An 82,712-nucleotide genomic window follows, 5' to 3' on the forward strand; every position below is an offset into this window, starting at 1 on the left:
CAAAACAGCGTTTATGACCTGTATATTCGGTATTTTGACGTTACCTCGCTGTAAAGGCAGCAGGTGTTCGATAATTTTGAATTGCGATTTTGTGATTTCCATAAACGCAGATTTTATCAAAATTAGTGTTAACAGGCCCTAGCTAGGCTCTATTGTAACTGCGTAGGATTTATTCCACGGTAACGGACTTGGCCAGATTCCTGGGCTGGTCCACATCGGTTCCCTTCAGTAGTGCCACATGGTAGCTCAGCAGTTGCAGGGGGACTGTATACAAAATGGGTGCCAGGCTTGCGGGCGCATCCGGTACCTCGATCACAGTGACTCCTGGCTCACTGGCAAAGCCGGCATTGGGACTGGCGAATACGAACAGCTGACCACCCCGGGCGCGCACTTCCTGCAAGTTGGATTTGAGTTTTTCCAGCAGGTCATTATTTGGTGCCACGACAATCACCGGCATATCCGCATCCACCAGCGCCAGTGGGCCGTGTTTCAGTTCCCCGGCAGGATAGGCTTCGGCGTGGATATAGGAGATTTCCTTGAGTTTCAGCGCGCCTTCCAGGGCGATGGGGAATTCGACACCCCGGCCGAGAAAGAGTGCGTGGTTCTTTTCCGCAAAGGCTTCGCTGGTGTGCTGCACGGTTTTGTCCAGACGGGTAAATTCCTCCATCAAGTGGGGCAGCTGGCGCAGGGCGCCCACCAGTTCGGCTTCCCGCTCGCTGGAGAGGCCGTTGATTTTGGCCAGGGCGATACAGAACAACTGCAGCGCGACTAACTGAGTGGTGAAGGCCTTGGTGGAGGCGACACCGATTTCGGGGCCCGCCTCGGTCATCAGGGACAGTTCGGACTCCCGCACCAGGGAGCTGTTGGGGACATTGCAGATGGCGAGGGTGGCCAGGTAGCCCAGGGTACCGGCCTGGCGCAGGGCGGCCAGTGTGTCCGCAGTTTCGCCGGACTGGGAAATGGTTACGAACAGGGTTCCGGGTTGCACGGCAGTATTGCGGTAGCGGATCTCACTGGCCACTTCGACGGAGCAGGGAATCCCGGCCCAGTCCTCCAGCCAGTAGCGGGCCACCATTCCCGCATGGTAGCTGGTGCCACAGGCAACAATCTGTACCTGTCGCACTTCCGCCAGTATCTCCTGTGCGCGGGTGCCGAGCGCTTGCGGCAGCACACTGTGGTCGCCAATGCGCCCCGCCAGGGTGGCCTGTACCACTTGTGGCTGCTCGAAAATTTCCTTCTGCATAAAGTGCCGGTAAGCGCCTTTGTCGGCCGCGTCGTGACCCCCATCCAGCTTGTGCACCGGGCGACTTACCTCTTCCCCCCGGGCATTGCGCACGGCGATACCGCTGCGGCACACCTCCGCAACATCGCCCTCTTCGAGGAAGATAAAGCGGTCGGTCACCTGGCGCAGCGCCATGGGGTCGGAGGCGATAAAGTTTTCCTCTATACCAACCCCAACCACCAGGGGGCTGCCGGAGCGGGCACAGGCCAGTACTTCCGGTTCCTCGCGGCTGACTACGGCCAGGGCATAGGTTCCCTCCAGTATCCCTGTGGCCCTGCCGAGGGCATCCACCAGGCTGTGGCCCTCGCTGGTGAGGGAGTGGATCAGGTGGACGATCACTTCGGTGTCGGTGTCGGAGTCAAATTGGTAGCCCCGGCCCCGAAGGTCGGCGCGCAACTGCTGATGGTTTTCGATAATGCCGTTGTGCACCAGGGCGATATGCCCGGATATATGGGGATGGGCGTTTTCATCGGAGGGTGTACCGTGAGTGGCCCAGCGGGTATGGGCGATACCCTGGCGGCCCTCGGCGGGGGCCGTTTGCAACTTGGCTTCCAAATCCGCCACCTTGCCCTGGCTCTTGCGCAGCTGCAGCTGGCCGCTGTCGTCCCGCAGACACACACCGGCGGAGTCGTAGCCCCGGTATTCGAGGCGGTGCAGCCCCTCCAGTAGGATTCCAGTCACATTGCGCTGCGCCAGCGCTCCGACAATTCCGCACATAGCAGACCTCTTTTGTCATCTCGCCCGGTATGGCTTCCGGGGGTTTGTGTTTTAGTGTGAGTGAGTATTCGCTTCGGCGCAGACTACCCGGATGCCGAGCTTTTCAATCTGCGCCCGGGCCTCTGGCTGGATGCCGTCATCGGTCACCAGGATATCCACCCGGCTCCAGGGCAGCTCCAGATTGGGGATGCGCCGGCCCACCTTGCTGGACTCCGCCAGCACCACCACTTCGCGGGCCACTTCAGCCATGACCCGGGACAGGCCCATCTGTTCGTTGAATGTGCAGGTGCCCCGCTCCAGGTCTATGCCGTCGGCGCCGATAAAAGCCCGGTCAAAGTCATAGCCGCGCAGTACCTGTTCCGCCACACCACCCTGAAATGCCTCGAAGTGGGGATCCCAGGTGCCACCGGTCATCAGCAGCGTGGGTTCCTGTTCCAGTTCTCGCAGGGCATTGGCCACATGCAGTGAGTTGGTCATCACTACCAGTCCCCGCTTGTGGTTGAGTTCCGGGATCATGGCCGCGGTGGTGCGCCCATAATCGATGGCGATACGGTGATGATCGGGTATCAGGGCGGCGGCGGCCCGGCCGATGGCGCGCTTGATTTCCGAGGGGGCCTCCTCGGTCACCAGTTCCCTGGGCAGGGGTATGGCCCCGCCGTGGCGGCGCAACAGCAGGCCGTGGTGCTCCATGGCGGTAAGATCCTTGCGGATCGTAACTTCTGAAATGCCGAACTTGCGCGCACACTGCTCCACACTGACTTCGCCGGTTTCCTGCAACATGGCGAGAATTTGGTGGCGGCGTTGGGCGGTATTGCGCTTGGACATGGGAACTGGCAGTTGCAATTTAAGTTTCATTTCGAAACTTTAGAATAGCAAACTGAAACTTCAATGACCAGTCCGGCGTCACTCCTATAGCAGGTTGTTGAAAAGATCTTCGTTGGCTTTCCTGGGCCTGCGACACAGGCCCCCGAAGCCACTGTGACAAACCGAGCGGTTACCCGCTCGATTTACGACCCGGGCTTCCCTGTTCGGTGCCGGGCCCCAGGGCATCAACCAGTGCCTTGAGGAAACGCGCCAGCTCGCCACCGGTGATGGCGCGGTGGTCGGCGCTGACGGACAGGGGCAGGACCGGCCGCACCGCGGCCTGTTCCCCGACAGCCATCACCGACTGGTAGGCGCGGCCGGCGGCGACAATGGCGACGGTGGGCGGCATCACCACGGGGGTGGCAAAGCGGCCGGCGAGGCTGCCAAAGTTGGATAGCAGCAGGCTGGCATCGCGCAGATCCTCCTGCCTGATGCTGCCGGATTGCGCCTGGGCCTTGTAGTTCTCGATGCCCTCCAGCAGCGCCTCGTCAGACTGCGCCGCCACATCCCGCAGCACCGGCACATAGAGCCCTTTCGGCGCGTCCACCGCCAGGCCGATATTGAGCGCGTCTTTGACAAGCAGCTCGCCTGCCTCGTAGGTGGCATTCAAGCTAGGCTCTGCCTCCACAGCTGCCTGTATCGCCCGGATCAGTTGCAGTGTGGCGTTTTCCCGGCGCCACCAGCCGGAGATATCGACCTCGTCACACAAGGTCATCTGTGCCACCTGGTCGCGACTGCGGCTCATGGCGAGGGCCATGGCGCGGCGGGCCGGCGAGGTGTTCGCGGCGGAGCCACCGGCTGTCGGCGCTGTGGCTGAGTCCGCTGCCGATGCCCCTTGCGGTGCAGCGGCCCGCACCTCGGCGGCGGTCAGGCGTGCGGCCGAGGGGTTGAGCGCGTCCAGGGAGACCCCCAAGCGCCGCGCCAGTGCGCGCACCGCGGGTGTGGCCCTGTGCCGGGTTGCGCGGATGGGTACCGGCTCGGCACCCAGTAGTTCGCGGCTCTGCTGGATTCGACCCACCACGGTTCCGGAATCGGAGTCCTCAACGGGAGTTTGCTGTGCGGCCTGGGCAAATCCCACCAGGGGTCGGCCCACGTCGACAGTTTCCCCGGCGGCGGCGAACAGCTTTTCTACGATTCCGCCCCAGGGAGAGGGTACTTCCACCAGCGCCTTGGCGGTCTCGACGCTCACCAGTGTCTGGTGGGCGGCTATCTGGTCCCCCTGGTCGACGTGCCACTCGCGAATTACCGCGTCGGGCAGTCCCTCGCCCAGGTCCGGGAGGGTGAATATTTTCATCTTGGGTACTCCAGTGCCGCGCGAACCCCCCGCAGGATCCGCGATTGGTCGGGGAGATACTGATTCTCCAGCTGGTAATAGGGCATCACCGTGTCGTATCCGGTGACCCGCTGCACCGGTGCCTTGAGCAGGTCGAAGGCGTACTCGCCGATCTGCGCGGCGATTTCCGCACCCAGGCCGCCAAAGCGGGCGGCTTCGTGCACCACCACGCAGCGCCCGGTCTTTTCCAGCGAGTCGATAATGGTATGGATATCCAGGGGTTTTAGGGTGGCGGGGTCGATCACCTCCGCCTTCACGCCCTCGCCGGCCAGTTCCTCGGCCACTTCGAGTGTCTCCCGCAGCGCCGCGCCCCAGGCGATCAGGGTGATGTCACTGCCCTCGCGCAGCACGAAGGCCCGGTCCAGGGGCAGGGGTTCGCCGCTGTCCGGGACCTCCTGCCGCGCGGCCCGGTAGATGCGCTTGGGCTCCAGAAACAGCACCGGGTCCGGGTCGCGAATCGACGCCAGCAGCAGGCCGTAGGCCCGCGCGGGGGAGGAGGGCACCACGACCCGCAGGCCGGGCACATGGGCGAAAATCGCCTCGGTACTCTCCGAATGGTGCTCCGGGGCGTGGATACCACCCCCATAGGGTGCGCGATAGACCACCGGGCAGGAGAGGCGCCCGCGGGTGCGGTTGCGGAGCCGGGTGGCGTGGCTGAGGATATGATCCAGGCCCGGATAGATAAAACCCATAAACTGAAATTCCGCCACCGGCCGCAACCCCTGTACGGCCATGCCCACGGCGATGCCCGCGATCATGGTTTCCGCCAGCGGCGTGTCCCTGACCCGCTCTTCGCCGAAGGTCTTTTGCAGCCCTTCTGTAGCGCGAAACACCCCACCATTGGCGCCCACATCCTGACCGAAAACCACTACCCGGGGATCTCTGCGGAGCTCGTGGGCGAGCGCCTGGGTGACCCCCTCCACCAGGGTGATTGCTGTCATGGGGCTACCTCCTCGTTACGCAGCTCTTCATACTGCTCTATCAGGGCTTCGGGGAGCTCCGCGTACAGGTGGTCGAACATGGCGGTGGCGCTTTCCCGGGGCCGTTCGGCATAGTTGCGCAGTGCCCGCTCGCAGACCTCCGCCAGTTCACGCTGCAGCTCGCCCTCCAGCTCATCGCTCCAGTCGCCGGTGCCGCGCAGGTAGGTGCCCAGCCGGACCAGCGGCTCACTCTGTTCCGCTTCGTGCAGCTCCTGTTCCGGCCGGTAGCGCCGCGCGTCGTCGGCGGTGGTGTGGTCACACAGCCGGTAACTGGTGGCTTCGATCAGGGTGGGCCCCTCGCCACCCCTCGCCCGCGCCACCGCGTCGGCCACCGCCGAGCGCACGGCGATCACGTCGTTGCCGTCCACCTGGAGTGCGGAGACACCCGCTGCCACAGCCTTCTGGGCGATGGTGGGGGTGGCGGTCTGGCGGTGGCGGGGCACCGAGATGGCCCACTGGTTGTTGTTGATCACGAAGACGGCGGGTAGCTGCCAGACCCCGAGCAGATTGAGGGCTTCGTAAAAATCGCCTTTGGAGGTGGCGCCTTCACCGGCGCAGGACACGGCTACCCGCGCGGGTTCGTCCAGTCTTTGATGTCGATATTTCAGGGCGAAGGCGATGCCGGCGGCGTGGAGCAGTTGGGTGGCGATGGGCACGCAGAGCGGCAGGTCGCGCGGCGCGTGGCGAAAACCCTGTCCCCGCTCGTCCCCGCCCCAGATAGCGAGGATTTCCTCTATCTCCACCCCCCTTTCCAGCAGTGCCCCGGTTTCGCGGTAGTAGGGGCAATAGACATCCTCTGTGCGCAGCGCGCCCCCGACGCCAACCCCGATTGCCTCCTGGCCCAGGGTGGAGGGGTAGGTGCCCAGCTGGCCGGTCCGCTGCAGCTTTACCGCCCGGTCATCCACCAGCCGCGCCAGCGCCATCTGCCGGTACAGTGCCTGCAGTGTGTCGGGGGTGGCGAAGCCCGGCAGTGGCTGGGTGGCCTGGCCGCGCGCATCCAGATATTGCAGCCGGGCGATATCGAACGAGGCAACCAGTTGCATTTTTGGTTTGTGCATCGGACCACTCCTTGTTTTCCGATGCGACAGTGTACTGGAAGGGTGGCGGGTGAACGGTTGCGGAAAGAGGGTTTAGCTGCCGGATTTTTTTCTTTGCGACGGTTTTCGCGGCGCGCTGGGGCAGCGGCGGAGGGGCGGCGTTAGATCCGCCGCCGTCCCTATGGCCGGGATCAGGTCTTTTTGACGGGCCTCTGCCAGCCGGAGACATTGCGCTGGCGGCCGCGCGCCACCGCCAGCTCCTCGCTGCCCACTTCGCGGGTGATGGTGGAGCCGGCGCCCACCGTGGCGCCATCTCCCACTTTAACGGGTGCCACCAGCGCGGTATTGGAACCGATAAAGGCGCCGTCACCGATTTCGGTGAGGGACTTGTTCACGCCGTCGTAATTGCAGGTGATGGTGCCGGCACCGACGTTCACCGCCTCGCCGATCACCGCATCGCCCACATAGGAGAGGTGATTGATCTTGCTGCCGGCACCCACTCGGGCTTTTTTGATCTCCACAAAGTTGCCCACCTTGGCGCCGGCTGCCAGTTGGGTGCCGGGGCGCAAACGGGCGAAGGGCCCCAGGGTGCAGGCCTCCCCCACATGGGCATCCTCGATGATGGTGTTGGCCTCTACGCGGGTAGCGTCCCCCAGGCGGCAGTTCCTCAGCAGACAGTTAGGGCCTATCTGTACCCCCTTGCCCAGGGTGACGGAACCCTCGAAGACGCAGTTGATATCGATGGATACATCGGTACCACACTGGAGATCACCGCGGATATCAATTCGCGCCGGGTCCAGCAGGGTGACGCCGGCATTCATGAGCGCCACGGCACTGGCCTGCTGCAGGGCCCGCTCCATTTGCGCCTGCTGGGCGCGGCTGTTGACGCCGGCCACCTCCAGGGCGTCGCTGGCGCGCACGCCGGTCACGGGGATTTCCTCGCTGACGGAGCGGGCGATAATGTCGGTCAGGTAGTACTCACCCTGGGCATTGTCACAGGACAGCTCCGGCAGCCAGCGGGACAGCAGCTCCGCCGGGGCCGCCAGGATACCGGTGTTCACCTCGCGGATGGCCAGGGTATCCGCGTCCGCGTCCTTCTCTTCCACGATCGCCAGCACCCGCCCGGCGTCATCGCGCACTATGCGCCCGTAACCGGCCGGGTTGGCCATTTCCACCGACAGCAGCGCGGGTCCCCTGTCCGCCGCCGACAACAGGGACTGCAGGGTGCCCGACTTCACCAGTGGCACGTCGCCGTAGAGCACCAGAACCGTGGCGCCGCTGCGGAAGTGGGGGATCGCCTGGGCCACGGCGTGGCCGGTGCCCAACTGCTGGGCCTGTTCCACAAACCGCACACCGCTGTCAGAAAAGCCCTCCCGCACCTGCTCGGCGCCGTGTCCAATCACTACCGTGATGTCCACTTCCCCCAGTTGCCGGGCCGTCCCTATGACCCGTGCCAGCATGGGAACACCCCCGATAGGGTGGAGCACCTTGGGCAGGTCGGAGCGCATACGGGAGCCTTTACCGGCGGCGAGAATCACTACATCGATGGTCATATTCAGCCTGAAACTCGGGTTGAGGAGGATTGGGTGCGCGCATTGTGGCGATTCACTTCCGTGAACTCAAGCGGCCTCCCGGTTCATCACGGCAGCCGGCGGTTCGACGCAAGCGGATTGCCAGTACTCACCAATCCCGTTAGTTTAACCGGCGCAAATCCACTGTTGCACAGAAACACTAACAACTGTTGGCGCGTAAAACGCGGCACAAGGAAACCATTGATGACGACTATCAAGCAGAGCCGATTTGGCCACACACTGCTGGGGCTGGCGGCACTGGTGCTCAGCCTGCCGCTGGGGGCCGCAGAGGAGACTGAAAAACGGGAGGAACAAAAGGGCGAGACCTGGGAAGTGAACAAGCCGTCCTATCCATTCAACCCCATCCAACTGGACACCCGCGAGGTCACCTGGAGCAACCTGGATATCAGCCCGGACGGGAAGACCATCCTGTTCGATATGCTCGGCGATATCTACACAATGCCGGTGGTAGGTGGCGAGGCCGTGGCTCTGACCAATGAAATCGCCTGGAATATGCAGCCGCGCTTCAGCCCCGACGGCGATAACATCGTTTTTATCAGCGACCGGGACGGCGCCGACAATATCTGGTTGATGGATCGAAATGGCGAGAATCTGCGCCAGTTGACCACGGAAAAGGAAAACCTGCTGCACTCGCCCAACTGGAGCCCCGACGGCCAGTATTTGGTGGCGCGCAAAGGCTTTATGTCCGGGCGCAGCATTCCCGCCGGTGAAATCTGGATGTATCACTTCGGCGGCGGTGAAGGGCGCCAGTTAAAAGAGCGTATCGGTGGCGAAGTCGCGCAGAAGAATATCGCTGACCCGGCTTTTTCCCCGGACGGGCGTTACGTCTACTACGCCATCGACACCACTCCCGGCACTGTGTGGGAGTACAATAAGAATTCCACCCAGCAAATCTTCGCCATCAACCGCTATGACCTGCAGAAGGGCGAAGAGGAGACCTTCGTTGCCGGTCCCGGCGGCGCAGTGGCGCCGGTGCCGTCCCCGGACGGCAGCAAGCTGGCCTTTATCCGCCGCCAGAACAATCAAACGGCGCTCTTCCTGAAGGACCTCAACACTGGCCTGGAGACCCCGGTTTACGCGGGCCTGGAGCGGGATCTGCAGGAAATCTTCGGCTCCCACGGCAACTATGTGCAGTACGACTGGATGCCGGACGGAGAATCCCTGGTTGTCTGGACCGGTGGCAAATTCCTGCGTATCGCCGCGGACGGCGACTCCGTAGAGCCCATTGCAGCCCATGTGAAAGTGGAGAAGCAGGTGGCCGACGCGGTGCGCTTCCCAGTGGAAGTGGCCTCGGAAACCTTCGATGTGAAGATGATCCGTTGGGCGCAGAAATCCCCTGACGGCAAACAGGTGGCGTTTCAGGCCCTGGGCAGGATCTACATCCAGGATATCGACAGCGGTGAGCGCCGCCGGCTCACCCGCCAGAATGATCACTTCGAGTTCTACCCCAGCTGGTCCCGCGACGGCCGCGAGATCACCTATGTGACCTGGGACGACGAAAAACTCGGCCATGTACGGGTGGTTTCGGCCCGCAATGGCCGCGGCGGGAATGTCACCGGCCAGCCGGGACTGTATGTGGAACCGACTTTCTCCCCCAGCGGAGATACGGTGGTGTACCGCCGTTTTACCGGTGGTTATCTGCTCAGCCCGGAGTACTCCCTGGAGCCGGGAATCTACCTGGCAGATGCGGATGGCGACTGGCAGCGCAGGGTGGTCCAGTCGGGTTACGAGCCCCACTTCGGTGCCAGTGACGAGCGCATTTATTTCTCTGAATATGTGCGCGCCAACGGTGGCAAGCGTGTGTTGAAGAGCACCAACCTGGAGGGCAAGGACGAGCGCGAGCATCTGCACGGTGCCGAGATTACCTCATTCCGCCTCTCACCCGACGGCAAGTGGGTGGCCTTTACCCAGGACTTCAAAGCCTTTGTGGCCCCCTTTATGCACACCGGCAAGTCCGAGGTGATAGGTCCAGACAGCAAGGCCGTTAAAGTCACCAGGGTGTCCAAGCGCGCCGGTGAAAACCTGCACTGGTCCGCCGACAGTGGCACCCTGGGCTGGGCCCACGGCCCCAAGCTGTTTGAGCGCCAGTTGAAGGATGCCTTCGGCTTTGTGGCCGGTGCCCCGGAGGAGCTGCCGGAACCAGTGTCCGAGGGCATCGACCTGGGCTTTGTGCAGCCGTTCGACAACCGCGCCGAGCTGGTCGCCCTCACCGGCGGTACTGTTGTCACCATGCGCGATGCGGAAAACACCCGCGAAATTATCGAAAACGGAGTTGTGCTGTTCCGCGGTAACCGTATTGTCGCGGTGGGCCCCGCGGCTGAAGTGGAAGTTCCCGCGGAGGCGAAACGTATCGACGCCACCGGCAAAACCGTACTGCCGGGACTAATCGATGCCCACGCCCACGGCGCCCAGGGACGCGAGGAGATTATCCCGCAGCAGAACTGGAACCTCTTTTCCAGCCTGGCCTTTGGGGTAACCACCATCCACGACCCCTCCAATGACAGCAGTGAGATCTTCTCCGCCGCGGAGATGCAGAAGGCGGGCCTGATTACCGGGCCGCGCATCTTCTCCACCGGCACCATTCTCTATGGCGCCAAGGGCCCCGGCTACAAAGCCAAGATCAACTCGCTGGAAGATGCCCAGTTCCACGTGAACCGTCTCAAGGAGATGGGTGCTATCTCGGTGAAGAGCTACAACCAGCCCCGCCGCGACCAGCGCCAGCAGGTGCTGCAGGCGGCCCGCGAGGCCGGCATCATGGTAGTGCCTGAGGGTGGTGGTAAGTACCAGCACAATATGAATATGGTGGTGGACGGACACACGGGCATAGAGCACTCCCTGCCCATCGCCCATGTCTATAGCGACGTGGAGCAGTTGTGGGGCCAGACCCGGGTGGGCTATACGCCGACCTTTGTGGTGGCCTATGGCGGGCTCTGGGGAGAGGAGTACTGGTATGACCGCACCGAGGTGTGGAAAAACCAGCGCCTGACCCGCTTTACCCCGGATTTTATCGTCAATCCGCGCTCCATCCGCCGCCCCACGGCGCCGGACGGCCACTACAACCACTTCAACGTGGCCCGCCAGGCCAAGCAGTTGCGCGATGAGGGCGTTACCGTCCATATCGGTGCCCACGGGCAGCGCGAGGGCCTGGGTGCCCACTGGGAAATGTGGATGATGGAGCAGGGCGGCTTTACCCCCTGGGAGGCCTTCCGCGCCGGTACCATCGACGGCGCCCGCTATCTGGGTATGGACGACGATATCGGCAGTATCGAAAAGGGCAAACTGGCGGATTTGATCGTGGTGGATGGCAATCCGCTGGACAACCTGCGGCTGTCAGAAAACATTAGTTATACGGTGATCAACGGCCGCGTGTTCGAGGCGGAAACCATGAACGAAGTGGATGCTGGCGAACGGCTGGCGTTCTTTCACGAGCGGTTGCCTATCAGCGCCATGCCGGCGCCCACCGCGGAGGCGATTCAGGAAAAAATGGAGCGCCACCACTGGGTGCACTAACAGCCCGCTGTCCCGAACAGGGGGGTTGGGTTGCATACCAAGCTGATAAAAAAGGCCGGCAATAAAAAGTTGCCGGCCTTTTTTATGGGGCAAAAACGAAATCAGGCCTCGCTGGTTTCCTTCACCAGGTCAGCGTCCAGTTGCATCGCCCGTTTCAGCGCTGGACGTTCCTCCAGCCGCGCAAAATACTCCACAAACTCGTCGCGCTTTTCCATTGTGCCGAACTGCATACCCCAACCGATATGGGAGCCTAAATAGACATCGGCTGCGGTAAACCGGTCACCGGCAATATAGGGGTTGGCTTTCACCGCCAGTGACAGAGTGTCCAGGGCATGCGCACAGGTGCCATAACCCAGCATCCTTTGCTTTTCTACCGCCGGCTCTCCGTCGAATACCTTCCGGTTGGTCAACGCCGACTCCAGCGGCCCGGCGGCAAAGAAAAGCCAGCGGTAGTAATTCGCTTTTTCCTCCACAGTTTGCGGCAGCAGCCCGGCTTCGGGAAATACATCCGCCAGGTAGGCGCAGATGGCCGCTGTCTCGGTGATCACATTGCCATTGTGGACTATCGCCGGCACCTTACCCATCGGGTTGATAGCCAGATACCCGGGGGATTTCATCTCTGTGTCGTAGGCCAACACTTCAGTCTTGTAGGACGCGCCCACTTCCTCCAGCATCCAGTGCGCGATAGAACCGCGGGACTGGGGGTTGGTATAAAAAACCAATTCCTGGTTCATTATTCTTTCCTTTTTCTGGTCAATTTATCGGGCACCTGGATTTTGGCATTGACAGAAAACCCGGACAATGGGGATGTCACTATCCGGAACGCGGGCAAACCGCTAACGCCTGCAACTTTTAGGGTACAGCTAGCAGGCTGTTGAAATTCGAAGAATTTCGATGCCTGCTACCGGAATATGGATGTTCCGGCAAAATCGGCGACGCCTAAGTCGTTGATTTTGGGAGAAAAGTGAAAATCACATTTTTCGCTTTTCGTGTGTTGAAAAAGGCAGGATGCCTTTTTCAACAACCCGCTAGGAAGCGTACGGCATTTTGCCGGGTATATCGAAGGCTTCGCCGGCACTAAAGGTTGAGGCTATGCCAATTATTTCTGCGCCGGCGGAGTTAAGAAACCGGATCAGGTTCCCGGCTCTGCATCCTTGTCGGGGGGTGGCGACTGATCCCAGTAGTGATCCAGGTGCAGATCCTTGTCGCGACGGTCCTCGCGCAGCGCCTGCAAAAGCTGCTCCCGATAGACCCGCGTGCGTGCCGGGAGGCGCGATTCATCGCGCCAATAGGGGAACAGGGACTCCAGCATTTGCTGGTCGTGTTGCTTGAACTTGCGCGCTGCCCGACGCGCCTGCCACTTGCTCAGGCCCAGGAGTTCCAGTGCCTTCTCGCCGATAGCGATGGCGGAGTCCACGGTTTCGCGGAAGATGTATTGGACCCCGGCCTCCATCAGCGCATATTGGTGCATGCGGTTGCGGGCCCGGGCCAGGATGGTCAGATGGGGAAAGTGCCGGCGCAATTGCGCGACAATCTCCAGTGATGCCGCCTGATCGCTCAGGGTAAGGATGACCAGCCTGGCATTTTTGGCCCCGGCGGCCCGCAGCAGATCGCTGCGTGAGGCGTCGCCATAGTAGGCTTTGATCCCGTAGCGGCGCACCAGGTCCAGCTGGGAGGCATTGCGCTCCAGCAGGGTAGTGTTGAACCCACAGGCATTCAGCAGGCGGCCGGCGATCTGCCCAAAGCGGCCGTAGCCGATAATAATTACCGGCGAATCCCCCTGCGGCGGTGTTTCATCTCCGGGCTCTTTGTCACCGTCGGGTCTTTGGTGGCGGGGCTGGATAGCCTGCTCGTAGATCAGCAGCAAAATGGGGGTGATGGCCATGGACAGAGCGATAACCGCGATCAGCAGATTGCCACTGGTGCTGTCTATGACATTGTTCTGGGCCGCGAAGGACACCAGTACAAAGCCGAACTCCCCCGCCTGGGCCAGCGCCAGGGCAAACAGCCAGTCCTCGCCCCGGGTCATCCCCGTCACCCGTGCCAGCGAGTAGAGTACGGCAAACTTTACCGCCACCAGCATCACCACCAACACCAACAGCAGCATTGGATAGGCCGCCATCAGAAGAAAGTTCACGTTGGCGCCGACTGCGATAAAAAACAGGCCCAGCAAAAGGCCTTTGAACGGCTCTATGTCCGCTTCCAGTTCGTGGCGGAATTCGCTCTCCGCCAGAGTGACGCCGGCGAGAAAGGTGCCGAGCGCCGGCGACAGATCGAGCCAGCTCATGGCGGCAGCGGAGCCCACCACGATCAGCAGTGAGATAGCCGTGAACATCTCCCGCAACTGACTGCCGGCGATCAGGCGCAGTACCGGACCCAGTAAGTAACGGCCACCCAGCGCAAATGCCGCCATGATACCCACCAGCGCCATCGCATAGCGCCAGCCGGAGAGGCCGTGGTGGTCGGTGGCGACACCGCTGACGGCCAGCAGGGGCAGCAGGGCCAAAATGGGGATGACCGCTATATCCTGAAAGAGCAACACCGCAAAGGCGCCACGGCCACCCTCGGTGCGCAGCAGTTTCTTTTCACTGAGTGACTGCAGGACAATAGCGGTTGAAGATAACGCCAGGATCATGCCTACGGCGGTAGCACTGCGCCAGTCCTGTCCGAACAGAAGTATTGCCAGTGCGGCGATGACCGCCGCAGTGGCCAGCAACTGCGCACTACCGGTACCGAGAATGGCGCCGCGCATCTGCCACAGTTTGCGCGGCTGCAGTTCGAGACCGATCAAAAACAGCATCAGAGCCACGCCGAATTCGGCGATATGCATTTCCTCGCTGGTGTCGCCCACCAGGCTCAGCCCAAAGGGCCCTATGACCACTCCCGCCAGCAGATAACCCAGTACCGAACCCAGACCCAGCCGGGTGGCCAGGGGCACCGCTATGACCGCCGCTGAGAGATAGATCACCGCCTCTATCAGAAATCCGCTGTGTTCCATGCTGTCTGCCGATGGGTTTTGGAATTATGGCTGCGTTTTTGTTTGTTTTGCCCCTTCAGCACTCTGTTCCGGTTCGACGATGGCGCTGCTGCGGCGAATAAGAGGAGCAATGGTGGAGCCCTGTACAACGATGGAGAAGAGTACCACGCCGTAGGTCATCACCACCCACAGGTGGCGCACATCCTGGCCTTCGATATACGCATAACCCTCGGGAATAGCGAGCGCCAGAGCCAGCGCCAGGCCGCCGCGCAGGCCGCCCCAGATAAGGATGCGTTCACTGTAGGGGTGATACTTACGGCGGCACTTGAGCAGAGTGAAGGGGATACTGACGGCGGCGGTCCGACCCAGGAGAACGATCACGATCGCCACCAGGATCAATATGTAATCGAAGGGGTTGAGATTGATCGTGATGAGAAAGAGCCCCACCAGTAAAAACAACAAGCCGTTGAGAAAGTCCTCGGTGATGCTCCAGAAGTTGTCCAGCTCGCGCTGGCTCACCCGGGAAAAGCCCCGCTCGCGGGTGAAGTTGCCGATGATGATGCCACTCACCACCATCGCCAGGGCGCCGGACACCCCCAGCAGGTTGGCCAACGAAAAACCCGCTGTGGGAATGACCAGCGTCAACAGCAGCTCGAGGCTGTGATCATCGGTGGCGCAAATCAGTAAGTGGAACAGGGTGCCGATAAACAGCCCCATGACTACGCCGCCCACGGCCTCTACGGCGAACAACTGTGCCACGGCCGACACCGTGGGCTCTTCACCCCCGAAGGCCAGTGCGTAGATGACGGTGAAAATCACCAGGCCGAAGCCGTCGTTGAACAGCGACTCCCCCTCCACCTGAATCGCTATCTGCTCAGGTGCCTTCAGGTTTTTCAGAATGGCCAGTACCGCAATGGGGTCAGTGGGTGAAATCAGGGCGCCAAACAGCAGGCAGTACACCAGGCCCACCGGCAGGCCGACCCATTGAAGGAACAGGTACAGCAGCGCCCCTACCACCAGAGTGGAAATCAGTGTGCCCGCTATGACCAGCAAACTGATCTCCAAACGCTGGTTGCGCAGCATGTGCAGGTCGATATGCAGGCTGCCCGCAAACAGCAGAAAGCCCAGCATACCCTTGAGCAGCAGGTCCTTCAGGTTCATCAGTGGCAGCAACTGGTCGGCCCAGGTGTGCAATTCAACCAGGCCCAGCTTGCCCATTCCGGTCACCAGCAGCGACAGCGCCAGGGCGCCGGCGGTGATGGCGATGGTACTCTGCGCCCGCAGTACGTACTGGTTGAGAAATCCAAGAAAGACCGAGATAGCCGCGAGAAAACAAAAGGTGTAATAGACTTCCATCCCGTAGGTGTACCTCGCGCTGATCGGGTTTGGACGGCATGCGGGCCGGGCCGCGTATGGGCGGGCCGGCGGGCGGTCAGTCGGTGAGGGTGCCGTCGTGGTAGTCGCGCAGAGCCTGCTCGATTTCCTCGCGGCTGTTCATCACGAAGGGGCCATAGTGCACCACTGGCTCCCGCAGCGGTCGGCCGTGCAGCACCAGCAGCCCCGCCCCCTTGTCACCGGCACGCAATTGTAGTGCCTGGCCCTCTCCATACAAGAGCATATTGCTGTCTTTGACGGTGCCGCGCTCGGTTTCCAGCTCACCCAGATATACAAACACCATGACATTGTGTTCGAACGGCAACGGCAGGCGGATCGAAGCGCCGGGGCTCAGGCGAAAGTCGGCAACCGCTGCCGACTCCTGCAGAGCCCCGCTGTGGGTCCTTCCCCCAATGGTCCAGTGGCCCGCAATCAGGCGGGCCAGGGAACCCTGTTGGTCTAGTGGCAGTTGAGGAATCTCCTCGGCCTGGATGTCGCGCCACTTTGGGTTATCCATCTTGTGAGCGGCGGCCATATTGATCCAAAGCTGGAAGCCGTGCATGCCGCCCTCTGCCACTGAGGGCATCTCGGAGTGAATAATTCCGCGCCCGGCGCGCATCCACTGGGCTCCCCCCGCCGACACCTTGCCCCGATTGCCCAGATGGTCCCGGTGCTCAAATTCACCCTTGAGTAAATAGGTGAGGGTTTCAATGCCGCGGTGAGGGTGCGGCGGAAAGCCGGCGATATAGTCGTCCGCCTGTTCCGAACGGATCTCGTCGAGCATCAGGAAGGGGCTGAACGCCGGGTCCTGAAAGCCGTCCACCCGCTGGATCTTCACCCCGGCGCCATCCGCCGAAGCCCGGCTGGCCAGACTGCGCACCAGCGGACGCACTTCGTGGCCCTGTTCTTTAGTCTGCATAGATACCTCTGAGAACGATTACTGACCCAGTATAGGCCGATCAAATAGATAAAAAACTGCAAAAAAAGCGAGCTTATGTTCGATTTATTTGATCAATCGCGCTATATAATGTCCTGACACGGTAGTTGCGTGTTGAGGTCGATACGCACCGGGTTACGGATGCGGGCGAGAGGGGTGCGAAATGGCGAAAGTGACGCTGGAGCAGTGGCGAATGTTTCAGTCGGTGGTGCAGTACGGGGGTTTTTCCCAGGCCGCAGAGGCGGTACACAAGAGCCAGTCTTCCATCAATCACGCCGTGCACAAGCTGCAGCAAAGCCTGGGGATAGCGCTGTTGGAAGTCCGCGGCCGCAAGGCGGAACTCACCGATGCGGGGCGCATCCTGCTGGCGCGCGCCGGCGGTCTGCTGAGCGAGGCAGAATCCCTGGAGGCCGTTGCCAGCAGCCTGGCCAGTGGTGAAGAGGCGCTGTTGACGCTGGCGGTGGACGTGATCTTCGACTACGACTGTTTGTTTGATGCCGTGGAGCAATTCGCTTCCCGTTTCCCCCATACGCGCCTGGAATTGCGCGAGACGGTGCTGTCGGGAGCGGAGGAATTGCTGTTGCAGCAGCAGGCCGATTTTATTTTGTCGGCGTGGATACCCCAGGGCTTTGTGGGGGAACCGGTGACAAAGGTACGCTTTCTGCCGGTGGCGCACCCGGACCACCCCCTGCATCACCTGGGTCGGCCGGTGACGCGCAAGGATTTGAAGTCCAGCCGGCAGATAGTGCTGCGGGACTCCGCCAGCAGGAATCGTCAGGACGCCGGCTGGCTGGGTTCCGACCAGCGTATCACTGTCACCAACGTGCAAACCTCAGTCGAACTGATCGAGCGCGGCCTGGGCTTCGCCTGGCTGCCGGAGACCCGCATTCGCGACTCACTGTCTGCGGATCTCCTGCTGCCGCTGCCCACCGAGGAGTCCTGGGGGCGCGATGTCACTGTGTATCTCGTCTTTGCGGACAGTGACAAAATCGGGCCCGCAGCCGGCTTTCTCATCGACACACTGCGCCGGGGGTTGGGCAGCATGGCGTAATCCGTCGGCGAAAATCGAAAGGTATTTGCGAAAAAATGCAGTTTTTTTCTCACTGAGCAAAACTAAACTGCCCGCCCTGGGCTGGCATTCACTAACTGGCTGTTTTTTCTGTGCGAGGACCAAGCGATGAATAACCCCGTTTTGTGCGATGTCTCTAAATTGATCGGCCGGGTGCTGATTTCCCTGATTTTTATTTTGTCGGGCTGGGCCAAGATCGGCGGCTATGCCGGCACCCAGGCCTACATGGAATCCGCGGGTGTGCCGGGCATACTGCTGCCGCTGGTGATCCTGGTGGAACTGGGCGGGGGGCTGGCGATTCTGTGCGGCTTTTTCACCCGCTGGGTATCCCTGCTGCTGGCCGCCTTCTGTCTGCTGAGCGCGGCGCTGTTTCACTATGTGCCGGACGACCAGATGCAGATGATCGCCTTTATGAAGAATCTCGCTATCGCCGGTGGATTTTTGATACTGGCCTGCTCCGGTGCCGGGGGCTACAGCCTGGACCAGCTGTTCAGCCGCGACAAGTAAAAAACTACCGACACACCCTATCGCGGACTTGCGCGGATGCAGAGTCCGCGGCCTCTGTGCGCCGGTCAATTTTGTGTCCCTGGGTCATTGTCTCAACATAACTGGAGGTGGAGATGGGCTTACTGGTCAATGGTGAATGGCAGGACCGCTGGTATGACACCGGCACTAGCGGGGGGGAATTCGTGCGCGAAGCGGCGCAGCTGCGCAACTGGATCACCGCCGATGGCAGTGCCGGACCCAGCGGCAGAGGCGGTTTTGCCGCCGAGCGGGACCGCTACCACCTGTATGTGTCACTGGCCTGTCCCTGGGCGCATCGCACACTGATCTTTCGCCAGCTCAAGGGCCTGGAGGATCTGGTCGGTGTCTCGGTGGTGAGTCCTTACATGCTGGAACATGGCTGGACCTTTGCGGAAGAGGAGGGCAGTAGCGGGGACCAGCTGTTCGGGTCCGCTTATCTGTATCAGATCTACACCCGCAATCGGGCCGACTACAGCGGTCGGGTAACTGTGCCGGTACTGTGGGACAAGCAGGGCCAGTGCATCGTCAGCAATGAGTCCTCGGAAATCATCCGCATGTTCAACGAGGCCTTCAACGGGCTGACCGGCAATGGGGATGACTATTATCCGCAGGATTTGCGCGGTGAAATAGAAGCGACCAATGGGGTCGTCTACGACAATGTCAACAACGGTGTTTACCGGACCGGTTTCGCCACCACACAACAGGCCTACGACGAGGCCTATGGGTGGCTGTTCAGTACGCTGGAACAGTTGGAGCGCCGGTTGGCGGATAACCGCTACCTGTGCGGAGACAGTGTCACCGAGGCGGACTGGCGGCTGTTCACCACCCTGGTCCGTTTCGACCCTGTCTACCATGGCCACTTTAAATGCAACAAGCAGCGCCTGGCCGACTACCCGAATCTGTGGGGCTATGTGCGCGAACTCTACCAGTGGCCGGGTATTGCCGAAACGGTGGATTTCCACCATATCAAGACCCACTATTACGCCAGCCATGCCACCATTAACCCAACGCGCATCGTACCCAAAGGCCCGGAACTGGATTACTCGGCGCCCCACCGGCGCGGCTGATGTCATCGCGAACCGGTCGGCGCACCTGCGGGCTCCCGCCAAAGGGTCAATGCCTCGACCGTCACCAGTGAAGGTTACTGATTCGTTTAGAGGATAACGCCGATGAAACTCTACTATGCCCCTGGCGCGTGTTCCCTGGCGCCCCATATCGTTGCCTGTGAAGCGGGAATAGACCTCGATCTGTGCAGGGTGGACCTGCGCAGCAAGCAAACAGAGGAGGGGGGCAGCTTTCTTGAAGTCAACCCGAAAGGCTATGTGCCGGCGCTGCGCTTCGACGACGGCGAGGTGCTGACCGAGGGGCCCGCCGTCATGCAGTTTCTCGCCGACCTGAAGCCCGACAGCGGCCTGGCCCCGCCCGCCGGGAGCCGGGCGCGCTACGAACTGCAGGCCTGGTTGAACTACCTCTCCACAGAAGTCCACAAGTCCTTCCTGCCACTGTTCTGGAATGGTTCTGAGGAGGAAAAACGCACCGCACTGGAAAGGCTGAACGAGCGATTCACCTATATCGAAAGCCAGTTGTCCGGCGAGTATCTGCTGGATGGAAACTTTACCGCTGCGGACGCCTATTTATTTACGGTGACCAACTGGCTCGACCGGCTGCACATAGATACTGAGGGTTGGCCGCGGTTGCGCGCCCTGCAGGAGCGGGTAGGGCAGCGCCCGGCGGTCATGGAGGCGCTCCGTGCGGAGGGACTGCTTCCCGGTCAGTCGGAGTGAGCCGCCACGGGTGCGCCTTTTTTGGGGTCCACCACTACTATGGGTTCACGCGCCCGGGCGACAAACAGGGCCAGCCCCAGTGCCGTCGCGGCGCAGGCGAACATAGTGGCGGCAATGGGTACCAGGGTACCCGTATGTAACCGGTTGGCGACCCCACCCAACAGCCCGCCGGCGATAAACAGGCTGGCGCCATAGAGGGCGTTGGCACTGCCGCTGATCTTGGGGAAGAATTCCAGATAGCAGGCGGCCGCATTGGGCGCGGTTATGCCGATACAGGCCACCACCAGCACCAGTGGAACCATCCACAGAGCTATCTCTCTGGCGCCGGTCAGGGTTCCCAGCAGCAACAGGCCACAGCCCAGCAGTTGCAGGAAGATACCCGCCAACAGTATCCGCCGCGGGGCAAAGAACTTCAGCAGACGGATATTGATCTGCACCATCACAATCAGTGCCGCAACACAGCTGCCAAAGAACAGCGGGAAGTGACCCGCGGACACCCCAAAATACTCCATAAACACGAAAGGGGCGGTGGTTACGTAGATAAACATGGAGCTGCTGACAAACGCCTGGGCGCCGAGAAAACCCAGTGCCCGCCGGTTGCTCAGCACCCGCCCGTAGCTGCGCACCAGCTCCGCCTTGGGTTTCCTCTGCCGCCTGGCTCGGAGAAAGGGGGAGACGGTTTCCGGCACCAGTTGTCGCACCACCAGGATCATAGCGGTGGCATACAGAAGCAGAAACACGAAGATACTCTGCCAGCCGCTGAAGGTGAGCAGTACCGAACCGATCACCGGTGCCAGTAGTGGCGCCATCAATATCATGGTACTGATGATGGAGATCACCTTAGCGGCGTCGCGGCCGCTGTATAGATCCCGCACTATGGCGGCACAGATAACAGTTGCAAAGCCGCCGCCAACAGCCTGCACCAGGCGCAGGGCGACCAGCTGATTTACCTGGGTGACGAACAGTATCGCCAGTGTGCTGAGGAAAAAAATACCCAGCCCGATAGTGCCTACAGTGCGGCGCCCCCAGCGATCCGACAGGGGGCCGCCCAACAGCTGGCCGAGCGCGAAGCCCAATAGATAACTGGAGATTGAATGCTGGACTTGCTCCACCTCGGTGCCGAGAACCGAGGCCATAAGTGGAATCGCCGGCAGATAGGTATCTATTGCGAAGGGCGTAAGTGCCACCAGCACCGCCAGGTAGGATGCCAGCCAGGGGGGTGCATGTTTCTCAGCAAGCGGCGACATAAAACTCGGTGGCCTGGAAATAAAGGCGGGAGCAGACGTGGACTGAACCGCGCCGGACAGAGGGATATTCGCGACAAGGCGTGAATGGCAGGTATTGTGGCACGATTTTTGCCCGGAGTAAAGTAGCCCGCCGGTGCCCGGGCGCTGGTGGCGGTTTAATTTTCCTCGCGCAGTGTGTGCAGGCCCCGCTTCAGCTTCATCAGGTGGTCCTGCAACTGGGTGCCCTTGCGCTGGGCGACGCCAATGGCGAGGGTGTCTATCACTACCAGGTGGGCGATACGTGATGACAGAGGGGTATAGATTTCTATGTCCTCTTCCACGTCCACTTCCAGGGGAATAGAGGATCGCACAGCTACCGGCGAGCCACTGGGTGCCAGACCGATGACCGTGCCCCCCTGTTGTTTGACCATTTCGATGGAGTGCAGCAGGGCCCTGGTGCGGCCGCTCTGGGAAATCGCGATCACCACGTCCCCCGGTTCCATCGACATGGCGGACATATTCTGCATATGGTGGTCCGAGTAGGCCGCTGTGGCCAGTTGCAGGCGGAAGAACTTGTGCTGGGCATCCGCCGCCACCGCCCCGGAGGCGCCGAATCCGAAGAACTCCACCCGCTTGGTGGCTGCGATTGCGGCCACTGCTGCCTCGAGTGCGCGATTGTCCAGGGTGTCACGCACATTGAGCAGGGTGTCGACGGTGGAATCAAACACCTTGCGCTTGTACTCAGCGATGGTGTCGGTCTCGGTCACCGCTATCTGGCCGAAACTGGGGCTGGATGCCAGCTGCTGGGCCAGGTTCAGCTTGAACTCCTGAAACCCGGAGCAGCCCACTGCGCGGCAGAACCGCACTACGGTGGGTTCGCTCACCTGGGCCTCGGTGGCCAGGTCCACGATGCGCATATGGATGATTTCATTGGGGTTGGCGAGGATGTACTCCGCCACCTTGCGTTCCGATTTGCGCATGGAGGACAGTTGTTCACTGATTTTCTGCGTGACTTCTGCCGGTTTCACGATACTTCCTTCTGGACTCCTGACGGCGCAGTGTAGCTGCTGCCAACCCGGCTGGCGAGCCGTGGTGCCAGGCCCTGGGCGGGCGGCGGGAGACGAAGCTTCCAGGATTGAGCCGGCAGTGGGAGTTACCTGTTTATTTGCACAGGTATCCGCTGCGGGCTCTGTTACAATCGCCGCCCATGGACGTATCTCAGATTCTCGACCCTCTCAACGACGCCCAGCGCGAGGCGGTGGCGGCCCCGCCCGGCAATCAGCTGGTACTGGCCGGTGCCGGGTCCGGCAAAACCCGTGTGCTGGTGCACCGTATCGCCTGGCTGATGCAGGTGGAGGGCGCCTCGCCCTTCTCCTTGCTGGCGGTCACCTTTACCAATAAAGCGGCGCGGGAAATGCGCGCGCGAATCGAAGAACTGTTGGGGGTGAACACTTTTGGCATGTGGGTGGGGACTTTTCACGGCCTGGCGCACCGCTTGTTGAAAGCCCACTGGCAGGAGGCAAAGCTGCCGCAGAATTTCCAGATCCTGGATTCCGACGACCAGCTGCGACTGATCAAACGGGTACAGGACGGCCTGGGCCTGGACGAAAAGAAGTGGCCGCCGCGGGAGACCCAGTGGTGGATAGGTACGCAGAAGGATGAGGGGCGGCGCCCGCAGTATATCCAGCCCGGCGCAGATCCCTGGCTGCGGACCATGGTGGATATCTACATTGCCTATGAGGAGGCCTGTCAGCGCGGGGGGCTGGTGGATTTCGGTGAGTTGTTGCTGCGCGCCCACGAATTGTGGCTGAACAACGATGCGGTACTGGCCCACTACCGGCGCCGCTTTCCGTTTATCCTGGTGGATGAATTTCAGGATACCAACACCATTCAGTACGCTTGGCTGCGGTTGCTGGCCGGGGACCAGTGCCATATCACCGCCGTGGGTGACGACGACCAGTCCATCTATGGCTGGCGCGGTGCCAAGATCGAGAATATCCAGCACTTTGGCAGGGATCTGCGCGATGTGCAGACGGTGCGCCTGGAGCAGAATTACCGGTCCACCGGTACTATCCTCAAGGCCGCCAACGCGGTTATAGAACACAACGCCGGCCGCCTGGGCAAGGAGTTGTGGACCCGGGGGGAGGAGGGTGAGCCTATCGCGGTTTACGCCGCCTATAACGAACAGGACGAAGCGCGTTTTATCGTCGAGCATATCAACGATTGGCTGGGGGCTGGCCACCGCCGCGATAGCATCGCCATTCTCTACCGTTCCAATGCCCAGTCGCGGGTACTGGAAGAGGCGCTGCTGCGGGAGCAGATGCCCTACCGCATCTATGGCGGCCAGCGATTCTATGAGCGTATGGAAATCAAGAATGCGCTGTCCTATCTGCGCCTGATCGCCAATCGCGACGACGATACGGCTTTCGAGCGGGTGGTAAACACACCTACCCGGGGTATCGGTGTGCGCACTGTGGAAATGGTGCGCGCCTCTGCCCGCGAGCAGGGCTGCTCCCTCTGGCGGGCCGCCAACCTGATGTTGCAGCAGCGCCTGCTGGCGGCCCGTGCAGCTGGCGCCCTGCAGGCATTCCTCGATCTGATCAACCAGTTGGCGGCCAATGCGCAAGACAAATCCCTCGATACCATCGCTGAGGATGTGATCGAAACCAGCGGCCTGCTGGATTTTCACCGCAGGGAGAAGGGGGAGAAGGGCCAGACCCGTGTGGAAAACCTGCAGGAACTGATCAGTGCCTGCCGGGCGTTCGATGGCCTGGACCTGGGGGAAAATCGCGAGGAGCGCCCGCTGCTGGACCAGTTTCTGGACAGTGCGGCGCTGGACGCGGGGGAGGGGCAGGCGGATGAGTTTGAGGATGCGGTGCAGCTGATGACCCTGCACTCCGCCAAGGGGCTGGAGTTCCCTCTGGTGTTTATGGCCGGGGTGGAGGAGAACCTGTTTCCACACAAGATGTCGGCGCAGGAGCCGGGCCGGATGGAAGAGGAGCGGCGCCTCTGTTACGTGGGCATCACCCGCGCCATGCAGAAGCTCTATATCACCTACGCCGAAAACCGGCGCCTGTTCGGTAGCGAAAACCACAATAGCCCGTCTCGTTTTATCGGTGAGATACCGCCGGACCTGGTTTGTGAAGTGCGGCTGAAAACCGAGATTTCCAGGCCACTGTTCAATCCGGATTACGGCAAAGTGGGACGCTTGTCTGATCCGCCGCCGGACTTCGACGACCTGCCGCCACTGGCCCTGGGGGGGCGTGTGGAGCACCCCAAGTTTGGCGAGGGTACTGTGGTACAGTTCGAGGGCAATGGCCCGCGCGCGCGGGTGCAGGTTAATTTTGACGATGCCGGCAGTAAATGGCTGGTGGTGACCATGGCAAAGCTACAGCCACTGTAAAGGCTGCAGAAAAGATGTGTCTGGCTGAGCTGCCCTGCCTTTGGCAGTGCGGCTATTGCAGACAGTGATGATCCGGGCTGGGGATAAGTTGTGCTTCGGAGGCACAAAGTATGTGGCCCCAGGTCAGATTACCAGGACCCCTTCCACTTCAAACAGGGCGCCTTTGGGCAGCTCATTGACACCAACGGCGGCGCGCGCAGGAAACGGCTCCTCAAAGAACTCCTTCATAACTTCATTTACCGCCGAGAAATTCTTCAGGTCGGTGAGATAAAGGTTGAGTTTGACGACACGGGACAGGGAGCCGTTGGCCGCTACGCAAACGGCTTCCAGGTTGCGAAACGCCTGGCGTGCCTGCTCAGTGAAGTCGCTGGATACCATTTCCATGGTCTGGGGGTCCAGGGGAATCTGCCCGGAGAGATAGACGGTGTTATGCACTTTAACGGCTTGCGAGTAGCTACCGATTGCGGCCGGTGCCAGGTCGGTTTTAATCACAGCGCGATTAGGCATGGTTGACTCCGATGCTTGTTGGCAGGGAAAGCGGATCAATATAGCGCGTTCGGGCGGTGTTGGGGAGATCAAGAAAGAGGGATTGCCCCGAATGTGGTGATTTTGCCTGGGTGGGGCTTGTTGCGGTGCTCGCCCCAAAATGCTCAGGGGCGCGCGATACGTATCACCGCCGGCAGGTTGCGCAGCCGTTTCATCACCCGGGCCAGATGAACGCGGTTTCTGACTTCCAGAGTCATGGCGATGACACTGTTGTGCGCGTCCTTCTCATCCACGTGAATCTGCTCAATACTGGCCCCCTCTTCGGTGATGCGGGTGGCGAGCCGGGCGATGATGCCGCGCTCCGACTCCACTTCCACACGCACGTCGCCGAGAAACTCCCCTTTCACGTCCGGTGACCAGTTCACCGCCATGAGGTTTTCCGGGTGTTCGCGGAAATCAATGGTGTTGCGGCAGGTGTCCCGGTGAATCACCACCCCCTTGCCGGAGCTGATATGGCCGATGATGGTGTCGCCGGGAATGGGCCGGCAACAGCGGGCGAAGCTGACCAGCATGCCCTCCTGCTCATCGATGGTGAGCGGCGAGGAGATGTTGCTGGCCTCGCTTTCGCGGCTGTCCACAGGTACCAGCAGCTTGGCTGCGGAAAAGGCCACTTTGTTACCGAGGCCGATTTCCTCCAGCAGCTTTTCCAGAGTCGCGCACTTGGTTTCCTGCAGACCCTGCTGCAGCTGTGCCTCCCCCAGTTGCTCCAGGCTGGTATCAAACTTGCCCAGCGCCTTTTGCAGCAGCCGCCGTCCCAGCGCAACGGAGTCGTGGTGGCGCTGGTGTTTGAGATAGTGGCGGATGGCGCTGCGCGCTTTGGCGGTGACCACAAAATTGAGCCAGTTGGGATTGGGCTGGGCGTTCTTGCTGGTCAGGATCTCCAGCTTCTGGCCGCTCTGCAGCGGCTGCGACAGGGGCGCCAGGCGCTGGTTGATGCGCACCGCCACACAGGAGTTGCCCACATCCGTATGCACCGAATAGGCAAAGTCCACCGCCGTGGCCCCGGCGGGTAGGTCAATGATTTCGCCTTTGGGGGTGAAGACGTAAACCTCGTCGGGGAACAGGTCTATCTTCACATTCTCGATGAATTCCAGCGAATCGCCGGCGCGCTGCTGCATTTCCAGCAAACCCTGCACCCAGCGCCGCGCGCGCACCTGGCTGGTGCCGCCGGTGTTGACCACCTCGTCGCCGGAGGCTTTGTACAGCCAGTGTGCGGCGATACCGCTGTTGGCCATCTCGTCCATTTCCTTGGTGCGGATCTGTACCTCGATGGGCACCCCGTGCATGCCCAGCAGCACCGTGTGCAGCGACTGATAACCGTTGGATTTGGGAATGGCGATATAGTCCTTGAACTCGGAAATCACCGGCTTGTACAGATTGTGCATAACACCCAGCGCCCGGTAGCTGGTGTCCACGCTGTCGACGATGATGCGGAAGGCGTAGACGTCCATGATTTCCCTGAACGACTTCTTCTTGGCGCGCATCTTCTGGTAAATACTGTACAGGTGCTTTTCCCGGCCTATCACCAGGGCGTCTATCCCCTCCCGCTGCAGACGTACCTCAATGGCGTTCTGGATTTTTTCCAGCAGCTCCTTGCGATTGCCCCGCGCGGCCACCAGGGCGGCGCGCAGGCGGCTGGCGCGCAGCGGATAGATGGCGAAAAAAGCCCGGTCCTCGAATTCAATGCGAACATCGTTCATACCCAGGCGGTGGGCGATAGGTGCGTAAATCTCCAGCGTCTCGCGGGCGATGCGCACCCGCTTGTCCGGTTTTAGGGCGCCCAGGGTACGCATATTGTGCAGCCGGTCGGCCAGCTTGACCAGAATCACGCGGATATCCCGCGCCATGGCCAGGGCCATCTTCTGGAAATTTTCGGCCTGTTTCTCCACCGGGCTGTCGGTTTCAAACTGGGTCAGCTTGGAGACGCCGTCCACCAGTTCCGCCACTTCTTCGCCGAACTGCTCCGCCAGGGCCGCCTTTGGAATACCGGTATCCTCGATGACGTCGTGCAGCATGGCCGCAGCCAGACTCTGGTGGTCCATGTGCATGCCGGCGAGGATGGTGGCCACGGCCAGGGGGTGGGTAATGTAGGGTTCGCCGGAGCGGCGCTGCTGACCGTCGTGGGCCTGGTCAGCATAGAAGTAGGCGCGGCGGACTATTTGGATCTGATCGGGTGGCAGGTAGGAGGAGAGGCGGTGGGCCAGACTGTCGATGGTGTGCAAAGCCGTGCGCGCCTCTCTCGGTAAACCGCTCAGTTGAGAAAAGTTACAGGTCCTGGTCGGATAGATAGACCGGGGCGGCAACCGCCTGCATGGGGGACTGTTCCTCTTCCGGCTCGTCGAGAATGGCCGCGTCGATTAGGCCCTCCTCGATTTCCCGCAGAGCGATCACCGTCGGCTTGTCGTTTTCCTCCTGAATCAGAGGGTCTTTGACGCCAGAGGCAATTTGGCGGGCGCGCTTGCTGCCCACTATGACGAGTTCGAAGCGGTTGTCGACGTGTTCGAGGCAATCTTCAACGGTGATACGTGCCATAAACTTTCGGTTCCATTGCAATGTGCCGCGCTGGGCGGGTTCGGAGGACGGGAAGCGCCCACTGGACCGGTTATTGTAGCCCAGTGACTGCTGTGCGTAAATCGATCAACTGGGCGGCCTCAGCCGCGGTGCAGTAGCGCCCGCAGCAGCTCGGGGTGTTGCAGTCGCTGGCGCTGCAGCCGCTGGCGCTGGGCGCGCACTACTGCACCCAGGTCGGCGAGGGCCGAGTTGAAGTCATCGTTGACGATCAGGTAATCCGCCTCGTCAAAATGTGACATTTCATCGATCGCCTGGTCCATGCGCCGATCGATCACGCTGTGCTCGTCCTGGCCGCGACCGGTCAGGCGTTCGCACAGCGCCGCTTGAGAGGGCGGCAGTATGAAGATGCCCACAGTGTCCGGCATGAGGCGCCGCACCTGGGCGGCTCCCTGCCAGTCTATTTCCAGGACCACGTCGCGGCCGTCGCGCAGTGTCTCCTCCACCCAGTGCCGCGCAGTGCCGTAGAAGTTGTCGAACACCTGGGCGTGTTCAAGAAACGCATTTTCATCCAGCATGCGCAGAAACTCCGCGCGGGAGACGAAGTGATAGTTGATACCGTCTTGCTCACCGGGGCGCTTTTTTCGCGTAGTGTGGGAGACCGACACTGTGACCAGGTCATCGGCTTCCGCCAGTGCCTTGACCAAACTGGTTTTGCCTGCACCGGATGGTGCCGATACGGTGAAGAGGGTTCCTGCCTGCACAACGGGTCCTGCCTGGGTGATTCAGCCGGCATTATAGCCGCGAAGCGGCGGAAAATGGGCGGGCGTACGGTTGCCTCGCTGTGGCGAGGCCGAGTCCCGACCGGGTTGGGGGGAGTGTTGGGATTTGCGGCGCCGCGTTACCGCGCCGCCGACACCGGCCGGGACCGCCAGGCAGAGCATTCGCCTTCACCAGAGAACTTTCCGGTAGCCGGGTTCCGCTCTATGTTGCTAGTCGCTAACCAGGGCGACTCTATCTGCTTTACCCACAAAAGCCAACCGCCACCAGGCCAGTGCACTGATCAGTGAGTAGCCGGCGATTGCCGGCGCCAGCGGCCCGGGCAGGAGTACTGAAAGGGTGAGCAGCAGACCAAGCCGTGCCAATTCCCAGTAGCGAGCGGTGGGATATCGGTCGAGAATGCGGCCGTTGACTATGAGTCCCAACGCCAGCAGGGCGACACCCAGCCACAGTTGCGACAGGCTGAGCTGTTGCGCATACCACAGCAGTGGCAGGGTGGCGGCGGAAAAACACAGGTGCTGGGCCAGGGCATAGTAGCGTTGCCCGCGGCTGAGCACTGGGTCGAAACGCCGAAAGTGCTTCAGATCGGTGGAGGCTACCGGCATCACTGCCTCGGCATCAGCGGGCCTATAGCCGGTACGGCGGAACCAGAGGGTCAGTTTGTCCCACCAGCTGCGAGTGTGCCAGGCGTCCAGGGCCATGCGTTTATAGTGCTGCAGGTTCGCCGCCAAGGGGTCGAAGCTGTTGAGCGGTTTGCGCACACCGTAAATGCAGGGTTCCTGTTGCAGCTCTTCCTGGTAGCTCCCGAACAGGCGGTCCCAGATGATAAAGACACCCCCATAGTTTTTGTCCACATAGATCCGGTTCTGCGCATGATGTACCCGGTGATTGGAGGGTGTGACGAAAATCCACTCCATCCAGCGGACCTTGGGAAATTTCTGGGTATGCACCCAGAACTGGTAGATCAGGTCGATGGCACCGGCAGTGACCAGCAGTTCCGCCGGCAGGCCGATGAGCAGCAGAGGGATATAGAAAATCCAGCCGATCGGCAGTCCGCCGCATGGCTGGCGCAGCGCCGTGGTGAGGTTGTAGTCCTCGCTCTGATGGTGCACCAGATGGTCCGCCCAGAAGATATTGATCTCATGGGCCATGCGGTGCTTCCAGTAGTAGCAAAAGTCGTAGGCCACCACCGCCAGCAGCAGGTGCCAGACACTGTCCAGCGACCAGTTGAACCCCACCGCCTGGTAGTAGGGAGTCAGCAGCTCGTACAGCGGAATGTAAATCAGCAGTAAAAGGCCCTTGCGCACCAGGCCAGCCAGGCGGCTGAGAATCCCGGTGCTGAGGCTGCCAATGGCGTCGTTCAGCCGGTACAGGCCCCAGCCAAATTTGCGGTCCAGCGCCAGTTCCACCAACACTGCCAGGAGAAAAAAGGGGATGGCCAGGGTGACGAGACTCACAGTTACCTCGGTATTTTCATGGTTAAAACTTCCAATGCCGGAACTTTGCCACAGGGATGGCAGCGGGCAAATATTCACAGGGGGCGGATTTCAAAATTCGTTAGACTTTCTCTGGCGTGCTCCGGTGACTGGCAGCTGGCGGCCCCCGGTGCAGGTCCTAGACTTGCTACAAGCCGCGCGAATCAGTCCCAGCCAGGCTAACGCTGCACAAGGATATACCGCCGCCGGGCGGAGCCCTGCGCGAATCCCTCCGCATGATTGCGCAGGGTTTCAACGGCGACGCTCAAACCGATGAGGGGCTGTCTACCGGGTTGACGGGTCAACAGTGTCGACCGCCAGCAATGGGAGTCCATTGATCAACGCCTATGCCGCTTTCGAGCCGGGTGGTGAACTCAAGCCCTTCACATACGATCCGGGTGAGCTGCCCGCGGACCAGGTGGAGATTGATGTGCTCTATTGCGGTCTGTGCCACAGCGATTTGAGCGTCATCAACGACGACTGGGGCCTGTCCCAGTACCCGGTGGTTCCCGGACACGAGGTGGTGGGCAGAATCGGTCGGTTGGGATCCCAGGTTAGCCATCTGGCAGTTGGCCAGGCGGTGGGCCTGGGTTGGCATTGCGGCTATTGCAACCACTGTCACTGCTGCAACTCCGGCGACCAAAATCTCTGTGCCCAGGCGCAGGCGACCATTATCGGCCACCACGGAGGCTTTGCCGATAAGGTGCGCGCCGCAGCCGCCAGCGTAGTGCCAATTCCGGAGTCCATCGACCTGGCCACTGCCGGGCCCCTGTTCTGCGCCGGTATTACCGTGTTCAATCCACTGGTTCAGTTTGCGGTGAATCCCGACAGCCGGGTGGCTGTGATCGGTATCGGAGGGCTGGGGCACCTGGCGCTGCAGTTCCTCCGGGCCTGGGGCTGCGAGGTCACCGCCTTCACCAGCAGCGAATCCAAGCGACAGGAAGCCATGGATCTGGGCGCTCACTATACATTGAATTCCCGCGGCCCAGCTGCACTGGAGGAGGCCGCCGGGCGTTTCGATGTGATTCTGTCAACGGTCAACGTCAGGCTGGACTGGAACCAGTATCTCTCCACCCTGCGGGCCAGGGGGCGACTGCATCTGGTGGGTGCCACTACAGACCCACTGGATATCAGCGCCTTTCAACTGATATTCGGCCAGCGCCAGGTTTCGGGCTCGCCGGTGGGCAGCCCGGATACCATGGCCCGGATGCTGGAGTTCGCGGCACGCCACCGGATTCTGCCGGTGGTGGAGCGGTTCCCCATGAGCGAGGTGAACAGGGCGCTGGAAAAATTGGCCAGTGGCGAAGTGCGCTATCGGGTGGTGCTGGAGGGCGGCCGTTAGCGTTAACAGGCCCTATAGCCGCAGACCAATTTGCAGCCCAAACCCCCTTGGTTCAGGGCAGTAGCGCGTCATTTTTCGAGTAGCAGGCCACACTCCCGGTGTTCCTCTCCCTTGGTGGGATCGAAATAGATGTGGTTATCGGGCAAATGGTGCTCGTACACATACTCTTCCACGTCCAGCTCGTTCAGGTGAAACATAGGTGCGACGCGAATGGTGCCGTGGTTGCCCTCGGTGAAGATGTCGAGCTTCTTGCGAAAGGCGTTCTGGTCGTGGCGGATGCCGTTGAGCCAGACATCCGGCTGCAGCTCCTGCATAGCCCTGTTAAACGGCTCCAGCTTTACCGTCCGTGAAAAGAAGTCGTGTTCCGGTGTGTCCAGTGCGGGAATCCCCCCATGAACCGCATTGTAGTGGGCGGCGGACATCTTGGGTGCGTAAACCCTTATGTTGAGGTTGAGGGCTTCGATGAGCCGCTCCACATGCCGGTAGGTTTCCGGTGTGTTATAGCCATGATCCACCCATATTACCGGAATATCGGGCTTGGCCTGTGTCACCAGGTGCAAAAAAGCGACCGCCAGCGGGCGAAAATTGGTAAACACCACCGGATTTTGGGCATGTTCCATGGTGAAGCGCATGACCGCGCTGGGTTTGGCTCCCTGCAGCTGTTCATTTAGCGAAGCGAGATCCATGCCGTGATGAAAAAAAGGCGCCTGTCGGGTTTCGACAGGGGCTATATCGCATTTGACTGCCATGACTACTACCGGTCTGTCCAGGGGATGACGCTGGGAATGCTACTTCGCCGCGCCATGGCTTAAAAATAATAATAGTGAAATAGAATCAAACAAAAGGTTATAACGGCGCCACCACTTATGATTGGGAACGGAGGAATCCCCCTATTTCCCTGGGCAAATTATTCTGGGTGATAGGGCCTGGCAGCAAGGTTACTGATCCCGGCACTTCTCGGCTTGTGACTGCTTAAAGCTATTCGGTCGCTAAAGGTTTTGGCGTCAAATTGCTCTCCTGGTATTTTGCGTGGACAAAAGTAATAAAAACGACCGGTGGAGAGCCCCGAGATTTATGGCTGCATCAGTTCCTGCAATACCGGCCGCCTGGCCCCGTATGGGCAACGCGGTAACCCGATTCGTCGGGCGCAGTGTTTTACGACTGTTTGGTTGGAAGATTCACGGGCAATTGCCGTCCCACCCTCCGTGCCTGATAGCCGGGGCGCCACACACCTCCAACTGGGATTTCGTGTTTGCCATGGCGGCCATTCTGGCGATGGGGGTTCGTATCAGTTGGCTGGGCAAACACACGATTTTTGTCTGGCCATTCCGCTCCCTGCTGTCCCGGCTGGGAGGTATAGCGGTAGACCGCAGTGTGGCCACCGGTGTGGTGGGCCAGGCAGCTGCGAAGTTGCAGGAGGACCCGCATACGGTAATCGCCCTGGCACCCGAGGGCACCCGCGCGCGGGTGAATAATTGGAAGACCGGCTTCCTCCGCATTGCCGCCCAGGCGGGTGTGGCCATTATTCCAATCGGTATCGACTACCGATCGCGCAGTTTCGAGATAGGGCCACCCTTCCACCCCACCGGAGACCAGGCCGCCGACCTGGCGGAATTCAAGCGTTACTTTCGCCGGTTTCAGGGTAAGCGTCCGGAGCTGGCCGGCTAAAGCCTCTCCGCGCGCTACCTGCGATAGCACAGCTTCCCCAAAACAGCGGCGGCGCTGGGCCCAGGCTGCGCTATAGCTCCTCTCTCTCCGCCTTCACGATTTTGGCCGCCTGCGCCTGGCCCCCCGCATCTATGAATCCGGCGATCCGGTAGCCGATGCCTCATCCATGTGTGGGACTAGCAGGCTGTTGAAAAACACTTTTTCAACAGCCTGCTAGTCCCTGAACAAAAGAATGTCGGCTAATTGACCCCTAACCCTTGGTGTTATGCTAAGTGTAACGGTAAAATGCAATCGTTCTCATTAACATATAAAGTCACAAATAAAACCCGCACTGACCCACCTTGGAGGATTGATGAACCGTTTCACCCTGGCGCCGCTGGCTGTGGCGCTGTCCGCTTCTGTATCCCTTGCCGCTGAACAGGGCCCTACCAGGCTGGAAGCCGTCACGGTGATAGGGGATGCCGAAAATATCGACACTTTGCCGGGCTCGGCGCATCTGATTGATGAAGAGGAACTGGCCAGGTTCGAGTTCACCGATATCAATCGCATAGTGCGTTCAGTACCGGGTGTCTATCTGCGGGAGGAGGACGGTTACGGCCTGCGACCAAACCTGGGTATCCGCGGATCCGGCAGTGGACGCTCCGGCAAGATCTCCCTGATGGAGGACGGTGTGCTCATTGCTCCGGCACCCTATGCGGCGCCGGAAGCCTACTATTTTCCCACGGCTGGCCGCATGGTGGGCATAGAGGTGCTCAAGGGGCCCTCGACACTGCAGTATGGGCCCTTCACCGTGGGCGGTGCAGTCAATCTGTTGAGTACCCCGATTCCCTCGACAGCAACGGGAGTGATCCAGGCCGAAGCCGGTGAGAATGCGGAGCGTCGCCTGCACGCCTACTATGGCGATAGTACCGAGACCACTGGCTGGCTGCTGGAGACCCACCAGCAGTATGCGGACGGTTTCCGCGAGATCGATGGTGCCGGCAGTGCCGATATCCAGGTAGAGGACTATGTGGCGAAAGGCCGGCTGCGTTCGGATGCCGGCGCCAGGTACCAGCAGCAGTTGGACGTCAAGCTGCAGTACTCGGAGGAAAAGTCTGGGGTGAGCTACGTGGGTCTCACCGATGCCGATCTTGCCGCCAACCCCAACCGCCGCTACGGCCTCACCGCCCTGGATGAGATGCAGAACCGCCACAGCACAGTGCAGCTGAATCACAGCATTGCCCTCAGTGAGGGTTTTAGCCTGCATACCCAGGCGTATTACAACAAATTCAAACGGGACTGGTTCAAGGTCGACAATGCCCTTGATCTGCTGGAGTCTGCCAACCTGGGCGATGCTGACGCCCAGGGGATACTGGATGGGAGTCTCGACTATATCTACGATCCCAATTCGGAAGACAGCCCCGGCTTCGAGTTGAAGCACAATAATCGCAGTTATACCGCCAAGGGCCTGCAGGTCAGTGGCGACTGGAATTTTACGGCGGGGGGCTTCAGTCACGACCTGACCCTGGGCCTGCGCCGCCACGAGGACGAGGTGGACCGCTTCCAGCCGGTGGAAATCCACAACCAGGTGGATGGAGAGCTGGTATTTGTGGAGACCAAGGAGCCCACCGGCAGCAACAACCGGGTGGAATACGCCGAAGCCAATTCCCTGTTTATCTATGATGAGATCCAGTTGGCAGAGCGGCTGGCAGTGACCGCCGTGCTGCGCTACGAGGATGTCAGCACCAGCCAGCAGCGCTACGATGACCCGGCCCGCACAGTGGCCGGCAGCAGCCGTTCGAACGAGGTTTCCGAGTGGCTGCCGGGTCTCGGTGTGGTTTACAGCATCAGTGATCAGTGGAGCCTGATCGCCGGTGTGCACCGGGGGTTTGCCCCTCCGGGTGCGGGCTCCAGGGATGGCGTTGGTGCCGAACTCTCCACCAACTATGAATGGGGCACGCGTTTCGATGGCGACGTCGTCAGTGGCGAACTCATCGCATTCTTCAGTGACTATGAAAACACGGTGCAGAATTGTTCTGTGGCAGTCCCCTGTCCCGACGGTGCCGAAAGCGGTACCTTCAGCTTGGGTGAGGCGGAAATCCAGGGTATAGAGGCGTCGCTGCAACATCAGTGGGAGCTGGCCAACAACTGGATAATGCCGTTGCGAGCCACATATACTTACACGGATGCCGAGATCAGCCAGACCAGTGATGCGAGGGACATTCTCGCTGGCGACAATCTGGCCTATCTGCCGGAAAATGTATTTGCGATCACCACCGGTATCGACAGTGGTGCCGCCTGGAGGCTGGATCTCACCGCCGCCTACCAGGACGATATGTGTGTGAATACCCGCTGCAATCGGGCGGGATCGGACGCGTTTGACCGCACCGATGCCCTCTGGATCCTGGATGCCGCTGCGCACTACAGCTTCAGTCAAAGCCTGAATGGCTATGTGAAGATCGACAACCTGCTGGACGAGCAGGAGATCATCAGCCGCAGCCCCGAGGGGGCCAGGGCCAACAGGCCGCGCACCGCCACTCTGGGCGTAAAGTACGTCTTCTGACCACGCCTTGCCGCCAGAAGCGAAAAAGCCACGGTTCACCGTGGCTTTTTTGTTGCGCCGGCCCGGATCAGGTCGCCATAACGCGGTTGCGGCCGCTTTTCTTGGCCCGATACATCCGCGCGTCCGCGGCCGCCAGTAGTTTGCCGTGGGTGGAGTGGCTGCAGTGCCCTTCGGCCACGCCAAAACTGATGGATACACAAACCGGCTGTGGATACCTGCTGCTCAGGGCCTCCACCCTGGCGCGCAGTTTTTCCGCCAGAATACGGCCTCCGCCAAGATTGGTGTTTGGCAGTAGCACCAGGAATTCCTCCCCGCCCCAACGGGCTACGACGTCGCCTTTGCGTGTGTTTCTGCGCAGGATCTCCGCCACATCCCGCAATACCCGGTCGCCGAAGGGGTGGCCGAAGCGGTCGTTGATGGTCTTGAAGTTATCCAGATCACCGATCAGTACCGTGTAGCGCCCCGACAGTTCCCGGTTGCGCCGCTCCATGTTCGACAAAGACTTATAGGCCTGGCGGCGATTGGGCAGGCCGGTGAGTGCATCGGTATTGGCATTGCGTTCCAGTTGCTGGGTCAGGCGGTGTAGCAGCTGCTGGGTCTGGTGACGGCTGCTGTCCAGCAGTGCCGTGAGCGCGGTGAGCGCGCCGAAGACGGCGATAAAACGCACTCGGTAGGCGGTGTCATAGTCCGCCGCCAGCAGCGGAAATTCCGGTGTGAACAGCACCGCCACGGTAACCGCCCCGACCGCTACCAGGGTACTGGTGCCCAATTTGTAGCCATATAGGTTGATAAAGCCGGGCACCAGCATCACCGCCCACATCAGCCCGCTGTTATTCACGCCTCCGGACAGCAGCAGGTAAAAGTACAGTACCAGTAAAAGTACGCCGACCAGGGTGGGGGTTTTCGGGCTCGACCCGGCCAGATGGATAGTGAAATAGGCGGAGAGAATAACGGTTGTCACGGCGAACAGGGCGCCTGCGACCACTATCTCGCCCCGGGTGAGTGCGATAACCCCCATGGCACCGGTGATGGCGAAAGAAAAGATCAGCATATAGCCGGAAGCCTGGATGCGCCGGCGCAACTCCAGTTGCCGCGCCTCTTCGATGGGGTTCTCCGCACCGCTTGAAAAAGGCCCGCTAACCGACACTCTGCACCCCTATTGCAGTCACTCTGTCACCTCTTGCGGTGGTATTTTTATCGTTGTGGTACCAAACGGCGGCGTTTTATCGCCACCCCCGCCATCCTGTGGATGTGGGGCCGCCAGGCATTGCAGCCCAGCGGTACTGAAGGCGCTGTTATAACCCCATGGGGCTTTTGTTTGACGTTATGATAACGACCGCCAGCCAGTATAGGTGCAATCAACGGGGTGCCAAAGCGTTCGCCGGCAATCCACGCCAGCGGGAAACTACCCCCTAAAGGGAATCTGCGGTGCAGTGAGCAACATCCAGCTAATTTGCGGCGATATTCTGACACACGGGGCAGATGCGCTGGTATGCCCGGCACACAAACACCTGATTCGCGGGCGCGGCCTGTCTGCACAGATTTTCGATCGTGCCGGCGCCGGACTGGCGGCTGCCTGTGCCGGCCTGTCGCCCTGCGGCGTGGGCGAGGCCCGCCTGACCCCCGGTTTCGACCTGCCGGTGGCTTTCCTGCTGCATACAGTGACGCCCCAGTGGAGCAGCGGCGATCAGTGGGGGGAGCAGGGCATAACGCTGTTGCGCCGCTGTTACGAGAGTGTGCTGGCGCTGGCGCAGGCGAGAAACCTGCACTCTTTATTATTTCCCGCCCTGGGCGCGGGTACCAACCGTTTTCCCCACCCAGTAGCCGCCCACCAGGCGCTGGCTGCACTGCACGAAGCCGGCGCGGAGTTCGAGCGGCTCACCGTCTGTCTGCACACCCCGGCGGCGCTGGGAGACTGGCGCCGGGTGGAGCGGCGTTTCTACACCGCCGGTTGAGCGGCGGCACTCGCTCTGCGTCCCCGCGGCTGTGGAGGCTTCCTTTATTTCTTCGCCCGCTTGCGCATATTTTCCTGCAGGATCTTCTTGCGCAGGCGCAGATGATTGGGGGTGACCTCCACCAGTTCATCATCCTCAATGAACTCTAGTGCCTGTTCCAGGGTGTGGCGGATAGGGGGAGTCAGGGTCAGGGCCTCGTCGGTACCGGCGGCGCGGATGTTGGTGAGCTGCTTGGCCTTGGTGGGGTTCACCACCAGGTCGTTGCCGCGAGAGTGAATGCCCACTATCTGGCCCTCGTAGATGTCTTCGCCGTGACCCAGAAACAGGCGGCCGCGGTCCTGCAGGGCGTAGAGGGCATAGGCGAGGGTTTTGCCCTTCACCATGGAAACCAGCACGCCGTTGACACGCTTTGCAACCTCGCCCTGCTTCACCGGACCATAGTGGTCGAAGATGCTGGTCATGATGCCGGAGCCACTGGTGAGGGTCAGGAACTGGCTGCGAAAGCCGATCATGCCGCGGGAGGGCACCATAAAGGTCAGGCGCACCCGGCCCTTGCCATCCGGTTCCATATTCTTGAGTTCCGCCTTGCGCAGGCCCAGCTCCTCCATGATCGGGCCCTGGTGCTGCTCCTCGAGGTCGATCACCACCTCTTCGTAAGGTTCGAGGATCTCGCCATCGACCACCTTTTGCACTACTTCCGGGCGGGATACGCCCAATTCGAATCCTTCGCGGCGCATATTTTCGATTAAAACGGAAAGATGCAGCTCGCCACGGCCGGAAACCTTGAATTTATCCGGAGAGTCTCCTTGCTCGACACGCAGTGCAACATTGTGGATCAACTCCTGGTCCAGGCGCTCCTTGATATTGCGCGAAGTAACGAATTTACCGTCCTGGCCGGCAAACGGAGAGTCATTGACCTGGAAGGTCATGCTAACGGTGGGTTCGTCCACACTCAGGGCGGGCAGCGCCTCCGGCCTGTCCGGATCGCACAGGGTGTCGGAGATATTCAGCTCGCCCACACCGGTGATACACACTATGTCACCCGCGCTGGCCTGCTCCACCTCGGTGCGCTCCAGACCCAGATAACCCATCACCTGCAACACCCGGGCTTTGCGCGAGTCGCCATCCCGGTCCAGCACCAACACCGGCTGGTTGGGCTTGAGGGTGCCGCGGGTGATGCGGCCTACACCAATAACACCCACATAGCTGGAGTAGTCCAGGGCGGAGATCTGCATCTGGAAGGCGCCGTTGGGATCCACTTTAGGGGGCGCCACCTTGTCCACGATCATCTGGAACAGGGGCGTCATATCATCGGCCATATCCGTATCATCGAGGCCCGCGATTCCGTTCAGAGCAGAGGCGTAGATGACCGGAAAGTCCAGCTGTTCATCCGTAGCACCGAGGCTGTCAAAGAGATCGAACACCTGATCCATAACCCAGTCGGGGCGGGCTCCGGGGCGGTCGATTTTGTTGATCACCACTATGGGATTGAGGCCCTGCTCGAAGGCTTTCTGGGTTACGAAACGGGTCTGTGGCATTGGGCCGTCCACAGCATCTACCAGCAGTAACACCGAGTCCACCATGGACAGGACCCGCTCCACCTCGCCGCCAAAGTCGGCGTGCCCCGGGGTGTCGACGATATTGATACGGTAGTCGCGCCAGCGGATCGCAGTGTTCTTGGCCAGGATAGTAATACCCCGCTCGCGCTCCTGGTCGTTCGAATCCATCACCCTCTCCGCGTCCGCGTTGCGGCGGTCCAGAGTGCCGGACTGTTGCAGCAGTCTGTCTACCAGGGTGGTTTTGCCGTGGTCGACGTGGGCGATGATCGCGATGTTGCGCAGATTGTCTATCACAGGGGGAACCTCTAGAGGGTGAAGCCCGGCCGGGTCCCGGACCGCCGTTAAAGGCGGAAGCGAGCCGGTGGCGCGGCCAAAGCGCGCGATTATAGTGAGGATATATAGCAATTGGGAGGAGTTTCGGGCCCTTGGCCGGCCTGGCCACAGAGGGCGATGGCTTATTGATTGTAATAGCAAATACAAACTATTATCATTTGCAGGTAAGAAAAATATCAAAATGGAGATCTCAAACCCCCTATGGCTTTTTATTATCGCTCCCTGCTGCCAGTGATCCTCACCACCACCCTGCATCCTGCTGTCGCCTCTGATTCCCCGGCCGGCCTGGCGCCGAGCGAAAAAATGGAAGAAACGGTGGTGGTAGGCGTGCGCCAGCGCCTATACGAAGCCGGTACACTGCTGAATGCCATTCAGAAAACCGAAGTGGTGGACGAAACCCTGATCAAGGCCATGCAGGCGATCAATCTTACCCAGGCCATTGAAAAATCCCCCGGCGTGCGGGTTTCGAATGAATGTTCCATGTGCGGCGTCAAGCGCATTATGCTGAACGGCATGCGCGGAGAGCATTCCACCATCCTCACCGATGGTATTCCCCTGCACACCATGATGGCCGGCTACTATGCGGTGGATGCCCTCGCCACCACCGGTGTGGAGCGCATAGAGGTGGCTCGCGGTGCCGGTGCCTCGCTGCTGGCACCGGAGGCCATAGGCGGCACCATCAATGTGATCTCCAAGGAGCCGCAGGAAACCGGTCTGAACGTCAACGCCTCCCGGGAGGATAACGACAGCTTCTTCGTCGGTATCATGGGCGGCCATGTCAGCGATGACGATCGCACCCGTACAAGCCTGGTATACCAGGGTGACAGGCACCACCAGATGGACAATGATGGCAACGGCGTCAGCGAAGCACCGTTGCAGGAAAACACCAGTTATGTGGGACGCGTCTCCCATGATTTCAGTGGGCGCGACAATCTGGTACTGCGTCTGGCATACACTGACTCCACTATATTCGGCGGCCCCCAGGACTATTCTATCGGCTCGGTGCTGCGGGGTTTTGATGGGTTGGAATCCGAGCACCTGTTCGAGAATGACGATGTACGGGCTGAGTACATCGGCAAGCCCTGGGAAACCACTGAGTGGATAGATACACAGCGCACCGAGATCTCCGCCAACTGGCTGCGGGAACTGAGTGAAAAATTCAATACCAGCGTTACTCTGGCCTGGTCCGAACACCAGCAGGATTCCTTCTACGAGGGGTTTGACTATGCCGCCAGGGATCGCCTGTTTTACGTGGATTCGCGCAACAACCTGATACTGAATGAGACCCACACGCTTACCTTCGGTGCGGATTTACGCGATGAGATAATGCGCTCCGATTCCTTCGCAGGTAGCCTGAGCGCCGACTATGTGGAGGACAGCTTCGACTATCGCACCGGTGGCCTCTACCTACAGGACACTTGGCAGGCGTCGCAGAAACTTGAGGTATCCGTAGCTGTGCGCCTCGACAGGGTCAGCGCTGACTTTGTGGCTGAGGAAAAACCCGGTACTGAGATTGAAGAGACGCTGCTAGCTCCGCGGATCGATATGCGCTATCTGCACAGCGACCAATGGACATCGCGTTTGGCTTTGGGTCGCGGCTATCGCGCACCTCTGTCTTTCTTTGAGACGGACCACGGTATCCTCGATGCCGGCGATGGTTTTGCCATCGACATCGAAGAGTTAGAAAAATCCCTCTCCACCACCTATGCGTTGAGTTACGCGGGTGAGCGTCTCAATGGCACTCTGTCCCTGGCGCGCACAGAGGTAGAGCACCTGGCGGCCCTGGGCGAGACCGAAAGAGGCGTACCGCTGCTGACGCAAATGGCGGAAACCGCCGTCGTCTCCGCCGGCGATATCAGTCTCGGCTATACGCTGAGCGACACCCTAAAGGTCAGCACCACGCTGGAAAACTACGTCTACGACCGGGTATTCAAAGAGTCCTATGCCATTGCCCCCATCGAACAGCGCGCACTCTTGAGCCTGGACTATGGCAGTGGTCCCTGGATGGTGTATGCCAGCGCCAGCTGGATAGGTGCGCGAAACCTGCGCGACTATGGCTATGAGGGTTACAACCGCCTGGGTGGCGCGTTGAAGAGCCAGAGGGCGGAGGCCTACTGGACCCTGGACATAAAGGTGGGCTACGACGTTAGTGAAAACCTGAATGTCTATGTCGGTGGCAATAACATCACCGATTACACCCAGGTGAACGATGCTGAAACCCCACTGTTCTGGGACGCCGGTGGCGCTTACGACGTGGCTTATATCTACGGCCCACTGCGCGGGCGCGAGATATACATGGGTCTCGACTGGAGCCTGTAACAGTGCGCGCGCTGTTGGTGTCGCTGATGCTGTTCCCGACCGCTCTCCCGGGTGTGGCGAGTGAAGCTAGGTTACTGGATATGGAGTTGAGGAGCCTGGCCGGCCCCGCGCGGGCCAGTCTTGCGCAGTATCGTGGTCTGCCGGTGCTGATGGTGTTTTTTGAGCCCGAGTGCCCCTGGTGCTTCCGTCAGGTCAGGACCCTCAATCGGCTTTTGGCCCGTTGCCCCGGTCAGTTCCAGCCCCTGGCGGTGGGCACCAACGGTGCCCGCCGGGCACTGCTGGCAGAATATCGCAGGCTGCGCCCCAACTTCCCCGCTTTCCAGATAAGTGGCGAACTGTTAGATAAAGTGGGCTCCATCCCCGCCACGCCTTTCACCCTGCTTATTGACCGCGACGGCCTGCCCGCTGGCTGGTTGCGGGGTTTTGTGCCTGGGGAAAAGTTGCAGCCGGTGTTGGCAAGGCGGCTGGAGGTTACCTGCGACGGCCAATCCAGCTGACCCCTGATAGTTTGGCGGAGAAGGGGCGCCGTGGATTGTGGGCAGGCACCTCAGGTTTGCTCCCGATCTGACCCGGGGACGCTTTTCTCCGGTCGGTAGACCCCCACATTGCGGTAGCCCTCGTCCAGTAGATGGGAGGCGTGCAGGCGACTCATCACGCCGCGCGCGCAATACAGCAAATATTCTCGCTCAGGGTCCAGCTGGGCGAAGCTGCGATTGAGGCGGTAGAAGGGGATCACCTGCACCTCGCGGTGCTCCAGCTCCAGCGGGTCCAGTTCCTCCTCCTCCGGGTGGCGGATGTCGATCACCACGGCGTCGCCCGGTTCCGAGCGGATCTCCACTTCCGGCGCCTGACCGTCCACTTCCTCGATCACCTGGTCGATGTTCTGGATGTTGCGGTCGGCGATGGCGCGGTCGAGGATCGCAAAATCGAAACGGTTTTCCTCCGCTTCCACCTTTTCAATCTTGGCGCGGGTCGTGGGCTTTATGGAGATGACGCCACAATATTCGGGAATCTGTGCGGTGAACGCTTCGGTGCCGATTGCCCGGGAGGTTTTGATGATGTCGGATTTGTCACTGGTGACCAGCGGTCGCAGTACCAGTGTGTCGGTGACCCTGTCGATCACCGCCAGATTCTTGAGGGTCTGGCTGGATACCTGGGCGATGGCTTCGCCGGTTACCACGGCGTCCACCTCCAGCTCCCGGGCGATGACACTGGCAGCCCGCAACATCATGCGCTTTAGAATTACCCCCATATGGGAATCGTCCACCCGCTCCAGAATCTCCGCCACCACCTGGTCGAAGGGCACAGTGACGAAACGCACCCGGTGGGAGGCCCCGTATTTGTTCCACAGGTAGTAGGCTACCTCCTTGACACCCAGCTCGTGCTGGCGGCCCCCCAGATTGAAAAACAGGAAATGGGTGCGGATACCGCGCTTCATGGTCAGGTAGCTGGCCACGGTGGAGTCGAAGCCTCCCGATATCAGGGATAACACCGGGTCCTGAGTACCCAGGGGAAAGCCGCCGAGTCCGGGGTGCTGCTCTTCGACCACGTTGAGCTTGTCGTGGCGAATTTCCAGCTTCACGGTAATATCCGGGTTGCGCAGCTTTACTCCGGCCGCCTCTGTGTTCACGTTGAGGCCGCCGCCCACATACTGCTCCACATCCAGGGATTTGAAATCGTGCTGGCCGGTGCGTTTGACACGGACACAGAAAGTTTTGTCTTTCAGGGCAGGGCCCCACACCGACAGGGTCTTGCGGTAGATATCCTGCAGGTCGCCCAGGGGAAACTGGCGCACGCGGGAATAGTTGGCGATGCCGGGGGTGTGGGAGAGCACCGCCTCTATACGATCGCCCAGATGGGCTACGGCGTCCGGGGCGATCACGTCGATCTTCTCCCAGTCCTTGCGCACCTGGATGCGGTCATCCAGGGGCCGCAGCAAACGCTGTAGGTTGTCCTTGAGCTGGCGCGACATGCGTTTGCGCACCGGATTGCTCTTGATGGTGATTTCGGGGAAAAACTTAACGACAAAGTGCATGGGGTCTGGCCGGATACCGCGGTTGCTGGGTAAGCGTCACATTATAAACCAGAGCAGTGCAACGGGGCGGCGCCCCCTTCTTGTGCATTTGCGGAACAAAGAGCGCCATTTTGGTGCGTCGGCCGGTGGCTGCCTGTGGACTTTGCACCTATTCTGCCCAAATCATTGCGCGCTGGTGGACGATGGCTGCGGTATAGAGGGTGACTATGTCACCGCCCCAGCTTGGCACACTTTTTGCTCTTATCTGCACAGGGAATAGGCACACTAGAACAGTTTCGGAGCAGGCGCCAATCGAAGCGCTGTAGCGGTCGGATAAATTTTCAAAACCCGGAGGACGGTAATGTCAGCGAAAACGCTCGGTTTGATTAATGAGAATGAAGTTAAGTGGGTAGACCTGCGCTTCACAGATACCAAGGGCAAGGAACAACATGTTTCCATCCCTGCGGCGGAAGTCAACGACGATTTCTTCGAAGAGGGTAAGATGTTCGACGGCTCCTCCATCGCTGGCTGGAAGGGTATCAACGAATCCGACATGATCCTGCTGCCGGTTGACGAAACAGCTTTCCTGGATCCTTTCACCGATGAAAGCACAGTGATCATCCGCTGTAACATCGTGGATCCGATCACCGCCCAGGGCTATGAGCGGGATCCGCGCTCCATCGCGCTGAGAGCTGAGGAATACTTGAAATCCACCGGTCTGGGTGACACTGTGTTGTTCGGTCCGGAGCCGGAGTTTTTCGTCTTCGACGACATTACCTGGGGTGCCGAAATGGGCGGCGCCTTCTACAAGATAAACTCTGAAGAGGCGGCCTGGTCTTCCGGCCACCACTATGCCGAAGGCAATATCGGACACCGGCCTGGTGTCAAAGGCGGATACTTCCCGGTGCCGCCGGTAGACTCGCTACACGATGTGCGCGCCGCCATGTGTTCCGCCATGGAGCAAATGGGTCTGCGGGTGGAAGTGCACCACCACGAGGTGGGCACCGCCGGCCAGTGTGAAATCGGCGTTGCCGCCAACACTCTGACCAGGAAGGCGGACGAAGTGCAGATCCTCAAGTACGCCGTACACAACGTCGCCCACGCCTACGGCAAGACCGCCACCTTTATGCCCAAGCCGCTGGTGGGCGACAATGGTTCCGGCATGCATGTACACCAGTCCTTTAGCAAGGATGGTGTGAACCAGTTCGCCGGCGATGCCTATGCCGGCCTGTCGGAAACAGCCCTGTTCTATATCGGCGGCATTGTGAAGCATGCGCGCGCCCTCAACGCGCTGTGCAACGCCTCCACCAATTCCTACAAGCGCCTGGTACCCGGCTTCGAGGCACCGGTGATCCTGGCCTATTCCGCGCGCAACCGCTCCGCTTCGATCCGGATTCCGTTCGTATCCTCGCCAAAAGGCAAGCGTATCGAAACCCGCTTTCCGGATCCCACCGCCAACCCCTACCTGGCCTTCGCCGGGCTGCTGATGGCGGGCCTGGATGGTGTCAGGAACAAGATCCACCCGGGCGATGCGGCGGACAAGGATCTGTACGATCTGCCACCGGAGCAAGTGGCGGAATTCCCCACGGTTGCTGCCAGCCTGGAGCAGGCGCTGGATGCCCTGGACCGGGATCGCGCTTTCCTGACCGAGGGCGGTGTGTTTACCGACGATGCCATCGACGCCTACATCGAACTGAAGCGCGAAGAGGTAGAGCGCCTGAACATGACCACCCACCCGGTGGAGTTCGATATGTACTACTCCGTTTAGGGAATCTCGGAGACTTTTCCTTAGCCCGTGCCGTCTGGCACGGGCTTTTTCTTTGCAGGTAAACTAGCAGGTTGTTGAAAAAGCGTTTTTCAACAACCTGCTAGGCTTTTTTAACCCGGCAACGCAATATTGCCGGGTTAATAAGGGGCCTTGGGATGGTCGATTACCGCACTGAGGAGTGTCTATGAAGAAGCTCTCATCTTTTCCCGCGTGGTTACTTGCGGCAGCCTGCAGTTGCGCGCTGGCCGGTGGTTCGGGCCTCGATGAGAGTGATGGCGGGGACACATCAGCTGGGGCTATTTATAAAACCGTCGGTCCCAATGGAGAGGTGGTGTTCACAGATACCCCGCCTGTGGATGGTAAATCCGAGCGGGTACAGCTGGGGCCCATCAATGTGCAGCCTATCTCCCTGCCGAAACCCATCCCCACCCGCAAGCTCTCCCCAAAGGATAAACGCGATCCGGGCGCGGCATACTCCGGCCCGGTCAATGTCACTATAGTGAGCCCCGCCAGCGGTGCCACCATCCCGCCGGGCCAGCGCTTCATTGTCCTGCAGGTGGCTATTGATCCGCCGCTGCCTCAGGGGCACCGCTTCTATGCTGTGGTGGATGGCCAGCGTTGGCGCGGCAGTTCCTCTGGCACCAGCCTGGATATCTCCGCGCTGGAGCGCGGTAGTCACAGTGTCCAGGCACTGCTCACGGACCCCTCAGGCAAGTTGCTGGCGCGCTCGCAGACGATCATGATCTACGTCAAGCGGCCCGGTGACCAGGTACCGGAGTTCGGCGCCCCTCAGGCCACCCCGGCTCCGCAGGCCCCTGCCGCACCGGGCCTGGTGCCCAAGAAGCCATCCCGCAGAGACGGTCGCTAATCACTGCTTGGGGTCCCCGCTAGCCGTTACCGATTGCCGCCGGTCGCTGTGGCAATCAACTCCCACTACCATGCACTGTATTTTTTTTGTCCGACGCACCATAATGGTGCGTTCGGTGGCGGGGCACAGCCGCGCTGCCCGCCATCAATCCGCCGTTAGCCACTATGCGCCATTTTGGTTGGTTTCTTGCAAAGGCACTTGGGGTGGTTCGATTTAAAGTGATACTCGCGGGTGGCCATATGGGGCGGTCCGCCCGCGACCTGGAAATTCTCCTATGCTCGACGATTCCCAGCTGCGCCAGCTTTTAGACAACCTGAACTCCGCCGTAGTGGTACTGGATGGGTGTCTGCGGCTGCGCTATCTGAACGCCGCCGCCGAGGATCTGCTGGCTGCGTCCAGAGTGCGGGTCTTTGGCCTGCCCCTGGAGAGCCTTGTGCGCGAATCCGACGAGGCCGTTCAGGCGCTGCGGGAGGCGCTGATACAGGGGGAAAAGTACACGGTGCGCCGTGCCCGCTGGCATTTGCACAACCAGGAGGCGCGCACCGTGGACTATTCCGTAAGTCCGCTGGTGGAGTTGGGGGTGTTGCTGGTGGAGGTGCAGCCCATGGACCGGCTGTTGCGCATTGCCCGGGAGGATGCATTGATCAGCGCTCAGGAGACGACCCGCAATCTTGTCCGGGGCATGGCCCACGAAGTGAAAAACCCCCTCGGTGGTATTCGCGGGGCTGCGCAGTTACTGGGCAGAGAGTTGCCGGATCCGGGCCTTGTCGAGTACACCCAGATCATCATCGACGAGGCCGACCGGCTGAGAAACCTGGTGGATCACCTGCTGGGGCCTAACAGGCCCGTCCACCGGCAAGCCACCAATGTGCATGAGGTATTGGAGCGGGTGGCCCACCTGGTGGAGGCGGAATGCGGTGGAGAGCTGGCCATCCGCCGCGACTATGACCCCTCCATACCGGAGGTGCCCGCCGACCGCGAACAACTGATTCAGGCGCTGCTGAATATCGGCCGCAATGCAATGGAGGCAATTGGGGACAGTATCGGGCTTGCCGCCGGAGAGCTGGTGCTGCGCACCCGGGTACAGCGCCGGATCACCATTGGCAAGCGGTGTTGGCCGCTGATTTGCTGTATTGAAATTGAAGACAATGGCCCCGGTATTGCAGAGGAAATCCGCGAGCGTATTTTCTATCCCATGATCTCCGGGCGCGCGAAGGGCTCCGGGCTGGGTCTGTCGATTGCACAGAACATCATCAATCAGCATGCGGGACTGATCAAGTGCGACAGCGACCCTGGGCGGAGTGTGTTTCAGGTCTGCCTGCCCCTGGATATGGAATTATTAACCCGGCAACTGGATACATTGCCGGGTTAATGCGGCACCGGGATGCGCCGCCAACGAGCGGAGACCGGCGCAAGCGCTTCGGGAAATTGCGCAGCTTTTTGAGGGCGACAATCCAATCGATGAGGGATCACCTGTTGGGTTGCCGGGTTACGAGTGACTGGTGGGAGTGACCATGGCTGTGAGCAATCGCGTGTGGATTATTGACGACGACCGATCAATACGCTGGGTGTTGGAGCGCGCGCTGGGCCGCGCCGGAATTGAAACCCGGTGTTATGACAGCGGCGATCGCGCTCTGGACGATTTTTATCGCGAAACCCCCGACGCGGTGTTGTGTGATATCCGCATGCCGGGCACCGATGGTTTCAGGTTGTTGCAGCGTTTCCAGGTGGAGCGCCCCACCCTGCCCATCATCATAATGACGGCGCACTCGGACCTGGACAGTGCCGTGGCCGCCTATCAGGGCGGTGCCTTCGAGTATCTGCCCAAACCTTTTGACGTGGACGAGGTGGTTGCGGTTGCCCGCCGCGCACTGGCCCATGGGCGGGAGGGGCTGTCCGCCGGTGGTGATCCCGGCGAGCGGGCCCTGGGTGGGGAGGCGATTATCGGTGAGGCGCCGGCGATGCAGGAAGTGTTTCGGGCCATTGGTCGCTTGTCCCACTCTAATATCACCGTGCTGATCAACGGTGAATCCGGTACCGGAAAAGAACTGGTGGCACAGGCGCTGCACAACCACAGTCCCCGCAGCGCAAAGCCCTTTGTCGCATTGAATATGGCCGCAATTCCCAGGGACCTGATGGAGTCGGAATTGTTCGGCCACGAAAAAGGCGCTTTTACGGGGGCCACAGTCCGGCGCCCGGGCCATTTTGAGCAGGCGGATGGCGGTACCCTGTTCCTCGATGAGATCGGCGATATGCCCGCGGATACCCAGACGCGCCTGCTGCGGGTGCTGGCGGACGGGGAGTTTTACCGGGTCGGGGGCCATACCCCGGTAACCGTGGACGTGCGCATCATTGCCGCTACCCACCAGGATCTGGAAAAACTGGTGGAGGAGCACAAATTCCGCGAGGATCTGTTCCACCGCCTGAATGTCATCCGGATACAGATTCCGCGGCTGGCGGATCGCCGCGAGGATATTCCGCGTCTGGCGCGCCATTTCCTCGACAGTGCCGCCAGGGAACTGGGGGTGGAAACGAAAGTTCTGCTTGGGGAAACCGAGGACCATCTCTCCGGTCTCGACTGGCCCGGCAATGTGCGTCAGCTGGAAAACACCTGCCACTGGATCACAGTGATGGCCTCCGGTCGCGAGGTGCATATAGAGGACCTGCCTCAGCAGCTGCGCCAGCAGAGCGCCGCGGTGGAGGTGTTGCCGGACTGGCGGCAGGCCCTGTGCCTCTGGGCGGATAAGGCACTGGCGGCGGGACGGCGTGAGATTCTCAATGAAGCGGTTCCCACCTTTGAGCGGACACTGATCGAAATTGCCCTCAAACACACCGGTGGGCGTAAACGCGATGCCGCCGATTTGCTGGGGTGGGGACGCAATACTCTCACGCGCAAGCTAAAGGAACTGGATGTGAAGGATCCACCGGCAGGCGACGCCGAATCAGGTGTAGGAATGTCGATCCCAGCTGGACCCGGAGATTAAACTATCCACTTATTCCTGTCTGATAGCGGTCAACGGCTGTAGAGGCCGAAGCTTTTCCTCCGCAAGGGCACAGTGCCGAGGGCAGGGTCAGTGAATGCTACTCTCGGCTATTCGCTTGTAAGGGCCTTGTTCTGCTTGCGCAGCTTGAATGCCAGCCAGATCATCGGCAGGCCAAAAATGATGGCGTAAGCACCTATCAACCACACCAGTGCCAGGGCGCCGGCGCCGGGACGGAACAGAATCAGCAGGCCGAATATTACCGACAGCACGCCGGCAAGGATCAGCAGCCACTCGTTCTCCAGCTCCTTGCGCAGGCGGATCGCGCCGACTATTTCAAAAATTCCTCGCACCAGTGCCCAGGCCCCGATAATAAGCACCAGAGCCAGTGCAGTGATCTGCGGGTAGAGAAAAGTCACCACCCCCGCCGCCACGCTGATCAGGCCCACGACGATCAGCCACCAGAGCGGCGTCGCCTTGTGGCGGCCCATGGCTGCCGCCACCAGGCCCAGGATCCCGTCCAGTAGTGCGTAGACACCAAATAGAATAACCAGGGTCAATAGGGAGAGGCCGGGCCAGATAAAGGTAAGGATGCCGAAGATCACTGCGCAGACACCGCGCAGTAACATCAGCCACCAGTTTTCCGAAAGTACCTGTATTACCGGTTTGCCGCTGAGGGCGCTTGCTTCGTCGGACATAATCCACTCTCGCAGGATAGAACGATATGCCACTAGTGTAGTTGCCGGTGGAAAAGCTGCCACCGGATGGGGCCATGGAGGCCGCTGACCGCGGCGGCCTCCGCGAGAGTGAACCTCAGGCCCAGGGGCTGCTGCGGGGGTGTGGGGGTATTTGGCGGCCGCGGGGCGCGGCCGCACAGGATTACGCCAGAGAGGAGATAACTCCGCGCAGCTTGTCGACGATCGCGTCTATCTCGTGCGCTTCGATAATCAGCGGCGGGGACATACACAGGGCGTCGCCGATACCACGCGCCATGACGCCCGCTTCCCAGGCCGCCGCTGAAACCTTGGCTCCGTACTTGCCTTTCAGTTCCGCTGGTGCACTGAGTTCCACCGCCCCTACAAGGCCGTAGTTGCGCACGTCGATAACCTTGTCCAGGTCGGCGAGGCTGTGTAATGCGGCCTCCCAGTGACTGCCGATATCTCCCGCGGCGCGGGTCAGCAGACCTTCCCGCTCGTATATATCGAGGGTCGCCATACCTGCAGCGCAGGCGACCGGATGGGCGGAGTAGGTGTAGCCGTGGAAAATCTCAACCATACCCTCCGGGGCCGCATCCATAACGGTGTTGTAAATGTGGTCGTGCACGAACACTGCCCCCAGCGGCACCGTCGCGTTGGTGATGCCCTTGGCTGAAGTGATCATATCCGGAGTCACGTCCCACTCGATGGCGGCAAAGGGAGAGCCGGTGCGACCCCAGCCGGAAATCACCTCGTCGAATATCAGCAGCAGGTCATGCTGGTCACAGATTTCGCGAATGCGTTTCAGGTAGCCTTTGGGCGGCAGCACCACGCCGCCCGCGCCGGCGAAGGGTTCAATGATAACCGCCGCTATCTGATCGGCACCGTGGAACGCCACCAGGCGCTGCAAGTCTTCCGCCAGTTCCACCCCGTGTTCCGGCAAACCGCGGCTAAAGGCGTTGCGCTCTATATCCAGAGTGTGGCGCATATGGTTGGCCTTCACCGGCTGGCCGAACGACTGGTAATTGGGTGCTATGCCCCCTACGGAAATACCGCCGAAATTAACCCCGTGGTATCCCTTCTCGCGCCCGATAAACATGGTGCGGGTGCCCTTGCCGCGGGCGCGCTGGTATTGCAGCGCGATTTTCAGCGCACTCTCCACTGCCTCTGAGCCGGAGTTGCCAAAAAATACTCTGTTGAGGCCGTCCGGTGTGTACCCCACCAGGCGCTCGGAATACTCGAAAGCTAGGTCGTGGCCAAAGTTGAAAATGGAGCTGTAATCCAGCTTTTTCGCCTGCTGGTGAATCGCGTCGGCGATCTCCGCGCGGCAGTGGCCGGCGTTGGAGCACCAGAGACCGGCGGTAGCGTCGATAATCTGGCGGCCGGACTTTTCCATCAGGTAAATGCCCTCCGCGCGCTCGACGATGCGCGGGGCGGCCTTAAAGCTGCGGTTCGGTGTGAACGGCATCCAGAACGCATCGGTTTTCATATCGGACATGGTCGGTCTCCGCAATCCTCGTTAATACTCTAAAAATGGGTTTGTGCCGCCGCTACCATACCCGTATCAGGCGCCGTAGCAACAGTACTTGGTTTCATAAAATTCAGTCATTCCCTCGACGCCACCCTCGCGGCCGATGCCGGATTCCTTGTTGCCGCCGAAGGGGGCTGCGGCGGTGGAGAAAACGCCGGCATTGCAGGCGACCATGCCGTAGTCCAGGGCCTCCACCAAGCGGTTGGCGCGGCGGATATTCTCGCTCATGACATAGGCCGCCAGACCGTAGGGTGTATCGTTCGTACGGCGGATTACATCTTCCTCGCAGGCGAATTTCTGCACCGGCGCCACGGGACCGAATATCTCCTCCCGCGCGATGCGCATGTCATCGGTCACACCGGTGATCAGGGTGGGGGCATAGTAGTTTACCCCTGTCGACAGGAAATCGCCGCCGACTTCTATGGTCGCGCCGGCGGCGACGGTGTCCTCCACCAGCTGTGCCACCCGCTCGGTGGCGCGGCGGTGAATCAGCGGTCCCAGAGTTACGCCATCCTCACAGCCGTGCCCCACTTTAAGGGCCGTCATTGCCGTGCGCAGCCGGGCGACAAACTCGTCGTGCACCGATTCGTGCACGTAGATACGGTTGGTGGACACACAGGTCTGGCCCGCATTGCGGAATTTGGTGGCCATGCAGGCCTGCACCGCTGTATCCAGGTCCCCATCGTCACAGACAATAAAAGGGGCATTGCCACCCAGTTCCATGGATACCTTCTTCACCCCGGTAGCGCATTGGGCCATCAGAATCTTGCCCACGGCGGTGGAGCCGGTAAAGGTGAACTTGGCCACCCGTGTATCCTGAGTCAACACCCGGCCGATGCCAGCGGCGTCGGAGCCAACCACCATATTCAGGGTTCCGGCCGGCAACCCCGCCTCCTGCGCCAGCTGGCACAGGGCCAGGGCGGACAGGGGCGTCTCCGCTGCCGGCTTGACCACCAGGGTACAGCCGGCGGCCAGGGCCGGCGCCACCTTGCGGGTAATCATGGCATTGGGGAAGTTCCAGGGGGTGATGCAGCCGACAACCCCCACGGGCTGGCGGATGGTCTGCAGGCGCATATCCCGGTTGTGGGTGGGGATCGTCTGGCCATAGGCACGGCGGCACTCCTCCGCGTACCACTCTATAAAGGAGGCACCGTGCAGGATCTCGCCTCTGGCCTCCGCCAGCGGCTTGCCCTGCTCCAGGGTCAGCAGGCGTGCGAGGTCGTCGGTATTGTCCAGGATCAGCTGGTGCCAGCGCTTCAGCACCGCAGCGCGTTCGCCGGCAGTGCGTTTTTTCCACGCCGGAAAGGCGGCGTGGGCCTCCCCGACGGCGGCCTCGGCGTCTGCAGGGCCGGCATCCGCCAGCTCGGCCAGCATATTGCTGTTGGCCGGGTCGCATACCGGCAACTTCGCCGGGCTGTCGTGCCACTGACCTCCGATATAATTCTGAGTTTTCAACAAATGTTTATTGGCCAACTCCATCGTCAAGCTCCCTGTGCTGACGGCTATTACTGCGTGTACAGGAATTTTCGTGAGTGCCTGGCCAGATGCATAGTCAATTTTCTCCAATTAAAATTTGGCTTTTTCAAACTTTGCCTTAGGATGGTACCGGTTAACTGTGTAAAGGGGTGGGCAGGGCGCAGCGGGGTTGAAAGATGAGTGGTAAAAGCCCCCTGAGCGGGCGCTTCACAGATATGGACCTGCGCCTGCTGCGGGTATTCCGAGAGGTGGTGCGGGCCGGTGGTCTCGCGCCGGCGGAGGTGGCGTTGAATATCAGCCGCTCCACCATCAGCCAGCACCTGTCGGACCTGGAGGCCCGCCTTGGTATGCAGCTGTGTTTGCGCTCCCGGGGCCGCGCCGATTTCAAGCTGACCCCTGAGGGGGAGGAACTATACGGGGCTATCGACGACCTGGATGGGCACCTGGCTGCTTTCAAGAGCCGGGTCAACGCCATTCAGTCCCAACTCACTGGCAGCCTGCGGATAGTGTTGCCGGACGATGTGCTCGAGATTCCCCAGTTGGACCTGCCGTCCACTATCCGCCAGCTGCGTCAACTGGCGCCACAACTGCAACTGGACCTGCAACTGGCCGCCCCCCAGGAGCTGGAGTTGGAGATCCTCGCCGGCAGGGCAGAGGTGGGGATCAACCCCCTGCATGCGAAGCGTCCGGGGCTCGACTACCGGCCTCTGTTCAGCCATTGCTCCAGGCTCTATTGCGGCAGCCGGCACCCTCTGGCCGGTGAGAGGGGGGTGAGTGAGGAGTTGCTCACGGAGCAGGAGCTGGCCGCCCCCAGCCATGCGATTCTCTCCGGGGCGGCACACCTGTATCGCTTGTTCCCCCACAGGAGCACCGCCAACCATATGGCGGCGCGACTGGCGATGATCCTATCCGGCCGATTTATCGGTTTCCTGCCGGACTACCTGGCCCGGCGTTATCTGGAGTGCGGCGACTTGGTGGCACTGTGTCCGCAGCGTTTTCACTACCAGATCCAGAATGCCGCTACGTTCAAGCGCAGTGCCGCGCAGCACCCGGCGATCGCCCTTTTTTTGCAATCCTTACAGGTGGACCGGGAGGCTGCCGGCTGGGGCGGTTGACTCGGTTAATACTGAAAACCCGGATCGGCGACAACCCGATAGGCGCGCGCGGAGGGGTCCCAGATATAGTAGGTATCGTAGGCGACGTAATAGTGGTGACCGCCAAACGCCAGGGATATCGCCGTGCCCGGGAGACTGTGCACTATAGCTCCAATGGGTGGCTCCACCACCACATAGCCATAATTCCGTGGGCGATAAAAGATGCCGTCACTGTAAAAAAACCTGAGGCCTCCACGGCGGACAGCCACGAAGCTGCGCGGCAGCTGACTCCAGTGATAGCCATAGTGGAAATGGGCGGGCCGCCAGCGGTAATGCCCCCTGCGAAAGTGACGCTTTGCATAGTATGGCCGCGCGGGATAATGGTCACGATATCGTTTCTTGTAGTGCCTCTTGCGGTAGGGGCGGCGCTTGTGGGTGTGGCGAACAGTCTCTTCCCGGTAGTGATGCTCCTTGCCTCGCCGGTGTTTTGCCCTGTGCTTTCGATCTTTCCTGCTGCCCTGCTTCTCACTGCCGCGCGCCCTGTGTCGGTCAGCCCGCCGCTCGTCCTGGTTGTTCTGCTGGTGGCGATATTCTTTGCGGTAGGCATCCTTGAGCGCGGAACCCGTGGTGGGATGATAGCGGTCGGCGAGTACCGGTTCAGCCACTGCCAGAAGGCTGGCAGCGAGTATTGCGACGGTTGGTGTTTTCATGGTTCTCTCCGGTGCCGCCCAGCGGCCTAGCATGGCTTTGGGTACCAGTGTGCGCTGGCGGGGCTGAATCTTTCCTGAACCGGGAGTGGATGTTTTCACTTACACTCAGCTGGCAACTGCATCGGAGGTTGGATCGGAGGTGTGGATGGCGCTACGGGGATACTGAGCGATACTTTCATTTATGCGAAGATTGCGGCAAAAGTCCGGTATTCATACCTTTATCGGCGATGATTGGTGGCGATCTACCGACAGAATTGTCGTTGCCGATCCCAGCGAGTATGATGCCGCGCAGTTAAATTCCGCCTGAAATGAGTGCGATGCAAGTATTTCACCATGTGGCAAGCCTGCGCGACGCGCTGGCAGAGGCCCGCGCTGCCGGCAAGACCATCGGGTTTGTCCCCACCATGGGCAACCTGCACGATGCCCATATCGAGCTGGTCAGTCTGGCGCGCCAGCTTTGTGATCTGGTGGTGGTTTCCATCTTCGTCAACCGGCTGCAATTCGGGCTCAATGAAGACTGGGACAAGTATCCGCGAACCCTGGAGCGGGATATGGCGCGGCTGAGTGCCGCCAACTGCGATTTTCTGTTTCACCCGGAAGAGAGCGAGATTTATCCCAACGGTATGGATCAGCAGACCCGGGTGGTTTGTCCCGCTATGACAGATGTGCTTTGTGGTGCCAGTCGGCCCGGCCACTTCGAGGGGGTGACTACGGTGGTGGCCAAGCTGTTCAATATCGTACAGCCCCACAAGGCAATATTCGGCATCAAGGATTTCCAGCAGTTGGCGGTGATCCGCCGGATGGTGCAGGACCTGTGTATTCCCGTCGAGATCGTCGCCGCTCCGGTCCACCGCGAGCCCGACGGACTGGCCATGAGTTCCCGCAACAGCTATATCACCGCCGATGAGCGGCCGCGGGCAGCGATACTCAGTCAGGCCTTGAACCGGACACGGGAGCAGCTGCAGTCCGGCCGGCGCGATTTTGCCGCGCTGGAAGAAGAGGGCGTGCGGTGTATCGAGGATGCCGGCTTCCGGGTGGACTACTTTTCTGTCCGCAACAGCCACAGCCTCGCGCCGGCCGCCCACGACGACACCGAGATTACCGTCCTGGGTGCCATTTACACCAGCGCCGCGCGCCTGATCGACAATGTCTCCCTGGAGCTGTAGCGCCCGCCGGTGCAATCGCCCTGAGCCCATTGCTTGAAGTGCCGGTCCGACCATTCGCCAGCATCTGTTGATCAGTTGCCGCCGCACTGCCTGTATCGCCGTGTCCCGCACTGAGAGGCAGAGGGCCTGTTCTCTCACCCTGGGCCAACTCTATTTGCTGACTTAAACTGCGCGAACCTGGACATTTTGCGTCGCGACATAAGAAAAATTGCGCGCCATTCCATTAGGCTACGCGGAATGATTTTGGCGGGCGCGTTAAGATGGTGGAGAAAACTGGCTGACAGCGTTGTCATCTTTGTTTCGTCAATGCTATAACAGGCCCTCCACCCAGATCCAATGACCGCGCTGGCGGAGTCCCATAATGCTCACGGGAGAAACCGATGTCAGAAGTCCACACCCGCTCTGTACCTGATGATTACGCTGCCGAGGCCCATATCCGCGCCGATGATTACCACCGGATGTACCGCCAGTCGGTAGCGGACGCCGAGGCTTTCTGGGCGCAGCAGGCGAAAGATTTTCTGCAGTGGCAAAAACCCTTTACCCGGGTTGTCGAGGAAGATCTGAACCGCGGCCACTGTGCGTGGTTCCCGGACGGTGAACTCAATGTCACCGTCAACTGTATCGACCGCCATCTGCCCTCAAGGGCGGAGCAGACCGCCATCATCTGGGAGGGCGATGATCCCGCACAGAGCTGCCGCATTACCTACGCGGAGTTGCACGCGCATGTGTGTCGCTTCGCCAACCTGCTCAAGCAGCGGGGGGTAAAAAAGGGGGATCGCGTCTGTATCTACATGCCGATGATTCCCGAAGCTGCCTATGCGATGCTCGCCTGTGCCCGTATCGGGGCTGTTCACTCAGTGGTGTTCGGCGGATTCTCTCCGGAATCTCTCAAGGACCGTATTCTCGATTCCGATTGCCGCCTGGTGATTACCGCCGACGAGGGTGTGCGCGGTGGCAGGAAGGTGCCGCTCAAGGCCAATGTGGACCTGGCGCTAGCCGAATGCCCCAAGGTGCACACGGCCATAGTGGTAAAGCGCACCGGGGCCAATGTGGACTGGGACAGCAGCCGGGATATCTGGTATGCGGAATCGGTTGCCGCGCAGAGCGCTGACTGCGAGCCGGAGGTAATGGGGGCGGAGGACCCCTTGTTTATCCTCTACACCTCTGGCTCCACCGGCAAACCCAAGGGTGTTCTGCACACGACCGCCGGCTATCTGCTGATGGCCTCGATGACTTTTAAGTACACCTTTGACTACAAGGAGGGGGATGTATTCTGGTGCACCGCCGATGTGGGCTGGATCACTGGGCACAGCTATATTGTGTACGGCCCCCTGAGCGCTGGCGGTACCACTCTGATGTTTGAGGGTGTGCCCACCTATCCCGATGCGTCCCGCTGCTGGCAGGTGGTGGACAAACACCAGGTCAATATTTTTTACACTGCACCCACGGCCATCCGCGCACTCATGGGGGCCGGCGACGAATACGTGACCAACACAGACCGCAGCTCGCTCAAGTTACTTGGCACAGTAGGTGAGCCCATTAATCCAGAGGCCTGGGAGTGGTACTACTCAGTGGTGGGAGATGGGCGTTGCCCCATCGTCGACACCTGGTGGCAGACGGAGACCGGAGCGCACATGATCACACCCCTGCCCGGGGCTATGGCCCTCAAGCCGGGTTCCGCAACCCTGCCGTTCTTTGGAGTGCAGCCGGCGCTGCTAGATGAACAGGGGCGGGAGATCGAGGGTGAAGGCGAGGGCGCGCTGGTAATGAAAGCCAGTTGGCCGGGAATGATTCGCACTGTGTTCGGCAACCACCAACGCATGATCGATACCTATTTCTCTGCGTTTCCCGGCTACTACTTTACCGGCGATGGCGCGCGCCGGGATGCCGACGGCTATTACTGGATCACCGGCCGTATCGACGATGTGCTCAACGTATCCGGTCACCGCCTGGGAACCGCGGAAATCGAAAGTGCGATAGTGTTGCATGAAGACACGGCGGAGGCCGCAGTGGTGGGTTATCCACACGACATAAAGGGGCAGGGGATCTATGCCTATGTAACCCTGAAAGCGGGCCACCAACCCTCGGATGCACTGCGCCGGCAGTTGATCGACCTGTGTGTGCAGGAAATAGGTCCCATCGCCAAGCCGGACATTATCCAGTGGGCGCCCAGCCTGCCGAAAACCCGTTCCGGTAAAATCATGCGCCGTATACTGCGTAAGATTGCCTGTAACGAACTGGACAGCCTGGGTGATATCTCAACCCTGGCGGACCCGTCGGTAGTGGAGCACCTGATTGAGGAGCGCGCCAATCAATAGTGGGAGGACGCGGGGAAATATCCGGCAGAACCCAGTGCTGCCGCCCCGCAACTCTGAATTGCGCAAAACATAGCGGGCGCACAGGCAGCTTAGGTTCCCCAGTTTCGCATAAAAGCCGGGCAGGGCCCGGCATTTTGTTTTAAGCTCTCGCAGTTTTGCTTACCTTGGATCTGATTCATGGACGTTACCATTGAGGAGCAGCTTGCGGTACCCGGGGGATTGGTACAGCACGAATATCTCTGTCAGCACTATCGTTTCAATGCGGAGCAGAGGCTCAAGGCCTTCAATCTGTTTGTGGTGCTCAGCATGTTTGTCGAAGGCGGCATCTTTACCGCGGTAGAAAAAGATTTTCACCCTCTGACGTTGGCGTTGCTGGGCGGCTTTGTGCTGATACTGTCCACAGTGTTCTGGCTGGTGGATATGCGCAGTCGCCAACTGCTCAAGCTGGCGGTACCGGGATTGCGGCGACTGGAGCAGGAGCTGCCGCCGCAGTCGCGAATCTTCTGTCACGATGAAGCGAAGCGCGGTCGCCTGATCCGATACAGTTTTGCCATCCGTGCGCTGCTGGCAGCGCAGTTTGTATTCGGCCTCGGTGTGGCGATGTTCGGTGTTTGGCAGTGGATACAGGGATGAACCCGGACGGCCTCGGCCAGGGGCTTCCAACACTTCCAGGACGTGCTTTTTGCTTCCGCTGGATGGGGGAAGCCGATTTGCCCGAACTCCAGGAGATCTTTGGCGATGCGGATGTGGTGCGCTTTATGGCACTGTCCTGCCTGACCAACCGGAAGCAGACACAGCGGTTTTTGAACTCCATCCTGCAGGGGTTTGCCAGTGGCACCCTTTACCAATGGGGGCTGGAGTATCGGGGCCGGATCATCGGCTCCTGCACCCTTGCCGCGATAGACCGCAGTCACCGCCGGGCTGAAATTGGATTCGCACTGGCGCGCCGGTTTCAGGGGCGGGGGCTGATGGCGGAGGCGGTGCCGCTGGTGTTGGATTTTGCCTTCAAACAATTGGCGCTGCATCGGGTTGAAGCCGATGTGGACCCCCGCAACAAAGCGTCACTGGCACTGCTGGAGAAACTTGGCTTTCGCCGCGAGGGGTTGTTGCGGGAGCGGTTCACCGATGAAGAGGGTTTTCAGGATTCCCTGATGCTGGGATTACTGAGTCGTGAATGGTGCAACGCCAACAGACCGGCCGCGTCGGGGGGGTAATTGATATTTCCGATCCCTGGCAGGTTGTTGAAAAAGGCATCCTGCCTGTTTCAAAACACAAAAAGCGGAAAATGTGATTTTCAGTTTTCTCCCCGTCTTGTTCCAGCCTGAAGTTATTCGCCCGGCAATTCAATTTTGACTGCAACAGCTATGCCGTGGCGCCTCTGTACCCAGCCCCCAACCGGGCAGCGCCCCATTCTCCGGGATTCTTCGACCGCGTGGGTATAGCGCTGAAGACAATACTGATGAATCTGTAGCACTGGGAGCAAGGTTCTCGCTTCCATTGCTCACCGTCGGCGAATCCCAATGCCGGCAGAATTTAAACCGCCAATCAACACTGCCGGATCAACAGCTGAGGGTCCGGCTTTCTCCCGATCGGCTCACCGCGTCTGCACTCTGCCCAACAGAATAGCCGTGCTCTATCAAAACTATAACCATGAACAATTTCCTTAATCAGTCTGCATAAGATTTACTGGGCTCGGACATTTAGTCGGATAGAACACCAGAGGCGGTAACTTCGATGAAAAAAACTCTTATATTTTTTTTTGCTATTGGCCTGATAGGCAGTGTCAATGCGCAAACCCTGACCCGCGACAACGGGGCACCGGTGGGGGACAATCAGAACTCCCAGACTGCGGGAGCTAATGGGCCCACCCTGTTGCAGGATGTGCAGCTTATCCAAAAACTGCAGCGTTTCGCCCGCGAACGTATTCCAGAGCGGGTGGTGCACGCGCGTGGTACCGGTGTTCACGGCGAATTCGTGGCGACCAGGAATATACGCGATCTCACCAGTGCAGAGGTATTCAAGCGCGGTGAAAAGACCCCGGTTTTCGTGCGCTTCTCCACCGTGATTCATTCTAAGGGTTCACCGGAAACCCTGCGCGATCCGCGCGGTTTTGCCACCAAGTTTTACACTCGCGAAGGCAACTGGGACCTGGTGGGAAACAATCTACCGGTCTTCTTTATTCGCGATGCGATCAAATTTCCCGACATGGTTCACTCCCTGAAGCCGTCGCCGGTCACCAATCAGCAGGACCCAAACCGCTTCTTTGACTTTTTCAGTCATGTGCCGGAATCCACCCATATGCTCACCTGGGTTTATTCGGACTTTGGCACCCCCGCCAACTTGCGCCAGATGGACGGTTTCGGCGTGCACGCTTACAAGCTGATCAATCGCAAGGGCGAGACACACTATGTGAAGTTTCACTGGAAAAGCCGTCAGGGCATCAACAACCTGACCGCAGCAGAGGCGACGGACATTCAGGGGCGGGATTTCAGCCATGCCACACGGGACATGTACGATGCGGTTGCGCGGGGCGATTACCCCCAGTGGGACCTGTTTATCAAGGTGCTGAAGCCGTCGCAACTGGATGACTTTGATTACAATCCGCTGGACGCGACCAAAATGTGGCTCGATGTGGAAGAAATGAAAGTCGGCACCATGACCTTGAACCGAACGCCGGACAATTTCTTCCAGGAAACCGAGCAGTCGGCCTTTGCCCCGGCCAATCTAGTGCCTGGTATCGAACCTTCGGAAGATCGCCTGCTGCAGGGTCGTATATTTTCCTATGCCGATACCCAGATGTACCGCTTGGGGCCGAATCATCAGCAGTTGCCGATCAATCGCCCGCGGGTAGCGGTGGCCAACTGGAATCAGGATGGTGCGGGTAACCACGGGCATCAGAAATCCGATGTCAACTACCAGCCGAGCCGTCTGGAGCCGCGCCTGGAGGATCGTCGCGGACTTTACACGCGCACGGCGCTGTCGGGCAGCACTCAACAGCAGGCAATTGCCAAGCAGCAGCCCTTTGCCCAGGCCGGTGTGCTCTACCGCAGCTTCGACAGCCAGCAGCAACAGCACCTGATCGAAAACCTGGCCGGTGATCTGAGCAGGGTACGCGACAGCGATACCAAGCACATTATGCTCAGTTTCTTTTATCGCGCGGACAAGGGTTTCGGTGAGCGCCTGACCAAGGCAGTCGGCGCCGATCTGAAAAAAGTTGAACGGCTCAGCAATACCTGATGCCGAGGCCGGGCGGCGGGCCCGCCCGGCTGTTTAAGGAGATGTAGCGATGAGAAGCCTATTAGTCACACTGCTGTTGCTGGCCCTGAGCAGCCATGCCGCTGAGGGGGAGTCAGAGCCTCGGTTTGAGGACCTGCTGCCCTATTATTTCGCCGCGGCGCGCAGCGACAATACCGAGGTATTGCGCGAGTTCGTTCAGGCGGGCTTTCCCTTGGATGCCAGGAACCCCAAGGGCTACACGGCACTGATGATCGCCACCTACCACGGCAATAGCGAGGCGGCGAACTATCTGCTGGCCCAGGGCGCCGACGCCTGCGCCGAGGACAACCGGGGCAATACCGCTCTGATGGCGGCGATCTTTCGCGGTGAGTTCGCTCTGGCCCGCACCTTGATTCAGCGGGATTGCGACCTGCAGCACCGCAACAAGGCCGGCAACTCCGCTGCCGGTTTCGCCCAGGTTTTCGGCCGCGACAAAATCGCCCGCTTGTTAGGGCCTGTTGACACTAACTGAGATAGCCCTGCTACCGAAATATGGATGTTCCGGCAAAATCGACGACGCCTAAGTCGTTGATTTTGGGCGAAAAGTGAAAATCACATTTTTCGCTTTTCGTGTTTTGAAACAGGCAGGATACCTTTTTCAACAACCTGCTAGAGAGCCAGAAGGCGCAGCCGGCGGGGTGAGCACCCGGCAGTTTCGGGTTCTGTTTGTTCCCGCGGGGGGAAAGGCGTAGCATAGCGAGCCGCAACCCCGTCGGTAGCCGCAATGTCCCAAAGTCATCACCCCTATGAAACGCTGACACCAGATGTAGTGATCGACAGTGTGGAGTCCCTGGGACTGCTGTCAGACGCGCGAATATTTCCCCTTAACAGCTATGAAAACCGCGTCTACCAGGTGGGCATCGAGGGGGGCGAGCCGCTGATCGCCAAATTCTATCGTCCCGGCCGCTGGACGGATGCGCAAATACTGGAAGAGCACGAATTCTCCCTGGAGCTGGCGGCAGCCGAGATCCCCGTGGTGGCCCCGCTGCAGTTTGAGGGGCGGACACTGATGGAATTCAACGGCTTCCGTTTTGCCCTTTTCCCGCGCCGCGGCGGACGCCAGCTGGAACTGGACAATCTGGAGCACCTGGAGCAGGTGGGCACCATGCTCGGTCGCCTTCACGCCGTCGGTGCGGCACGCTCCTTCAGCTGTCGCCCGGGACTCACCCTGCAGCACTTTGCCGTGGACAGCCGCGCGTTTATTCTCCAGGGGGATTTCCTGCCGCGGGAGAACCGCGATGCTTACGCCTCCATCAGCGCGGATATTATCGATACCATCAGGCCCTTGTTTGAGCGCGAGTGGCAAAATCTGCGATTGCACGGTGACTGCCACAGTGGCAATTTTCTATGGCGTGACGGCACTCCCTGGTTTGTGGATATGGACGACTGTCTCAGCGGCCCGGCGATCCAGGATATCTGGATGCTGATTTCCGGCAGCCGCGCAGAGCAGACCGCCTGTCTGGATACCGTGGTGGAGGGCTATGAAACCTTTACCGAATTCAATCCGCAGCAATTACAACTGATTGAACCCCTGCGCTGCCTGCGGCAGATACACCACGCCGCCTGGTTGGCGCGCCGCTGGCAGGATCCGGCGTTTCCGCTGGCATTTCCCTGGTTCAACTCGCCGCGCTATTGGGCGGAACACATTCTGGCTCTGCGCGAGCAACAGGCGGCACTGCAGGAGCCGCCCCTGGTGCTGGGCGCAGTTTGATATGGAGGGGTATTGATGCAGGCGCACACACCGGCTGCTGCGGACGAGGCCCTGTGGCAGAGAATTCGCGCGGAAGTGACCCTTCAGGTGGAGCGGGAGCCGATCCTGGCGAGCTTTCTCCACGCCACCATTCTCAATCACTCGACGCTGGAAGCGGCGCTGAGCTTTCACCTGGCCAACAAACTGGACAGCCCGGTAGCGCCGGCGCTGTTGATTCGCGAAGTGATCGACGGGGCACTGGCGGGGGATCCCGCCATTGGCGCCGCGGCCCGCACCGATCTCTCAGCCGTTTACCAGCGGGATTCCGCCTGTAAATCCCTGTACGAGCCATTTCTCTATTTTAAGGGATACCACGCTCTGCAGGCCTGGCGGGTGGCCCACTGGTTGTGGCGGGAGGGTCGCCGCTCGCTGGCGCTGTTCCTGCAACACCGGATTTCGATGGTGTTCAGTGTCGACATTCACCCGGCGGCACAGTTGGGCAGGGGCATACTGCTGGATCATGCCACCGGTATCGTGATAGGTGAGACTGCGGTGGTGGAGGACAATGTGTCGATCATGCAGTCGGTCACCCTCGGTGGCACTGGCAAGGAGAGCGGTGACCGTCATCCCAAGGTGCGCTGCGGTGTGTTGATCGGGGCCGGCAGCAAGGTGCTCGGCAACATTGAAATCGGCAGTTGTGCCCAGATCGCCTCCGGCAGCGTTGTGCTCAAGTCGGTGCCGGCCAGGAAACTGGTGGCGGGAGTGCCCGCACGGGAAATAGGCCGGGCGACCTGTGCCGAGCCGGCGCTGTCCATGGATCACTGCGCCCTGACCCAGGTGGATCGGCAGCTGCCGTGATAGCCACCCCCGGGTGTCGCGCTCTCCCACAGCCGCTATTCTTATGGGTATGAAGTACAGTCTCAGTGCCAAGAATCTGGTCTGCCGCAATCTGGAAACCCATGCCAGCTATTGTGCGGGTCTGCTCAACCCGGATCACACCAGAGAGATTACCGGGATACTGCGCGTTGACAGTGGATTGCTCTCCTACAGCTTGAACCGCACAGTCACCAACACGGTGATGCCAGCGCGGATTTTGCGGCGCTTCGTGGTGGATTACTTTGCCGAACGCCACAGCCCCTTCACCCTCTGGCACTGCGCGAACAAACCGCTGGATGATGCCGAGATGGAGGAGCTGGGGTTTACGCGCCGGGAGCCGATGGTGGCCATGGTGGCGGAGGTACAGCGGCTGGCGATGGAAGAGAGCCTGACGGAGGACCTTCGGGGAGGGCTGGAGATAGCGCCGGTGACCGCCGATAACCTGATGGAGTACGGCGATTTGCAGGCGGCGCAGTTTGCCGGTGAGCGGGAGGGCCCGCAGCTAAAGAAGTTTTACCATCACCTGCACGGTCTGCCGGAGTCCAAGCGCAGCCGCCTCAAGTTGTTTCTCGCCCGCCTCGGGGGTGAGCCGGTAGCCGGCGGCTGCCTGTTTGCCTCGGCGGACGCGCTCGGCTTTTACGACCTGCTGACTCTGGAGGCCTACCGCGGGCGGGGAATTGGTAAGGCGCTCTTCTGCCATCTGTTGGAGCAGGCATCCCACAGCCATCAAAAGCACGCGGTGGCACTCACCGCGCCGGATAAACAGGAGCTGCTGCTGGAAGCCGGTTTTTTCGCCGTGGGGGAAGTTGCCCAGTATCGCTTCGAGCCCTGACCGCCTGCTAGGGGCCCCATCTCGATTGAGGTGCGCCGGCTTCAGGCCCGCTCTATGGGGAAGGCGATGACCTCCTCGATGGAATCATAACCCCCCGCCAGCATCAGCAGCCGGTCGACCCCCAATGCCACTCCGGCACACTCCGGCATACCGGCCCGGAGCGCCTGCACCAGGCGCTCCTCGAAGGGGTAAAGTGGCAACTGGTGAGCCCTGCGGTACTTGTGGTCTGCCCGCAAGCGGCGCTGCTGTTCCTCCGCATCGGTCAGCTCCCAATAGCCGTTGGCCAGCTCCATCCCGCCCGCATAGGCCTCAAAACGGCGTGCAACCAAGGTGCCGCGGTCGTCTTCGGACAGCCGGGCCAGGGCCGCCTGGCTGGCGGGGAAGTCGTACACCAGCGTGATACCCTCACCCATGGCGGGCTCCAGCCGGTGACTGAGCAGCAGATCGAGACACTCGTCGCGGCTGGCTGGCTCATAGTCCGCATCCACTTCCCGCTGCACACAGTGGCGCAGTTCGGCGGTGCTGGCGCTGTGGGGATCCAGGCCCAGTTCCCGCGCGAACAGATCCCTATAGCTCAGCGGGTGGACATCGGTCATGTGTAGTAAATTGCAGAGTAGCTCCCCCACTTCCGCCATCAGGCGGCGGTCATCCCAGCCGCAGCGATACCACTCGAGCATGGTGAATTCGGGATTGTGGCGTCCGCCGGACTCCCCCTCGCGGAACGCCTTGCCCAGGTAGTAGCAATCGCCGACGCCGGCGGCCAGCAGTCGTTTCATGCCGAACTCCGGGCTGGTGGCGAGAAAGGCGGGCGCGCCGTTGCACTGGGCGGTGATCGACGCGATATGGGGGTCGCTGGTAGCGCGGCGCGACAACAGCGGCACGTCCACCTCCAAAAGGGACCGGTCGCTGAAGAAGCGGCGGATGCCCGCCAATAGTGCCCCGCGCTTGCGCAGGCTTTCCGGTCCGGCGGTGGGTTGCCACATAGTGTATCCGGCGTTGATCTCAGCGGGCTGGCTGGCCGCGGTTGCCGCCCTTGGCAAGCGGCGGTGCGGCAGGCTTTAGTCTTCCTTGGCGCGACCCAAATACTCCCCGGTCCGGGTATCCACTTTGATGGTCTCGCCGATTTCCAGAAACAGTGGCACCTTGACCACGGCGCCGGTGGACAGGGTGGCGGGCTTGGTGCCGCCCTGGGCGGTGTCGCCGCGCACGCCGGGGTCCGTATCGCTGATTTCCAGGATTACATGATTGGGTGGGGTCACTGCCAGTGGTGCCCCGTTGTAGAGGGTAACCGTGCAGACATCCTGCTCCTTGAGCCACTTGGCGGAGTCGCCCACTACGTCGGCGCTGGCCTGGTGCTGTTCAAAGGTCTCCGGCTCCATGAAGTGGTAGAAGTCGCCATCGTTGTACAGATACTCCATATCGCGATCCATCACGTCCGCGGCCTCCAGACTCTCGCCGGAGCGAAAGGTGCGTTCCCACACGCGGCCGGTCTTCAGATTGCGCAGCTTGACGCGGTTGAATGCCTGGCCCTTGCCGGGTTTGACGAATTCATTTTCGACGATGGAGCATGGGTCTCCGTCCAGCATTACCTTGAGACCGCCCCTGAATTCGTTGGTGGAGTAACTTGCCATGGAATCCTCTAATTCAAACAAAATGCGGGGCCGAAACTGTCGGCGGCCCTTTCAATTTTTGCCTAGCTGGTTAAAAATCGCGCGTTTCGCGCAACGGAAATAGTCCTTAATGATACCGCACGCTCCAGCTTCCGGCGAAATAGTCGCCCGCGAATCGTCTGCCGCAGCCGATATACCCCGCTGGCAGGACCAGCTGGCCGACCTTGTCACCGACCCGGCTGAGCTGATCCGGTTGCTGCAGCTGAACCCAGCCAGCCTGCCTGATGCCCTGCGGGCCAGCGGCGATTTCCAATTGCGGATTCCGCGCCCTTTGCTGAAGCGGATAAAGCCCGGAGACCCCCGCGATCCGCTGTTGTTGCAGGTGCTGCCCGGCGCGGCGGAGCTGGAGCAGACCCCCGGCTTCAGTGCCGACCCCCTGGCGGAAATGGACGCTAACCCGATTCCCGGCCTGGTGCACAAGTACCACGGCCGCCTGCTGCTGATTGCCGCGGGGCAGTGTGCAGTCAACTGCCGCTACTGTTTTCGGCGCCGCTTCCCCTACGCCCAGAATCATCCAGACCGCACCCAGTGGCGGGCGGCATTGGACTATATCCGCGCCCGGCCTGAGTTGCGTGAAGTCATCCTGAGCGGTGGCGACCCACTGGTGCTCGGCGACCGACAGCTCCGCTGGCTGGCTGACGAACTGGCCGCTATTCCCCAGTTGAGCACCCTGCGGGTGCACACGCGCCTGCCGGTGGTCATACCCAGTCGGGTCACCGGCGGACTCCTGGAGTGGTTTGCGGGTACACGGCTGAAGCCGGTGCTGGTCCTGCACTGCAACCATCCCAACGAGATCGACAGCGAGGTTCGGGCCGCCCTGGAGAAGCTGCGCAGGGGCGATGTGACCCTTCTGAACCAGGCCGTGTTGCTCAGGGGTGTCAATGACTCAGCGGAAGTACTGGCCAGACTCAGCGAAACGCTGTTTGATGCCGGCGTTCTACCCTACTACCTTCATCAACTGGATCGCGTAGAGGGCGCTGCCCACTTCGAGGTTCCGGACCGCCGGGCGGTGGAGTTACTGGAGCAGTTGCGCGGGTGCCTTCCTGGCTATCTGGTGCCAAGGCTGGTGCGGGAGATTCCCGCAAAAGCGTCCAAGACCCCTCTGTGATTGGCCATGCAGGGGTTACCAATCTGGCAACTTATTTTGGGTCGCCGGGTTAATAATCTCACCGGGAGGGCAGACTTCCCCGTGCACAATGCGGGTGGTTACACCTAAAGCCTAAAGAGGATTGGCGCAAAAATCACCTTAATGAATACCGGTCACTAAACTTAACGCTCAACCATCCCTTGCCCCGCCGGCAGTCCATCGGTTTACTCCCCAGAGAGTATTGTTTCTGGGGCTTGTGCGCCGGTGAAAACCTTTGCTGCTCCCCCAATCCTGTTTACTTCTCCTCGCCCGCTTGTGACATCCGTCTCCTACCGGCAGCGACCGGGCTCTTGTAAGTGACCGAGGCGGCGACCTAAACTTAGGGTTTTTCCGGCCGGTACCTTCGGTGGCGGCCCCGCCGCTGTGGCAGTGGGCAGCGAGAGCAAAAATAATGAGCAGCAGCGATACTATCCGACTCCTCCTGATTCACGATACACCGTCCGAGGCCCAGCGGCTGGTAAGCATGCTGAACAACGCCGGCCGGCCCAACCGCGCCCAGCGTGTGGCCAGCGAACCGGCCCTGGTGAAATTGTTGCAGGACAAAAGCTGGGATCTGCTGATCGCTGCTGAACACAGTCAGGAGCTTCCTGCCGCGGTGGCACTGCGCACCATCAATAAACTGCAAAAGGACATTCCCGTGGTGCTGCTGACCGAGCGCAACGGTGCCCAGCCGGTGGTCGAGGGGTTAAAACTGGGCGCCCGTGAAGTGGTTACCGTGGATGAAGATCAACACCTGTTGCTGGTCATTCAGCGCGAGATGGGAGCGCTCGATAACCGCCGCCAGGCTCGCCTGCACGACCGCCGCTACCATGCGACACTGCAGCGCGCCAAGGAGCTGCTCGACAGCTCCAAAGACGGCATTGCCTATGTCTCGGACGGTCTTATCGTTTACGCCAACGAATCCTTTGCCGAGCGATTTGGTTATGACTCCAACGACGAGATCGAGTATCAGCCGCTGATCGATATGCTCCCCAGCGGCGAGCAGGAAGGGGCGCGCGAATTTCTCCGGCAGTGTGCGATGGACCACAATGAAGTGGAAGTGCGGGAGTGGCAATTCAGCGCGAAAACCGCATCCGGCAAACCACTGCCTGTTCGCGCCCAGGTGCTCGCCACCGTCTACGAGGATGAACCCTGTATACAAATACGCATCGCCGCCAAAGGCGCTGACACAGGGCAGCTGGAGGCACAGCTCAGTGATATCAAAAACCGCGACCCCCTGACCAGCCTCTACAACCGCCAGTATTTCCTGCACATGCTGGACTCGGCAATTAAATCCAATGCCGGGTCGCGCCGCACCGGCGGTCTCATGTACATCGAGGTGGACCGCTTTGAGGAGGCAGTGCAAAAAGCCGTCGGTGTGGCGGGGGCCGATGCGGTGCTGAAAAAAATGGCGGAGATTCTGCAATCCACCCTGCGCCGGGGTGACCAATTGGCGCGCTACGGCGAGCAGAGTTTCAGTCTCATGCTGGCAGAGACCACACCGGACAACGCCGAGCAGCGCGCGGTGGAATTGCTGGGCAAAATAGCCGATACCATCTTCGACGCGGCCGGCAAAACAGTGCGCGCAACTGTCTCTGTGGGTATTTCACTCCTGAGCGAGGCATCCGCCGGCGTGGAAAAAGTGCTCGAGCAGGCATTACAGGCCCATCACCAGGCGCTGAAAAAGCACACCGAGGGCAATGGCTGTGCCCTGTACGAGCCGGACATCGAGCAGGCCGGGGATGCGGACACCTATCACCGGGCCCGCGTGATTCAGGCGTTGGAATCCGGCAGCATGAAATTGCTGTATCAGCCGGTACTCAGCCTGCAGGGCAGCGGTGAACAGCTTTACGAAGTGCTGGTGCGACTGATTGACGCCAACAGCGAAGAACTGTCGCCGGTGGCCTTCCTGCAGACCCTGGGCGACGCCGGCCTCTCCAGCAAGCTGGACCGCTGGGTGATTCTCGCCGCTATCAAGGCCGCCGCCGCCCAGCGTGCGGCCGGCCGGGAGGTTTCCCTGCTGTTGCATATCAGCGTCGCCTCGCTGGTGGACACCGGGCTGCCACCCTGGCTGGGGGTGGCTTTCAGGGCTGCCAAGGTGCCGCCCAAACTGGTGTCGTTCCAGCTGCGCCAGGAGGATATCGACAGCCACCTGCACGCTGCGCGGGATTTTACCAAGCAGGTACAGGGACTGGGTTGCCGCGTAGCGGTTTGCCATTTTGGCACCGGGCTCAATCCTTTCAAGATGCTTGAGCATGTGCGGGTGGATATCGCCAAGGTGGATCCGTCTTTCGTCCGTGAAGTGCAGGACGAAGGGGAGAGCAGTGATACTCTGGCCGGGTTGGTCAAGCAGCTGGCCGCTGCCAATACCAAGGTCATAGTGCCGCACGTGGAGCAGGCCAATATGCTGCCGACCCTGTGGCAGACCGGCACCGACTATATTCAGGGTTATTACGTCCAGGCCCCCGCCGAAAAAATGGACTTCGATTTCAGTCTCGACTGATTCCCACTAGCGGCCCTGCGGCGCGGGGCGGCGGCCCGGTGGACTGGATAGCTTTCCCCCGGTGCGCCGCTTTGGGTATGCTGTAGCGCCTGTCAACAAGCACACTTTTCTGGAGCCAGCTCATGTCGCCCCGAATTCTATATACCACCCTGTTGATTGGCGCCCTCGCTTTTGCGGGTGGCTGTACAAAATCCGAGCCCGAATCCAGTTCTGCCCAAGTCGCGGATGCGGTGCAGAGCAAATCACCCGGCGACAAACAGCAGGCGCAGGCCGCGCCCGAACCCGGCGTGGACTATCACTCCTTCGCCAATACCGACGACTTTCTGGTGAAACATGTGGATCTCGACCTGGAGGTTCATTTTGATCGCAAAGTGATCGAGGGGGAGGCGAAGCTGCAGCTCGAGCGCCTGACTGACCAGAAGAACCCCTTGGTCCTGGATACCCGCGACCTCCATATAGAGTCGGTGCGGGCCGGGCATGGCAGCCAACTGCAGCCAGTCAAATTCACCCTGGGTAAAACCGACCCTCACCTGGGCACGCCGCTGTCGATCGAATTGCCACAAAACGCCACTACAGTGGCGATTCGCTACAGCACCTCCCCCGATGCCTCCGGAGTACAGTGGCTGGAGCCGCAGCAAACGGCCGGTGGCGACTTCCCCTTCCTGTTCACCCAGGCGCAGGCGATCCACGCGCGCAGCTTCATACCCTTGCAGGACTCCCCCAAAGTGCGCATGACCTACAACGCCACCATTCGCACACCGCCGGAACTGCGCGCCGTAATGAGCGCCAACAATGACCCGCAGGCGGCGAAAGACGGTGTCTATGAATTTTCCATGCCGCAGCCGATTCCCTCCTACCTTATCGCGCTGGCGGTGGGTGATCTCGACTTCAAGCCCATGGGCGAGCGCACTGGCGTCTACGCCGAGCCGGAATTGCTCGATGCCGCAGCGGCGGAATTCGAGGATACAGAATCCATGCTGGAGGCCACTGAAAAAGTCTACGGTCCCTACCGCTGGGACCGCTACGATCTCCTGATCCTGCCGCCCAGCTTTCCCTTCGGTGGAATGGAAAACCCCCGCCTGAGCTTTATCACGCCCACCGTCATCGCCGGCGACAAAAGCCTGGTGGCGCTGATTGCCCACGAACTCGCCCACTCCTGGTCCGGCAATCTGGTGACCAACGCCAGCTGGCGCGATCTGTGGCTGAATGAGGGTTTTACCACTTACCTCACCAACCGCATCATGCAGAACATTTACGGCGACGAGCGCTACCGGATGGAAATGGCACTGGGTTACGACGACCTGGAAGCCGACCTTGCCGACCGTGAGGACCGCGATGAGATCATGGCCATCGACCTCCGTGGCCGCGACCCCGACGATGTATTTTCCAATATTCCCTATGAGAAGGGCTCCCTGTTTCTCTACGAACTGGAGCAAAAGATAGGCCGTGAAGCCTTCGATCAGTTTTTGCTGGATTACTTCAATCACTTCTCATTCGAAAGCATTACCACGGAAGATTTTCTCGCCTATCTGCAGCAGACACTATTGCAGCAGTACCCGCAACAGCTGGACGAAGCGCGCATTCGCCAGTGGATTTACGAGCCGGGGATTCCTGAGGGCGCTCCGCACCCCCGGTCCGATGCATTTACCAAACTCGACCCCCTTCGGGATCAGTGGCTCGGTGGTGAAATCGCCGCTGCCGATATAGACACCGGCGACTGGACCTTCCATCAGTGGAAGTACTTTCTCGATGGTATGCCGGAAAAACTGAGCGAGTCCCAGCTCCGGGAGCTGGATAGCGCTTTCGGTCTGACCGATTCGAAAAATAACGAGATCGCCTTTAGCTGGTTGATGATCGCAGTGCGCAATGACTATCAGCCAGCGTTTGCACGCCTGGAAGACTTCCTCACCAGCATCGGCCGCAATAAATTCCTGCGCCCCCTCTACCGCAACCTGGTGGACAGTGGCAAGCAGGAAATGGCGGTAAGGATTTTTGAAGAGGCCAAGGCCGGCTATCACCCACTCACGGTCAAGGTAAACAGCCGTGTGATCTATGGGCCGGATGCCAGCTGAGAGTTTTTAGCTCCGCTCATACAGAGTACAGTGCGCCGGGGCTTTTGTCCCGGCGTTCATCGACCCCATAGGATTGGCTCGGTAGCAAGGCTGTCGGGCCAGCCGCAAATGTTTGTAGCGTAGATATTCAGTCGCAGTTACGTCGCCTGCCGAATCCCTTTACCCCTGTGACTCCCGTATCAGGGCCATTAACTCGGCACCGACAGCCAGGTCCTGCTCATAACCCATTTTTTGTTTGCGCAAATACCCCTGCCGGTCAATCAGTATCAGTGTTGGAGTGCCTCCCATACCATAGGCACGCATGGTCTTTGGAATGGGATCCCCTACGATGCCTGATGGCATATCGATAGCCACGGGAAATTCAATCCGGAATTCCTGTACAAAAGCTTTTAGAGAAACTTCTGTCATGGTCGCATGATGTTCAAATACCGAATGCAAACCGATAATGGCCACATCGTTTTGATCAAACAAGGCGTAAACACGGCCGGCCTGGGGTATAGAGTGCTGCACACAGCCTGGGCACAACATTTGAAACACAAAAAGAGCGACGACCTTTCCGCGGAAATCGTCCAGGGATAGTGCAGTATCCGTATTCAACCAGGTTTGCACGCAGAGTTCAGGGGCCTTTGTCAATTCCGCCACAATTATTTTACTCCTAACAGCCTCCGCCCGGAATCGCGGGCAGAGGGTTTGGACTTTGCCATTACTGCACTTTTCCGGGCAGGGAGAGGTCACCCAAAGCCACGCCAAAAACGTCCACGACACACAGCAAGGGCGCGTGAGCGCCTTCGTTGACGCGTAAACCGAAGGTTACTCCATCAAAAGCGAATACTGCCAACTGGCATAGGCTGTACAAAGCGCGGCACAAAGGGATTATAGAGCTTTCTGTGCCGGTGTGGTTTGACTGGCGCAATTATGAGCAAACAGGAAGCAAAACAGCTCTGCCGCGAACAGCAATTTGACACCCGAGAAGAATAGCTTATAGCCTTTGCACAGTTGGCTCCTCTAATAAGGAACAGCATCGCCGCAGCTATGCGGCGTTCAGGATTATAGACATTGGCAACTCACCACCATCTACTTTCTGCACCTGGCTCGTTGGTAAATTTTATTCCAGTAGATCACAAACTTGCCAGCTTAATATGGCACAAGGACGAACCGCCGACGGCCTATTCGGGTACTGCCAATAACGTCGGTCAGCTGCTAGTAGGCTGGCCTTCAAAATGAAATAGGCGCCACAGCTCAATACCGCTGCGAGCCCTTTCGTTGTTTACCTATCGCGAAAGCCTCTTATCTTTGCAAACCCGCGCATTTTATCGATCACAGGCGGGCGCTGATCGCAAACCTATAGTGTTTACTTCGAAAAAGTATACCGTCTTCCGCGTATGGCAATACGGAGAGATTATGAACAAAAAACAGTTGTTTGCGGCCGGGGCTATCTTTCTATCGTCTGCCGCTTCAGCCACAGAGCTTTGCCTGTTGGCAAATAATGGCTTCTTGATTAAAGGAGAAAATAAGTCAGTAGTCTTGGATGCAATGGTTAAAAAATCCATGTATGGCTATCCGGCATTAAGCAATGAAGTTTACGATTTACTTATAGAGGGGAGTGCACCTTTTGATGATATCGATGTCGCCTTAACTACCCATAATCACCTGGATCACTTCCAGGCAGATGCTTTGCTGGAGCATGCTCAACGGAACAAAACGGTTTATGTATTGCCACCCCAGGCCAAGGCTGATATAGATGCAGCCGCGGCAGACCATGGTCTGGCAGACCGCTTGGTAACGGAGGTCCCCACTCACAATGGCAAAGCTGTTAAGCGCCGGATCAATGGGGTTGATATAACCATCTACAGTGTTAACCATGGTGGCAGAGAGGCCGAAGGGGTAGAGCAGGCCGAAAAGAACCATTCCGTTTATAAAGTGGAGATAGATGGTGCCAGCTTTACCCATCTTGGTGATGCAAAGACAACGGTTGGGCTCCTTTCACTGGCAGGTATTGCAAAGACCAAGACCAATTATTTGCTGGTCCCCTATTTTTCCGCAAAGAATCCTGAATTTGTCCATGCCTTAAAACAGGCATGGGACTTTGATAACCTGGTTCTGATGCATATAGCTCAAGTTGATTGGGAAGATCCAAAGCAGGTTGCCGAACTAGATAAAACCATTTTATCTCTGAAAGAAATTTTTCCGAAAGCCTGGATACCGGTAAAAGAAATGGAGTGTAGAACGATTTAGTCAGCGCAAAAACCGGCCATAATTTATTAAAGCGTAGTCAAAAGCGTGAGTAATAAATGCCCATTTTATGTTCTGGTTTGAGCCAATAAAATAAGGAGCGGGATATACTAGATGAAGAATATTCTGTATTTCTGAGAACCACATGACTAAGTTTTTATCGACACCTTCAAGGTATAATTTAAGCAGTTAAGACGTCATCTGTGTAATTTTAGCGACTAAATATTTATCCATAGGTATGGCTAAGGTCTTTTTAAGTAAATGAAACGCGATAGCATGTATTTTAATTTAAGCTGAAATATTGAGGTACTTGGATTCAACTCGCAAGAGCAAAAGTGGGTTGAATTCTAGTTAACTTAAAGAAGAGGATTTAAAGTCATAATGAGAAAAATAACTGTAGTATCAATTATGCTTCTATTTTATATTATCGCCTGCCCTGTATATGGAGAAGATGCTAAAAAAATTTTAATTGTTGCATCAAATGTTAAAGATATGGGAGACCCGGAAAAGCATGATGCGAGAAATAATCTTTGGGAATATGCTCCGCCGTACCATATCTTTATATCCCACGGGTATGATGTGGATTTTGTATCATCCGCAGGGGGTGCAGTGCCATTTATGATGGACCCGTTGGGGATCAGCAGTTACACCATAAAGTACGAAGGGTTCCTGGAGAAAGCAAACTCTTCTTTGTCTCCGGATTTAGTTGATCCGGGGGAATATAGGGCGGTATATATTGGCGGAGGCTATGGCACCTTGTTTGATGCGGCGTCGAATAGGGAACTACTTGATCTTATCGCAAAAATATACAAAGCAGGTGGTGTAATAGGAAGTTGTGGGCATGGGGCCGGTGTGTTTGCCAGGGTAAAGCTTGATAGGGATAAATTTCTGGTGCAGGGGAAGCGTATTGCTGGATTCCCGGATTCGACAGAAAAGAAAAAATCTTGGGCCAAGCAGGGAACTTTATTACCATTTCTTGTGGAAACTCAGCTACGAGAAAGTGGCGCCATTGTAATCAATAAGAGTAATATTCCTGATAAGCACGATGTTGTTTCTGATCAGCGCATTGTCTCAACAATGTTTTTACCTTCGGCGGCATTAGTAGCAAAAGAAATGACTAAGCTACTTGAGCAGGACAATAACGGTAGTGAGGCACAGGCAAGCCCTTAGATCCGATGTCTTACGTATGCAAAAAGAGCTGCACTGGAGAGGATGCAGCCTGATGTTCTTCGATTCACAGATCCAGTATGGGAGTGTTAATTTCAAAGCTACGAACGGCCGCAATCCGGATATTTCTTTGATTAACCATCAGGCTGATGACATCCAGCTTGAACTCTTTTCAATATTTTCTGGAAATTATGGAACTCCAATTAAGGTCAGTATCGCTTAACTGGGTTGTGGAGATCCACTAGACAATCTCACATTGCCACTTAGGAAAGCCCCGCCCTGTGATTGGTTCCAAATACTTATACGCTGAACTTCCTGCCGACTTTGAAGTTTTCGCCTTTATAGCAAGCCTCAATGTTTTTCATCATACGAGCACAAAAACTTCTGTACGCAGCTTCTGTCAAGGTATCTTTGAGCCACTTCCACCTGTCTAAGAAAAACAAGGCCATAATGGGAGGAACAGGGAAACTCTGACAAGCTAGGAAAGCAACTTTGACATAATTACTTGGTGTACGTTGAAACAGAAGGTAACCGTCATCACACGAGGCAGAGCCATTCGGACTATGCACTGTTTTCATCCATACCCTGTGCTCATCCTGACTATACTCGACCTTCTCGAGCTTATACACATCAAGATTGCCCTTACCAAGAAATGCAGCGTAATTAGGCTGCGGTAAAGCAACTATACGAGCGCCCTGATATGTAGCGCGACCAAGTTCATCTTGCTGTACGACCTGTGTAACGAGCGCTATAGAGTCACGATAAAAGTCGCCTGCATGAGCAACATCCACTTTATCTACAAAATCATCAAAGGGAACGCGGAAAAGTTGTTCGCCATAAAAATAGGTTGTGTCCCTAAAATGTACCCAATGCATACCGTCTCTGCTGCCAGGCGCGCTCAAAACCTCAGTTTCAATTTGGCGCAAAACCCCAATTATCTCAGTATAATCATCAAGTGAATATTTCGATAAATCAATATCAAATGAATATTTTCTTCGCTTGACAGTATTCTTTGCAAAAAAGACTTGCGGCGCTTTCGCTATATTAGCTAACACTTGAGTTAACATTTTTACCTCTATTACGCCAATCTAGGCGGAGGGTGAGTGGTTTTCATTTACGCTCAGCTGCTGAGGCAGTGACGTTGTTCTCAAAGTACTGTGGTGAAAGCCCAGGCGGGGATCTCCCCACCATTTTACCGTGTCATCATACTTTTGCAGAGAAGGCATTTTTACAGTCAGGTTTAGGGTATTGTCGGGATAATTGTAAACAGTGATGGTATTTAGTCCCCTATTTGCGGTGAACAGATACTTTTGATCTGAGGATAGCTGGCATGCATATACGGAATCTAACATGGTCCATCTGGACGCCCTCAGAGCACGTAAATGGAAATGACCATTAGTGAAGATTGAGCCTCTGGTCATACTGTCCATAAAAGTACGCATGCGCTGTCTGGTTGCGCCTAAACGGGCCAGAAATTTGGGCTTTTCATCAATCATCCGAAAAGAGCTAAAATTATCCCTATCTATCATTACTATGGTGCCACTTGCACCGTTACAGTAAATTAATTCTTGTTCCGACAGACATACATCAGAGTTAATATGGGCATGCAGATCTTGACCCGCACTCCAGTGCCTCAGTACTTTTCCAGATACGGCATCAATTTCAAATACATATTCTTTAAACAGCGAAATAGCCCACTCATGCCAATCACCCGATTGTGGAAGAACTCGGAATGACAATGCATAAAATTTGTCTTCCGTTGGATGGCAAGCAACATGCCAACAAGTTGCTGGCAATTCAACCTTTCTAACCTCTTTAGTTTGCATATCTAAAATGCCAACTTCCTTTGCTTCACCTTCTTCCGGGTGATCCATACCACCGTATACTAAATATTTGCCAGAAGTCGTTTTTTTCATTGCATGGGGCACTTTAATGCCATGCTTGGTGATTGCTTTGGCGTTACTGAGATCATTAATATTAATGCTCCACAGACTTTCACCGATTGCAACAACAACCTCTTCATCACTCATCCATACAGCATGAGTGCTTCCCTTGATAGATGAATTCGTACTTTCATACCATAAAGTAGAAACTCTTCCTATTTCTTCCAAGGTGTGCGTATCGAAAAACATCAAATGTTGGCCTGTAGTTCCCAAAAAACCAACTTTCCCATTTGGGCTAACACTGACGGCATGGCCTCCCGCCATGCCATCATAGTATTTGATTCGATAATCATATTTTTTAGATTCAGGGTCATAATGGAACGCGCACATCCCTGCGCGCCCTTCTAGTCCATTGAGCCCATTACCATCTAAGGCAATATAAAAAGCATACGGAAACTCCATGCTACTACCGTGCCTCGCTACAATTATATCCGCTTGTCTTGTTCAATGACTTTGGTTTACCGGTAGTAACACTCTCGCCAGCATACATTTTAAGAACATTGCCTGAAGTATCATTCCAAAAGCGTCGGTACGCGCCTCTGGTTAACCACTCTCTATACCATTTCCAATTACTTAGGCCAAGTAACACCATGATTCTTGGCAATGGGAACTCTTGCAAAGCTGCGAATTCTAGCTTTGTGCCTTTACCATCATCACTGGGAGACAGCGCGAAATAACTGTCATCAATTACAGTTGAGGCATTCGGGCTACACACTGTTTTCATCCAGTTAATAACCTTCTTTTCTTCGTATTCTTGAATCTCGAGTTTGTAGACGTCGAGTTCATCTTTTCCTAGAAATGCTGAATAGTTTGGTTGCGCTAACGCGGCGATTCTTTCAATTTGCAGTGTCGGACGGCCTTGGTCATCTCGTTTAAAGACTTCTGTATTAATCCCTAATACATCTCTAAAACAATCCCCAACGCGACTGATATCGACTTTTTCGATCATATCTTCATATGGAATATTAACGATCCGTTCGCCGTAAAACTGCACCCGAAGTTCACCATTAAAATCAATAATCCACTTCATCCCTTTTTCTCTAAAGGGTATTTCTTCGAGATTCTTAACAACTTGTTCTATTTGCGCCTTGCTGTACTCAAAGCCTTCTTCCTTGAAAGCACTGCAATCTAAAGCAATCGGCAAGAGTTTCTGTTGGATAGACCCCTTAGCAAGCATTATTCGAATAGCTTTAAAAATAGCTTTAGGTGATATATCTGATAGCAAATTCCCCATAGGCACAGTTTCATCAGATGCATGCTTAGCGTACAAACTATCTCTTTGTTCTTTAGTTCTGGGATATTCCCAGGTATCGGCAGGTTTGTTTTGGTTGCTCATATCATTCCCCTTAGATTTAATGATGTTTCGCCTGTTCCTAGACAACTCAGTTGCCACAGCATTAAGACTCAGGCACTTAACTCCAGCATCGCCCCCTGTGTAGCGTCACTAAATTGGACGCCCTTACCAAATAGACCAATCAATATTTGTTTCGTTACATCGGTTAATACTCTAACAGCGACAGGATTTACAATGCTCTCTAATGAAGGTATGCCGAAGTCAAAGTCAACGATAAGTGCAACCTTTACATCACTACCCTGCTGTTCAATATTCCAGGTCCCCATAAACTCTTCGAAGTCGCCATCAATCTGTTCGAATTCCATCTTTAGCTCTTCCCGTTTAAACCAATCTCGCTCAGTCCACTTAAGCAGTCCATTACGAAATTTAACAACCCAACTGCTTTCAGCTTCTTTGCCGGTTTCCCGATGCATTTCTACACTGACAACCGTATCGACCAGATCTACGTAATGACGAAAATCGGACAAGGTGTCGAATACGGTATTTGCACTGGTACCAGTTATAACTGCATGAATTTCCACACGTCGCATAACTAACTAACTCCAACTGAACTTAAACTTGGGTATTGCTCTGACAAAGCGATACATGCGCTTCTGAACGCTTCTAATAAAAACGCAACTTCACTTTGGCTCATCACAGCAGATGGAGTAAAACGCAAAACAGCGCCCGCATTTAACGAATAATTGACAATTAAATATCGTTCTATTAGCTCCGCGATCAGTGCTCCTGCTAAACCAGGAGAGTGGAGCTCAACCCCTATGAGCAAACCAACACCGCGTATTTCCTTAACCAGATGAGGACAATACTGCGTTACAATTTCTTGCAATCCCTCCTTAATTTGTAGCCCCAGTATCTCCGCTTTATGTACAAGCTTCTCTTTCTCTATGGCTTCAATAGCTGCTTTAACCGCAGCCATTGCAATCGGCGCACCAGAGAAAGTTGAGGTGTGAATAAAGGGATCACGATTGAAAGCTTTGAAGACGTCAGGCGTAGCAACCATAGCCGACACAGGTACTATGCCACCCGACAAGCCTTTACCACAAAGCATGATGTCTGGCGTAACCTGTTCAAAATCAGCGCCCCACCATTTACCAAGACGGCCCATGCCGGTTTGAATCTCATCGAAGATAAGCAGTGCATCATACTGCTCACATAGATTCTTAACGGCAGTTAAATAACCAGTTGGAGGAACACGTACCCCGCCTTCTCCCTGTATCGGTTCCATAATAACTGCCGCTTTGGGGCCAGTTTTCAAAGCATTTTCTAGCGCCTTAATATCACCAAATTTGATGCTGCTCACGTCGTCTAATAATGGACGGAATGGATTCTGATAAACCTCATTCGCAGTTACGCTCAAAGCACCCATAGTTTTTCCGTGATAACCATTTACAGTGGTAATCAAGCGGGTTCTTCCCAGAGTCCGACACAATTTTATCGCCGCTTCAGCCGCTTCCGTACCGGATCCGGCAAAATGTACATGCCGCAACCCTTTGGGTGCAATTTTAATCAATGCTTCTGCCGCTATAGCTGCAGTCGGTTCGAGTAATATGCGTGACGATACGGGGTTGGTTTGAATTTGCTGAATTACTGCCTGCTCTACATGAGGATGACGCGCACCATGTATAAATACGCCATAACCGCCAGCATTAAGATACCTTGCGCCATTGGATGTGTTTATCTATACTCCTTGTGAGCTAACTTCCAAATCTGTCCCAAACACATCGGATATTTTTGCTCTGCCCTTAGATAAGTACTGCCTGCAAAGATGCAAAATATGCTCGAAGTCATGATTTGAAGCTGATACGTTATCTAGTTTACCTTCCATCTTGATTCATTCCATTGTGAGTACGTTGCCTAAAAACCAACTGTGTAAACCATTGATCGCACTCACTCGAGAAGGAGGATGAAAGCTGATGGCTTGGGCAGCTGAGGAGAGATAGGAAATTTCATGGGATTTAATGAATGCAATGCCACCAAGCAATTCTACTGACTTAACAATGCTTCTTTGAATTGCATCTGTAACCTGGTAACGGGCTATCAGTGAATGAGCGAGGCATTCATTGCGGTCTAGTCCGTCATCAAGTGCTTTGGCAACCGAATCCAATAACATTGCCACGCCTTTTAGTTCAGTAGCAAGTGACACACGGGCATTTGCATCGCCTCGATCGTTGTCAAAAACCCTCTGGGCCAATGACATTGCAACTCCCAGGTAGCTGGTGGTTAACAGTAGCTCGAACCAGATAAATCCATAGGTTTGAAGGTCATCAAGCTTGCCTTCGAATTCCAGCCCAAGTTCAAAAACCAGATCGGGGTGGACTTCCACATTGTCTAATACCAAAGCATCTGATTCGGTGCCTGCTAAAATTGTATTTTTCCAAAATGGCTCTACCGAAATGCCGGCAGTTTTAGCGGGAATAAGCGCAACACCAGTAACGCTGTGCTGACCCTCTTTTTCAAGTTTGACGCTAGCAGTTATAAGATCCATGGAGCGAGCTAAACTACAAGGTTGTTTGCGCCCACTCACCAACCAGTTTTTGCCATCCCAAACTGCTCTCATAGTTGGTTCTAGAATGCTCTGTCCGGCCCGTCCTTCCGCAAATGCAGAGCACATGAGCAGTTTGTCCCTTGCGATACCATCCAGTAACATCCATTCCGGGCCATCGCTATTTCTTGAAAGTTCGATTAGACTCGCGAGTGAAAACTGGTGCATTGTGGTACAAAGAGCCAGTGATGGCGCTTTGGATGCAATAGCCCGTGTAAGCCTTATCATATCGTGAGCACTTACGCCGGCACCGCCAAAATCCGATGAGATTAACAGACCTGCACCACCGGCCTCCTTATACCAACTGATACTGGGGTTCTGATCACCTTCGAGAGTCTCCAGTGGTGTTGCCTCAAGGTGTGCATACAAGCCGGGTAGATAACGCTCGAGTAACTCTATCTCTTGCCCTAACAGTTTCATTTCACATCCTCTTTAGAGGCAACGTACTCAAATACAGCTTTCCTTGGTTGTATGCCATGACCAATGCTAACGCCTTGTAGATGCGTTGTTCTTAATAACGGATAATTAAGCTCTCCAAATGGTCCTCCGGTAAGGCCGGTTCCTCCATGAGTCCCCAGCCAAGGTACAAAGCCAATATGTGAATCGTTTATTTTGAGTAGGCCACCGTTATTAACTTGTCGTACTACACGCTCTATCGTCTTTTCACTGCTAGTCCAAAATGAATTGCGCAGGCCATACTCATTAGAATTTATGAATTCAATGACACGACCCAGACTCTCGTCGTCCTCTTCTGGTTCGATGACAATCAGGGGCAATAGCGGAAAGAAGGTCTCTTTTTGTACACATTCAATTTTACGTGCGCCTTTTAGACCGTCGATTCTAAGCAAAGTTGGAGACAGGAAAGGTCCAGTTGGAGATTCAGTGTTGTCAAGTTCAACTCTGACACCTCCACTGAGTACTTTGCCACCTGCTTGAACTGCATCATTCAAAAATCTAAAGAACTCCTCTGTTCTGAGTACTGGGGACAGCAAAACATCCTTTTCCTCAGGCAAGCCGGGCCGTATCGCGCTAGGGCCTGTTAACACTAATTAGCCGGTCAGCGATCAATGAAAAGTTGATGAAGAACTTAAAAACGACATCCAACTTATCAAATCGACTAAATATTCTTCGGAAACCTTTCAAGCGGCGAAACAGACGCTCTACTTCATTT

67 protein-coding genes are annotated in these 82,712 nt (G+C 58.4%); 32 read left to right on the forward strand and 35 right to left on the reverse strand.

The genetic code is table 11. The annotated features are described in order from the left end of the window. Positions 1 to 169: 169 nt before the first annotated feature. The 6 genes from glmS to glmU form a co-directional block, all read right to left on the reverse strand. The gene (glmS, locus tag AB1S50_RS08130) at positions 170 to 1,999 is read right to left on the reverse strand and encodes a glutamine--fructose-6-phosphate transaminase (isomerizing) (RefSeq protein ID WP_367150062.1); all 1,830 of its coding nucleotides are present in this window, start codon (positions 1,997 to 1,999) and stop codon (positions 170 to 172) included. Between the two features lie 51 nt (positions 2,000 to 2,050). Beyond that, positions 2,051 to 2,824: a DeoR/GlpR family DNA-binding transcription regulator gene (locus AB1S50_RS08135; protein ID WP_367150147.1), complete on the reverse strand. Its 774-nt coding sequence runs from the start codon at positions 2,822 to 2,824 to the stop codon at positions 2,051 to 2,053. A 169-nt stretch (positions 2,825 to 2,993) separates the two neighbouring features. Next, positions 2,994 to 4,157, reverse strand: coding sequence for a dihydrolipoamide acetyltransferase family protein (locus AB1S50_RS08140; protein ID WP_367150063.1), 1,164 nt, complete (start codon positions 4,155 to 4,157; stop codon positions 2,994 to 2,996). Beyond that, positions 4,154 to 5,137, reverse strand: a complete 984-nt coding sequence (locus AB1S50_RS08145) for an alpha-ketoacid dehydrogenase subunit beta (RefSeq protein WP_367150064.1) — start codon at positions 5,135 to 5,137, stop codon at positions 4,154 to 4,156. Before AB1S50_RS08145 ends, AB1S50_RS08140 begins: the two co-directional genes overlap by 4 nt. Continuing rightward, a complete protein-coding gene (gene pdhA / locus AB1S50_RS08150; protein WP_367150066.1) occupies positions 5,134 to 6,234 on the reverse strand; it encodes a pyruvate dehydrogenase (acetyl-transferring) E1 component subunit alpha in 1,101 nt (366 codons plus the stop codon). The genes AB1S50_RS08145 and pdhA overlap by 4 nt, the downstream gene beginning before the upstream one ends. A gap of 170 nt (positions 6,235 to 6,404) precedes the next feature. Next, a complete protein-coding gene (gene glmU, locus AB1S50_RS08155; RefSeq protein ID WP_367150068.1) occupies positions 6,405 to 7,766 on the reverse strand; it encodes a bifunctional UDP-N-acetylglucosamine diphosphorylase/glucosamine-1-phosphate N-acetyltransferase GlmU in 1,362 nt (453 codons plus the stop codon). Positions 7,767 to 7,988: 222 nt separating this feature from the next. On the opposite strand from glmU, the gene AB1S50_RS08160 reads away from it, so the two are divergent. Next, a complete protein-coding gene (locus AB1S50_RS08160) occupies positions 7,989 to 11,315 on the forward strand; it encodes an amidohydrolase family protein (RefSeq protein WP_367150070.1) in 3,327 nt (1,108 codons plus the stop codon). 101 nt (positions 11,316 to 11,416) lie between these two features. On the opposite strand, the gene AB1S50_RS08165 is transcribed toward AB1S50_RS08160, so the two are convergent. The 4 genes from AB1S50_RS08165 to AB1S50_RS08180 form a co-directional block, all read right to left on the reverse strand. Then, a complete protein-coding gene (locus AB1S50_RS08165) occupies positions 11,417 to 12,049 on the reverse strand; it encodes a glutathione S-transferase family protein (protein WP_367150071.1) in 633 nt (210 codons plus the stop codon). 398 nt (positions 12,050 to 12,447) lie between these two features. Further along, the gene (locus AB1S50_RS08170) at positions 12,448 to 14,313 is read right to left on the reverse strand and encodes a monovalent cation:proton antiporter-2 (CPA2) family protein (RefSeq protein ID WP_367150072.1); all 1,866 of its coding nucleotides are present in this window, start codon (positions 14,311 to 14,313) and stop codon (positions 12,448 to 12,450) included. Positions 14,314 to 14,337: 24 nt separating this feature from the next. Next, entirely contained in the window at positions 14,338 to 15,648 is a 1,311-nt protein-coding gene (locus AB1S50_RS08175) for a cation:proton antiporter (RefSeq protein ID WP_367150073.1), read from the reverse strand. A gap of 76 nt (positions 15,649 to 15,724) precedes the next feature. Next, positions 15,725 to 16,585 carry a pirin family protein gene (locus AB1S50_RS08180; protein ID WP_367150074.1) on the reverse strand — a complete coding sequence of 287 codons (861 nt, stop codon included), beginning with the start codon at positions 16,583 to 16,585 and terminating at the stop codon, positions 15,725 to 15,727. A gap of 181 nt (positions 16,586 to 16,766) precedes the next feature. Here AB1S50_RS08180 and AB1S50_RS08185 point away from each other — a divergent pair, with 181 nt between their 5' ends. The 4 genes from AB1S50_RS08185 to gstA all read left to right on the forward strand — a co-directional run bounded on the left by AB1S50_RS08185 (position 16,767) and on the right by gstA (position 19,981). Further along, complete coding sequence (locus AB1S50_RS08185) at positions 16,767 to 17,654, forward strand: LysR family transcriptional regulator (RefSeq protein WP_367150075.1); 888 nt, start codon at positions 16,767 to 16,769, stop codon at positions 17,652 to 17,654. Positions 17,655 to 17,780: 126 nt separating this feature from the next. Further along, positions 17,781 to 18,179: a DoxX family protein gene (locus tag AB1S50_RS08190; protein ID WP_367150076.1), complete on the forward strand. Its 399-nt coding sequence runs from the start codon at positions 17,781 to 17,783 to the stop codon at positions 18,177 to 18,179. 113 nt (positions 18,180 to 18,292) lie between these two features. Next, complete coding sequence (locus tag AB1S50_RS08195; RefSeq protein WP_367150077.1) at positions 18,293 to 19,264, forward strand: glutathione S-transferase family protein; 972 nt, start codon at positions 18,293 to 18,295, stop codon at positions 19,262 to 19,264. Between the two features lie 102 nt (positions 19,265 to 19,366). Next, entirely contained in the window at positions 19,367 to 19,981 is a 615-nt protein-coding gene (gene gstA / locus AB1S50_RS08200) for a glutathione transferase GstA (RefSeq protein ID WP_367150078.1), read from the forward strand. Here gstA and AB1S50_RS08205 read toward each other — a convergent pair. Then, positions 19,969 to 21,228: a multidrug effflux MFS transporter gene (locus tag AB1S50_RS08205; protein ID WP_367150080.1), complete on the reverse strand. Its 1,260-nt coding sequence runs from the start codon at positions 21,226 to 21,228 to the stop codon at positions 19,969 to 19,971. The two genes, gstA and AB1S50_RS08205, sit on opposite strands and share 13 nt — an antisense overlap. Positions 21,229 to 21,383: 155 nt before the next feature. Further along, positions 21,384 to 22,235 (reverse strand): transcriptional regulator HexR, encoded by an 852-nt coding sequence (hexR, locus tag AB1S50_RS08210; protein WP_367150081.1) that lies wholly within the window; start codon positions 22,233 to 22,235, stop codon positions 21,384 to 21,386. 179 nt (positions 22,236 to 22,414) lie between these two features. Here hexR and uvrD point away from each other — a divergent pair, with 179 nt between their 5' ends. Continuing rightward, positions 22,415 to 24,610: a DNA helicase II gene (uvrD, locus tag AB1S50_RS08215; protein WP_367150082.1), complete on the forward strand. Its 2,196-nt coding sequence runs from the start codon at positions 22,415 to 22,417 to the stop codon at positions 24,608 to 24,610. Between the two features lie 123 nt (positions 24,611 to 24,733). Here uvrD and AB1S50_RS08220 read toward each other — a convergent pair whose 3' ends face one another. From AB1S50_RS08220 to AB1S50_RS08240, 5 genes are all read right to left on the reverse strand, one after another. Beyond that, positions 24,734 to 25,117, reverse strand: coding sequence for a RidA family protein (locus tag AB1S50_RS08220; RefSeq protein ID WP_367150083.1), 384 nt, complete (start codon positions 25,115 to 25,117; stop codon positions 24,734 to 24,736). 143 nt (positions 25,118 to 25,260) lie between these two features. Continuing rightward, positions 25,261 to 27,378 (reverse strand): bifunctional GTP diphosphokinase/guanosine-3',5'-bis pyrophosphate 3'-pyrophosphohydrolase, encoded by a 2,118-nt coding sequence (spoT, locus tag AB1S50_RS08225; protein WP_367150084.1) that lies wholly within the window; start codon positions 27,376 to 27,378, stop codon positions 25,261 to 25,263. A 43-nt stretch (positions 27,379 to 27,421) separates the two neighbouring features. Further along, positions 27,422 to 27,688, reverse strand: coding sequence for a DNA-directed RNA polymerase subunit omega (gene rpoZ / locus AB1S50_RS08230; protein WP_367150085.1), 267 nt, complete (start codon positions 27,686 to 27,688; stop codon positions 27,422 to 27,424). Between the two features lie 119 nt (positions 27,689 to 27,807). Beyond that, a complete protein-coding gene (gene gmk / locus AB1S50_RS08235; RefSeq protein ID WP_367150086.1) occupies positions 27,808 to 28,428 on the reverse strand; it encodes a guanylate kinase in 621 nt (206 codons plus the stop codon). Between the two features lie 228 nt (positions 28,429 to 28,656). Continuing rightward, complete coding sequence (locus AB1S50_RS08240; RefSeq protein ID WP_367150088.1) at positions 28,657 to 29,901, reverse strand: sterol desaturase family protein; 1,245 nt, start codon at positions 29,899 to 29,901, stop codon at positions 28,657 to 28,659. A 325-nt stretch (positions 29,902 to 30,226) separates the two neighbouring features. On the opposite strand from AB1S50_RS08240, the gene ahr reads away from it, so the two are divergent. Further along, positions 30,227 to 31,261 carry an NADPH-dependent aldehyde reductase Ahr gene (ahr, locus tag AB1S50_RS08245; protein WP_367150089.1) on the forward strand — a complete coding sequence of 345 codons (1,035 nt, stop codon included), beginning with the start codon at positions 30,227 to 30,229 and terminating at the stop codon, positions 31,259 to 31,261. Positions 31,262 to 31,329: 68 nt separating this feature from the next. Here ahr and AB1S50_RS08250 read toward each other — a convergent pair whose 3' ends face one another. Continuing rightward, positions 31,330 to 32,010, reverse strand: coding sequence for a phosphoadenosine phosphosulfate reductase domain-containing protein (locus tag AB1S50_RS08250; protein ID WP_367150091.1), 681 nt, complete (start codon positions 32,008 to 32,010; stop codon positions 31,330 to 31,332). A gap of 325 nt (positions 32,011 to 32,335) precedes the next feature. Here AB1S50_RS08250 and AB1S50_RS08255 point away from each other — a divergent pair, with 325 nt between their 5' ends. Both AB1S50_RS08255 and AB1S50_RS08260 read left to right on the forward strand, forming a co-directional pair. Further along, positions 32,336 to 32,929, forward strand: a complete 594-nt coding sequence (locus AB1S50_RS08255; RefSeq protein ID WP_367150093.1) for a 1-acyl-sn-glycerol-3-phosphate acyltransferase — start codon at positions 32,336 to 32,338, stop codon at positions 32,927 to 32,929. A 352-nt stretch (positions 32,930 to 33,281) separates the two neighbouring features. Further along, positions 33,282 to 35,471 (forward strand): TonB-dependent receptor family protein, encoded by a 2,190-nt coding sequence (locus AB1S50_RS08260; RefSeq protein ID WP_367150095.1) that lies wholly within the window; start codon positions 33,282 to 33,284, stop codon positions 35,469 to 35,471. A gap of 67 nt (positions 35,472 to 35,538) precedes the next feature. On the opposite strand, the gene AB1S50_RS08265 is transcribed toward AB1S50_RS08260, so the two are convergent. Then, entirely contained in the window at positions 35,539 to 36,618 is a 1,080-nt protein-coding gene (locus tag AB1S50_RS08265) for a GGDEF domain-containing protein (RefSeq protein WP_367150096.1), read from the reverse strand. Positions 36,619 to 36,904: 286 nt separating this feature from the next. Here AB1S50_RS08265 and AB1S50_RS08270 point away from each other — a divergent pair, with 286 nt between their 5' ends. Further along, complete coding sequence (locus AB1S50_RS08270; protein ID WP_367150097.1) at positions 36,905 to 37,426, forward strand: macro domain-containing protein; 522 nt, start codon at positions 36,905 to 36,907, stop codon at positions 37,424 to 37,426. Between the two features lie 44 nt (positions 37,427 to 37,470). On the opposite strand, the gene typA is transcribed toward AB1S50_RS08270, so the two are convergent. Then, positions 37,471 to 39,279, reverse strand: coding sequence for a translational GTPase TypA (typA, locus tag AB1S50_RS08275; protein ID WP_367150098.1), 1,809 nt, complete (start codon positions 39,277 to 39,279; stop codon positions 37,471 to 37,473). A gap of 240 nt (positions 39,280 to 39,519) precedes the next feature. On the opposite strand from typA, the gene AB1S50_RS08280 reads away from it, so the two are divergent. Both AB1S50_RS08280 and AB1S50_RS08285 read left to right on the forward strand, forming a co-directional pair. Next, positions 39,520 to 41,637 carry a TonB-dependent receptor plug domain-containing protein gene (locus AB1S50_RS08280; RefSeq protein WP_367150099.1) on the forward strand — a complete coding sequence of 706 codons (2,118 nt, stop codon included), beginning with the start codon at positions 39,520 to 39,522 and terminating at the stop codon, positions 41,635 to 41,637. 2 nt (positions 41,638 to 41,639) lie between these two features. Then, on the forward strand, positions 41,640 to 42,134 hold the full coding sequence (locus AB1S50_RS08285) for a TlpA family protein disulfide reductase (RefSeq protein ID WP_367150100.1): 495 nt from the start codon (positions 41,640 to 41,642) through the stop codon (positions 42,132 to 42,134). Positions 42,135 to 42,184: 50 nt separating this feature from the next. Here AB1S50_RS08285 and thiI read toward each other — a convergent pair whose 3' ends face one another. Next, a complete protein-coding gene (thiI, locus tag AB1S50_RS08290) occupies positions 42,185 to 43,672 on the reverse strand; it encodes a tRNA uracil 4-sulfurtransferase ThiI (protein WP_367150101.1) in 1,488 nt (495 codons plus the stop codon). A gap of 340 nt (positions 43,673 to 44,012) precedes the next feature. Between thiI and glnA the strand changes: the two genes are divergently transcribed. The 4 genes from glnA to glnG all read left to right on the forward strand — a co-directional run bounded on the left by glnA (position 44,013) and on the right by glnG (position 49,271). Next, positions 44,013 to 45,419 (forward strand): glutamate--ammonia ligase, encoded by a 1,407-nt coding sequence (glnA, locus tag AB1S50_RS08295; RefSeq protein WP_367150102.1) that lies wholly within the window; start codon positions 44,013 to 44,015, stop codon positions 45,417 to 45,419. Positions 45,420 to 45,603: 184 nt separating this feature from the next. Then, a complete protein-coding gene (locus AB1S50_RS08300) occupies positions 45,604 to 46,287 on the forward strand; it encodes a DUF4124 domain-containing protein (RefSeq protein WP_367150103.1) in 684 nt (227 codons plus the stop codon). 274 nt (positions 46,288 to 46,561) lie between these two features. Beyond that, a complete protein-coding gene (glnL, locus tag AB1S50_RS08305) occupies positions 46,562 to 47,659 on the forward strand; it encodes a nitrogen regulation protein NR(II) (RefSeq protein ID WP_367150104.1) in 1,098 nt (365 codons plus the stop codon). A gap of 142 nt (positions 47,660 to 47,801) precedes the next feature. Further along, positions 47,802 to 49,271 (forward strand): nitrogen regulation protein NR(I), encoded by a 1,470-nt coding sequence (gene glnG, locus AB1S50_RS08310; protein WP_367150105.1) that lies wholly within the window; start codon positions 47,802 to 47,804, stop codon positions 49,269 to 49,271. A 107-nt stretch (positions 49,272 to 49,378) separates the two neighbouring features. On the opposite strand, the gene AB1S50_RS08315 is transcribed toward glnG, so the two are convergent. The 3 genes from AB1S50_RS08315 to AB1S50_RS08325 all read right to left on the reverse strand — a co-directional run bounded on the left by AB1S50_RS08315 (position 49,379) and on the right by AB1S50_RS08325 (position 52,973). Further along, on the reverse strand, positions 49,379 to 49,966 hold the full coding sequence (locus tag AB1S50_RS08315) for an HdeD family acid-resistance protein (RefSeq protein ID WP_367150106.1): 588 nt from the start codon (positions 49,964 to 49,966) through the stop codon (positions 49,379 to 49,381). Between the two features lie 181 nt (positions 49,967 to 50,147). Then, entirely contained in the window at positions 50,148 to 51,461 is a 1,314-nt protein-coding gene (locus AB1S50_RS08320) for an aminotransferase class III-fold pyridoxal phosphate-dependent enzyme (protein ID WP_367150107.1), read from the reverse strand. A 66-nt stretch (positions 51,462 to 51,527) separates the two neighbouring features. Further along, positions 51,528 to 52,973 (reverse strand): NAD-dependent succinate-semialdehyde dehydrogenase, encoded by a 1,446-nt coding sequence (locus tag AB1S50_RS08325; protein ID WP_367150108.1) that lies wholly within the window; start codon positions 52,971 to 52,973, stop codon positions 51,528 to 51,530. Between the two features lie 173 nt (positions 52,974 to 53,146). On the opposite strand from AB1S50_RS08325, the gene AB1S50_RS08330 reads away from it, so the two are divergent. After that, entirely contained in the window at positions 53,147 to 54,085 is a 939-nt protein-coding gene (locus tag AB1S50_RS08330) for a LysR family transcriptional regulator (RefSeq protein WP_367150109.1), read from the forward strand. A gap of 5 nt (positions 54,086 to 54,090) precedes the next feature. Here the strand turns inward: AB1S50_RS08330 and AB1S50_RS08335 are convergent, their stop codons facing one another. Next, the gene (locus tag AB1S50_RS08335; RefSeq protein WP_367150110.1) at positions 54,091 to 54,774 is read right to left on the reverse strand and encodes a DUF6515 family protein; all 684 of its coding nucleotides are present in this window, start codon (positions 54,772 to 54,774) and stop codon (positions 54,091 to 54,093) included. Between the two features lie 317 nt (positions 54,775 to 55,091). Here AB1S50_RS08335 and panC point away from each other — a divergent pair, with 317 nt between their 5' ends. From panC to AB1S50_RS08380, 9 genes are all read left to right on the forward strand, one after another. Next, on the forward strand, positions 55,092 to 55,940 hold the full coding sequence (gene panC, locus AB1S50_RS08340) for a pantoate--beta-alanine ligase (protein ID WP_367150112.1): 849 nt from the start codon (positions 55,092 to 55,094) through the stop codon (positions 55,938 to 55,940). Positions 55,941 to 56,320: 380 nt separating this feature from the next. Then, complete coding sequence (acs, locus tag AB1S50_RS08345) at positions 56,321 to 58,258, forward strand: acetate--CoA ligase (RefSeq protein ID WP_367150113.1); 1,938 nt, start codon at positions 56,321 to 56,323, stop codon at positions 58,256 to 58,258. A gap of 177 nt (positions 58,259 to 58,435) precedes the next feature. Next, positions 58,436 to 58,891 carry a hypothetical protein gene (locus tag AB1S50_RS08350; protein ID WP_367150115.1) on the forward strand — a complete coding sequence of 152 codons (456 nt, stop codon included), beginning with the start codon at positions 58,436 to 58,438 and terminating at the stop codon, positions 58,889 to 58,891. Then, entirely contained in the window at positions 58,888 to 59,472 is a 585-nt protein-coding gene (locus tag AB1S50_RS08355) for a GNAT family N-acetyltransferase (protein WP_367150117.1), read from the forward strand. The genes AB1S50_RS08350 and AB1S50_RS08355 overlap by 4 nt, the downstream gene beginning before the upstream one ends. Before the next feature lie 520 nt (positions 59,473 to 59,992). Next, positions 59,993 to 61,495, forward strand: a complete 1,503-nt coding sequence (locus AB1S50_RS08360; RefSeq protein WP_367150118.1) for a catalase — start codon at positions 59,993 to 59,995, stop codon at positions 61,493 to 61,495. A gap of 49 nt (positions 61,496 to 61,544) precedes the next feature. Continuing rightward, entirely contained in the window at positions 61,545 to 62,006 is a 462-nt protein-coding gene (locus tag AB1S50_RS08365) for an ankyrin repeat domain-containing protein (RefSeq protein ID WP_367150119.1), read from the forward strand. A gap of 252 nt (positions 62,007 to 62,258) precedes the next feature. After that, a complete protein-coding gene (locus AB1S50_RS08370; RefSeq protein ID WP_367150120.1) occupies positions 62,259 to 63,245 on the forward strand; it encodes a serine/threonine protein kinase in 987 nt (328 codons plus the stop codon). Between the two features lie 15 nt (positions 63,246 to 63,260). Then, on the forward strand, positions 63,261 to 64,082 hold the full coding sequence (gene cysE / locus AB1S50_RS08375) for a serine O-acetyltransferase (protein ID WP_367150122.1): 822 nt from the start codon (positions 63,261 to 63,263) through the stop codon (positions 64,080 to 64,082). A gap of 43 nt (positions 64,083 to 64,125) precedes the next feature. Next, positions 64,126 to 64,932, forward strand: coding sequence for a GNAT family N-acetyltransferase (locus AB1S50_RS08380; protein WP_367150123.1), 807 nt, complete (start codon positions 64,126 to 64,128; stop codon positions 64,930 to 64,932). 41 nt (positions 64,933 to 64,973) lie between these two features. On the opposite strand, the gene epmA is transcribed toward AB1S50_RS08380, so the two are convergent. Beyond that, on the reverse strand, positions 64,974 to 65,915 hold the full coding sequence (gene epmA / locus AB1S50_RS08385) for an EF-P lysine aminoacylase EpmA (RefSeq protein WP_367150124.1): 942 nt from the start codon (positions 65,913 to 65,915) through the stop codon (positions 64,974 to 64,976). A gap of 75 nt (positions 65,916 to 65,990) precedes the next feature. Continuing rightward, positions 65,991 to 66,563 (reverse strand): elongation factor P, encoded by a 573-nt coding sequence (efp, locus tag AB1S50_RS08390; RefSeq protein WP_367150125.1) that lies wholly within the window; start codon positions 66,561 to 66,563, stop codon positions 65,991 to 65,993. 109 nt (positions 66,564 to 66,672) lie between these two features. Here efp and epmB point away from each other — a divergent pair, with 109 nt between their 5' ends. From epmB to AB1S50_RS08405, 3 genes are all read left to right on the forward strand, one after another. After that, a complete protein-coding gene (epmB, locus tag AB1S50_RS08395; protein ID WP_367150126.1) occupies positions 66,673 to 67,710 on the forward strand; it encodes an EF-P beta-lysylation protein EpmB in 1,038 nt (345 codons plus the stop codon). A gap of 430 nt (positions 67,711 to 68,140) precedes the next feature. Next, positions 68,141 to 70,231 (forward strand): EAL domain-containing response regulator, encoded by a 2,091-nt coding sequence (locus AB1S50_RS08400; protein WP_367150127.1) that lies wholly within the window; start codon positions 68,141 to 68,143, stop codon positions 70,229 to 70,231. A 122-nt stretch (positions 70,232 to 70,353) separates the two neighbouring features. Continuing rightward, a complete protein-coding gene (locus AB1S50_RS08405; RefSeq protein WP_367150129.1) occupies positions 70,354 to 72,303 on the forward strand; it encodes a M1 family metallopeptidase in 1,950 nt (649 codons plus the stop codon). 159 nt (positions 72,304 to 72,462) lie between these two features. Here AB1S50_RS08405 and AB1S50_RS08410 read toward each other — a convergent pair whose 3' ends face one another. Continuing rightward, the gene (locus AB1S50_RS08410) at positions 72,463 to 72,945 is read right to left on the reverse strand and encodes a peroxiredoxin family protein (RefSeq protein ID WP_367150130.1); all 483 of its coding nucleotides are present in this window, start codon (positions 72,943 to 72,945) and stop codon (positions 72,463 to 72,465) included. 759 nt (positions 72,946 to 73,704) lie between these two features. On the opposite strand from AB1S50_RS08410, the gene AB1S50_RS08415 reads away from it, so the two are divergent. The 3 genes from AB1S50_RS08415 to AB1S50_RS08425 all read left to right on the forward strand — a co-directional run bounded on the left by AB1S50_RS08415 (position 73,705) and on the right by AB1S50_RS08425 (position 75,925). After that, positions 73,705 to 74,538, forward strand: a complete 834-nt coding sequence (locus AB1S50_RS08415) for an MBL fold metallo-hydrolase (protein ID WP_367150132.1) — start codon at positions 73,705 to 73,707, stop codon at positions 74,536 to 74,538. A gap of 378 nt (positions 74,539 to 74,916) precedes the next feature. After that, the gene (locus AB1S50_RS08420) at positions 74,917 to 75,705 is read left to right on the forward strand and encodes a type 1 glutamine amidotransferase domain-containing protein (protein WP_367150133.1); all 789 of its coding nucleotides are present in this window, start codon (positions 74,917 to 74,919) and stop codon (positions 75,703 to 75,705) included. Between the two features lie 16 nt (positions 75,706 to 75,721). Then, positions 75,722 to 75,925: a hypothetical protein gene (locus AB1S50_RS08425; protein WP_367150135.1), complete on the forward strand. Its 204-nt coding sequence runs from the start codon at positions 75,722 to 75,724 to the stop codon at positions 75,923 to 75,925. A gap of 76 nt (positions 75,926 to 76,001) precedes the next feature. On the opposite strand, the gene AB1S50_RS08430 is transcribed toward AB1S50_RS08425, so the two are convergent. The 7 genes from AB1S50_RS08430 to AB1S50_RS08460 form a co-directional block, all read right to left on the reverse strand. Next, positions 76,002 to 76,769, reverse strand: coding sequence for a hypothetical protein (locus AB1S50_RS08430; RefSeq protein ID WP_367150137.1), 768 nt, complete (start codon positions 76,767 to 76,769; stop codon positions 76,002 to 76,004). Between the two features lie 21 nt (positions 76,770 to 76,790). Further along, complete coding sequence (locus tag AB1S50_RS08435; RefSeq protein WP_367150139.1) at positions 76,791 to 78,047, reverse strand: hypothetical protein; 1,257 nt, start codon at positions 78,045 to 78,047, stop codon at positions 76,791 to 76,793. A 4-nt stretch (positions 78,048 to 78,051) separates the two neighbouring features. After that, positions 78,052 to 78,981 (reverse strand): hypothetical protein, encoded by a 930-nt coding sequence (locus AB1S50_RS08440; protein ID WP_367150141.1) that lies wholly within the window; start codon positions 78,979 to 78,981, stop codon positions 78,052 to 78,054. A gap of 68 nt (positions 78,982 to 79,049) precedes the next feature. After that, positions 79,050 to 79,529, reverse strand: a complete 480-nt coding sequence (locus AB1S50_RS08445) for a type II toxin-antitoxin system RatA family toxin (RefSeq protein WP_367150142.1) — start codon at positions 79,527 to 79,529, stop codon at positions 79,050 to 79,052. Positions 79,530 to 79,531: 2 nt separating this feature from the next. After that, positions 79,532 to 80,677, reverse strand: a complete 1,146-nt coding sequence (locus AB1S50_RS08450) for an aspartate aminotransferase family protein (protein WP_367150148.1) — start codon at positions 80,675 to 80,677, stop codon at positions 79,532 to 79,534. A gap of 153 nt (positions 80,678 to 80,830) precedes the next feature. After that, positions 80,831 to 81,961, reverse strand: a complete 1,131-nt coding sequence (locus tag AB1S50_RS08455) for an acyl-CoA dehydrogenase family protein (protein WP_367150144.1) — start codon at positions 81,959 to 81,961, stop codon at positions 80,831 to 80,833. Continuing rightward, complete coding sequence (locus tag AB1S50_RS08460) at positions 81,958 to 82,587, reverse strand: aldehyde dehydrogenase family protein (protein ID WP_367150146.1); 630 nt, start codon at positions 82,585 to 82,587, stop codon at positions 81,958 to 81,960. The genes AB1S50_RS08455 and AB1S50_RS08460 overlap by 4 nt, the downstream gene beginning before the upstream one ends. Between the last annotated feature and the right edge of the window lie 125 nt (positions 82,588 to 82,712).

This window comes from Microbulbifer discodermiae, assembly GCF_040742695.1.
Taxonomy (GTDB): Bacteria; Pseudomonadota; Gammaproteobacteria; order Pseudomonadales; family Cellvibrionaceae; genus Microbulbifer.

Coding starts and splice junctions, on each gene's coding strand:
- glmS (WP_367150062.1), bottom strand. CDS start 1,999: ATGTGCGGAATTGTCGGAGCGCTGGCGCAGCGCAATGTGACTGGAATC.
- AB1S50_RS08135 (WP_367150147.1), bottom strand. CDS start 2,824: ATGTCCAAGCGCAATACCGCCCAACGCCGCCACCAAATTCTCGCCATG.
- AB1S50_RS08140 (WP_367150063.1), bottom strand. CDS start 4,157: ATGAAAATATTCACCCTCCCGGACCTGGGCGAGGGACTGCCCGACGCG.
- AB1S50_RS08145 (WP_367150064.1), bottom strand. CDS start 5,137: ATGACAGCAATCACCCTGGTGGAGGGGGTCACCCAGGCGCTCGCCCAC.
- pdhA (WP_367150066.1), bottom strand. CDS start 6,234: ATGCACAAACCAAAAATGCAACTGGTTGCCTCGTTCGATATCGCCCGG.
- glmU (WP_367150068.1), bottom strand. CDS start 7,766: ATGACCATCGATGTAGTGATTCTCGCCGCCGGTAAAGGCTCCCGTATG.
- AB1S50_RS08160 (WP_367150070.1), top strand. CDS start 7,989: ATGACGACTATCAAGCAGAGCCGATTTGGCCACACACTGCTGGGGCTG.
- AB1S50_RS08165 (WP_367150071.1), bottom strand. CDS start 12,049: ATGAACCAGGAATTGGTTTTTTATACCAACCCCCAGTCCCGCGGTTCT.
- AB1S50_RS08170 (WP_367150072.1), bottom strand. CDS start 14,313: ATGGAACACAGCGGATTTCTGATAGAGGCGGTGATCTATCTCTCAGCG.
- AB1S50_RS08175 (WP_367150073.1), bottom strand. CDS start 15,648: ATGGAAGTCTATTACACCTTTTGTTTTCTCGCGGCTATCTCGGTCTTT.
- AB1S50_RS08180 (WP_367150074.1), bottom strand. CDS start 16,585: ATGCAGACTAAAGAACAGGGCCACGAAGTGCGTCCGCTGGTGCGCAGT.
- AB1S50_RS08185 (WP_367150075.1), top strand. CDS start 16,767: ATGGCGAAAGTGACGCTGGAGCAGTGGCGAATGTTTCAGTCGGTGGTG.
- AB1S50_RS08190 (WP_367150076.1), top strand. CDS start 17,781: ATGAATAACCCCGTTTTGTGCGATGTCTCTAAATTGATCGGCCGGGTG.
- AB1S50_RS08195 (WP_367150077.1), top strand. CDS start 18,293: ATGGGCTTACTGGTCAATGGTGAATGGCAGGACCGCTGGTATGACACC.
- gstA (WP_367150078.1), top strand. CDS start 19,367: ATGAAACTCTACTATGCCCCTGGCGCGTGTTCCCTGGCGCCCCATATC.
- AB1S50_RS08205 (WP_367150080.1), bottom strand. CDS start 21,228: ATGTCGCCGCTTGCTGAGAAACATGCACCCCCCTGGCTGGCATCCTAC.
- uvrD (WP_367150082.1), top strand. CDS start 22,415: ATGGACGTATCTCAGATTCTCGACCCTCTCAACGACGCCCAGCGCGAG.
- AB1S50_RS08220 (WP_367150083.1), bottom strand. CDS start 25,117: ATGCCTAATCGCGCTGTGATTAAAACCGACCTGGCACCGGCCGCAATC.
- rpoZ (WP_367150085.1), bottom strand. CDS start 27,688: ATGGCACGTATCACCGTTGAAGATTGCCTCGAACACGTCGACAACCGC.
- AB1S50_RS08250 (WP_367150091.1), bottom strand. CDS start 32,010: ATGGCAGTCAAATGCGATATAGCCCCTGTCGAAACCCGACAGGCGCCT.
- AB1S50_RS08255 (WP_367150093.1), top strand. CDS start 32,336: ATGGCTGCATCAGTTCCTGCAATACCGGCCGCCTGGCCCCGTATGGGC.
- AB1S50_RS08260 (WP_367150095.1), top strand. CDS start 33,282: ATGAACCGTTTCACCCTGGCGCCGCTGGCTGTGGCGCTGTCCGCTTCT.
- AB1S50_RS08280 (WP_367150099.1), top strand. CDS start 39,520: ATGGCTTTTTATTATCGCTCCCTGCTGCCAGTGATCCTCACCACCACC.
- thiI (WP_367150101.1), bottom strand. CDS start 43,672: ATGCACTTTGTCGTTAAGTTTTTCCCCGAAATCACCATCAAGAGCAAT.
- glnA (WP_367150102.1), top strand. CDS start 44,013: ATGTCAGCGAAAACGCTCGGTTTGATTAATGAGAATGAAGTTAAGTGG.
- AB1S50_RS08300 (WP_367150103.1), top strand. CDS start 45,604: ATGAAGAAGCTCTCATCTTTTCCCGCGTGGTTACTTGCGGCAGCCTGC.
- glnL (WP_367150104.1), top strand. CDS start 46,562: ATGCTCGACGATTCCCAGCTGCGCCAGCTTTTAGACAACCTGAACTCC.
- glnG (WP_367150105.1), top strand. CDS start 47,802: ATGGCTGTGAGCAATCGCGTGTGGATTATTGACGACGACCGATCAATA.
- AB1S50_RS08315 (WP_367150106.1), bottom strand. CDS start 49,966: ATGTCCGACGAAGCAAGCGCCCTCAGCGGCAAACCGGTAATACAGGTA.
- AB1S50_RS08320 (WP_367150107.1), bottom strand. CDS start 51,461: ATGTCCGATATGAAAACCGATGCGTTCTGGATGCCGTTCACACCGAAC.
- AB1S50_RS08325 (WP_367150108.1), bottom strand. CDS start 52,973: ATGGAGTTGGCCAATAAACATTTGTTGAAAACTCAGAATTATATCGGA.
- AB1S50_RS08330 (WP_367150109.1), top strand. CDS start 53,147: ATGAGTGGTAAAAGCCCCCTGAGCGGGCGCTTCACAGATATGGACCTG.
- AB1S50_RS08335 (WP_367150110.1), bottom strand. CDS start 54,774: ATGAAAACACCAACCGTCGCAATACTCGCTGCCAGCCTTCTGGCAGTG.
- panC (WP_367150112.1), top strand. CDS start 55,092: ATGCAAGTATTTCACCATGTGGCAAGCCTGCGCGACGCGCTGGCAGAG.
- acs (WP_367150113.1), top strand. CDS start 56,321: ATGTCAGAAGTCCACACCCGCTCTGTACCTGATGATTACGCTGCCGAG.
- AB1S50_RS08350 (WP_367150115.1), top strand. CDS start 58,436: ATGGACGTTACCATTGAGGAGCAGCTTGCGGTACCCGGGGGATTGGTA.
- AB1S50_RS08355 (WP_367150117.1), top strand. CDS start 58,888: ATGAACCCGGACGGCCTCGGCCAGGGGCTTCCAACACTTCCAGGACGT.
- AB1S50_RS08360 (WP_367150118.1), top strand. CDS start 59,993: ATGAAAAAAACTCTTATATTTTTTTTTGCTATTGGCCTGATAGGCAGT.
- AB1S50_RS08365 (WP_367150119.1), top strand. CDS start 61,545: ATGAGAAGCCTATTAGTCACACTGCTGTTGCTGGCCCTGAGCAGCCAT.
- AB1S50_RS08370 (WP_367150120.1), top strand. CDS start 62,259: ATGTCCCAAAGTCATCACCCCTATGAAACGCTGACACCAGATGTAGTG.
- cysE (WP_367150122.1), top strand. CDS start 63,261: ATGCAGGCGCACACACCGGCTGCTGCGGACGAGGCCCTGTGGCAGAGA.
- AB1S50_RS08380 (WP_367150123.1), top strand. CDS start 64,126: ATGGGTATGAAGTACAGTCTCAGTGCCAAGAATCTGGTCTGCCGCAAT.
- epmA (WP_367150124.1), bottom strand. CDS start 65,915: ATGTGGCAACCCACCGCCGGACCGGAAAGCCTGCGCAAGCGCGGGGCA.
- efp (WP_367150125.1), bottom strand. CDS start 66,563: ATGGCAAGTTACTCCACCAACGAATTCAGGGGCGGTCTCAAGGTAATG.
- epmB (WP_367150126.1), top strand. CDS start 66,673: ATGATACCGCACGCTCCAGCTTCCGGCGAAATAGTCGCCCGCGAATCG.
- AB1S50_RS08400 (WP_367150127.1), top strand. CDS start 68,141: ATGAGCAGCAGCGATACTATCCGACTCCTCCTGATTCACGATACACCG.
- AB1S50_RS08405 (WP_367150129.1), top strand. CDS start 70,354: ATGTCGCCCCGAATTCTATATACCACCCTGTTGATTGGCGCCCTCGCT.
- AB1S50_RS08415 (WP_367150132.1), top strand. CDS start 73,705: ATGAACAAAAAACAGTTGTTTGCGGCCGGGGCTATCTTTCTATCGTCT.
- AB1S50_RS08420 (WP_367150133.1), top strand. CDS start 74,917: ATGAGAAAAATAACTGTAGTATCAATTATGCTTCTATTTTATATTATC.
- AB1S50_RS08425 (WP_367150135.1), top strand. CDS start 75,722: ATGCAAAAAGAGCTGCACTGGAGAGGATGCAGCCTGATGTTCTTCGAT.
- AB1S50_RS08430 (WP_367150137.1), bottom strand. CDS start 76,769: ATGTTAACTCAAGTGTTAGCTAATATAGCGAAAGCGCCGCAAGTCTTT.
- AB1S50_RS08435 (WP_367150139.1), bottom strand. CDS start 78,047: ATGGAGTTTCCGTATGCTTTTTATATTGCCTTAGATGGTAATGGGCTC.
- AB1S50_RS08440 (WP_367150141.1), bottom strand. CDS start 78,981: ATGAGCAACCAAAACAAACCTGCCGATACCTGGGAATATCCCAGAACT.
- AB1S50_RS08445 (WP_367150142.1), bottom strand. CDS start 79,529: ATGCGACGTGTGGAAATTCATGCAGTTATAACTGGTACCAGTGCAAAT.
- AB1S50_RS08455 (WP_367150144.1), bottom strand. CDS start 81,961: ATGAAACTGTTAGGGCAAGAGATAGAGTTACTCGAGCGTTATCTACCC.